At 42.2% G+C, this 115,343-nt stretch carries 98 protein-coding genes, 3 tRNA genes and 2 pseudogenes (1 of these 103 running past the window's edge); 54 read left to right on the top strand and 49 right to left on the bottom strand.

What is annotated here, in order from left to right; all coding sequences use genetic code 11:
• The 4 genes from ICL16_RS21580 to ICL16_RS21565 all read left to right on the top strand — a co-directional run.
• Positions 1-843: the 3' portion of an aspartate-semialdehyde dehydrogenase gene (locus tag ICL16_RS21580; protein ID WP_190831862.1), read on the top strand. 198 nt of this gene lie to the left of the window's left edge; 843 of the gene's 1,041 nt are visible here — the last part of the coding sequence; its start codon lies beyond the left edge, outside the window; it ends in the stop codon at positions 841-843.
• Between the two features lie 159 nt (positions 844-1,002).
• Entirely contained in the window at positions 1,003-1,890 is an 888-nt protein-coding gene (dapA, locus tag ICL16_RS21575) for a 4-hydroxy-tetrahydrodipicolinate synthase (protein WP_190832650.1), read from the top strand.
• A 253-nt stretch (positions 1,891-2,143) separates the two neighbouring features.
• Complete coding sequence (locus tag ICL16_RS21570) at positions 2,144-3,916, top strand: ribonuclease J (RefSeq protein ID WP_190831856.1); 1,773 nt, start codon at positions 2,144-2,146, stop codon at positions 3,914-3,916.
• 501 nt (positions 3,917-4,417) lie between these two features.
• Entirely contained in the window at positions 4,418-4,789 is a 372-nt protein-coding gene (locus tag ICL16_RS21565) for a Mo-dependent nitrogenase C-terminal domain-containing protein (RefSeq protein ID WP_190831854.1), read from the top strand.
• 78 nt (positions 4,790-4,867) lie between these two features.
• Here ICL16_RS21565 and ICL16_RS21560 read toward each other — a convergent pair whose 3' ends face one another.
• The gene (locus ICL16_RS21560; RefSeq protein WP_190831852.1) at positions 4,868-6,718 is read right to left on the bottom strand and encodes a caspase family protein; all 1,851 of its coding nucleotides are present in this window, start codon (positions 6,716-6,718) and stop codon (positions 4,868-4,870) included.
• Positions 6,719-6,976: 258 nt separating this feature from the next.
• On the opposite strand from ICL16_RS21560, the gene ICL16_RS21555 reads away from it, so the two are divergent.
• The 3 genes from ICL16_RS21555 (at position 6,977) to ICL16_RS21545 (ending at position 8,522) form a co-directional block, all read left to right on the top strand.
• Complete coding sequence (locus ICL16_RS21555) at positions 6,977-7,525, top strand: hypothetical protein (RefSeq protein WP_190832648.1); 549 nt, start codon at positions 6,977-6,979, stop codon at positions 7,523-7,525.
• A gap of 81 nt (positions 7,526-7,606) precedes the next feature.
• Positions 7,607-7,777: a 50S ribosomal protein L32 gene (gene rpmF, locus ICL16_RS21550; protein WP_190831850.1), complete on the top strand. Its 171-nt coding sequence runs from the start codon at positions 7,607-7,609 to the stop codon at positions 7,775-7,777.
• A 151-nt stretch (positions 7,778-7,928) separates the two neighbouring features.
• The gene (locus ICL16_RS21545; RefSeq protein WP_190831848.1) at positions 7,929-8,522 is read left to right on the top strand and encodes a sulfite oxidase-like oxidoreductase; all 594 of its coding nucleotides are present in this window, start codon (positions 7,929-7,931) and stop codon (positions 8,520-8,522) included.
• An 84-nt stretch (positions 8,523-8,606) separates the two neighbouring features.
• Here ICL16_RS21545 and ICL16_RS21540 read toward each other — a convergent pair whose 3' ends face one another.
• The 5 genes from ICL16_RS21540 to ICL16_RS21520 form a co-directional block, all read right to left on the bottom strand.
• Complete coding sequence (locus ICL16_RS21540; RefSeq protein ID WP_190831846.1) at positions 8,607-9,986, bottom strand: aldehyde dehydrogenase; 1,380 nt, start codon at positions 9,984-9,986, stop codon at positions 8,607-8,609.
• Positions 9,987-10,052: 66 nt separating this feature from the next.
• Complete coding sequence (locus tag ICL16_RS21535) at positions 10,053-11,150, bottom strand: ATP-binding response regulator (RefSeq protein ID WP_190831844.1); 1,098 nt, start codon at positions 11,148-11,150, stop codon at positions 10,053-10,055.
• A 170-nt stretch (positions 11,151-11,320) separates the two neighbouring features.
• The gene (locus ICL16_RS21530) at positions 11,321-11,482 is read right to left on the bottom strand and encodes a hypothetical protein (protein WP_190831842.1); all 162 of its coding nucleotides are present in this window, start codon (positions 11,480-11,482) and stop codon (positions 11,321-11,323) included.
• Positions 11,466-12,038, bottom strand: coding sequence for a hypothetical protein (locus ICL16_RS21525; RefSeq protein WP_190831840.1), 573 nt, complete (start codon positions 12,036-12,038; stop codon positions 11,466-11,468). Before ICL16_RS21525 ends, ICL16_RS21530 begins: the two co-directional genes overlap by 17 nt.
• A gap of 48 nt (positions 12,039-12,086) precedes the next feature.
• Complete coding sequence (locus ICL16_RS21520; protein ID WP_190831838.1) at positions 12,087-12,248, bottom strand: hypothetical protein; 162 nt, start codon at positions 12,246-12,248, stop codon at positions 12,087-12,089.
• Between the two features lie 161 nt (positions 12,249-12,409).
• Between ICL16_RS21520 and ICL16_RS21515 the strand changes: the two genes are divergently transcribed.
• Genes ICL16_RS21515 through ICL16_RS21505 form a run of 3 tightly spaced genes read left to right on the top strand, consistent with a single transcriptional unit; the run spans position 12,410 to position 19,041 of the window.
• On the top strand, positions 12,410-12,748 hold the full coding sequence (locus ICL16_RS21515; RefSeq protein ID WP_190831836.1) for a CU044_2847 family protein: 339 nt from the start codon (positions 12,410-12,412) through the stop codon (positions 12,746-12,748).
• Positions 12,732-14,978, top strand: coding sequence for an AAA-like domain-containing protein (locus ICL16_RS21510; RefSeq protein WP_190831834.1), 2,247 nt, complete (start codon positions 12,732-12,734; stop codon positions 14,976-14,978). The genes ICL16_RS21515 and ICL16_RS21510 overlap by 17 nt, the downstream gene beginning before the upstream one ends.
• Positions 14,950-19,041 (top strand): peptidoglycan-binding protein, encoded by a 4,092-nt coding sequence (locus ICL16_RS21505; RefSeq protein ID WP_190831832.1) that lies wholly within the window; start codon positions 14,950-14,952, stop codon positions 19,039-19,041. Before ICL16_RS21510 ends, ICL16_RS21505 begins: the two co-directional genes overlap by 29 nt.
• Positions 19,042-19,198: 157 nt before the next feature.
• On the opposite strand, the gene ICL16_RS21500 is transcribed toward ICL16_RS21505, so the two are convergent.
• The 3 genes from ICL16_RS21500 to ICL16_RS21490 form a co-directional block, all read right to left on the bottom strand.
• Positions 19,199-19,366 (bottom strand): type II toxin-antitoxin system HicA family toxin, encoded by a 168-nt coding sequence (locus tag ICL16_RS21500; protein ID WP_337907099.1) that lies wholly within the window; start codon positions 19,364-19,366, stop codon positions 19,199-19,201.
• The gene (locus ICL16_RS21495; protein ID WP_190831822.1) at positions 19,366-19,608 is read right to left on the bottom strand and encodes a type II toxin-antitoxin system HicB family antitoxin; all 243 of its coding nucleotides are present in this window, start codon (positions 19,606-19,608) and stop codon (positions 19,366-19,368) included. Before ICL16_RS21495 ends, ICL16_RS21500 begins: the two co-directional genes overlap by 1 nt.
• Positions 19,609-19,787: 179 nt before the next feature.
• A complete protein-coding gene (locus ICL16_RS21490; protein WP_190831819.1) occupies positions 19,788-20,732 on the bottom strand; it encodes an RpnC/YadD family protein in 945 nt (314 codons plus the stop codon).
• A gap of 541 nt (positions 20,733-21,273) precedes the next feature.
• Between ICL16_RS21490 and ICL16_RS21485 the strand changes: the two genes are divergently transcribed.
• Positions 21,274-21,747 carry a hypothetical protein gene (locus tag ICL16_RS21485; protein ID WP_190831816.1) on the top strand — a complete coding sequence of 158 codons (474 nt, stop codon included), beginning with the start codon at positions 21,274-21,276 and terminating at the stop codon, positions 21,745-21,747.
• A gap of 184 nt (positions 21,748-21,931) precedes the next feature.
• On the opposite strand, the gene ICL16_RS21480 is transcribed toward ICL16_RS21485, so the two are convergent.
• From ICL16_RS21480 to groES, 3 genes are all read right to left on the bottom strand, one after another.
• The gene (locus ICL16_RS21480) at positions 21,932-22,717 is read right to left on the bottom strand and encodes a methyltransferase domain-containing protein (protein WP_190831813.1); all 786 of its coding nucleotides are present in this window, start codon (positions 22,715-22,717) and stop codon (positions 21,932-21,934) included.
• 63 nt (positions 22,718-22,780) lie between these two features.
• Positions 22,781-24,421 carry a chaperonin GroEL gene (gene groL / locus ICL16_RS21475; protein ID WP_190831811.1) on the bottom strand — a complete coding sequence of 547 codons (1,641 nt, stop codon included), beginning with the start codon at positions 24,419-24,421 and terminating at the stop codon, positions 22,781-22,783.
• A 65-nt stretch (positions 24,422-24,486) separates the two neighbouring features.
• Positions 24,487-24,798 carry a co-chaperone GroES gene (gene groES / locus ICL16_RS21470; RefSeq protein WP_190832646.1) on the bottom strand — a complete coding sequence of 104 codons (312 nt, stop codon included), beginning with the start codon at positions 24,796-24,798 and terminating at the stop codon, positions 24,487-24,489.
• Between the two features lie 999 nt (positions 24,799-25,797).
• Between groES and ICL16_RS21465 the strand changes: the two genes are divergently transcribed.
• On the top strand, positions 25,798-26,475 hold the full coding sequence (locus tag ICL16_RS21465; RefSeq protein ID WP_190831808.1) for a response regulator transcription factor: 678 nt from the start codon (positions 25,798-25,800) through the stop codon (positions 26,473-26,475).
• A 30-nt stretch (positions 26,476-26,505) separates the two neighbouring features.
• On the opposite strand, the gene asnS is transcribed toward ICL16_RS21465, so the two are convergent.
• Together asnS and ICL16_RS21455 are read right to left on the bottom strand one after the other, a co-directional pair.
• Complete coding sequence (gene asnS / locus ICL16_RS21460) at positions 26,506-27,897, bottom strand: asparagine--tRNA ligase (protein WP_190831805.1); 1,392 nt, start codon at positions 27,895-27,897, stop codon at positions 26,506-26,508.
• Position 27,898: 1 nt separating this feature from the next.
• Positions 27,899-28,261, bottom strand: coding sequence for a sll0565 family protein (locus ICL16_RS21455; RefSeq protein ID WP_190831802.1), 363 nt, complete (start codon positions 28,259-28,261; stop codon positions 27,899-27,901).
• Between the two features lie 63 nt (positions 28,262-28,324).
• Here ICL16_RS21455 and ICL16_RS21450 point away from each other — a divergent pair, with 63 nt between their 5' ends.
• Complete coding sequence (locus ICL16_RS21450) at positions 28,325-28,624, top strand: DUF6439 family protein (RefSeq protein ID WP_190831800.1); 300 nt, start codon at positions 28,325-28,327, stop codon at positions 28,622-28,624.
• A 79-nt stretch (positions 28,625-28,703) separates the two neighbouring features.
• Here ICL16_RS21450 and ICL16_RS21445 read toward each other — a convergent pair whose 3' ends face one another.
• Together ICL16_RS21445 and rlmD are read right to left on the bottom strand one after the other, a co-directional pair.
• The gene (locus tag ICL16_RS21445) at positions 28,704-29,168 is read right to left on the bottom strand and encodes an ATP-binding protein (RefSeq protein ID WP_190831798.1); all 465 of its coding nucleotides are present in this window, start codon (positions 29,166-29,168) and stop codon (positions 28,704-28,706) included.
• A gap of 396 nt (positions 29,169-29,564) precedes the next feature.
• On the bottom strand, positions 29,565-30,959 hold the full coding sequence (gene rlmD / locus ICL16_RS21440) for a 23S rRNA (uracil(1939)-C(5))-methyltransferase RlmD (RefSeq protein ID WP_190831781.1): 1,395 nt from the start codon (positions 30,957-30,959) through the stop codon (positions 29,565-29,567).
• Positions 30,960-31,052: 93 nt separating this feature from the next.
• Between rlmD and ICL16_RS21435 the strand changes: the two genes are divergently transcribed.
• From ICL16_RS21435 to purF, 7 genes are all read left to right on the top strand, one after another.
• The gene (locus ICL16_RS21435) at positions 31,053-31,538 is read left to right on the top strand and encodes an allophycocyanin subunit alpha-B (RefSeq protein ID WP_190831779.1); all 486 of its coding nucleotides are present in this window, start codon (positions 31,053-31,055) and stop codon (positions 31,536-31,538) included.
• Between the two features lie 714 nt (positions 31,539-32,252).
• On the top strand, positions 32,253-32,543 hold the full coding sequence (locus ICL16_RS21430) for a nucleotidyltransferase family protein (RefSeq protein WP_190831777.1): 291 nt from the start codon (positions 32,253-32,255) through the stop codon (positions 32,541-32,543).
• 6 nt (positions 32,544-32,549) lie between these two features.
• Positions 32,550-32,876 (top strand): HepT-like ribonuclease domain-containing protein, encoded by a 327-nt coding sequence (locus ICL16_RS21425; RefSeq protein ID WP_337907105.1) that lies wholly within the window; start codon positions 32,550-32,552, stop codon positions 32,874-32,876.
• 84 nt (positions 32,877-32,960) lie between these two features.
• Positions 32,961-33,314 carry a hypothetical protein gene (locus ICL16_RS21420; protein WP_190831775.1) on the top strand — a complete coding sequence of 118 codons (354 nt, stop codon included), beginning with the start codon at positions 32,961-32,963 and terminating at the stop codon, positions 33,312-33,314.
• Complete coding sequence (locus ICL16_RS21415; protein WP_238360891.1) at positions 33,301-33,612, top strand: type II toxin-antitoxin system death-on-curing family toxin; 312 nt, start codon at positions 33,301-33,303, stop codon at positions 33,610-33,612. Before ICL16_RS21420 ends, ICL16_RS21415 begins: the two co-directional genes overlap by 14 nt.
• A gap of 123 nt (positions 33,613-33,735) precedes the next feature.
• A complete protein-coding gene (purL, locus tag ICL16_RS21410; protein WP_190831773.1) occupies positions 33,736-36,225 on the top strand; it encodes a phosphoribosylformylglycinamidine synthase subunit PurL in 2,490 nt (829 codons plus the stop codon).
• 223 nt (positions 36,226-36,448) lie between these two features.
• On the top strand, positions 36,449-37,888 hold the full coding sequence (gene purF / locus ICL16_RS21405) for an amidophosphoribosyltransferase (protein ID WP_420485294.1): 1,440 nt from the start codon (positions 36,449-36,451) through the stop codon (positions 37,886-37,888).
• Positions 37,889-37,962: 74 nt separating this feature from the next.
• Here the strand turns inward: purF and ICL16_RS21400 are convergent, their stop codons facing one another.
• The 3 genes from ICL16_RS21400 to ICL16_RS21390 form a co-directional block, all read right to left on the bottom strand.
• Complete coding sequence (locus ICL16_RS21400; protein WP_190831769.1) at positions 37,963-38,244, bottom strand: hypothetical protein; 282 nt, start codon at positions 38,242-38,244, stop codon at positions 37,963-37,965.
• A 69-nt stretch (positions 38,245-38,313) separates the two neighbouring features.
• The gene (locus ICL16_RS21395) at positions 38,314-39,360 is read right to left on the bottom strand and encodes an ABC transporter permease (RefSeq protein ID WP_190831766.1); all 1,047 of its coding nucleotides are present in this window, start codon (positions 39,358-39,360) and stop codon (positions 38,314-38,316) included.
• Between the two features lie 90 nt (positions 39,361-39,450).
• Complete coding sequence (locus ICL16_RS21390) at positions 39,451-39,969, bottom strand: adenine phosphoribosyltransferase (RefSeq protein WP_190831764.1); 519 nt, start codon at positions 39,967-39,969, stop codon at positions 39,451-39,453.
• Between the two features lie 423 nt (positions 39,970-40,392).
• On the opposite strand from ICL16_RS21390, the gene ICL16_RS21385 reads away from it, so the two are divergent.
• On the top strand, positions 40,393-41,019 hold the full coding sequence (locus ICL16_RS21385) for a DUF3038 domain-containing protein (protein ID WP_190831762.1): 627 nt from the start codon (positions 40,393-40,395) through the stop codon (positions 41,017-41,019).
• A complete protein-coding gene (locus tag ICL16_RS21380; protein ID WP_190831760.1) occupies positions 41,016-42,461 on the top strand; it encodes a DUF4335 domain-containing protein in 1,446 nt (481 codons plus the stop codon). The genes ICL16_RS21385 and ICL16_RS21380 overlap by 4 nt, the downstream gene beginning before the upstream one ends.
• Positions 42,462-42,517: 56 nt before the next feature.
• On the opposite strand, the gene ICL16_RS21375 is transcribed toward ICL16_RS21380, so the two are convergent.
• Entirely contained in the window at positions 42,518-44,794 is a 2,277-nt protein-coding gene (locus ICL16_RS21375) for a transglycosylase domain-containing protein (protein WP_190831758.1), read from the bottom strand.
• A gap of 430 nt (positions 44,795-45,224) precedes the next feature.
• Between ICL16_RS21375 and ICL16_RS21370 the strand changes: the two genes are divergently transcribed.
• Positions 45,225-46,190: a hypothetical protein gene (locus ICL16_RS21370; RefSeq protein WP_190831749.1), complete on the top strand. Its 966-nt coding sequence runs from the start codon at positions 45,225-45,227 to the stop codon at positions 46,188-46,190.
• A 76-nt stretch (positions 46,191-46,266) separates the two neighbouring features.
• On the opposite strand, the gene lspA is transcribed toward ICL16_RS21370, so the two are convergent.
• Both lspA and ICL16_RS21360 read right to left on the bottom strand, forming a co-directional pair.
• Entirely contained in the window at positions 46,267-46,737 is a 471-nt protein-coding gene (gene lspA, locus ICL16_RS21365; protein ID WP_190832643.1) for a signal peptidase II, read from the bottom strand.
• 33 nt (positions 46,738-46,770) lie between these two features.
• Positions 46,771-47,358 (bottom strand): biotin transporter BioY, encoded by a 588-nt coding sequence (locus ICL16_RS21360; protein ID WP_190831747.1) that lies wholly within the window; start codon positions 47,356-47,358, stop codon positions 46,771-46,773.
• A gap of 334 nt (positions 47,359-47,692) precedes the next feature.
• Between ICL16_RS21360 and pstS the strand changes: the two genes are divergently transcribed.
• From pstS to pstB, 4 genes are all read left to right on the top strand, one after another.
• Positions 47,693-48,868, top strand: coding sequence for a phosphate ABC transporter substrate-binding protein PstS (pstS, locus tag ICL16_RS21355; RefSeq protein ID WP_190831744.1), 1,176 nt, complete (start codon positions 47,693-47,695; stop codon positions 48,866-48,868).
• A gap of 70 nt (positions 48,869-48,938) precedes the next feature.
• A complete protein-coding gene (gene pstC, locus ICL16_RS21350; RefSeq protein WP_190831742.1) occupies positions 48,939-49,889 on the top strand; it encodes a phosphate ABC transporter permease subunit PstC in 951 nt (316 codons plus the stop codon).
• 18 nt (positions 49,890-49,907) lie between these two features.
• Complete coding sequence (gene pstA / locus ICL16_RS21345; protein ID WP_190831740.1) at positions 49,908-50,795, top strand: phosphate ABC transporter permease PstA; 888 nt, start codon at positions 49,908-49,910, stop codon at positions 50,793-50,795.
• 47 nt (positions 50,796-50,842) lie between these two features.
• Positions 50,843-51,655 carry a phosphate ABC transporter ATP-binding protein PstB gene (gene pstB, locus ICL16_RS21340; protein WP_190831738.1) on the top strand — a complete coding sequence of 271 codons (813 nt, stop codon included), beginning with the start codon at positions 50,843-50,845 and terminating at the stop codon, positions 51,653-51,655.
• 253 nt (positions 51,656-51,908) lie between these two features.
• Here the strand turns inward: pstB and ICL16_RS21335 are convergent, their stop codons facing one another.
• The 4 genes from ICL16_RS21335 to ICL16_RS21320 form a co-directional block, all read right to left on the bottom strand.
• Positions 51,909-53,081: a site-specific integrase gene (locus tag ICL16_RS21335; RefSeq protein WP_190831735.1), complete on the bottom strand. Its 1,173-nt coding sequence runs from the start codon at positions 53,079-53,081 to the stop codon at positions 51,909-51,911.
• Between the two features lie 194 nt (positions 53,082-53,275).
• Positions 53,276-53,346 (bottom strand) — tRNA-Gly (locus ICL16_RS21330).
• 47 nt (positions 53,347-53,393) lie between these two features.
• Positions 53,394-54,566: a hypothetical protein gene (locus ICL16_RS21325; protein WP_190831726.1), complete on the bottom strand. Its 1,173-nt coding sequence runs from the start codon at positions 54,564-54,566 to the stop codon at positions 53,394-53,396.
• Positions 54,567-54,633: 67 nt separating this feature from the next.
• Positions 54,634-57,555, bottom strand: coding sequence for a response regulator (locus ICL16_RS21320; protein ID WP_190831724.1), 2,922 nt, complete (start codon positions 57,553-57,555; stop codon positions 54,634-54,636).
• 725 nt (positions 57,556-58,280) lie between these two features.
• Between ICL16_RS21320 and ICL16_RS21315 the strand changes: the two genes are divergently transcribed.
• Positions 58,281-58,898 (top strand): GNAT family N-acetyltransferase, encoded by a 618-nt coding sequence (locus tag ICL16_RS21315; RefSeq protein WP_190831721.1) that lies wholly within the window; start codon positions 58,281-58,283, stop codon positions 58,896-58,898.
• Between the two features lie 677 nt (positions 58,899-59,575).
• A complete protein-coding gene (locus ICL16_RS21310) occupies positions 59,576-60,130 on the top strand; it encodes a hypothetical protein (RefSeq protein WP_190831719.1) in 555 nt (184 codons plus the stop codon).
• A gap of 166 nt (positions 60,131-60,296) precedes the next feature.
• Here the strand turns inward: ICL16_RS21310 and ICL16_RS21305 are convergent, their stop codons facing one another.
• From ICL16_RS21305 to gorA, 3 genes are all read right to left on the bottom strand, one after another.
• Entirely contained in the window at positions 60,297-61,421 is a 1,125-nt protein-coding gene (locus ICL16_RS21305; protein WP_190831717.1) for a histidinol-phosphate transaminase, read from the bottom strand.
• 153 nt (positions 61,422-61,574) lie between these two features.
• Positions 61,575-62,948, bottom strand: coding sequence for a glutathione-disulfide reductase (gene gor / locus ICL16_RS21300; protein ID WP_190831715.1), 1,374 nt, complete (start codon positions 62,946-62,948; stop codon positions 61,575-61,577).
• Positions 62,949-63,071: 123 nt separating this feature from the next.
• The gene (gorA, locus tag ICL16_RS21295; protein ID WP_190831713.1) at positions 63,072-64,418 is read right to left on the bottom strand and encodes a glutathione-disulfide reductase; all 1,347 of its coding nucleotides are present in this window, start codon (positions 64,416-64,418) and stop codon (positions 63,072-63,074) included.
• A 437-nt stretch (positions 64,419-64,855) separates the two neighbouring features.
• Between gorA and ICL16_RS21290 the strand changes: the two genes are divergently transcribed.
• A complete protein-coding gene (locus tag ICL16_RS21290) occupies positions 64,856-65,947 on the top strand; it encodes an SPFH domain-containing protein (RefSeq protein WP_190831710.1) in 1,092 nt (363 codons plus the stop codon).
• A 170-nt stretch (positions 65,948-66,117) separates the two neighbouring features.
• Here ICL16_RS21290 and ICL16_RS21285 read toward each other — a convergent pair whose 3' ends face one another.
• From ICL16_RS21285 to ICL16_RS21275, 3 genes are all read right to left on the bottom strand, one after another.
• Positions 66,118-67,722 carry a TROVE domain-containing protein gene (locus tag ICL16_RS21285; RefSeq protein ID WP_190831702.1) on the bottom strand — a complete coding sequence of 535 codons (1,605 nt, stop codon included), beginning with the start codon at positions 67,720-67,722 and terminating at the stop codon, positions 66,118-66,120.
• 37 nt (positions 67,723-67,759) lie between these two features.
• Positions 67,760-67,885, bottom strand: a tRNA-Ile gene (locus ICL16_RS21280).
• A gap of 41 nt (positions 67,886-67,926) precedes the next feature.
• Positions 67,927-68,049: transfer RNA gene (locus ICL16_RS21275), tRNA-Cys, on the bottom strand.
• 264 nt (positions 68,050-68,313) lie between these two features.
• On the opposite strand from ICL16_RS21275, the gene ICL16_RS21270 reads away from it, so the two are divergent.
• On the top strand, positions 68,314-69,051 hold the full coding sequence (locus ICL16_RS21270) for a hypothetical protein (protein WP_190831699.1): 738 nt from the start codon (positions 68,314-68,316) through the stop codon (positions 69,049-69,051).
• A 13-nt stretch (positions 69,052-69,064) separates the two neighbouring features.
• Here the strand turns inward: ICL16_RS21270 and ICL16_RS21265 are convergent, their stop codons facing one another.
• On the bottom strand, positions 69,065-70,195 hold the full coding sequence (locus tag ICL16_RS21265; RefSeq protein WP_190831697.1) for a quinone-dependent dihydroorotate dehydrogenase: 1,131 nt from the start codon (positions 70,193-70,195) through the stop codon (positions 69,065-69,067).
• Positions 70,196-70,376: 181 nt separating this feature from the next.
• Between ICL16_RS21265 and ICL16_RS21260 the strand changes: the two genes are divergently transcribed.
• From ICL16_RS21260 to ICL16_RS21250, 3 genes are all read left to right on the top strand, one after another.
• On the top strand, positions 70,377-73,235 hold the full coding sequence (locus ICL16_RS21260; RefSeq protein WP_190832641.1) for a GAF domain-containing sensor histidine kinase: 2,859 nt from the start codon (positions 70,377-70,379) through the stop codon (positions 73,233-73,235).
• 113 nt (positions 73,236-73,348) lie between these two features.
• Positions 73,349-73,528 (top strand): DUF2256 domain-containing protein, encoded by a 180-nt coding sequence (locus ICL16_RS21255; RefSeq protein WP_190831694.1) that lies wholly within the window; start codon positions 73,349-73,351, stop codon positions 73,526-73,528.
• A gap of 23 nt (positions 73,529-73,551) precedes the next feature.
• Positions 73,552-74,508 carry an isoaspartyl peptidase/L-asparaginase gene (locus ICL16_RS21250; RefSeq protein ID WP_190831692.1) on the top strand — a complete coding sequence of 319 codons (957 nt, stop codon included), beginning with the start codon at positions 73,552-73,554 and terminating at the stop codon, positions 74,506-74,508.
• Between the two features lie 24 nt (positions 74,509-74,532).
• On the opposite strand, the gene glmU is transcribed toward ICL16_RS21250, so the two are convergent.
• The 3 genes from glmU to ICL16_RS21235 all read right to left on the bottom strand — a co-directional run bounded on the left by glmU (position 74,533) and on the right by ICL16_RS21235 (position 78,534).
• On the bottom strand, positions 74,533-75,882 hold the full coding sequence (glmU, locus tag ICL16_RS21245) for a bifunctional UDP-N-acetylglucosamine diphosphorylase/glucosamine-1-phosphate N-acetyltransferase GlmU (protein ID WP_190831690.1): 1,350 nt from the start codon (positions 75,880-75,882) through the stop codon (positions 74,533-74,535).
• Positions 75,883-75,981: 99 nt separating this feature from the next.
• On the bottom strand, positions 75,982-77,151 hold the full coding sequence (locus ICL16_RS21240) for an HD domain-containing phosphohydrolase (RefSeq protein WP_190831687.1): 1,170 nt from the start codon (positions 77,149-77,151) through the stop codon (positions 75,982-75,984).
• Between the two features lie 495 nt (positions 77,152-77,646).
• Positions 77,647-78,534 carry a tRNA (5-methylaminomethyl-2-thiouridine)(34)-methyltransferase MnmD gene (locus tag ICL16_RS21235; protein ID WP_190831685.1) on the bottom strand — a complete coding sequence of 296 codons (888 nt, stop codon included), beginning with the start codon at positions 78,532-78,534 and terminating at the stop codon, positions 77,647-77,649.
• Positions 78,535-78,583: 49 nt separating this feature from the next.
• Between ICL16_RS21235 and ICL16_RS21230 the strand changes: the two genes are divergently transcribed.
• Positions 78,584-79,405 (top strand): sulfurtransferase, encoded by an 822-nt coding sequence (locus tag ICL16_RS21230; RefSeq protein WP_190831683.1) that lies wholly within the window; start codon positions 78,584-78,586, stop codon positions 79,403-79,405.
• 8 nt (positions 79,406-79,413) lie between these two features.
• On the opposite strand, the gene ICL16_RS21225 is transcribed toward ICL16_RS21230, so the two are convergent.
• Positions 79,414-80,925 (bottom strand): hypothetical protein, encoded by a 1,512-nt coding sequence (locus ICL16_RS21225; RefSeq protein WP_238360890.1) that lies wholly within the window; start codon positions 80,923-80,925, stop codon positions 79,414-79,416.
• A 350-nt stretch (positions 80,926-81,275) separates the two neighbouring features.
• Here ICL16_RS21225 and ICL16_RS21220 point away from each other — a divergent pair, with 350 nt between their 5' ends.
• Entirely contained in the window at positions 81,276-83,027 is a 1,752-nt protein-coding gene (locus ICL16_RS21220) for a FecR domain-containing protein (protein ID WP_190831678.1), read from the top strand.
• Between the two features lie 94 nt (positions 83,028-83,121).
• Here ICL16_RS21220 and ICL16_RS21215 read toward each other — a convergent pair whose 3' ends face one another.
• Positions 83,122-85,515 (bottom strand): CHASE2 domain-containing protein, encoded by a 2,394-nt coding sequence (locus ICL16_RS21215; protein ID WP_190831676.1) that lies wholly within the window; start codon positions 85,513-85,515, stop codon positions 83,122-83,124.
• Positions 85,516-86,345: 830 nt separating this feature from the next.
• Between ICL16_RS21215 and ICL16_RS21210 the strand changes: the two genes are divergently transcribed.
• Positions 86,346-86,870: a LabA-like NYN domain-containing protein gene (locus tag ICL16_RS21210; protein WP_190831673.1), complete on the top strand. Its 525-nt coding sequence runs from the start codon at positions 86,346-86,348 to the stop codon at positions 86,868-86,870.
• Between the two features lie 94 nt (positions 86,871-86,964).
• Positions 86,965-88,563, top strand: a complete 1,599-nt coding sequence (locus ICL16_RS21205; protein ID WP_190831671.1) for a 2-isopropylmalate synthase — start codon at positions 86,965-86,967, stop codon at positions 88,561-88,563.
• A gap of 37 nt (positions 88,564-88,600) precedes the next feature.
• Here ICL16_RS21205 and ICL16_RS21200 read toward each other — a convergent pair whose 3' ends face one another.
• The 4 genes and pseudogenes from ICL16_RS21200 to ICL16_RS21185 form a co-directional block, all read right to left on the bottom strand.
• Complete coding sequence (locus tag ICL16_RS21200; RefSeq protein WP_190831669.1) at positions 88,601-89,443, bottom strand: oxidoreductase; 843 nt, start codon at positions 89,441-89,443, stop codon at positions 88,601-88,603.
• 204 nt (positions 89,444-89,647) lie between these two features.
• Positions 89,648-90,541 (bottom strand): NmrA family NAD(P)-binding protein, encoded by an 894-nt coding sequence (locus tag ICL16_RS21195; protein ID WP_190831667.1) that lies wholly within the window; start codon positions 90,539-90,541, stop codon positions 89,648-89,650.
• Positions 90,542-90,563: 22 nt separating this feature from the next.
• Positions 90,564-90,881 carry a hypothetical protein gene (locus tag ICL16_RS21190; RefSeq protein WP_238360889.1) on the bottom strand — a complete coding sequence of 106 codons (318 nt, stop codon included), beginning with the start codon at positions 90,879-90,881 and terminating at the stop codon, positions 90,564-90,566.
• 27 nt (positions 90,882-90,908) lie between these two features.
• A pseudogene (locus ICL16_RS21185) lies at positions 90,909-91,691 on the bottom strand (NAD-dependent epimerase/dehydratase family protein); the annotation flags it as partial.
• Between the two features lie 43 nt (positions 91,692-91,734).
• On the opposite strand from ICL16_RS21185, the gene ICL16_RS21180 reads away from it, so the two are divergent.
• From ICL16_RS21180 to ICL16_RS21160, 6 genes and pseudogenes are all read left to right on the top strand, one after another.
• Complete coding sequence (locus ICL16_RS21180) at positions 91,735-92,076, top strand: MmyB family transcriptional regulator (protein WP_238360888.1); 342 nt, start codon at positions 91,735-91,737, stop codon at positions 92,074-92,076.
• A 50-nt stretch (positions 92,077-92,126) separates the two neighbouring features.
• Positions 92,127-92,369 carry a DUF4926 domain-containing protein gene (locus ICL16_RS21175; protein ID WP_190831662.1) on the top strand — a complete coding sequence of 81 codons (243 nt, stop codon included), beginning with the start codon at positions 92,127-92,129 and terminating at the stop codon, positions 92,367-92,369.
• 115 nt (positions 92,370-92,484) lie between these two features.
• Positions 92,485-93,129: pseudogene (locus ICL16_RS21170) on the top strand (IS607 family transposase).
• Positions 93,130-94,107, top strand: a complete 978-nt coding sequence (locus ICL16_RS21165; RefSeq protein WP_238360887.1) for a hypothetical protein — start codon at positions 93,130-93,132, stop codon at positions 94,105-94,107.
• A 108-nt stretch (positions 94,108-94,215) separates the two neighbouring features.
• Positions 94,216-94,605, top strand: coding sequence for a hypothetical protein (locus tag ICL16_RS45850; protein WP_238360886.1), 390 nt, complete (start codon positions 94,216-94,218; stop codon positions 94,603-94,605).
• 93 nt (positions 94,606-94,698) lie between these two features.
• Positions 94,699-94,941: an AbrB/MazE/SpoVT family DNA-binding domain-containing protein gene (locus tag ICL16_RS21160; protein WP_190831659.1), complete on the top strand. Its 243-nt coding sequence runs from the start codon at positions 94,699-94,701 to the stop codon at positions 94,939-94,941.
• Positions 94,942-95,095: 154 nt separating this feature from the next.
• On the opposite strand, the gene pdxR is transcribed toward ICL16_RS21160, so the two are convergent.
• A complete protein-coding gene (gene pdxR / locus ICL16_RS21155; RefSeq protein WP_190831657.1) occupies positions 95,096-96,562 on the bottom strand; it encodes a MocR-like pyridoxine biosynthesis transcription factor PdxR in 1,467 nt (488 codons plus the stop codon).
• 106 nt (positions 96,563-96,668) lie between these two features.
• On the opposite strand from pdxR, the gene ICL16_RS21150 reads away from it, so the two are divergent.
• Positions 96,669-97,145 carry a GNAT family N-acetyltransferase gene (locus tag ICL16_RS21150; protein ID WP_190831654.1) on the top strand — a complete coding sequence of 159 codons (477 nt, stop codon included), beginning with the start codon at positions 96,669-96,671 and terminating at the stop codon, positions 97,143-97,145.
• A 5-nt stretch (positions 97,146-97,150) separates the two neighbouring features.
• Entirely contained in the window at positions 97,151-97,834 is a 684-nt protein-coding gene (locus tag ICL16_RS21145; protein ID WP_190831652.1) for a pyridoxamine 5'-phosphate oxidase family protein, read from the top strand.
• Positions 97,835-97,935: 101 nt separating this feature from the next.
• Here the strand turns inward: ICL16_RS21145 and ICL16_RS21140 are convergent, their stop codons facing one another.
• On the bottom strand, positions 97,936-99,102 hold the full coding sequence (locus ICL16_RS21140) for an esterase-like activity of phytase family protein (protein WP_190831650.1): 1,167 nt from the start codon (positions 99,100-99,102) through the stop codon (positions 97,936-97,938).
• Between the two features lie 113 nt (positions 99,103-99,215).
• Positions 99,216-99,674 carry a GNAT family N-acetyltransferase gene (locus ICL16_RS21135; protein ID WP_190831648.1) on the bottom strand — a complete coding sequence of 153 codons (459 nt, stop codon included), beginning with the start codon at positions 99,672-99,674 and terminating at the stop codon, positions 99,216-99,218.
• A gap of 278 nt (positions 99,675-99,952) precedes the next feature.
• On the opposite strand from ICL16_RS21135, the gene ICL16_RS21130 reads away from it, so the two are divergent.
• Entirely contained in the window at positions 99,953-101,395 is a 1,443-nt protein-coding gene (locus ICL16_RS21130; protein WP_190831646.1) for a RecQ family ATP-dependent DNA helicase, read from the top strand.
• On the opposite strand, the gene pheS is transcribed toward ICL16_RS21130, so the two are convergent.
• Complete coding sequence (pheS, locus tag ICL16_RS21125; protein WP_190831644.1) at positions 101,392-102,384, bottom strand: phenylalanine--tRNA ligase subunit alpha; 993 nt, start codon at positions 102,382-102,384, stop codon at positions 101,392-101,394. The two genes, ICL16_RS21130 and pheS, sit on opposite strands and share 4 nt — an antisense overlap.
• Before the next feature lie 293 nt (positions 102,385-102,677).
• Here pheS and surE point away from each other — a divergent pair, with 293 nt between their 5' ends.
• From surE to ICL16_RS21090, 7 genes are all read left to right on the top strand, one after another.
• Positions 102,678-103,475: a 5'/3'-nucleotidase SurE gene (gene surE, locus ICL16_RS21120; protein WP_190831641.1), complete on the top strand. Its 798-nt coding sequence runs from the start codon at positions 102,678-102,680 to the stop codon at positions 103,473-103,475.
• 449 nt (positions 103,476-103,924) lie between these two features.
• Positions 103,925-104,830 carry an MBL fold metallo-hydrolase gene (locus tag ICL16_RS21115; protein ID WP_190831639.1) on the top strand — a complete coding sequence of 302 codons (906 nt, stop codon included), beginning with the start codon at positions 103,925-103,927 and terminating at the stop codon, positions 104,828-104,830.
• A 200-nt stretch (positions 104,831-105,030) separates the two neighbouring features.
• Positions 105,031-106,083 (top strand): bifunctional riboflavin kinase/FAD synthetase, encoded by a 1,053-nt coding sequence (locus ICL16_RS21110; RefSeq protein ID WP_190831637.1) that lies wholly within the window; start codon positions 105,031-105,033, stop codon positions 106,081-106,083.
• A 42-nt stretch (positions 106,084-106,125) separates the two neighbouring features.
• Positions 106,126-106,671, top strand: coding sequence for a cytochrome C (locus tag ICL16_RS21105; RefSeq protein ID WP_190832631.1), 546 nt, complete (start codon positions 106,126-106,128; stop codon positions 106,669-106,671).
• Between the two features lie 304 nt (positions 106,672-106,975).
• Positions 106,976-109,768 (top strand): preprotein translocase subunit SecA, encoded by a 2,793-nt coding sequence (gene secA / locus ICL16_RS21100; RefSeq protein WP_190831635.1) that lies wholly within the window; start codon positions 106,976-106,978, stop codon positions 109,766-109,768.
• A gap of 49 nt (positions 109,769-109,817) precedes the next feature.
• Entirely contained in the window at positions 109,818-109,955 is a 138-nt protein-coding gene (locus ICL16_RS21095) for a hypothetical protein (RefSeq protein WP_238360885.1), read from the top strand.
• On the top strand, positions 109,955-110,542 hold the full coding sequence (locus ICL16_RS21090) for a Uma2 family endonuclease (RefSeq protein WP_190831633.1): 588 nt from the start codon (positions 109,955-109,957) through the stop codon (positions 110,540-110,542). Before ICL16_RS21095 ends, ICL16_RS21090 begins: the two co-directional genes overlap by 1 nt.
• Here the strand turns inward: ICL16_RS21090 and ICL16_RS21085 are convergent.
• The 3 genes from ICL16_RS21085 to ICL16_RS45845 form a co-directional block, all read right to left on the bottom strand.
• Entirely contained in the window at positions 110,533-113,304 is a 2,772-nt protein-coding gene (locus ICL16_RS21085) for a two-partner secretion domain-containing protein (RefSeq protein ID WP_190831631.1), read from the bottom strand. The genes ICL16_RS21090 and ICL16_RS21085 overlap by 10 nt on opposite strands.
• A 684-nt stretch (positions 113,305-113,988) precedes the next feature.
• A complete protein-coding gene (locus ICL16_RS21080; protein ID WP_190831629.1) occupies positions 113,989-114,225 on the bottom strand; it encodes a hypothetical protein in 237 nt (78 codons plus the stop codon).
• 357 nt (positions 114,226-114,582) lie between these two features.
• On the bottom strand, positions 114,583-115,119 hold the full coding sequence (locus ICL16_RS45845; RefSeq protein ID WP_238360884.1) for a hypothetical protein: 537 nt from the start codon (positions 115,117-115,119) through the stop codon (positions 114,583-114,585).
• Positions 115,120-115,343: the final 224 nt, after the last annotated feature.

Genomic DNA, 115,343 nt, shown 5'->3' with positions numbered 1-115,343 from the left:
GTAGATTTAGTGCTAGCAAGTGCAGGTGGTGCAACGTCAAAAGCTTGGGCGTCTATAGCTGTAAATGCTGGGGCAGTAGTCATAGATAACTCCAGTGCCTATAGGATGAACCCAGAAGTTCCGCTAGTGATTCCAGAAGTTAATCCACAAGCCGCAGCAAACCATAAAGGCATTATTGCCAATCCCAACTGTACGACAATTTTGATGGCAGTAGCAGTATGGCCTTTACATTGTCATCAACCAGTAAAACGCATTGTGGCAGCAACCTACCAATCGGCAAGTGGCGCGGGTGCATTAGCAATGGAAGAAGTAAAAACCCAAACAAGCGCCATATTAGAGGGTAAGCAGCCTACACCATCGGTATTTCCTTATCCATTGGCATTTAATTTATTTCCGCATAACTCCCCATTGAACGATTTGGGGTATTGCGAAGAAGAAATGAAAATGGTCAATGAAACCCGTAAAATATTTAACAATCAGCAGATCAAAATTACCGCAACATGTGTACGGGTTCCCGTACTAAGAGCTCATTCAGAAGCAATTAATCTAGAATTTGAATCACCATTTAGCGCGGTAGAAGCAAAAGAGATCTTAAGTCGATCTCCTGGAGTAAAATTGGTCGAAGATTGGAAGGCAAATTATTTTCCCATGCCAATTGAAGCCACAGGTAGGGATGAAGTTTTAGTAGGAAGAATACGCTCAGATATTTCTCATGAATGCGGCTTGGAACTGTGGCTGTGTGGCGATCAAATCCGTAAAGGAGCAGCTTTGAATGCAGTACAAATAGCTGAGTTGTTAGTAGAAAAAAATCTGCTCCAACCAGCAATAGCCATTAGCCAGTAAAGACACCTCGCAGGGGTGTCGGTAAATTGATGGCATGGGGCGTCTCTACATTTATTTAGTGAGGCATCTGTACTTGAAAAAATTGGCAAATAGGTTATGAAAAGAAAAAACCACCAAGATAAAAAAAATAAAGTACGTAATTAGGAGAAAAAAAGTGTGGTGGTAGATTTTGGCAAAGTTTTAACAGCGATGATTACGCCGTTTAAAGCAGATGGCAGTGTTAATTATGATCTAGCAGCCCAAATAGCAGCACATTTAGTAGAAAACGGTACGGATACATTAGTAGTGTGTGGTACAACAGGAGAATCTCCAACTTTAACTTGGGAAGAAGAATATCAACTGTTTGTTGTGGTTTTAGCGGAAGTAGGTGACAAAGCTTATGTGATGGCAGGATGTGGTTCTAATTCGACCAAAGAAGCGATCGCAGCAACGCAAAAATCAGCTAAAATAGGAATACATGCTACATTACAAGTAGTTCCTTACTACAATAAACCGCCACAAGCAGGACTTTACCAGCATTTTCTGGCAATAGCCCAAGCTGTGCCAGAGATGCCATTGTTGTTATACAATGTACCGAGTCGTACTGGTCAAAACCTCCATGCCGAAACAGTTGCCAAGTTGGCTGAGGTAGAGAATATTGTCGGTATTAAAGAAGCTAGTGGCAATTTAGACCAACTAAGTGAAATCCGTAGGTTGACATCGCCCGAATTCCAGATTTACTCTGGAGAAGATTCCTTAACGTTGCCATCGTTAGCAATTGGGGCAAAGGGCGTAGTGAGTGTAGCTTCTCATCTGGTAGGAAACCAACTACAACAGATGATTAAAGCTTACAACTCGGGTGAAGTTAAAGTAGCAACCGAAATACATCTCCAACTGTTACCGTTATTTAAAGCTTTGTTTGCAACTACAAATCCGATCCCAGTGAAGAAAGCATTGCAGCTTCAGGGCTGGGATGTGGGTTCACCTCGTCTGCCCCTATGCGAAGCGGATGATGATCTCAATCCAAGGTTAGTAATGGTTCTGAAGGAACTAAATTTAATTTCATGAAAACTGGTGAAAAGCTAGTGAAATAGGTAGAAAAAATACATAAAAAAATTGTGCGTAATTATTACCATGTCGCAGGTAAAAGACCTGTGTTACGACTGAAAAATAAATATAGTATCAATTCTGTTGATTGAACAATTGAAAATACAGATAATACTGTTTTTTCAAACGCTCGTTTATAGACAGTTCCTATTCGCCTATCCTACAAGACACTAATTTTCAAATCTTTAACAGCAAAGAACAATCTAAGGAGAAAATGATTAAAAACGAAACCGAATCTGCCCTAAAAATCATTCCATTGGGTGGACTACACGAAATTGGCAAAAATACCTGTGTTTTCGAGTACGAAGATGAAATTGTGCTGCTAGATGCAGGGTTGGCTTTTCCTACAGATGGAATGCACGGAGTAAATATTGTTCTCCCAGACATGACTTATCTACGGGAAAATCGCCACAAAATTAAGGGTATGATCGTTACCCACGGTCATGAAGACCACATTGGCGGGATTGCTTTTCACTTGAAGCAATTTGACATACCCGTAATTTATGGTCCTCGCCTTGCTTTGGCAATGCTAGAGGGTAAGTTGGAAGAAGCAGGGGTGCGCGATCGCACAGAATTACGAAGAGTCATGCCACGTGATGTGGTAAGGATTGGCAAACATTTTTTTGTGGAGTATATCCGTAATACCCATTCCATCGCCGATAGCTTCACTGTAGCTATTCATACACCACTTGGCTTAGTCATCCACACGGGAGATTTTAAATTTGACCATACGCCAGTTGATGGAGAGCGTTTCGACCTACAACGGTTAGCAGAACACGGAGAAAAAGGCGTACTTTGTCTTCTCAGCGACTCCACTAACTCAGAAGTACCCGGATTCACACCTTCAGAACGTTCAGTTTACCCAAATCTAGAGCGGATTTTTGCTCAAACCAAAGGGCGACTGTTCGTAACCACCTTTGCTTCTAGCGTGCATCGCATCAACATGGTCTTGCAACTAGCGCAGAAGTACAACCGTGTGGTGACAGTGGTAGGGCGTTCCATGCTCAACTTAATTGCTCATGCCCGTAATCTTGGTTACATCAAATGCGAAGATAATCTACTTCAACCGTTGCACGTTGTGCGTAATCTCCCAGAAGAGAACGTATTGATTTTGACGACAGGTTCTCAAGGAGAGCCGATGTCAGCCATGACGCGCATCGCCAATCAAGAACACCCTCATATTAAAATCAGGCAAGGAGATACAGTAGTATTCTCAGCTAACCCAATTCCGGGAAATACTATTGCTGTGGTCACCATCATCGATAAATTGATGATGCAAGGTGCAAATGTAATTTATGGTCGAGAGAAAGGGGTTCACGTTTCTGGTCACGGATGTCAAGAAGACCAAAAGTTAATGATCGCCTTAACTCGTCCCAAATTCTTCGTACCAGTTCACGGTGAACATCGGATGCTAGTTAAGCACGCCGAAACCGCACGAAATATGGGCATTCCTGCCGAGAATATGGTAATTATTCAGAATGGTAGTGTAATAGAACTAACTGAAGATTCTATCGATGTAGCTGGTAAGGTCCCAGCCGGCATCGAGCTAGTAGATACTTCTAGTTCTGGTATGGTTAGTGCCAAAGTATTGCAAGAACGGCAACGGATGGCAGAAGAAGGTTTGGTGATTATTGCCGCCGCAATAGATTGGAATGGCAAGCTGTTAGCTAAGCCAGAAATTCACATCCGGGGTGTAGTAACTAGTATTGAACGCCCATTGTTGCAAAAGTGGGTACAACAAAGACTTGAAGAAATTCTCGGCGTGCGCTTTACAGAATTTGCCCATTCCACAGAAAGTGAACAATCAGATGTAGATTGGGGTGGATTGCAAGAAGTTTTAGAGCGAGAAGTAGCGCGATCGCTTAAAAAAGAATTACATTGTCAACCATCTGTGAGTTTGTTAATGCAAATTCCCGAAGAACCTGCAAAAGTTGTCACCGACGGTAGAAGGCGTCGCACTCGCACTGCAGCACAAGTAGCGTCTTAAAGCGTTAGAAGAATAACCAGATCAACCAGATCCCCGACAACTTTTACGAAGTCGGGGATCTTGGCATTGCGCTAGGACATCAAGATGATTACACCATGTCTGACGCGGCTGGTGGCATTTTATTCTGCGGTTAATAGCATTCTTCAACACTTCTAAATCACTCCCAAAGGCTTCACACGTATTTGTACTTAGTAATAAATACTGTTATGGAAGTACTGCATCAGGTGTGTGTAAAACCCACATCATAACCTATCTTTGGGTAGATGACTTTATTGAAATTTTATATGTGTCAAGTTATAAATAAAATGCCATAATCACATTGGCAATTAAGGGTCAATTGGGTTTAACTTGTCGTAAGATTAAACAGGTTCCGATTCAAGTGGCTACTTGAGAACCAAATTGTATCTCGTTCTGAACAATATTCTTCCGGGAGAGGCTATCTCCACGTTGTAGATGATCATCAGGCAGTTCAAAACCCTCAATAATACAGAGGAGTGAACCATGAGGGTATTCGATAATACCACAAAAAAGATTTTCTTGGCAAGCTGGGTATCAATCAACCAGACAGAAGCTAAAGCAGCTAATGTAACCCAGCAACCCCGTCAATCCACGATACGTAATATTATCCAACCGCTACGACAGTGGTTAGACAATATTCAAATTCGCGACCGCCAACTAGCTCATCGTTTATGCAAACTGATTCCTGCTCAATGTCCTTTTGAGCGCGATGTCAAGTTACTGGGTAAAACCCTGTTTCACATCCCACCGATGTGTAAGCTCAACCCCTTGTACGAGGAGTTGGTTGGTTTACGTTTTCGAGCGCTATGCTACCTAGCTGATGAATGTGGCGAAGATGTGACGCAATACTGCTAACACAGAGTTACTAGCTAATGGTTAATGGTTAATGGTTAATTGTTCTATTAACCATTAGCCATTAACAATTAACAATTACTATTTTTTCTGCCATTTTTTAATAGCTGCTTGGGCTTTGTTGTAAGCCGCTGTTTCCTTAGGAACTAAAACAGCAGTTTCAACAGCCGCCTGGAAATCTCCTTTAGCAGCGCGACGAGTTGCAAGAGACAAAATTTTCTCACCCCAAGTATCCATAGATTTTTTAGCGTCATCAAAGCCAGGTTCACCAGGTAATATTTTCTTGACAACCTCAATCGCACGATTATAAGTAGATGCCTGTTTGGGTTGAATTAAAGCACTAGCCGCATCTAAAAGAGCCTCGTTAGTCATAGACTGCTTTGCTTGCCGCCGCCATTTGATAATTGCTGCTTGTGCTTTTGGATATAAAAGATCTTCTTTACCAATTAATTGAGCAGCAGCCATAGCATTTGTTAACTGTTTTTGCTTGGCACGACTTTCTGCCAAGTCTAAAATCATCCTACTCCAAATCTTAATATTATCCTGAGCTTGTCCATACAGAGGTTCACCTAGTTTAATTTTGCGAGCAGCAACAATAGCTAAACTTATATCGCTTGCCTGATTTGGATTTAAAGACATATTTGCCAGTTCCAGTGATGCTTTTCGCAGCTTTTGTTGAGAAATCAAAGCAGATTGTCTGCTCACGGAAATTTCTGGTTCAACAGGTATTGGTGTAGGTATTGTTTTAACTATTTCTAGTTCAACAGGTATTGGTGTAGGCATTGTGACTTTTGGTATCAACACCTGGATAGTTTTGGTTGTAGTAGTTTTAGTTGAAGTAGAAATCTGCTCAACTTTAAAACCTGTTTTATGACGAATAAACGCCATTATTAAACCCAGTACCAGCAGTGTAGTTGCACCCCACAGAAGGAACCATTGCCAAAATGAGGCGTTTGCTGTTTTTTTCTTGTGATAGTTACTTGCACCAGAAAAAGATGGTGAGAGGGGGAGTTGGGGAGGAAGAGAGTGAGGGAGTGGGGGAGGTGGGGAGTGAGGGAGTGGGGGAGTTGGGAAGGAAGGGAGTGAGGGAGAGAATAGATTCCAATTCTCCGGTGCGCCTCGAACATGAAACTGCACCCCTACTCCTCTACTCCCCTGCTCTTTTTCCCCTACTGGGGCGCTTACTCTGTCTATTTTTACTTCCCATTGCGGCAAAATTATTTGCTCTGTGGATTTGATAAAGCTAACAGGGTTTTGCGTCGGACGCCAGTAGAGTTGACATAACTCAGGGGTATGAGTGCTTAGGTATCTTTCTAGCTTTACTAATGTGCTGCTATTACCAAAACGTAAAGCTTCTAACAAGGCTGCTGTAAAAAACCCGTGACCTAGTTCACCGCTTTCGTGAGAAAATTGCTCTGGTTGGCAAGAAAGAATCGTCGAAACTCGTAATTCTTGGGCAAGATCAATCGTTTCTTGTCCAATTAGAGCGTCTGCTTGGATACCAAAAGCACGGTTAATATCTAGTAATACTAATGTATCAAGACCAGCAACTTGCAGACTTTGGAGAATTTGTCGCACTTCTATACCAGTCTGTTCAACATAATCTGGATTTCCTTCCACTGGCATCAAGTAATCGTGTCCTTTGTGGTTGACACCATAACCGCTAAAGAAAAACCAGAGTCTGTCTTGCGGTTGCCAACAAGCTGCTGCTAAATCCTCAAGCAAAAGGAGAATGTTCTCTTTAGTAGGATAAGTTGATCGATCTCCAAGGGGCGGTGAGGTATCTGTCATCAGCAGACACTGCTGTGGTAAAAAACCCCCCTCTGCAACTAAAAAATTCCTGAGCGCCTCCGCATCTGCTTGGGCGCAACCTAGAGGTTGAAAAAAATGGTATTGATTTATGCCAATGGCTATCGCCCAGTTGTTTGCCATCGCGCTTTCTGTTGGTTATGGTTTGCTTTGTGAAGATTATTGGCTTTGCGGAAAAAACAAAGTTAATCTATGTTTATGAGTCTAAGTGATTATTACCACATCTCTATATAAGATGTGATTTTTATGACTTTTTGATAGATTCACTTAATTTAAATTCGTTGATCACAAAAGGAGCTAGAGGTTATGAGGAGTTGTACAAGTACATTTAGCAAAATTCCTTTTCCAGTCAGGAGTTATTTCGAGCCGCTCATAAAATCTATGCCGTTAATAGGTAAGAAAATCCGGATCGCTTCTGCTGTATTTTGGTTAAGTGTCGGTGTTCCTTTGTGGCTAATTACGGAAACAATTACGCCTCAAATTGTACAAGCTTATACAGCAAGGGTAGACCTGTTGATTGACAGGTTACCAGAAGAAAATTACGAAACCATGTTGCTTCGGGCAGAAGCGGCAGCAAGAGCGGCAACTCAACGTAGCTTTGACCAAGATATTTTGGTTACAGATGTTTCAATCATTGTTTCTGTACAAAGTTATGGAGCGATCGCACCAGTGATAGAATTAGGCGTCACTCGCGCACAATGGCGCAAACGTCCCGATCCGCAACGTTGGGCAACTTACTTCAAAACTGCGCAAACACTACTATTTTTTGGACAAAATTCCTTAACTTCCGTACAGACGCCCCAACGGAGCGTCTCTACACCCAACCCAACACCACAACCGAATAACGTCTCTACACCCAACCCAACACTACAACCGAATAACGTTCTGCCTGTACCACCGCCGCCACCCTTGAGTCCTACAGCAAAATGACCAATTCTCATTCACTGCTGACTACCCGATTACTGCATGACATAGAATAGTAGGGTTGTAAACAATTACGTACCCTAACACATGGCTGTTCCTAAGAAGAAAACATCCAAGTCTAAACGAGATAAACGTCGTGCAACTTGGAGGCACAAAGCTGTAGTTGAAGCTCAGAAAGCTCTCTCTCTGGGCAAGTCGATTTTGACTGGACGTTCAACATTTGTCTATCCATCTGCCGAAGAAGAGGAAGAATCGTAGAACGATCGCTCCATGCGCTAAAAGCTAATTGCTAATCGAGAACCTAGTGTGCTGTTAGCCATTAGCTATTAGCTATTACTTACCGTTAGACCGATACTAAAAAATTTAATCAAAAGTAAAGTGTCTTCACAAATCATATTTTTCTGTCACTATGCTCGGAAAATTTTTTCAAAAACCAACTAACCAGGAGGGAGAAAGAGTTCCCCCAGGTCAATACTTAACTAAAGGCTTCCCTGTATTAACTTATGGTGCAACTCCCCAAGTCAGTACAGACAAATGGGAATTTAAAGTTTGGGGTTTAGCAAAACCTGCAACCTTTACCTGGGCTGACTTTATGGCACTACCCCAAAACGAATTCACAGCAGACTTCCACTGTGTAACCCGTTGGTCTAAACTTGATGTCAAGTGGACTGGCATTAAGGTGACAGACTTCATGAAACTAATTGAAGTAGACTCCAAAGCAGTCCATGTCATGGAACACTGCTACGGGGGCTACACCACCAATATCCCCATTGAAGACTTTGTGCGGGAAGAAAACTTCTTTGCCTTTAAAGTATTTGGTGAACCTCTACCAGCAGAACATGGTGGTCCCTTACGATTAGTCGTTCCTCATTTGTATGCTTGGAAAAGTGCCAAGTGGATTAATGGTTTGGAGTTTCTAGAACGAGAGGAACATGGTTTTTGGGAACGCAACGGCTATCATCGTCGTGGCGAACCCTGGGCAGAAGAACGATACAGCAATTAATTTCCCTAGTTCCCAGGCGAGCGCCTTTCTAGTTCCCAGGCGAGCGCCTGGTAATTATAGAGTCGAGGCGGAGCCTCGATACTGCTAACCCAAAAATCGCTTCAACCAAGCCAGCTTACCTTGGTAAGGAGCATACAATAATTTAATGTCAAGCAACAAAGGTTTGCTAAAAACACTTTTGTAATGAGAAAAAGTGTCAAAACTAGCTTTACCATGATAGCTACCAATACCGCTATCACCAACACCTCCAAATGGTAAAGATAAGACACCACTGTGCATCATTGTGCTATTGATGCCCACTCCACCGGATGAGGTTTCACGCAAAACTCGCTGTTGCAAATTTTTATTATTAGTAAATAAGTACAAAGCCAAGGGTTTTGGTTGAGAGTTAATTAAGGCGATCGCATCAGCAATATCCGTATATTCAATTACAGGCAAAATCGGACCAAAAATTTCTTCTTGCATAATCTCAGAAGTTGAGGAAACATGATCAATGAGTGTAGGAGCGATATAAAGTTCGTCCGGATTTGTTTCTCCTCCAATCAAAATGTCTCCATCTTTTAACAAGCGAACTAACCGCTCAAAGTGTTTTTGATGGATAATCCTGCCATAATCTGGGCTGCTGGCTGGATTGTCACCATAAAATTCTTGAATACAGCCTTTGATAGTAGCTAACAAATTTTTCTTGATATTTTTATTAACTAAAAGATAGTCAGGCGCAATACAACTTTGTCCAGCATTAATAAACTTACCCCAAGTAATGCGTCTAGCAGTATGTTCAATATGGATGTCATTATCAACAATGCAAGGAGATTTACCACCCAATTCCAAAGTTACAGGCGTGAGATGTTTTGCTGCTGCCTCCATCACTATTTTGCCCACAGCCGTACCACCAGTAAAAAATATGTAGTCAAATTTTTCTCTAAGTAGCTGCTGACTGGTTTCTACCCCGCCTTCTACGACAGCTATGTATGCTGGGTGAAAACATTTTTCGATGATTTTACGTATAATACTAGAGGTGTGAGGGGCAAGTTCTGAAGGTTTGATAATTGCACAATTTCCTGCGGCGATCGCACCTACTAACGGTACTATATTCAACTGGAATGGATAGTTCCAAGCACCAATAATTAAAACCACTCCTAGCGGTTCTGGATAAATTTTTGCCGATGCAGGTAATAGTTGAGCGTTAACGGATGCTTTTCTTGCCTTAGTCCAATTTTTGAGGTTTTTAATAGCATAATCTATCTCTTTTCTAATTAAGATAATTTCTGTGGCAAAAGTCTCAAATTCTGGTTTATGTAAATCTGCTTTTACTGCTTGAAAAATTTCTTGCTCATCTTCAATAATTGCTTGTTTTAAAGTTTTTAGTTGAGAAGAGCGAAAATTAATATCTTTTGTTTTCCCGCTTTGAAAAAAATTACGTTGTTGAGAGATAATATCAGCAATTGATAATTGAACAATCATATTTTTTCCTCTGCTTCTTTAGAAACCCTGATCAGAAACCCGACTTCTTCAAGAAGTCGGGTTTCTCTACTGTTTTATAGGTAAACTGACAATAAAAGTACTACCTTTACCCACCTCCGAATTGACGAGAATAGTGCCTTGATGTGCCTCGACAATGCGGCGAGAAAGATAGAGTCCTAAACCACTACCAGAACTCTTATGGCTTCCTTGGCGAAATCGTTCAAACAAGGTTGCTTGTTCTTCAGGAGGAATACCAGAACCTGTATCCGCTACCTCAATTGTAATCCGGTCATCGGCAGTTATGGGTGGGATCAGACGAATAGTAATTGACCCGTGATCGGTGAATTTGATCGCATTACCGATTAAATTAGTAAATAGTCGATGTAATTCTAGGCGATCGCCCATGACGGTCGTTATAGCTGAGTTATCACCCAAATCTAGAAATATTTCGAGTTGCTTTTGAGCTGCGAGTGTAGACAATTCTTTGGCAACCTCTTCGAGTAAAGAGCGTAGATTTACAGGTTGAAAGGCCAGAGTTTTGCGACCCGCTTCAAAACGGTAAACTTCTAGTAAGGTATTGACCATAGCAAGCAGGTTGCTGTTACTGCGTCCCATGATCGTAATTACTTCGTGCATTTGTGGTGACAACTGTCCCAAAGCGCCTTCTTGTAACAGTATCAGCATCCGTTCAGCAGCAACTAGGGGTGTGCGTAAGTCGTGAGTAAGACGCGAGACAAAATCTTGACGTTGACGGGCAATTTCATCGCGTTCATCTATACTATGCTTGAGGCGTAGTAGCGATCGCACCCGTGCTAGTAACTCATCCACTGTTACAGGTTTGCGGATAAAATCATCAGCCCCCAAGTCCAATCCGTGAGCGACATTAGGTGAGTCGTGGGCGGTAATCAGTAGAATGGGGATAAAAGCCAATGCCGTATTTTCCCGGATACGCTTAGTTACTTCGTAACCATCCATTCCAGGCATCATCAAATCTAGCAAAACTAAGTCACAAGCACAGGTTTCAAGTTGTGCCAGTGCTGAAGCACCATGTTCTGCCGTGCAAACCGTGTAGCCTTCTTCCTCCAAAATGGTTTTGATTAAAAACACGTTATCTGGAGAATCATCAACAACGAGAATCTTGTCCGAGTGAGAAGATTGTGTCATGGAGCGGCGGGAAGAAACACACTTGAGGGAAAGTTAGTTACAGTTGTATCATTTTCTCTATCTTTTGCCAGAGTTGACCGCCCACGAAAAAACATTCTTTACACTTTATCTGTGGGGAAAAATGGGGCGACGGAGGCGAGCGCCTACTTAACCCATACTACCCACGTAGATCAAGTGCGATCGCTAATTTCGTCCCTATATGGTATGGAACTAACGCGGCAATTCAATTCAATTTCTTCTATGCGTTCCTTAACAGCTATAGTCGCCTCCTCCCGTGTGTCAAAGTTCCGCAGTTCAAATGCTTTTTGTCCACTTTCACAGATTATAGGCAACTGTAGTGTAACCATGATTGGCAATTCTACCAATTTCTACCATCCAACCTTGATAGATAATGAAGTTTGTTCCTACCATATACATTAGGCGTGGCAAAAGGGTTTTGTTGATCCGATGTTGAGCTAGTATATCTATTCCATAAGGGCAGACTCTAATCAAGGTTTTGGCAAAATTTTCGGCTTTTTTGTAAGACTTAAAAGTTTTCCTGTGCCAGAAATGTCTATTTTGAGGGTCCCATAATTGTAGTATATAACCAACTGGGATAGGAGAAATTTTGAAATTCCACAAGTTTCTGATCTTGGCTGTATATTCGTCCACAGCATACTCTCTGTGCCTCACAAACTGCTCAAATTCTCCTAGTGAATCAACAGTAACTGCTTTTTTATGAAGCCTTTTTAGCGCCGCCAAATCATTTATCCGATTGATGACCTTGGTAACGTAGCTGGAAACGTACTCAAACCGCGTTTCTAGAACAGCAAACACAAACTCTCGACCTTGTTGGACAATTGCTTGCTTAATCTTCTTACTTTCATCCCAAGTAAAAAACTCCATCATATTCACGTCCTGATAACTTCTAGCTGCGTCAAAGCTCCTCGTAACTTCTTACTTCTTGTAAGCCTTCTGACTAGGCTCAATTTCCAATCTAACCGACTTTGTAGGTTTTGGTGCGTCGCTATCAAATTGATCGACGAGGCGCTTGCCAATTTCTGGTTCTAGCTGTTGCAGGCGATCGCCACGCAAATAGCTCAAAGCTTGTAGAATCATTTCAAATGCTGAGTTTCATAGAGTGTATAATAATCCATAAGTAAAAATGAACACTATTACTATTCAAGTTTTCAACCAGCACTTGCTAAAAGCAAACAAACAGCTACTCGTCTTGGCATGTCAATAGAAGAATCTGAAAAATATTGCTTTGAGGTGAGCGTGTGAAGCGCATAGTTGAATTTCCTCTCGAAAATGGTGACTCCATTTTTGTAGAAATAGATGAACCAGTAGACATTGATAGTCGCATCGGTCTAAGGGATGAGATTGTAGAAAAAGCTAATCAGACTTTCGAGTCGGCTTTGGAAAAAATTAAGCCCGTAGCTAATGTGATTCTCACCAAAGTACGTAGTTTACATCAGCCAGCAGATGAAGTAGAAGTCAAGTTTGGCGTCAAAATCGTTGCCGGACTTGGGGCAGTGATTGCTTCTGGTAGTGGGGAGGTAAATTACGAAATTACCTTGAAGTGGAAAAAGGATTCACACAATGACCAAACCGCTTGAGTTATCTGTTGTGAGAATTTACTCAAACAGCGGCAAAGTCGTTGGTGCTGGTTTTTTGGTTTCCCAAAAATACATCCTCACTTGTGCTCATGTAGTAGCAGATGCTTTGGGGCTTTCACGCACCATTGTTGAAAAACCCTCGCAAGCAGTCAGCTTAGACTTCCCACTAGTGGCGGCGAAACAGTTTTTCACAGCTAAGGTAATTTTCTGGCAACCAGTTAACCCCGATGAATTTGCAGAAGATATTGCGGGATTAGAGTTAGAGAGTTCTCCTCCAGAAGCTGCAACACATGCGCAATTGGTGAAATCAGAAGACTTGTGGGGGCATAATTTCCAAGTTTTGGGTTTTCCGAGCAAGCAATCCAATGGGGTTTGGGCTTCTGGCGAGTTACGTGCACCAATAGCTAACGGTTGGGTTCAAATTGAAGATGTGAAACAACAGGGTTATGCTTTAGAGCCAGGTTTTAGTGGTGCGCCGATATGGGATTGTGAGCTTGAGGGTGTAGTAGGAATGGCGGTGGCGGCGGAAATAAATCGACAAAATGCCAAAGCTGCTTTTATGATTCCCACAAAGGTGCTGTACGAAGCATGGTCTGAGTTAGGTAAACAAGAGATGCCATCAGGGACTAGTCAAAGTGCCAAATTTTTTATCAGCTATCGCACTCAAGAACCTGATGCAAGCCTTGCCCAGGAGTTTTATAATGCCTTGAAAGCTGCCGGACATCAGGCATTTATGGCGGGAGAGTCTATTCGATTAGGGGAAAATTGGGTTGAACGCATTAATAGAGAATTGCAAAAGTGTGATTATTTCTTGCTGCTGTTATCTCCACAATCGGCAACTAGTGAAATGGTGACAGAAGAAGTGCGACGGGCGAAGGAATTGCGTGATTTACATCCTCAAAACAAGCCGATGATTTTGCCGATTCGCGTCAATTTTCCTATAAGTTCGTCACTCAATTATGATTTGCGAGGTTATTTGAGTCAGATTCAGCAGCGAGAGTGGAATTTGCCTGCTGATACTCCCAAGATTTTAGAAGAAATTCTGGCACTGTTGGCAACGAATAAGGCAAGCGAAGAAATAACAGCTGTAGATGATGAGTTATTTTTGAGTCCCGTAGACAAAATATCCACTGCATCTGTGTTGAGTAAAGTTGCTACCGTTGCCCCTCCGTTACCAGTAGCAGAACCAGAATTGCCAGAAGGACAAGTGGATATGGCTTCTGCGTTTTATGTAGAGCGATCTCCCATTGAAGAACGCTGCTACGAGGCAATTGTCAAGCCAGGATCTCTCATCCGAATCAAAGCACCTCGGCAAATGGGTAAAACATCTCTCATGGCGCGGATTCTTCATCAAGCTTCGCAACAAAATTGTCTAACCGTACCTTTAAGCTTTCAACTGGCGGATGGGAAGGTTTTTGCTGATTTGGATAAATTCCTTCAGTGGTTTTGTGCCAGTGTGGGAAGGAGGCTAAGGATACCTAATAAGTTAGCGGACTACTGGGACGAAATTTTTGGCAGTAAAGATAACTGCACTGCTTATTTCGAGGAGTATCTTTTGGCAGAAATCAACCAACCCCTAACTTTGGGTTTGGATGAAGTTGATTTGGTATTCCAATATCCTGAAATTGCCGCAGACTTTTTTGGACTGTTACGGGCTTGGCATGAGGGGGCAAAAAATCAGGATATTTGGAAGAAATTGCGGTTAGTAGTGGTGCATTCCACAGAAGTTTACATACCATTGAACATTAATCAATCGCCATTTAATGTTGGTTTGCCGATAGAGTTGACTGAATTTAGCTCTGAACAAGTGTTTACATTAGCACAAAGACATGGACTTAATTGTAAGGCTACTCAAGTTGAGCAGTTAATGGCAATGGTTGGAGGGCATCCATTTCTGGTAAGGGTAGCGTTGTATCGCATTGCGAGGCAAGATATTACGCTTAATGCGTTGTTGCAAACAGCACCCACAGAAGCAGGACCTTACAGCGACCATTTGCGACGGCATTTGTGGAATTTAGAACAGCGTCCGGAATTGGCTGCTGCTATCAAGAAGGTAGTTGCTACACATAGTCCTGTAAGATTAGATTCTATACAAGCCTTTAAGCTGCTCAGCATGGGCTTGGTGCATCTGCAAGGAAATGATGTCACCCCACGTTGCGATTTGTATCGTCAATATTTCCGCGATCGCCTGAGAGTCACCCATGAACACAGCAATAAAACCAGCGTATGAATATCAAGTTGGGGGGAGTTTGCCAATTGATGCTCCTAGTTATGTGGTACGTCAGGCAGACCAAGATTTATATGAAGCATTGAAAGCTGGGGAGTTTTGTTATGTCCTGAACTCACGGCAGATGGGCAAATCTAGCTTGCGGGTGCAAACGATGCAACGTCTGCAAGCAGAGGGGATCGCTTGTGCAGCGATTGATCTCACAAAAATTGGTAGCAAGCACGTTACACCAGATCAGTGGTATGCGGGAATAGTCCGTAGTTTGGTGAGCAGTTTTGAACTTTCAGGAAAGTTTCATTTGCGCAGTTGGTGGCGCGCTCGCGATCATCTTTCTCCAGTACAGCGTTTGAGCGAGTTTCTTGAAGAAGTTCTGCTTGTGGAAATTTCTCAACTCATCATTATTTTTGTAGATGAAATCGATAGCATCCTCAGTCTGAATTTTTCAATTGACGATTTTTTTGCTTTGCTCCGAGACTGTTACAACCAACGTGCTGACAAGCCAAAATACAGGCGTCTGACCTTCACGCTGTTGGGCGTTGCAACTCCCTCAGATTTAATTCAAGATAAAAATCGCACACCGTTTAATATTGGTAGAGCAATTGAACTCAATGGTTTTCAATTACATAAAGTCCAGCCTTTAATTCAAGGACTTATGGGAAAAGTTAGCAATCCTCAAGCAGTGCTGCAAGAAATTTTGGCTTGGACGGGTGGGCAGCCGTTTCTTACGCAGAAGCTGTGTAAATGTATCTTAGTAGGTTTTGATGCGTTGGCAATTGAGGAATTGGTACAACGACGCATCATCGAAAATTGGGAATCTCAGGATGAACAGGCACACTTGAAAACGATACGCGATCGTATTTTGAGCAACGAGCAGCATGTTGGTAGGATGCTGGGGCTTTATCAGCAAATTTTGCAACAAGGAGAACTTGCAGCGGATGACAGTTCCAGTCAAATGGAATTGCGGCTGTCCGGGTTGGTAGTAGAAAAGCAAGGAAATCTAAGAGTTTATAACCCGATTTATCAAGCTGTTTTTGACCTGAATTGGGTTGAGCAGGCATTGGCTAGTTTGCGTCCCTATGGAGAGAGGATAGCGCTGTGGTTAGCTTCAAATTGTCAGGATGAATCCCAACTGCTGCGGGAAGAAGCGTTACGGTATGCTCGGCAATGGTCTGCTGGTAAGAGTCTAAGCGATCAGGATTATCAATTTTTAACTGCAAGCCTTGAATTGGACAAACGAGATGTTCAATTTGCTTTAGATGCCGAAAGACAAGCTAAGCAGATTGTAGCTGAGGCGCAACGAAGAGCAGAACTTGCTTTGGAGGAAGAAAGACAAGCTAAGCAGATTGTAGCTGAGGCGCAGCTAAGAGCAGAACTTGCTTTGGAGGAAGAAAGAAAGGCTAATCAGAGGTTAACTCAAACGCAACAAAAGACTAAGCAGTCGATTCGTATAGGGCTGGCTGGATTAGGCATAATATCATTCATAGCAATAGGATTAGGCGTATGGGCAGAACAGTCACGTATAGCTTTTAAAAAATCACAGCGAGATCTAAGCAACGCACAACGCAAACAGCAGAGGCTACAAACAGAAAATTCCGGTATGCAGCAAAAACTTCAAGATCTAAGTAAAAGAGGAGAAGATGCAAATTCAAGATTAGAAAAGACGCAAAACTCCATGACATTAACACTGGCAAAACTAGCAGATACAAGAAGAAAAGAGTCGGAGGCAAAAATAAAAGAGTCGGAGGCAAAAATAAAAGTTAAACAGGTGCAAAACTCCTCAATATCAATGAAGGCTCAACAAAGAAAGCTCAAAGAAGAAGTAGAAAAAAAAAGTAATGAGCTAGCAAGTAAAGACCAGGAAATTAAAGCGGCAAAAGAAACAATTAACTTGGTGCAGACAAAAGTCAAAAAGACTAAGCAAGAACAACAGCAGTTAAAAGCTCAAGCCGAAGCTAATGAAACTCTTCACAAGTGGAAAATAGTCTCTTTATTGAAAGAGATAAATTTTCTTACTTGGTTAGCAAGCAAATTCTCCTATGAGCTACAAAACTCCAATTCTAAACTAGGAAGCTTGCGCTCGCCATTAGAATCACCAGGAGATTTTAGATTTGAAGATGTACAACCAGAGAGATTTCAACAGTCACAAACCCCTAATTTTAGACGTTACCTGGTTTATGTTAACAATGATAGCTCTTCCCTTCTGGAACAAGTAAAGAAGATAGAGCCAGTCTTTGCATGGAGGTGTAAGTCTAGAGGAAGATACATAATTGTGGCAGGGAGATTTGACAATGAATTTGATGCTTCACAGCGCGTTAGTGAGCTAGCATTAAAGGGCATCAGTGCTGAGATTGACATTACTTCTGTTGAACAGGAACCGAACGAATATTCAAAAAGTGTAATTAGAATAGGCGATTGCGGTGAGGCAGTCAGCGCTTTGCAACGGGATTTACAACAGCTAAACTTCTTTAATGGTCCGATTACGGGTAACTTTGGTCGCGAAACTCAGCAAGCAGTGATCCGATTCCAGGAATTTTATGGTATACGTGCTGATGGTGTTGTTGGTGAAGCGACTAGAGACACAATACGTATCAGTCTCAACCCAGGTGGTGGAGTTGGCGGTGGCGTTGAAGGGATAAATTTTGGCGATCGCGGTGCGGAAGTGACACGACTACAGCAAGCTTTGCAGCAGTTACGTTATTTTAACACTAATCCCACAGGCTATTTTGGTTCTACCACCAGAGATACCGTAGCGCGTTTCCAGCAAGATTATGGACTAACACCTAATGGTGTTGCCGACGCACAAACTTTAGACGCTATCTCTAATGCTTTGCAAGGTCAAAATCCTGGATGTAATACAGCAACAGGTGATATTTGTCAAGGTGAAAGAAGTCAACGAGTGATGACAGTACAACAGCGATTGCGGGATTGGGGATTTTTTAACGGTAATATTAATGGCTATTTTGACCCAACAACTAGGGATGCTGTAGCTCAATTTCAGCAGTACTCAGGAATCAATCCCACCGGATTTGTCAATTTTGAAACTTGGCAAGCATTACGTTTGGGTAATCAGGGTAATCCAAACGCAGAAAATCCCAGCACCAAAAATCGCTATGTCGTGGTAGTACCAATGCGCAGTAACGATGTTCTCAGTAGAGTGCGCCAGTACGTACCAGAAGCATTCTGGGCTGAATCCAGACGAGGTGCTTACGTAAATGCTGGACAATTTCGCAATCACTTAGATGCAGAACAAGTTTATAAATTGTTGCTTTCTCGTGGTTTAGATGCACGAATAGAATACTTGGGTAATACTTATTCAAATAATAACTCACCTTTTGATAGTAACAACTCCCCACAACCAGCAACTAACCTACCACCACCAGTGGATCTCTACCATCAGCCACAACCACAAAATATTTACAACCCCCCACAATCACCAGTGGCGATCTATAACAATCCGCCACAACCATTAGGGGTATATGATACTCCCCCACAACCACAAAATATTTACAACCCCCCACCACCAGCAAGTAACCTGTTACCACCAGTAGGGATCTACAACAACCTGCCACAGCCGCAAAGTATTTATAACAACCCTCCACAACCTCCCAATCCCAGTGTGCCGCCAACCTTGACACCCTTACCACCAAAGACCTATCAGCCACAGCAGCCATTTGTCAGTGTACAGCCGCTTATTCCTAATAAAGCCTCTCAATTACCTGGTTCTATTCTTCCCCCACCTTCTTTCCCAAATCAGTCTGGTAATCTTAATAGTGTACCGCCGCCGCTTATTGCTAATAACGCTAACTCAGCGGGACTGGGTGACGCAGGCAACATCAACATCAGCCTTAGGAGTACACAAGGTAGAATTCATACTGCTCCAATTGCAGATCCTCAGGAACAATCAGGTCAGTTAAGTGTCCTTGAGTTGCAAAGGTGGTTGAAAGATAGGGGTTTTTACAACGGTCCGCTTGATGGTGTTTTTGGAGATAAAACCAGGGCTGCACTCCAAAAAGCTCAGCGCTTTTACAGCAACAGTAAAAGTGAAATTCCCAACAGACGCCCGTAGCATAGATGGAGAGATAAAGCTTGATGATGTAAATGTGATCGCATCCTCACCCCAAACTGAGTGATCACATCTTTAGCGCAAAATAAGTGATCGCCCCTTCAAAATCAAAACTGCTCCCACTCATTCTTTTCAATCCCGGCTTGCCGCAATATTTCAGCTAAAAGCCCCTTGCCGATATCACCTCTATGAGGGGGTTTGGCAGCCACACCGTGATGTCTTCCTCGTGCATAAACTGGTGTTTGCTACCTGAATAAGGACCAGCAAAACCTAGTTGCTTTAAATAGCGAATCAAATCGCGGCGCTTAATTGGTCCAAACGGAGGCATTATGCGACTTCCTTAACGGATAATTCAATGCCGTCAACAACAGGTAACGGTAACTTCCTTGAGCGCCGCAACAAAATCCAGTCTTCCAAAACTTCAGCTAATTCTTCACGGGTAGCTTCAAGTGTATCCTTGTTAGCGTAAACACCCTGCAAACCAGAAATTTCACCGTAAAATGTACTATCATCTGGCAAAATCTTATACTGAGCTTGTCGCATGGCAGCTTGTATGTATTTTGTCAACATAGCAATGTCATAATTATCTAGAAACAGTTTAGCCAAATTAACAGCAATCTGTGGGCGATCGCCCTCTCACCAAAAGCAAGCGATCGCCCACAAGGAAATTTATCCGCAAGAGTGAGCGATGAAAGAGAGTAGCCGCGCCGAACCTGCTATGGATTTAGACTATTTACGATTCTCCACGCTTATTTACTTTCATTGAGAACCTGCTTCCATTCTTCTATAGAACCAGTGGTAATTGCATTTGTGAAGAGGGCTTCAAGCATTGACTGCTCCTCAATACCATTGATAACTTCTACAACTGACTCTGGCACTTGTCCAAACCGCGTCTGTAGGATTTTAATCACATTTGCTCGGTTTGTTTCAATAATTGCTTCTTCTTTTGCCAACCGTTCAATACTGGTTACGTACCGCATTCTAGTTGCCTCCTCGTCATTTCTCAGTTGCGCTTTAAAATCACTTGCCAATTCTTTGGGCAAAACCATCACCCAGTCAATAAACCGAAACAAACCCAGTATGTCTTCTCGGCTATATCCCTGTTCAAACAATCTTCTGGTTAGGCTTAATTTCCACTGTAACCGACTTTGCGGGTTTCGGTGCGTCGCCTTAGTTTTCAGATGTGCCATCACCACTACACTAAAGGGATTGGTGCTTTGTTCTAGAGTTTCCCACTGCGCCTCATAGTCCAAAAGTTTTACGATGGGAAACTCTAAACTGACACGACATCCACCAAGTACATAAGAGTAACTTGATGGTCGCCAATTTACCTCTTCGTCTGCCAAAACTGCTAAACTAATCACTTGCTGTTTGTGGCGATCAAATAAACGGTAATTGTATGTGTACATCCGTTGGGCAAATTCCTTGTCATATTGCCCTTGAACTTCCACATGAAGCAATACCCAAGCTTGTTCACCATTAACTAACGAAACTTTCGCCACTTTATCGACGAGTCGCTTGCCAATTTCTGCATCTGGCTCTAGCTGTTGTAATTCCTGATCGAGGAATTCATAGTCTTTTTCCCAATCAACAACAGCGTAAGCTTCCGGGAAAAAGAATTCTAAAAAGCGAGGAAAAAAGCCTTCAATCACTTCTTTCCAGGGATTATCATAGTCTGTGCGCTGCTCGGTCATTTAATTTTGCATTGTTTTTTGAGTATAAATTATAGCTTCTTATCTAGCATCCGTATCTACAGCAGGCTCGCGCCACTCAAATAGCCCAACACTTATGAAATCACCTCAAATGCTCTTGATATTAACTGAGTAATTATGCCGTGGCGATCGCCACATGATTAGCTCTCATCAGAGAATTAATCTCTTAGTTTTTATTCTTATAAATAATTTAAGGTTATTTAAAGTTTTGAACAATTTCTAGTTATTTTTATCTAAAAACGAGAAATTCAAAAATTAATATCTTGCTAGATAAAAGTAATACAAATGATTAATCTATAATCAATTTATAAAATTAATAAAATATATTTCTGTGTAAAATTAAATGTACTATTCAAGTGTTTAAAGTTGCAGCATAAACAAAATTCAGTCTGCAAAGCGTTTGTTATCAAGCGGATTTTGTGCTGCAATGCTTTAAATCATTTCACCTAGAACACACAAGGTGAAAACCAGCAGTGGTTACAGTTTTGTCCCATAACTTATGAAAGGAATGAGGTAGAAGGATATGGAAGAAGAGTTAATTGGTACTGAAACTACCGATCCTACTGGTACTGAAACTACTGGTACTGGCACTAGTGAGCCAGTCAACTTAGGATTTCCTGGTATAGGTCAAATTGATACCTTAACTGGTAATGCAGAAGGTAGAAACCTATATCTCTTAGGACTACCCACAGATAACGGACCTGTTGTCTTCTACAATGATGGTGATCCTAACACTGCAGGGATTACCGACTACGCATTGATTACTAACTTTGTCTTCGCAGAAGACCCAAATACACAAGATAGAATAGTGCTTACTGGCGATCTAAGTAGCTATTCCATAGGTGCATCTCCTGAAGGTTTACCATCAGGTGCGGGGATATTCTACACGCTGAATCAGGCAGCGCCTGAACTGATTGCAATTGTGGGGAATGTTTCCGATCCTTCACAATTAAATATCAACGATCCTAACCAATTCGGTTTTGTGAATTTCGTTTAACAGCATCTTGCTAACTCCAAGATGAACTGACTATAGTCATATCAAGTTGCATTTCACTCTTGCACTTGGTATGACATTTTAATTAAGGCTAAATTTTTATAACTTTTTTGCTAGAAAATCTTCGTAACGCACCTTGTTCTGAAGATGTGTTACACTGGGAAGATCGCACCCTACATTCCCATTTTTAATTTTTAATTGCATCTGCAAGGTGTACGCTGGTGCTATAAACCATGTACACAAAACCACTCTCATCGCAAAAGCGCTGATACAACTCTTGCAAAGCGGAAATAAGTTGCTGATTGACTGTTCCTTTACGGGGAAGGTAAGAAGAACTCATCGCACGACCAATAAGTCCAGTTAAATCTAACTCTTGCCGATAAACAAACGTATATTCACGCATATTGACAAAGTAGGAAGTTGTTAACAGTGGTTCCACCGATTTCATCCGCGCCTCTGCTGGGTGGTTACTTGATGCTGTACGAATCACTCTGCTATATTCAGCCGTAAACTCGTCATTTAAATCGCGGTTATTCCACACCAAAGCCAATCGTCCTGACTGTTTGAGAATACGGCGAAATTCTAATAAAGTTGGTTCAGGATTGAACCAGTGAAAGGCTTGAAAACAAGTTACTAAATCAACAGATGCATCGGCTATGTTAGTAACTTCTGCTGTTCCATCCCGAAATTCTACTCTTGGATGAGGTTCAGCCACTTCTCTCATCGCCGCGTTTGGTTCAATAGCAATTACATTGACATCACGAAGAGCTAACAACCGTGAGGAAATTCCCGTACCAGCACCAATATCTGCTGCTATAAGTTGTGATGGCGGTGCTAAGCCTTCCAGGATAATATCAATTGCTGAGGCTGGGTAGCTTGGTCTGTACTTCACATAATCCCCGGCTCGATCAGAAAATCGACTTAGCGGGTTGAGTGTGTGTAAGGGTGTTGCATCGGGGTTGGTTTGGTTCATATCAAACAAAAAACAGCCGCCTCCCGAAGGAAGCAGCCGTCTCAATTAGGGGGTGAGAAAATATTAGTAATCGAAATCGCCACCGCCCATACCAGCACCAGCGCCAGCAGGAGCATTATCCTTAGGTTCAGGCTTATCAACCACAATACACTCTGTAGTCAACACCATACCAGCGATAGATGCAGCGTTTTGCAAAGCGGAACGAGTTACCTTAGCGGGATCAACAATACCAGCAGCCAACAAATCAACGAATTCATTGGTAGCAGCATTATAACCAGTATTGAACTCCTTCTCCTTCACGCGCTCAGCAATCACAGCGCCATTTTGACCGGCATTTTCAGCAATCCGCTTGAGAGGAGCAGGTAAAGCACGAGCAACAATCATCGCACCAATCAACTCTTCACCTTTGAGGTTGCTGTTTGCCCATTCTTCCAAATGAGGAGCTAGGTGAGCAAAAGTTGTACCACCACCAGGAACGATACCTTCTTCTACAGCAGCTTTGGTAGCGTTGATAGCATCTTCTAAGCGCAACTTCTTGTCCTTCATTTCGGTTTCGGTAGCAGCGCCAACCTTGACAACGGCTACACCACCAGCTAGCTTAGCCAAACGCTCTTGTAGCTTTTCTTTGTCGTAGGAAGATTCGGTTTCATCCATCTGACGACGGATTTGCTCAACACGAGCCTTAACAGCAACATCGTTACCTTCGGCAACAACGGTGGTGTTGTCCTTAGTGATGGTGATGCGGCGAGCTTTACCCAGTGCATCCAGCTTGGTATTTTCCAGCTTCAAACCAGCATCTTCGGTGATCACTTGACCACCTGTAAGAACAGCAATGTCTTCTAGCATTGCTTTGCGGCGATCGCCAAATCCAGGAGCCTTAACAGCAGCAACATTCAGTACACCACGTAGACGGTTAACTACCAAAGTTGCCAAAGCTTCTTTCTCAATGTCTTCAGCGATAATTACCAAAGGACGACCAGCACGAGCTACTTGCTCAAGAACTGGTACTAAGTCTTGTACTAAAGCAATTTTCTTATCTGTTAGGAGGATGAAAGGTTCATCAAAAACTGCTTCCATCCGCTCTGCATCGGTAGCGAAGTAGGGGGAGATGTAGCCTTTGTCAAAGCGCATCCCTTCGGTGATTTCCAGTTCGGTAGTCATGGATTTACCTTCTTCCAAGGAAATCACACCTTCTTTGCCTACCTTATCCATTGCTTGGGCAATCATCTGACCGACTTCTTCGTCGTTACCAGCCGAAATTGCACCAACTTGAGCAATAGCTTTGGAATCTTCTACTGGACGAGCGTGTTCTTTGATTTTATCTACCAGGAAGTTGGTAGCTTTGTCAATACCTCGCTTGAGAGAAATTGCGTTAGCGCCAGCTGCAACGTTCCGCAAGCCTTCTTTGACCATTGCGTGAGCCAAAACGGTTGCAGTTGTGGTGCCGTCACCAGCAGCGTCGTTGGTCTTAGAAGCGGCTTGACGAATCAAGGAAACGCCTGTATTTTCTACGTGGTCTTCCAACTCGATTTCTTTGGCAATAGTCACACCATCATTAATGATTTGGGGTGCGCCAAACTTTTTCTCTAGTACTACGTTGCGACCTTTTGGACCAAGGGTGACAGCAACAGCTTCAGCTAAGATGTCCATGCCTCGCTCTAGAGCACGACGAGCGTTTTCGTTGTAGATAATGCGCTTTGCCATAGTTATCAACGATTGGGATCAAGCTATGTGGTAATTGTTAATTGTTAATTGCTAACGGTTAATTATTAGCTAACTACTGCGAGAATGTCTTTTTCAGAAAGCAACACGTATTCGTCGGTGCCGAGTTTGATGTCGGTGCCGGCGTATTTGGAGTAAAGTACTTTGTCTCCTACCTTGACATCCATTCCTTGACGACCACCGTCATCTTTGATTTTGCCATCACCAACAGCAACTACTTCGCCTACTTGGGGCTTTTCTTTTGCTGTATCGGGTAAATATAGACCACCGGCGGTCTTTTCTTCAGAGGCGCTCACTTTTACAAAAACGCGATCGCCTAATGGTTTTACTGTAGAAACGCTTAGAGATAAAGCTGCCATACGATATTTTTGCCTTGTTAGCACTCTCAACTCCTGAGTGCTAATTTAGCTAACTGTGGCATATATTGGCAACATTTTCTTTTGTACGGGTTCCCGAACTTAGTTGACCTCATATAAGTAATAATACTTAATATTCCTGAGCTTTCTGGTTTTGTTTGGGAAGTTACGAATAGTTTTATATGGTCAATATTTTTGGCAAAGCTGGGAAAGTGTTATACAACTGTAATCAGGGAACTGCACAAAGATGAAAAATCAAGTGATCAAGCCACATAAACACCCATTTCAAAAACCGCCACATTAACCGATCGAGTTCCATGTGAATGCGTACAAATGGGACTGATCTGGAGCGACACGTTTTTTGCCGGACACAAAAATGCTATAAGCTGCTCACAATTCAGTTGCGTCCACAAGTCGTGGGAATGCTTGAATCAGGAATTGTGTGCGCTTGTTGCCGTCCGTGTTGTATCTTGAGAACTTGAACGTCAACAGCTTACGCCTGTGAGTTGCAGTATTATATCTGATAATATTGGTTCATCTGGTTGGTTCTAGTGTTGCCATGTAATCAGTGGAAGTGATTGATAGGCATGTCGGATCGTAGATTAGTACGCATTTTCAACCGAACATGGGCTTTTGTTTCCCTGGTTTGTTGTCAACAAATAATAGAGGCTTAATATCCCAAGGATATGAAAAAGCAGTAAGCTATGAAAAGCGCGGGTAGATTTTTAATCAGGAGCATCTTGGAGCCAAAATTTGTTTGTTTACCTAAAGGAATATTATTTATTGAACGTTTTTTCACCCGCAACTTTCAAAGCGATATATAATAACGCATTATAGATACTACTGCTCTAAGTATCCTTACTAAACTTTTGCCTGGGCTCTAAATTTATCTTAAAAGTGGTAGCAACTTTAAAGAAATTGGCAAAGCAAAGGCTAGTTTTGAGGGAAAAAAAGCACAACATCTCAATAATCCACCAAAAAGGATAACTATTCAAGACCCTGATGGACAGAAGCGCGACAAGTGCCACTGCTATGAAAGAACCCAGCATGAAAGATTACAAACGACTTCTACTTATTGATGATGACCCCAACCTCATCTTGCTGGTGAAGGATTACTTGGAATTTAGGGGATACGAAGTAATCACTGCCGAAAATGGTCGAGAAGCTCTGGAAATTTTAGAGCAGGATATTCCAGACATGATCATCTGTGACGTAATGATGCCAGAAATGGACGGGTACACTTTTGTCGAACAAGTCCGGCAAAACGAACGCACAGGCTGGATTCCCGTTCTCTTCCTTTCAGCTAAGGGACAAAGCGCAGACCGAGTTAAGGGTCTAAATAAAGGTGCTGATGTCTACATGGTTAAGCCCTTCGAGCCAGAAGAATTGGTAGCTCAAGTAGAATCTTCTCTCAAGCAAACCATTCGCTGGAAAGAACACCAAGCAAAAGGAGGAGAAAACGGTTCCCGTATTCAAGTTCCCTTCGATGTGCAGTTGACCCCAACAGAACTTAAAGTAGTGCAATTTGTGGCTAGAGGCTTAGCTAACCGCGAAATTGCTGAAGAATTAAATGTTAGTCAACGCACGGTGGAAAGCCATGTGTCTAACATGTTGGGCAAAACTAATCTCCACAACCGCACGGAACTAGCGCGTTGGGCGATTGAAAATCAAATGGCGTAGGTAGAGACGCCCCGCCGGGGCGTCTCTACATTAAAATTCGGCATTTTGTGGTGTACGTGGGAAGGGAATTACATCCCGAATATTTCCCATCCCCGTCATAAATTGCACGAGTCTTTCAAATCCCAACCCAAAACCAGCATGGGGAACAGTGCCATAACGGCGCAAATCTAGATACCACCACAAATCTTCGGGCTTCATCCCTTGAGCTTTGATTCGATTTGACAAAACTTCCAAACGTTCTTCCCGCTGGGAACCACCGATAATTTCGCCAATTTTCGGTGCAAGTACATCCATCGCTCGGACGGTTTTTTCATCATCGTTCAGGCGCATGTAAAAGGCTTTGATTTGCGCTGGGTAATCTGTGAGGATAACTGGCTTTTTGAACAGTTGTTCCGCTAGATAACGCTCATGCTCTGACTGTAAATCTAAGCCCCAATTCACCGGATATTCAAACTGCACATCGGCTTTTTCTAAAAGCGAAATTGCTTCTGTATAAGTTAAGCGCTGGAATTCATTATTAATAATGTTATCTGCTGTTTCCAGCACTGTGTGATCAATCCGTTGATTGAAAAATTCCATATCTTCTGGACAAGTTTCCAAAACATGTTTGAAAACGTGTTTGAGAAACGCCTCTGCTAAATCCATGTCGCCTTCTAAATCGCAAAAAGCCATTTCTGGCTCAACCATCCAGAATTCTGCTAAGTGACGGGAGGTGTTGGAATTTTCTGCCCGGAATGTCGGACCAAAAGTATAAACGTTACTAAACGCCATCGCCATGACTTCGGCTTCTAATTGACCACTAACTGTTAGATAGGTCGGTTTGCCAAAAAAGTCTTGACTATAATCTACTGTATTATTTTCTGTGTGGGGAACATCTTTGAGATTTAAACTAGTGACACTGAAAAGTTCACCTGCACCTTCACAGTCACTGGCAGTGATGATCGGAGTATGTACCCACAAAAAGCCTCTGGTTTGGAAAAATTCATGAATTGCTGTTGCACATGCGTTTCTGACTCGGAAAACTGCACCAAAGGAATTTGTGCGCGATCGCAAATGACCTATAGTACGTAAAAATTCAAAGGAATGGCGTTTTTTTTGCAAAGGATAAGTGTCTGGGTCGGCTTCTCCGTAAATTTTAACTGTCTGTGCCTTTAACTCAATCCTTTGTCCTTTGCCAACAGATGGTAACAAGACTCCTACTACTTCTAAAGAAGAACCTGTATTCAATTGTTTCAAAAACTGATCATAGTCTGGCAAATCTTGATTAAGTACCACTTGCAAATTAGCCAGCGATGAGCCGTCATTAACTTCTATAAAAGCAAATCCTTTCAACTCGCGTTTTGTGCGAACCCAGCCTTGAACCTTCAATGACTCATCAGGTTGACCATTTCGCAATACTTCTGCAATCCTTCGACTTACCATACTATCCAACAAAAGACTTTAATATCCAGCCTATGATAACGCCCAATCCACCAAAGCGGACAGCTTGCCAAAAAGGTTTTTTCAAATTACCCCAAGAAAATAATTGGCTTTCTAAGTTAATTTCCAGTATTGACAACTGCTGTTGAATCTGTTTTAACTCCGCCTTCATTTCTGGGGATAGGTATTTATGTTTATTCAGTTGAATGCTGGCTTGTTTTAATTTTTCCTGTTGAGCTTTGTCTGCTTGAACTTGGGTGTAGCGTTCTCTCAATGCAACAATCGCACCCTCTACTTCAATTAATTCGCGCTCAAAATCCTGATTATCTTCATCCGGTGACTCGAATGATTTTTTCCGCTGCTTCATTTACTGTTAGTTAGATTAAAATTAGACGTGAGTACCAATAGCCAATGTCTAGGCGTTACGTCCATGACTCAATCAACCCAGCTACCTAACACCAGTCAACTGAGTGAATTTAGTACTTTGGAACTAGCCCAAGCTGTGATGGAGAGACTGAGTATTTCCCCTCACGATTGGCATCGCCTCAAGTCTAACCGCAAAGTTCGTGCTAGTGAACAAGCAGCAGCTGCACTTGTATTTCTTCTTAAAGATGAACCACTTGAAGCGTTACAAAGACTTCAACAGGCAAATGGTTGGTTAGATCGTTCAATTTCTGCACCACCTTGCCCTACACATGGGAAGAAGGAAACAGAGGGAGATGAGGAGTAGGGAAGACAGGGAGTGGGGGAGACAGGGAGAGTTTAAATTTATCATCTCCTCTACCCCCCTACTCCCCAACACTACTTCTTCACCGCAGCAGCGGTATCCGTGGTCGAGGGATTTCTAGTTGTTTACAAAGTCTTAACTCTGTTCCTTTCCTATTCCATTGAACTTGATCAAAAATATGGTATAGAATACATAAGCCACGACCGCTTTCTGCCTCATCTGGTGGTAAATACTCTTCGGGATCGCTTTCGTTCTCAACCTCACTTGTGGATGAGGGACAAAAGCCAGATCCTTGGTCTGATATTATCCACCAATACTGATTATCTATTAAGGAAAAACGAACTACAACTCTTTTACTAGGATCAAGATTATTACCGTGTTTAGCAGCATTAACTAGGGCTTCTTGAAGTCCTAATCTCAGTTCTGCTTGCATTTTTTCGGGAATTTCTGCCAATAGCAAATCTAGAATTGGACAGAGATACAGAGTGGAGGCAAAACTTATTGTGCCCCAATTACGTCCTACTGGACGAAGCGAGATAGTAATCACAATATTAACCCCATAGCTTCCAGAGTTCGCTAGACATCAGTTTGTCGTCACAGGCACCCTGAGCAGAATTGAGGTGGTCATGTTGCCCTTCAAACTTGCGTCATCACAACTTTGTATTGAAAATGCTGGGGAGCATCGGCTCTATCAACAAAATTGGATTGCTTACATATGGGACGACAAATGCAAATTTGCCGAAATAGTAAGCAACTAATAAGATGCTTTCATGACAAAAGAGTACTTTCATACTCTTTAATCTGTGAATAATGCACTTTTGGCAACCCAATTAGTTTTTTGAGCAGCCCATGCAATTTCTATATTTTTACACAAGTGGAGACTATGTTTTTATCTCTATTACATCTTAGCATTTTTATTATTTCCTAGACTACTATTTTTTAATTAGAGTTTTTTAGAGGACTTACTACCCTCATATAACTGTGATAGCACAATAAAGGCAACTGCTTCCACATGAGCAGTTTGAGGAAAAAAATCAGCTGGCTGTATACGGGTAATACTGTATACTCCATCTTGACAAAGTAATTTTAAGTCACGAGCTAGAGTGGTTGCTTTACAACTAACGTAAACTATACGCGGCGGTTTTTTTTGTAATAAAGTTTCCATCACAATGTTCGCGCATCCCTTACGTGGCGGATCTAGTAAAACAACATCTGGGGTTATATCCATTGATGGCAGTAATTTTTCTACCGTGCCTGTAATGAAAGTTACGTTATTAATGTTATTAATTCGAGCATTTAAAATTGCTTGTTCCACCGCCTCTGGTTGCACTTCAAACCCGATCGCCTGATTAACATGTTTCGCCAATGGTAAAGTTAATGTCCCTATACCACAATAGGCATCAAGTAACACCGACGATGCTTGCAGATTCAGTTCTGACTTAATAATTTGTAACAAAGCCTCTGCTGTCTCTGTATACACCTGAAAAAAAGTATCAGGTAGCACATGAAATTCCAGTCCGGCAAATTGTTCTCGTAAATAAGGAGTTCCGGCAATACAGCGGGTTTCGGAACCAAAAATGGCATTAGTGCGATCACCATTACGGTTTAACGACACCCCCACCAACTGAGGATAGCGTTTTAACCATTCGAGCGCTTGGTCTTTAATTCCCGGTAAACTCCAATCCTTCACCACCAAAGTTAGCAATATTTCCCCAGTGCGCCTACCAATACGTAAACCAAGATGGCGTATCACTCCAGTATGACGCTGTTCATTGTAAAGAAGCCAACCTCGCTTTTCAATGTCCTGTTTAACTTCTAAAAGTAGAGGATTGAAGCGAGCATCTTGCACTGGGCATTGATTCAAATTAACTAATTGGTGGCTACCTTTTTGATAATAACCAGCTTGAACATGTCCAGTGTGAGATATACTTAGAGGATAGGTAGCTTTATTGCGATAACCTAAAGATTCACCACCAACCAACACCGGATCTACAGGAGGTTGCGCAAAACCACCGATACGTTCTAAAGCTTGAATGACTTGATTGCGTTTAGCGACGAGTTGATACTCATAACTAATATGTTGCCACTGACAACCACCACACTTGTCAGCTACAATACAACTAGGTCGAATACGGTGACTAGACGGTTGCAACAACTGTTTCAGTTTACCGTAGGCGTAATTGGGTTTGACATGTACCAAACGGACAAGAACGCGATCGCCCGTCACTGTATCTGGTACAAATACTACCCGATCCTGCCAACGTCCCACACCATCCCCTGTATCGCTTAAGTCTGTAATTTCAACTTCTATTAATTCACCTTGTTGCCAATTTTCCATAATCGTTTAACTAATAACTACTTCCCCTGTCTTCACTTGTGTCCTCAAGACTAGTTAAACTAGCTAATAATAATTCATTTAATTGGAATAATCATGACTGTAGTAAGCCAAGTTATTCTCCAAGCCGACGACGAACTGCGTTACCCCAGCAGTGGCGAACTCAAAAATATCAAAGACTTTTTGCAAACAGGTACACAACGAGTAAGAATTGCTTCTACCCTTGCTGAAAATGAAAAAAAGATAGTTCAAGAAGCCACTAAACAGCTTTGGCAAAAGCGTCCCGACTTTATTGCGCCTGGGGGCAATGCTTACGGAGAACGTCAACGTGCTTTATGCATCCGTGATTTTGGTTGGTACTTACGCCTAATTACTTATGGCGTACTTGCCGGCGACAAAGAGCCAATTGAAAAAATTGGTTTAATCGGTGTGCGGGAAATGTACAACTCCTTAGGCGTTCCTGTTCCTGGAATGGTAGAAGCTATCAATTGTTTGAAAAAAGCTTCTCTTGATTTACTCAGTGCGGAAGACGCTGTTGAAGCATCTCCCTACTTTGATTACATTATTCAATCAATGTCATAAACCAGTGTAGGCTCGACTCTTTGGTGAGTCAGTTGTACACATCATCAGCACTCAATCAGAATAATTGTTTTAATCTGATTATAACTTCCCCAACGGCAGTCGCCTACGGAGGGAAACCCCTTCGGGTTCGCCAGATGCCTACGGAGGGAAACCCTCCTGCAGCACTGGTTTCACCTCCTGCAGCGCTGCCTCCACCAGGTAGTGGCTGAGGCAGAATCTCTGTCAAGTTACCAACAGGTGGTGGGGAAATTTTGTTGATACCCCATACTCACACAAACAAAAAACCGACGCACCTCTTGAAGGTTGTCGGCTTATTAGTGTGTTCCCTATTAATGACTCGGCTAGAGTTCAGTTATGCTTATTATTGCTTTGACCCTAGCTGTAGGACTAGGATCTTAATCATGTATATATGTGATTGTTATCACAACAAGTTTCAACAACTGCTGTATTTGCAAAAATAGGTTCTGCTCAGGGAATACCTATGCACATTATGTTTCTATTGTCTGTAACTTAAATTACAAATAGTCTTGACAAATTTATATATACAATGATGGACAAAGACACTTGTGTAAAGAAACTTTTTGAGTTGCTCTATTTTCTTTATTCAGCTTTTTAAAGAAAATTCAGGAAACTTTTGACTTTTGACTTTTGACTTCGCCCCTTGGGCGTGACAGTCCTAGCTAAAATAGCTATGACCACATTGGGTGTAAAATCATGAATATTTACGAGCTTTTGCAAACAAAGCGAGAAGATATCTTGCTCACTGCAGCAAAATACGGGGCATACAACCTTCGGATATTTGGCTCTGTGGCACGCAAAGAGGCAGATGCAAACAGTGATGTAGATTTTTTAGTAGAAATGGAGCCAGGGCGTAGCTTGTTTGATCTTGGTGGATTGCTGATGGAATTGCAAGAGTTACTGGGTTGTGATGTAGATGTAGTGACTGAAAAGGGATTGCGATCGCGCATTCGAGAGCGTGTTTTAAACGAGGCAGTTCCTTTATGAGAGACGATCGCGAGAAACTGCGTTAATATTATAGAAGCAATTGAGCGGATAGAAAAGTACGCAGTTCAAGGAAAGCAAAGCTTTGAAGAAAATGAACTGTTTCAAACTTGGTTTATCCAGCATCTACAAATTATCGGTGAAGCGTCTCGTGTCTTGTCTGCTGATATCAGGGAGCAACATCCCGAAGTACCTTGGTCGCAAATGATTGGAATGCGCAACATTTTGACTCACAATTACTTTGAGATTGACCTAGAAGTAGTGTGGTCTGTTGTAGAGCATAATTTGCCTTCCCTGAAGCGCCAAATTGAAATTATCTTACAACAACTATCCTAATTGTTAACGGTGATCGCCTATAGCAAGCCCTCATCGGCTACGATAAACTAGACATAGGACAAGAAATCTAGCTAGCGGGTAAAGATGGAATTAAAAGAAAAACATAGTATCTTACTTGAACAAGCAGAAAACTATTTACGTCAGTTGTCTAGTGAAAGATTGGAAGTAGCACTTGCTTTTTTGGCTTACCAGCAAGGAAGAGAGGCAAAAGAGGTAACAGAAGAACTATTGACAATTCCTGGTTTTGCAGCATCCTACCACGAAGCTGTACAACCTAACGGACAGGAACAAGCAACTCTCTCGAGCCAAAATAACCAAGCTAGCACCCCAGAGGAAAATAGCTCACCTGTGATTGCCGAAGATGAGGAAGTATGGCAAGCTTATTTAGCAGTAGAACAAAAATGGGAAGAGGTTTTTCGTCGCCTTGCAGACTCCTAGATTTCTTTGTATTGACCAAGTGTTAGCTATTCATCAACGTCAGATTAAAAAATTTGGCGGCACTGTAGGTGTGAGAGAGGAAGGCTTACTAGATTCAGCAATAGCTCAACCTCAAGCTACTTTTGGGGGTGAACTGTTACATTCGACAATTCACGAACAAGCGGCAGCTTACCTATTTCACTTAGCGATGAACCATCCTTTTGTGGATGGCAACAAGCGTACTGCTTTTGCTGTTATGCTTACTTTTTTTGGAGTTAAACGGTTACAGTTTCAAAATATCTCAAGAGCAAGCTTATAACTTGGTGATTCAAGTAGTTGAGCGAAAAATGTCCAAAGAAGAATTATCGGCATTTTTAGAAATGCATCTACAGAGTAGATAAATCGCTACAATAGTCCTCTGTAACCTTGGTGCATTACTTCCATGACTGTCACCACCCAATCTCCCTTTTCTCCTGAAGAAATTGCCATTGAAGGTATTAAGCCAGAAGAATATGAAGAAATCGTCCGGCGACTAGGACGACATCCAAACATTGCTGAACTGGGAATGTTTGGGGTAATGTGGTCAGAGCATTGCTGCTATAAAAATTCCCGTCCTTTATTAAAACAGTTTCCCACAACAGGAAAGCGCATTCTTGTCGGACCAGGTGAAAATGCTGGTGTTGTAGACTTAGATGATGGATTGCGACTAGCATTTAAGATTGAATCTCACAATCACCCAAGTGCGATCGAACCTTTCCAAGGAGCTGCCACGGGAGTAGGAGGAATTCTCCGAGATATCTTTACAATGGGTGCGCGTCCTATTGCTATATTAAACTCCCTCCGTTTCGGTTCCCTAGAAGATGCTAAAACCCAAAGGCTTTTTAGTGGTGTGGTAGCGGGGATCTCCCATTACGGTAATTGTGTCGGAGTGCCTACTGTTGGCGGTGAAGTCTACTTTGACAAAGCTTATTCCGAAAATCCCCTAGTTAATGTGATGGCGCTGGGATTGATGGAAACACCAGAAATAGTTAAATCTGGTGCATCTGGCATAGGCAACCCAGTGCTGTATGTTGGTTCCACTACTGGAAGGGATGGGATGGGAGGCGCAAGTTTTGCTAGTGCAGAACTCAGCGATGAATCAATAGACTCGCGCCCAGCCGTACAAGTGGGCGATCCTTTTTTAGAAAAGTCGTTAATTGAAGCTTGTCTTGAAGCATTTAAAACGGGTGCAGTTGTCGCCGCCCAGGATATGGGCGCTGCTGGTATCACCTGTTCTACTTCCGAAATGGCAGCAAAAGGTGGCGTGGGAATTGAACTTGATTTGGACAAAATTCCTGTGCGGGAAACAGGAATGGTTCCCTATGAATACCTGCTGAGTGAATCTCAAGAAAGAATGCTGTTTGTAGCACAAAAGGGACGCGAGCAAGAATTAATCGACATTTTTCACCGTTGGGGACTACAAGCTGTTGTCGCAGGGACAGTAATTGCTGAACCCGTAGTGCGAATTTGGTTTCAAGGTGAAGTAGCTGCCTCCATCCCGGCTGAAGCTTTGGCAGAAAATACGCCGCTATATCACCGGGAATTGTTGTCAGAACCACCTGAATATGCCCGTAAAGCTTGGGAATGGACTCCTGATTCTTTGCCTGCTTGTACAGTTGCTGGCATTGAAATTCAAGGAAGAGAGCAAAGTTGGAATGATATTTTGTTGACTTTACTAGATATTCCCACCATTGCTTCTAAAAAATGGGTTTATCGCCAGTATGACCATCAGGTACAGAATAACACGGTGATGCTGCCTGGTGGGGCGGATGCGGCAGTGGTGAGGTTGAAACCCCCCCAACCCCCCCTTGATAAGGGGGGGCAGTCAGATTCCTCTCAACCCCCCCGAACATCGGGGGGGCACTCAGATTCCTCCCAACCCCCCCGAACATCGGGGGGGCAAGGGGGGGTTCAACAACGTGGGGTTGCTGCTACTGTTGACTGCAATCCTCGTTATGTTTATCTTGATCCCTATGAAGGAGCCAAGGCAGTAGTGGCGGAAGCTGCCCGCAATCTTAGCTGTGTGGGAGCGGAACCAATAGCCGTAACTGATAACTTAAATTTTGGTAGTCCGGAAAAACCTGTTGGTTACTGGCAATTAGCAGAAGCTTGTCGCGGTTTGGCTGTTGGTTGTCGAGAATTGGCAACTCCAGTAACAGGTGGAAACGTATCCCTTTACAACGAAACTCTTGACTCAAATGGCAATCCACAACCAATCTACCCAACCCCAGTGGTTGGTATGGTAGGGTTAATTCCCGATTTAACCAAAATTTGTGGGCAAGCTTGGCGAACGGTGGGCGATTTAATTTACCTTCTGGGATTGCCTTTAGAATCCAAAAACCAAAATCCGCAAGGAGCCAAGGAACGAGCCAAAATCACATTGGGCGGTTCGGAATATCTCGCTACTATCCACGGTGTTGTTGCTGGAGCGCCTCCACAGGTAGATTTTGACTTAGAACGCCGTGTGCAGCAAGTTTGCCGCGAGGGTATTCGTCGCGGTTGGGTAAGCTCGGCTCATGATTGTGCTGAGGGAGGATTAGCTGTGGCTCTGGCAGAGTGTTGTATTGGTGCCAAACTCGGTGCTCAAATCAAGTTGGAGTTGCCTGCAAATAATCTACCTACCTTGAGGTGGGATGAAGTGTTGTTTGGTGAAGGGGGGGCGAGAATTTTAGTCTCTGTGCCGTTAGTACAACAAGAAGTTTGGGAATCCTACTTACGAGAGAATCACAGAACAGATTGGCAAAAATTAGGTATGGTAGGGAATTCCGAAATGGGTTTGCGGGTTTTAACAGCTGATAATCACAGTTTAGTTAAAGTTAGCATTGAGGATATAAGCGATCGCTACTCAAATGCGATCCCAAGACGGTTACAAGAACAATCTAGTCTCATTTAATGATGTGCCGCTCAAACAGTATTGTTGCTCTCTTTAAAGCATTATTGCGATACTGTTGTAAAAGGATGGTTAAAAATTTATTAAGATTTCCTATACTATCCATTAATAAAAGACGCGATTTATCGCGTCTCTACTTGATACTCTCATCAGGAGCACAGCCAGCATGATTCTTAACAATTCCGCCGACACCGAGTATGAAGACTATCAACAGGCTAATAACCCTATGAATAGTGAGGAACGCCCTGACAAACCAGAAGAAGCTTGTGGTGTTTTCGGCATCTACGCTCCAGGAGAAGATGTTGCCAAGCTTGCCTACTTCGGATTGTACGCTCTTCAGCACAGAGGTCAAGAATCAGCAGGCATTGCTACATTTGAGGGTGAAAAAGTACATCTGCACAAAAACATGGGATTGGTATCCCAAGTTTTTAATGAATCAATTTTAGACAAGTTGTCTGGTAACATTGCCATTGGTCATACTCGCTACTCAACTACAGGTTCTAGCCGCAAACGTAATGCTCAGCCTGCTCTTGTCGAAACTCGCTTGGGAAAAGTAGCTTTAGCACATAATGGTAATTTAGTCAATACAATGCAATTGCGCTCGGAATTGCTTAAGGACAACTGTAACTTAGTCACAAGCACAGATTCAGAAATGATAGCTTTGGCGATCGCTCAAGAAATCAAAGCAGGTGCAGAGTGGCTAGAAAGCTGTATTCGAGCATTTCACCGTTGCTCCGGAGCCTTTAGTTTAGTAATTGGTACTGCCAATGGGATCATGGGAGCTAGAGATCCTAATGGCATTCGCCCACTGGTAATTGGCACATTGGGTAACAATCCTGTTCGTTATGTTCTTGCTTCTGAAACTTGTGGTTTAGATATCATTGGTGCAGAATACCTGCGAGATGTAGAACCAGGAGAATTAGTTTGGATTACAGAAGAAGGTTTGGCTTCTTTCCATTGGAGTCAACAGCCCCAACGTAAGCTCTGTATTTTTGAAATGATTTACTTTGCCCGCCCTGATAGCGTGATGCATGACGAAAGCTTGTACAGCTACCGAATGCGGTTAGGGCGGCGACTGGCTGAAGAATCTCCTGTAGATGCTGATATTGTTTTTGGTGTTCCTGATTCTGGTATTCCCGCTGCAATTGGCTTTTCACAAAGTTCTGGAATTCCCTACGTTGAAGGTTTAATTAAAAATCGCTATGTCGGGCGTACTTTTATCCAACCGACACAATCAATGCGCGAGACTGGTATCCGCATGAAACTGAACCCTCTGAAAGACGTATTATACGGAAAAAGAGTGGTAATTGTTGATGACTCCATTGTTCGCGGTACAACCAGTCGTAAACTTGTAAAAGCCTTATATGAAGCAGGTGCGCTGGAAGTACACATGCGTATTTCTTCTCCTCCAGTTACTCACCCCTGCTTCTACGGTATTGATACCGATAGTCAAGACCAGTTGATTGCTGCGACAAAATCAGTAGAAGATATTGCCAAGCAACTTGAGGTTGATTCTCTTGCTTATCTCAGTTGGCAAGGAATGGTGGAAGCCACGCGAGAAGATCCGCAAAGTTTTTGTACAGCTTGTTTCACTGGAGATTATCCCATTTCTATTCCTGAACAAGTCAAACGTTCTAAATTGATGTTGGAGGGAGCAACAGTTTAGGGAATTGGGCAATGGGCAATTCTCTCGTTCCAAGTCTCTGACTTGGAATGCAATATGATGAGATGCCTTTACTGTTATTGCCCATATACTAAAAATTCAATTTTTGGTAACAATGGGTCAGTAACAATACCGACGCCATCAAATCCCCAGCGTTTGAGCAAACCACCTAATTGAGAACCACCAAGAGATTCTACTGCAAAGCGATTAGCTAAGTCACCTGCGTGAGTGTTGAGGTAGCTTAAAGCATCAAAGTCTTCGCGAAACAGTAACAAGTATTTCGTTGCATCATCAGGGTGAGGACGAGCCGTGAGATAATCACCGTTAGTTTTGGAACGAATTAGGTAGTGTTGGGACATAGTTTTGATTATGTTTGCTAATGGCTAATTGTTAATTGTCTTTGTTTGCTGTTAGCAATTAGCCATTGGCTAGTTCAGATTTTCCAAGCGAATCCGAGGATCGGCGGCTTTAAGCATTAAATCTGCTACTAAATTACCAATAATTAGCAGTACAGCACTCATTACCAAACTTGCCAAAACTAAGTACTCATCTTTAGCTAACACTGCTTGATAAGTTAATCTTCCCAAACCAGGCCAGTTGAAGAAAAATTCAGCAATGAATGCACCGCCTAATAAACTAGCTAATTCAAAACCTAGTAGGGTAATGAGAGGATTGATGGCGTTGCGTAGAGCATGAACGTAGATGACACGATTTTCTGGCAATCCTTTAGCACGAGCTGTTTGAATGTAATCTTGGCGCAAGACATCTAACAATTCACCCCGCGTAATTCGTTGCAAGCCAGCAAAGCTTGTAATGCTCAAAGCGATGGTGGGCAAAATCATGTGCCATGCAATATCAATAATTTTACCAAACCACGTTAATTCTGAGTGATTGATGCTAGTCATGCCACCTACCGGGAAGATTGGTGAGGTGATTTGAGCAAAGATTAGCAACAATAAAGCGGTGATAAAACTGGGAAATCCTTGTCCGGCATAGCTAACCACCTGCAAAATTCTATCAGTTGCACGATTTTGCTTGACGGCAGCAACAATACCTAAGGGGATAGCGATCGCCCATGTCACTACTAATGAAGCGATCGCCAACAGCAACGTTGCTGGTATTCTCTCCCACAATAGGGATGCTACAGATCGTTGGTAAATAAAACTTGTCCCAAAATCTCCTCTAGTAATAATGCGCCATAGCCACAACCCGTACTGTATATGCCAAGGTTGATCTAAACCAAACTGCCGTTTGAGTTCATCAATTCTTTCTGGTGATATTTTCGGGTTTTGCCGCAGCGTATCTACATAATCTCCTGGAGCCAGTTTCATGATAAAAAACGACAACGCCGACGCCAACAAGATAGTTAACAGCGCCTGCAATAGCCGCTTTACTACATAAATAAAAGTTTCACTCGTGACTAGCCCAATGAGCCAATCCCGACTTGTTTCCACGGAAATTTTACTAGAGGTCATTTGTATGATTGTACGAGTGTCCTTTGTACGAGTGTCCTTTGTCCTTTGTCTAAAACCAATGACCAATGACAAATGACAAATAACTAGTGATTAATATTCTACAAGAGAAACAATTGGTACGTCCGGAAGATTTTTCCGCCCATTTAAATCTCGTAATTCGATGATAAACCCGAAGCCGACAAGTTGGCAGCCTATTTTTTGTACTAGTTTTGCCGTTGCTGCTGCCGTACCACCTGTAGCAATGAGATCATCTACAATCAAAACTCGACTACCTACTTGCAAAGCATCCTGATGAACTTCCAAACAATCCGTACCATATTCTAAAGCGTATTCAATTGAGTGAACTGCCGCTGGTAGTTTACCTGGCTTGCGGACAGGAATAAAACCGCTCTCTAGTTGATAAGCTAATAAAGAGCCAAAAATGAAACCTCGTGACTCCATTCCTACCACATATTCTGCCTTCAAATCTGCTTCTATAATTCTTTGTGTGAATAAGTCAATGCAGTAGCGCAATCCTTGGGGATCGCTTAGTAGGGTAGTGATATCCCGAAATAAAATTCCCGGTTTGGGAAAATCAGGAATGTCACGAATCAGAGACTTTAAATCCATATCAGAAATTTTACGTAATAAATGCAACAAGTGAGGGGATCTAGGCATTTACCCCCAAACATCTTACACCAAAATGTCCTATTGTTGGGAGTAGCACTCTTATACGTATTTATTCATTGACGATTATGAGAATTTACACCAAGCTAGGGATGTAGGGACACTATTAATTGCTGTGAGACAAATAATTCTTGAAGAAATTTTATTTTAGTATACGGAAATCTTTGAAGAGAAAGAGTAAGTAATGTATATATCAAGGCAGCACCGCTGCGCGTTCGTCAAAAGTCACGCATTCAAATGTTTTCAGCTTTTGCGTCATTTTGAATGGCAGCTTTATTTCCGCGCTCGATGTACTAGTTTAATAGTCTAGTTTACTATCTAAAATAAGTTTTACGAAGTCTGTTGCAACCACACAAGGTATTTATAATGAATGTTTCCGCTAGTTTACCGCAGTTTAACAGTCCAACTCCCCAGTCTGTGCCCATGATTTTGGACACTTTACCAGATCCAGCAATTGAAGGACAGACATGTCCTCGTAAAACCCGGTTGCAAATTGACCTAATTCTACTGGCAATTGAAGCATTAGAACTTGGTGGCTCTGAAGCTATTTTGGCATTTGCTGAAGAGTTAGATCTCAAAGGAATTATTAAAAACAGGGTAAATTTGTGGCGAATGCGTAGTACTAACCCTCTAAGAAGAGCTCACATCCGCCGCCCTCTATCTATTACTGAAGCAAAAGCTTTAGTTGTGATTGCTTGCTACTTGTCCCGGAGGTTAACAGTTGTAATTCGTCAGATGTTGATGATATATCAACAAATGAGCGAAAAACAAATACCTGTGGATGCGAATTTACGGCTATCTAATTATCTAGAGCGCTTTCGAGCGCATTTTAGAAGCCGCATGAATCCGCGTCGTACTGGTGTGATGGCATTCAATTCTGATGATAAATTAGATGAACTAGCTATAAGTTTGTTGGGAAAATTACTATTTTGTACTGGTACAGCAGGAATGCAGCGCTTTTGGATTAGTCTTTTTGATGGTGAAGTCGAATGAATATTCAACGTAAGTATAGTTTACCTAATTGTACGCTAAGATTAGAAGGTTTAAGTGATGCCTCAAGGGCTGCACACTTTCAAGAACTGCGTCCGGAACTATCTATATTAGTAAATGCTGAATGCTATTTGTCTGGATTAAGTCAGCCATTGGCTGGAGGAAGGGAATTTTTTGAAAGTCTGGTAAGAGCAGTTAGTGCTTATGCTCAAGAATTTTTGAGTAATGTGGCGAATCCTCTGGCGCACAACTCAGAGTCGGCTTTGGTGCATTTAGAAAAAATTAACAGCAACCAACACAGATTGACTGTCCATTCAGATGTTGCACCAATTGGTGTAGATTCTCATCAAGCTCAAGTTCAATCTCCCATTCAAATCGATTTAAATACGGTACAGTTGTTTGATTTAGTGGAAGCAGTGGATCAGTTTTTCGCTGACACTCAAACGTTACCAGAATTGTCACTACAAATCCAACCAGTGGCAAAACGTCATGGCGGGGCTAGTCAAGCTTTGATTAAACAGGCTCTACCAGCATCAGTGGGAGTGTCGAGTTTGGCAGCGGCGGCTCTGGCTTTTGGCTTGATTCCCATTCCTGAAGTAAGTCCACCACAACCCAGTACACAAAATCAAGACAAATCCACCACTCAAAGTATAAATAATTCTCAACCTGGAGCAACTACCACACCTAGCGCGAATGAAAAGATTGCGCCAACTCCCTCTTTTACCCCAAGTACTACTGCACCTACTGTAGTCAAAGATTTAGAAGCACTTTTAAAAACAGTTCCGGAAATTACTGATGCTTCCCAGTTACGTGCGCTCAACCGCCAAGTTTACAACCAAATTAATCCCGCTTGGAATAATCGTTCTGCATTGAATGAGGATTTGGCATACCGTGTGGGTGTGGCAGGAGATGGTGCGATTGTTGGATATAAAGCAATCAATTCCAAGGCAAATGATTTAGTAGATAATACTCCCTTACCTACCCTGCTTTATAATCCGGCTAAACGCCCTGCCATTAATAATGAACCAATTGCTCAATTTAGAGTTGTTTTCAATAAACAAGGTGTGTTGGAGGTTAGCCCTTGGCGCGGTTACACTAAGACGCCAGATGTTGTAGGAGAAAAAATTACTGATCCCAATACAGTCCAAGACTTAAATAAAAAGCTTTATGATAGTCTACGGCAAAATTGGAGTAGTAGTGCTAAATTTGGGCGAGATTTAAAGTACCGGGTGGCGGTGAATAAAGATGGTACGATCGCTGACTATGAACCACTTAACCAAGTTGCTTTTGACTATTTTCGGGAAACACCTTTGCCGAAAATTTTCCAATCTGTTTACGGTTCTAATGTCGCTGCACCTAATACTAAACAACCTCTGGCTCACTTCCAAGTAGTATTCAAGCCGAATGGGGTACTGGAAGTTAACCCTTGGCAGGGATATCGGTAAGAATGCTAATTGTTAATGGCTAATTGTACAATTAACAATTAGCCATTGGCCATTTCTTACTTCACCACTTTCCCCATAAAATTTCCCCACAATTGCGCAGCTTGAGCGCTGCTACCTGAGGTTGGAGAGTTGTTATCATTGCCTAGCCAAACCCCAGTCACTATTCGCCGATTGGGAATGAAGCCAATGAACCATAAGTCAACGTTTTTATCTGTTGTGCCAGTTTTACCAGATACCGATATCTCACCAATAGCTGCACTGCGCCCTGTGCCTTCTGTTACTACTCCACGTAGTAAACTACTCATAGTATTTGCTACTTCGGTACGTAGTACTCGTCTGTTTGCTCCTGGATCTTGATCAAAGGAATAAATGACGCGACAAGTTTTAAAGTCTTTAGGAACGCGACAATCACTGCTGTCTAGTATCCGGCTAATTGCGTGAGGTCGATTCCATACTCCGTTGTTACTAATACTACCAAAAGCACCAGTCATTTCTGTAACATTAACTACACTTTGACCTAATACCAAACCAGGGACTGGATCAAGAGGTGATCTCACTCCTAAGCGTTTTGCCATTTCTACTACTTTATCTAGCCCTATTTGTTGGGCAACTCGCAATGCAATTGGGTTTTCTGATAAAGCCAAGCCTCTAGCAATACTCATCCCACTTACGCCTGTACGACAAGGTTTGTAGGTAAAGCCTCGCCATCGTAAAGAAGAACACGAATAAGTTGTATTTGGTGAAATTCCTTGTTCAAGAGCCGCAGTGTAAGCGAAGACTTTAAAAGTAGAGCCTGGTTGTCTTTTCGCTTGAACAGTACGATTGAACTGACTGGTTGTAAAGTCGGTTCCACCCACCATAGCTAGAATACCACCGGTACTTGAATCAAGGGTAACGACGGCGCCAGAAGAATAACCAAAATTATTTCCTCTTGCCTGCTTAATTGAATTGCGCAAAGCAGCTTCAGCCTGCGCTTGAATAGCTGGATCTAGCTGAGTTTCAATGATAAAGTTACCTTCTGTTGCCAGTTCTTTTCCGAGAATAGTTTCCAGTTCTTGGTAGACGTAACTGTAAAAATACGGTGCAATTGTCTTATTTTCTCTTTCACAGACTTTGGCGCTGAAGTCAATGGGCGATCGCCTACTGCGGTTATAATCTTCTAGCTTAATTTTGCCCATTTCCAACATCCGCTTAAGTACACGATTGCGGTATTCTATTGTTCTAAGTTTATTTTCGCTATCTGTACCACAATAATCGAAGCCATTGGGTGCTGGTAAAATTGCCACTAAAGTTGCTGCTTCCGACAAAGTTAGTTCCCGTGCCGATTTATCAAAGTAAAACTTAGCTGCATCTTCAAAACCCGCAGTGTCTCTACCTAAAAACACCCGATTTAAGTAAGTTAGCAAAATTTCATCTTTGCTGTAGAACATTTCTAACTTCAAAGCTACAACCGCTTCTCGGAATTTTCTTCCCAAAGAATCCTGGCTACCAACATAACTACGGAATAAACTGCGCGCAACTTGTTGAGTGACAGTGCTAGCTCCTTGCTGTACATCACCACTCCTAGTATTAATAAACACCGCTCGTAAAATTCCCAACGGATCTACGCCAAAATGCCAGTAATAACGACTATCTTCTGAGGCTACTACCGCTGCTGGTAAGTAAGGACCAAAGTCTTGTAACCGCTTGAGATCTTCGTGTCTAGTTAGTCGAGGTTCTCGTAAAGGCGTTACTTGATCGCGAGCTAAGATTACTGATGGTGCTCTTGTTGCTCCTGGTAGAGGTTTGACGGAAAATTTTAGTGATTCTACACCTATTGCCACAGCTATCAAGGCACTGATGCTACCTATTCCGTAAGCTGCCCAAGTTGCTGCTTTGACATAAACTGGTGGTGGATCTACATACTGTAACCGCACTGAAGCGGCAAGTTCTGGTGGTCCAAGAGTCAGGATATCACCATGACGTAATTCAAGTTTGGCAACGCGACGCTTACCTCGGTAAATGCCATTAGTAGAGTTTTCATCTTTGATGGTGAAAACAGGGGTTCGTTGAGTTGAATCCCGTGACAGTGACAGGTGAATCTGGCTGACAACTGGGTTACGAACTACGATATCACTGGATTTGGAACTGCGACCTAATATATAGCGATCGCCTAATAGGGGATATACTTCTGCTTTATCCGCCCCCGCATCCTGCACCCAAAGTTCTGGTACTCTGGCGTTTGGCTTGAGCGCTAGTTTAGAAAAATCAACCCTAGCTTGAATTGTCTGTACTGCTTGAGTTATTTGACCAAGCAATGTCTGTGGCTTTTGAGGAGGTTGGGGGGAACTCATCGGCTATTCACACCACGGCTATTACTGATAAAGGGGCGAACTGCAAACGGAGATGCTAGTATTCCACCATTGTACTCATAAGCCTACTATGACGTTAGGAGAGAGAGAACTGTTGCCAATTCTGTTCTGGCATCAATACTATATTTTTTTGTTAACTTTGCTACTTGATGCAGCCAATAATTTTGCTGATTTATAGGATATAATGGATATATTCTCCATATTAACTACTTGATCGGGAATGTTTGGTCTAGAGATTTGATTTAGTATTTTTATAAAAAACTCATTAATAAACAGAAATATTTAACTATCTTGTTTTAACACACCACTACACTTTATTCACAAAAAAACATCACTACTTAGGAAGATTTTCTAAGAGCAACTATTTGTTTTAATTGACCGAGTACTCCGTAAGGTGTTGAGGTTAAGTAATATGAAGGGATATTTAACCCTTTTCGGCACAGCCCTAACTTTGGTATTAACTAGCAACATAGCTGCTGCACAATCAACTAAGTTTTTGATTGCACAAAGTAGCAGTCAATCTTCAGATACTCCAAAGAAAGAGCGCCCAATGAGGGCAGATGTGTTGAAACTTTTGTGTGAGAATTACCCACTTAATTCTCGTTGTCAGGGTAGCGCGGCAAAGCCAAACTCTCCTAGCGGTAGTACATCTACAGATAAACCCTCTGGAACAAGTACCACCAACGACACGCCAACAACACCAGGAAACGCGCCAGCTGATGTAGGTAACCCAAGTAACCCAACAGGCACACCTCAAGATACAACCAACCCAGTCACAACTCCGCCGGGAACAACACCAGAGACAAATACAAGTCCACGGAGAAGCTCTGGTAGTGGAAGTGGCACAAGTAATACTGATACCCCAACAACACCAGGAAATGCTCCTGGTGACGTAGGTAATCCAAGTAACCCAACAGGTACACCTCCAGACACCACAAACCCAGTCACAAATCCTCCAGGAACCTCTCCAAGCATAACTGTTCCAACTGATTCTGGTACTGGTAGCGGTACTCAAAATACTTCACCTAGTGGCACAAGTAATACTGATACCCCAACAACACCAGGAAACGCGCCCAATGACGTAGGCACTCCCGGTAGCAATACAGGCAATCCTCCAGACAGCACAAATCCATCATCGAATCCACCTGGTACAGGTACTCCCAATAATACTAATCGGAGAAAATCTTCAAACCCAGACAGTGATGTTCAAAAAATGATCCCAGAAAGCGGTACTCAAAACATCACTCCTGACAGTGGAGCAACTCAATTAAACTCGCCTTCTAACTCCGTTACTCCTGGTATTAATACCGAACCTGCAACTACATCTCCAATTCAAGTTCCCAGTTCGGGTGGAACAACAAATATCCCCGCACGCTAACTTAGGCATAGTTAGTTAATAGTATTGGGCGATTGTAGGGGTGAACAGCCGTTCACTCCTACAATTTTATTTGCGCTTACCTGGGATTTGAATTAGGCGTTTTTTGGAAGGTGCCAATCAACAAACATATAATGCCTATATTAATAAACATATCGGCAAAATTAAATACAGGAAAGTTAATCAGGCGAAAATCAAGAAAATCAATAACATGGCCTAAAATAAACCGATCTAAGCCATTACCAATAGCACCACCCAATATCAAGCCGTACCCTAGTTGATCCCAAAAACTTAACAGAGGACCAAATGTTGCTAAAGCTATCAATGCCAAACTCACCGCTAAGGATAGCCAGCGCAACCACTCTACTTTACCTGATAGCAAACTAAAAGCCGCACCAGTATTAGTGACATAGGTTAGGTGAAATATTCCCGGCAAGATTGCTTGTGTCTGGTGCAAACTAAAGGTTTGCGTTACCCAGTATTTGGTGATTTGATCTAAGAAAAAAGCAACTAGGGCATTAATCCAAAAGAGGCGATTTTTTAAACGCATGGCTTCTTGAGCATGGGGCATTGTGACTATTAACTAATAAAACATTAAGTGCCGTAGCACAAATGCTATTACAGTAACAGCACAAAGCACAGCTAGTTGCCCTGGGAGTGCAAACCAGGAATATCTGAGAATTGCTTGCATTAGCGGTAAAGCTTCTGTACCTTTTAAGCGAAAAACATAGCTAAGAACTAAATAAGTAATACCGCAGAAGTGGACAGTTAACAAGCCACACAAACAACTAAATGCTAAAGTTTCCAGATATGGTCTTGCTTTGAAGGCAAAAAATCCACAAACCCAAGCTGCTGGAATAAAGCCCAGCAAATAACCAAACTGAGATAACTTAACGTAACCTATTCCTCCTCCATCAGCAAACACGGGTAATAAAGTTAAACCCATGACTAGATAGGCAATTTGCGAGAGAACTCCAGCATTCTTGCCACCTAAACATCCCACCAGTAGCACTCCACCAATTTGATAGGTGACACCTAGAGAGAAAGTATGAATTCCTTGCTTACTCCAACTTAAAGGTAGGGTGGTGACGTAGGCTTCTAAAAATGTACCACCCATAGTTAGCAGTAAGCCAATCATAGACCATAGTAATTGATTGGATGCAGCTAACATTGATCAAGCACTCATATAAAAACGAAAAATAATAGTTTTTTCCTGCTTTAACTGTGCTTTTCATTTTTAACTAATAAAACCATAAAATTACCACTGTTTTGTCATCATTTCTTGCTCATTAATATAGTACAAAGATACTAATAAATGATTTTGACTCTGAATCCACTGCTCTTTGCTCTGTAAATTTACTTTTATTAAAAAAAATTAATTTTTTTCAGATTTTCTATCGCTGAAGCGCGAGAAAACATTGAGAATTCGACCTTGTTAACCTTATCTTTACTCTTAAGGTGTATATTATAGGCAATCATTTTCAAGTTTTCAAAAGTTAACATTCATGATTCGCTCTTCTGTAACAAATCGTTCTCGCTTAACAACAGCAGTTTCAGCAATAGCACTTTCCATCAGCTTGGCTGCTTGCGGCGGCGGCGGACAAAATAATGCTGGTACAAATGAGGCATCTCCAGGAGCAGCAAAAGATGCTACTGCTTCTAGCCCCGGTGGCAAGCTAGATCTTGGTGGCACTGTATCATTAACTGGTGCGGGGGCATCTTTCCCGAATCCGCTTTATCAAACTTGGTTCCAAGCTTTGAACCAGAGATATCCTAATCTGCGCATTAACTATCAATCAGTCGGTAGCGGTGCGGGTGTGGAGCAATTTACCAAAGGCACCGTAGACTTTGGTGCTAGTGACGTTGCCATGACGGATGCAGAAATTGCCAAGGTGCAACGAGGCGTAATTTTGCTACCTATGACAGCAGGTAGTATTGTGATGGCTTACAACTTACCTGGAGTAAAAGAGCTAAAGCTACCACGCGATGTTTACACTGATATTTTCTTGGGTAAAATTAAGTCTTGGGATGACCCAAGAATCGCTAAGGCTAACGCTGGGGTAACTCTTCCCAAACAACCAATTACAGTAGTTTATCGTTCGGATGGTAGTGGTACAACAGGAGTTTTTACTCAACACCTAGCCGCAGTTAGCCCAGAATGGAAAACTAAAGTAGGTAGTGGCAAAACTGTCAGTTGGCCAACAGGTGTAGGTGCTAAGGGTAATGAAAACGTTACTGCCCAAATCGCACAAACTCAAGGAGCCATTGGTTACACAGAGTACGGCTATGCTAAAAACAATAACCTGAGTTTTGCAGTTTTGCAAAATAAAGCAGGTCAGTTTGTCACAGCAGACGACGCTACGGCAGCGAAAACCCTAGAATCAGTGGCTCTGCCAGCAAACCTTCGTGCATTTATTACCGATCCAGAAGGGCAAGAGTCTTACCCAATAGTAACGTATACTTGGTTACTAGTATACAAGCAATATCCAGACCAGGCAAAGGCTAAAGCCATCGAAGCAATGGTTGAGTACGGATTGACAGAAGGACAGAAAAATGCATCACAACTAGGATATGTCCCTTTACCTCAAAGTGTAGTTCAGAAAGTAGCAGCAGCAGCTGATGCAATCAGCCCAGATTATAAGATTGCCGTAGGTGGTAGCGGTGGAACTGCTAGCAAATAGCACTCAAGATTTGGACAGATGAAAACGTGGTTCGCTCCCACTTTTTAAGCAGTGATAGGGTTCGTCATTCATGAGTACACTAGACCAAAATAGTAGACCAACCGTAAAACCACGCTCGGAATTAGATAGAAGGCTAGATCTTGGTTTTATTTGGCTCACGAGAATTTTTGCCTTGGCGATCGCCGCCATCCTCATTTGGATTACTGTGCAAGTAGCTATTCAAGCATTACCAGCGATTACAACTTTTGGTTTGGGCTTTTTAGCAAAAAGCGCATGGAACCCAGTCAACAATGATTACGGTGTGCTACCACAAGTTTACGGAACACTAGTTAGTGCCTTGATTGGTTTGTTAATCGCTGTACCGATTGGTGTGGGTACAGCAGTTCTACTGAGTGAAAACTTGCTCCCAGCACCTGTAAGGACAGTACTAGTTTTTTTAGTAGAATTGCTAGCGGCGATTCCTAGCGTTGTTTATGGAATCTGGGCAATATTCGTTTTGATTCCCCTGATCACACCTGCGGGAAGATGGCTCAATTCTACCTTAGGCTTTTTACCAATTTTTAGCACTCCGCCCACAGGACCAGGATTGTTTCCGGCTGGAATAATTTTAGCAATCATGACATTGCCAATCATTACAGCTATCTCCCGTGATGCTTTAATTGCTGTACCGTCAGCATTACGGCAGGCAGCTGTAGGATTAGGAGCAACACGTTGGGAAACAATATTAAAGGTGATTATCCCGGCTGCGTTCTCTGGTATTGTGAGTGCTGTAATGCTGGCATTGGGTCGGGCAATGGGAGAAACAATGGCTGTAACCATGATTATTGGTAACTCCAACAACATTAGCCCTTCACTATTTGCACCATCTAACACCATTTCTTCTCTACTGGCAAACCAATTCGCGGAAGCAAGTGGTTTGCAAGTAAACTCTTTAATGTACGCCGCTTTGGTTCTGTTTGTTTTAACTCTTGGCGTCAATATTTTGGCAGAGTTAATCGTTTTGCGTGTGAAGCGAATTTAATATCTTGGTGTTCCAAACATGACAACTTTTCCCAACCAGCCGTCTCCCGTCACTCGTGGTAGTCTAGCTAAATCTCCTATGTCTGGACGCACATTGTTCAGTACAGTGATGACAGTTGTGGCATTTGTGTGCGGGATACTGGCTCTTTTACCTTTGCTGGCGGTACTTTCTTATGTAATAATTCAGGGCTTAAGCAGTTTAAGCCCGAATTTGTTTACTCAATTGCCTCCGCCACCGTTAGTACCAGGCGGGGGTATTGGTAATGCTATCCAAGGAACGCTAATTATGGTGGGACTTGGGGCTTTATTTAGCGTGCCGTTTGGAGTATTGGCAGCAATTTATTTAACAGAGTTTAGCAAAGGTAGAGATGCAAGGTTAGTAAGATTTGCTACAAACGTTCTCAGTGGAGTCCCATCAATTATCGCTGGGGTATTTGCCTATGGTATTTTAGTGGCAACAACTAAGACTTACTCGGCAGTAGCTGGGGGAGTGGCTTTAGCGATACTAATGCTACCAATTATTGTCCGTACTACTGATGAAGCGTTGCAATTAGTATCGAAGGATTTGCGCCAAGCAGCAGTGGGTTTGGGCGCAACTAATTTTCAAACAGTAGCGTTAGTCGTTCTGCCAGCAGCTCTACCTGCTATTGTCACAGGGGCTACTTTGGCGATCGCTCGTGCAGCAGGAGAGACAGCACCTCTAATCTTCACTGCTCTATTTTCTCAATTTTGGTTTTCTGGTCCTTTTACACCTACTGCTTCTCTGGCGGTTTTGGTGTATAACTTCGCTATTGCTCCTTTCAAAAATTGGCAATCACTCGCTTGGGCTGCGTCTTTAATTTTGGTGCTTCTAGTTTTGCTTACTAGCATCATTACCCGTTGGGTAATCAGTCGTAATACTCGTTAGTAAAAGCCAATTAATAATTTAATCATAGTTAGAAGAATCTTACCTTTATGACTACTAACATTCGCGAAAATAACAGAGCTAGTCAAACTGACACTGTTTTACGTGCCGAAGGTCTTAACATATACTACGGTAGTTTTTTGGCTGTACGTGATATCTGGTTAGATATCTATAGAAATAAAGTTACAGCTTTTATTGGTCCTTCTGGATGTGGTAAAAGTACTTTACTACGGTGTTATAACCGTCTCAACGATTTGATTGAGACATTCCGCGCTGAAGGAAATATTTTCTACTATGGTGAAAACCTGTATGCACCTAACATTGACCCTGTAGAGGTGCGTCGTAAAATTGGTATGGTTTTCCAAAAACCAAATCCCTTTCCCAAATCTATATATGACAATATCGCTTTTGGTCCCCGGCTGAACGGCTTTAAAGGTGATATGGATGCTTTGGTAGAACGTTCACTTAAGCAAGCAGCTTTGTGGGATGAAGTTAAAGACAAACTGCGTCAAAGTGGTTTATCTTTATCTGGTGGACAACAACAGCGCTTGTGTATTGCGCGGGCGGTTGCTACTCAGCCTGATGTAATTTTAATGGACGAACCTTGTTCTGCTCTTGACCCTAAATCTACTTTGCGGGTGGAAGAATTACTGCACGAACTTAAGGAACATTACACAATCATTATTGTTACCCATAACATGCAACAAGCTTCACGGGTATCTGATATGACTGCTTTTTTCAATGTAACTACAGAAAAAGGCGGTCGTACAGGCTACCTGGTAGAGTATGATCGTACTGAGAATATTTTTAGCAATCCTCAGCAACAATCTACTCAAGAATACGTTAGCGGTAAGTTTGGTTAAATATTATGTGTTAATTATTTGCCAAATGCATTTTTAGGGTGTGTTGGGAGTTTTCCTAATGCACCTTAATTTGTAAATTTACATGTAACTTCTACCTTAAAAGGTGATTAAAAGAGTGGCAGATGCTGCCGATCAAATCAGCCCTGATTAGAAAATTTCCGTTGGCAGTAGTGACGGTGCTAGCGCAAGTAAGTAGCACGCTTTTATTACTCTCATTTTTAAAAAAAGAATGCTTGGATATATCTAGTGTTAATTAAAATTCAGGTACAAATAATTCCCGTTTGTTTCCTGCATAGTAACGATAAATTACTTCTGGAGAATTGCCTACTAACCGAGCTACATCTTTGGCATCTAAGCCGTTTTCCAAAGCTAAAGTGATGAATGTATGTCTTGTTTGGTAAGGCTTTCGGTACTCAATTCCTAAGCCATCTAGAACTGGTTTCCAAATGTTTTTACGGAATGATTTATTATCAAGATGTCCTCCCCTATACCCAGGAAAAACTAGGGACTCTAAATCGCAGTTTTCAGATTTAATTGCCTGGAGTAAGCTTTGGAGTTTTCCATTACATGGAAACCGTCTTCTAGCCTGAGTCTTTAATCCTTCTCGAACTGTCCTACCTTTACCTGTTTCTATAATCGCTTGTTCAAAGCTGATAAATTTGAAATCCTCGCTGATGTGTTTCCATTCTAGAGCGATTGACTCACTAGGACGGCATCCAGTCATAAACATAAACTCAACGTAGGGTGCATAGTAGGAATGCTTGAAGCCAGAGCGCTTATTGCAAAAGGAATTCAGAGCGATCGCCCTGATTATATAATCTCGCTCTTCTACCGAAAACGGGAGAATGTCTTCATCTTCAGAACACTTTTGAGATTTGGGAAGTTTGATTTCACAAGCCATTCCTACAAATGGATTCTCCGAAATCAATCCTGACTTCATTGCCCAGATGCAGCAAGCATTTAAACGAACAATGAATCTTTTGCAAGAATCGATAGGAAAAGTCTTTAAAGCATAGTCTCGAATTTCGTTAGCTCTATTCAAATCATAGGTTGGTAACTTCTCTAGGTACTTGGTAAAGTGACCATAGACATGAAGCATTGTGTTATGTGAGCATTGCGGGCGTTTGTACTCAACAAATTTTTCCCACAATTCGTTCAACAGAGGCTCTTGTTTAGGCTTGAGTCCGGTAATTACTGTTAAATGCGTCTTCGGTTTGTATTTAGCAAGAGTTGGATCGAAGTCATCTGAGACGATATCTAACTCAATCTGTCTAACTTTCTCTTCAGCTAGCTCGCGATTCTCTGGTGTGTCCCCCAGTCCAACTGTTAAGTATTTTTGCTTGCCCTCATAAACTAGCCTGGGTAAACGAAGCCTCAATCTTCCTTGATAACTCTCGATTCCTACAGAACCTCTAGATTGCTTCATTTCTTGACTCACGCTCAAAACCCCTGTGACTTTGACTATGAACACTATTATTTCACCCCCAGACTATTCATAGTCAATTCATAGTCAAAATTCATAGTCAATTCATAGTTAATTCATAGTCAAAAATGCTCTTGGTAAAGCAGTAAAAACTATAAAACCCCTGAAATTAATGCTTTTCAGGGGCTTTTTTTTCAAGCGGGCGGCGGGAATCGAACCCGCATTATTAGCTTGGAAGGCTAAAGTTTTGCCACTAAACTACGCCCGCAAATTTGGTATTACATATAAAATAACACAACCTGAGAAAAAGTCAAGCTAGCGACGCTCAATTTTTATGCGCACTACCAGTTGGGCAGATTCTGATTTTATACCATTGTTAGATGCGGTGGTAAATTCCACATCTTGGAAAATTTCCTCGACATACTTTTGATATTGGCTTCTTTGCGCTTCTGGGATACTTTTTATATCTTCTGGATAAATGAATACTTTAGTGAGCTTACCAGTATTATTGTCAATGAAAAGAAAAACTCGGAAATCTTTGGGCTGAAAATCGGAATCTTGGTTGAGTGAAGGAAAATCCAATAATTTTTCCCGAATGTTTGTTTTCGGTTGAGCCGGGTTGTCTGGTAGATTCTTCAATGCACCTGGTTCTACTTCCCAAGTCGCTACCGCGATTCCTCCTCCTTCTTTATTTAATGATGTTTCCTGTCCAACTTTGACATCACCACTAGGTTGACTGGGAAGATTGTTGGGTAAATCACTAGACGGGGGTGGTTGCTGTTGTTCATCTGGGCGAGGCGAGGTATCTGTATTGGGCGGTAACGGTGAAGGCTGATTTTGCTCACTTAATGGTAATTGTTGCTGTGTTGTGTTTGTATTTTCTGTAGTTTCCGGTGTAGGCGTTGGTGATGGAGTTTGATTTTCTGTAGTTTCCGGTGTAGGCGTTGGTGATGGAGTTTGATTTTCTGGAGTTTCCGGTGTGGGGGTGGAAATTGGTTTAGTAGCGTCAGGAGTTAGGGGCGTAAGCACTTTCAATTCTGGCTTGGCGACAGGTTTGGTTTCTAGCGTGGCTATTTTTTTCTCAACTGTAATTTTTTTCGGGGGGTTAGCTTGGGTTTTAGGTTTAGAGGCTTTGACTGGTTGCGGAGGTTGCTCTTTTGTGAAAGCGATGGCGTTGTTATCTTCATCGCTAGGAGGTAATTGTGAAGCGGTGGATGAAGTTACTTGCTGTGGTGGAGATGCTTGACTCGATTGAGTTACTGGTTTTGTTGATGGTGATGAAGACGGAATCTCGACTAATTCAATGGGAACAACAGCACTTGAGTCTTGTGGTGTAGATATAAAAATGTAGGAGCGAAACAAAAAGAACAGCAACAGATGTATAGTAACTGAAGCTGTGGCTACACCAATCCATAAACCGGGTGGGTCTGTGTGTCGCCTCCATGTTTTTGCTGGAATAGGGGTTTTGTCAGCAACCGATTGCGTCATAATTGTTAATGGCTAATTGTTAATGGCTAATTGTTAAGATTATTAACTATTAACAATTAGCCATTAGCTACGATCTATGAACTACTAATTCTGGAGTTACAGCAAAAGTCAGAACTGTTTCATCTACTCCTTTAAGTTCTAGAGGACTACGTTTAATAATTTCATATTCTTGTAAATAATCTGCGACGGCAGCTGAGACGAGTATAGTACTTGGGGCTGCAGCTTGTTGTAACCGAGCGGCAATATTCACACTCGGACCGATCGCTGTATAATCAGCACGTTCGGAACTACCAAACATACCTACAACTGCTGTACCTTGGTGAATGCCACAGCGAAACTCTACGCCTGTGCGTCCGTCAGCATCAAATATACCTTGCTCTTGCCAGCGTTGGTTAAGTTTTTGTAATGAGTGTAACATAGCTCGGGCTGTATTGATGGCACGACGAACTTGTTCATTGGGCGTTAATTCTTCTGGCGCTCCAAATAAAGCTAAAATAGCGTCTCCCATAAATTTATCTACAGTGCCGCCATTATCAAACACCGCTTTAGTCATTTCTTCTAAATATTCATTCAATAACTCTGCTACTCGTCGCGATCTTAAAGTGTTTGCCAATTGAGTAAAACCGACAATATCACTAAACAAAACCGTAATCAAACGTGGTTCTGGGCGCAAATCTAACACTAAATTTCCCACTGCCGCTTTTTCCACTAAAGCCTGTGGTAAAAAGCGCTTGAGTACCGACTCCGTCAGATAAGTATTTAACTCCACCACTCGTCGTTCATTTTCCTTCAAAGCGAGAAGATTTCGTACTTCTGCAAGCAGTTCGCGATCGTTAAATGGTTTAGCTAGATATGCATCTGCACCACGCTCTGTACCTTCAATGCGAGTTTCCTCATCAACTTTTGCTGTCAGTAAAATAATTGGTGTTCCTTTCAAATCATCCTCTTTACGAATCATCCGAATCATCTCTAATCCAGATATCAAAGGCATCATCAAGTCGCTGACAATTAAGCTAGGTAAAATTGCCTTTGCTTTACGGAAACCTTCTGAACCATTACGAGCAGTTTGTACTTGATAGCCGTTATCACGTAGAATACCAGATACATAGGCGCGGAGATCGGGGTTGTCGTCTACTACGAGAATTTGGGATTTTGGCTCGTTAGGCTCCTGTCTGGGGCCGATTTTGGATTGGGAGTTGTCAGCTTCCTGCTCGGAATCCCAATTTAAATCGCTATCAACTTCTAACAGTTCTAAATCAGCCAATTCTACGCTAGCCCTAGCTGTGTTTAGTTCCAAAGGTGCTTCTAGTAACTGTTCTTTTGGTAAGTGTTTCACACCAGGAACAAGCTGCACAGTAAAGGTTGTCCCTTCACCGTACACTGATTCTACTGTGACTTGACCACCGTGGAGTTCTACTAATTCTTTGACTAAAGCCAACCCTAAACCACTACCTTCATAGGAGCGATTTTCTGAGCCTTCAGCTTGGCGGAAGCGTTCAAATAAGTGGGGTAGTTGTTCTTTAACAATGCCAATTCCAGTGTCTTGAACTTGAAGAGTACAATGATTAAGTTCCGGTCGCACTATCACCGTGATGGTGCCACCTTCTGGAGTAAATTTCATGGCATTGGACAAGAGATTATAAACTACCTTGTCAAATTTTTCTGTATCTAAATATACTAATGGACATTGATCCATCATAGTAACTAGATGCAGTCCTTTTTTCTCACAGTAAGGGCGGAACGACTCGACAATTTGGCTGACGAATTCGACTAAATCACCAGGACGGAAACTAGGCTGCATCCTGCCAGCATCAAGGCGTTGTAAATCTAGTAGTTGATTTACTAATCGCAGTAGACGCCGGGAGTTACGTAGAGCGATCGCGCTTTGGGCATAAGACAAACCCTCATGAGAAGCAACAGCTGATTCTAGAGGTCCTTGAATCAAGGTTATGGGTGTGCGAAACTCGTGTGAGATGTTTTGAAAAAATTCAGTTTTTTGTTTGTCTAATTCCAGCAAACGCTCTCGACCTTCGCGTACTTGCTCGTAAGCACGAGCTTGAGACAAAGCTAAAGCTGCCTGATCTGCCACCATCATAACTAACTGTACTTCGTCTGTTTCCCAGATGCGGGGCAATTTGCACTGGTGTAGCGCCAGCACAGCCATAAGTTCTTGTCGGCAAATCAAAGGTATCACTAAGCTAGAGCAAATGTTAGCTGTAGCGAAAGCCGCAGCCCGTTGTTGGACACGCTCATCATCACTCACATCGTTAATAACTTGAACTTCGCGGGTTTCCCATATTGTTTGCGCCAGTAAGGAATCCGGGGGGAAAGAATGATTTTTCTCCCCCTCACCCCTACTCCCACTCACCGCTACTCCTGCTTGATCTGTCTTCTGATAAATAAATCCTTCGTCAATTAACTGGTCATTTTGAAAAGGACGTAAAAGGCAAACGTCTACTTCCAGCATATGACCAACAGTATCGACAATTGTTTGCAGAATTTGCCGATAATCTAATGCGCTGCGAATTGTATTTGTCACAGTATTCAACAGCGATTCTTGACGTAAGGTACGACACAACTCACGGGTGCGAGCTTTCAAAACATTGTGGGTATCTAAGGCTTGACGTACTACCGCTTTAAGTTCCTCAGCTTCCCACGGTTTTGTGACATATTTAAATACCTTTCCAGCATTGATTGCTTCCACCAAGTCTTCGACATCAGTGTAGCCAGTTAAGATAATCCGGATAATATCTGGATATTGAGTCGCTGTCAGGCTCAAAAATTCTGTACCGCTCATCATCGGCATTCTTTGATCGGAAATGATGACCGATACATCTCCCTCTTGCGCCAGTAACTCCAGCGCCGCAGGGCCAGAACCAGCTTTTAACACCTTATATTCGCGGTAAAAGGTGCGGTAAAGCAGATCCAGGTTGTCAGGTTCGTCATCAACAACTAAAATTTTAGGTTTAGTATTTACTTGGGACTTCATGCACCGCTTTCCTGCTGCAATAGCAGTCGGATAAAGAACATTCTGATCTCTGGTGGGATTTTTTTTAGGTGAGAGCAGAGCATTTCGAGCGTAATGGTAGTTTGCCTAAATAACTGTCATTTACAGTCAAGGGCTTAAATACCTTGTGCTGACTGCCAACGAGCGATCTTTGTGCACCCCAACATGGTAGATGGTAAGTTTTAGTCTTACAAAATTGATGCAAGCTTGCCAAATCTCCCCTCACCTCCGGCAAGAACCGTTAAACTCTATATACAGCTTTCAGGGAAGTGCTAAACAATTCTACTGTTGCTGCATATTAAGTTTTCCCGTTTGAACACACTTAGCTAACACTTGCTGGTAAATTTTCTTTATGGCTCTCATGGCGAAATCAGTAATATTACACCTAGAAACTTTATGCTGAAAGTATACTATTAGACAAATAGCTATTTTCAATTTAGCAATCAAGACTATCATCCCGCTATAGTTAGCCTAGATTCCTCAAATAATTGACTATTTACACGCCTCCCTAGTCTGACAAGAAAAGTATAGTTGTAGATGTATGTAAATTGAATTAAGAATTTACGTGGTTGCTAACAAGCTCTGAGTAGGAAGCTATGGCAAACGAGAATTGCTCACTACTAGCTTAAAATTAGTTCAATCATGTTAAATGGTGTTTGAGGATATGTCTAAGATTTTTGTAGTGTCCAACCAAAACTAAATTAGCCTTGACACCCTGGTTTTTTCATCCATCTTACCCTGAACCGACAAAAGCTTTTTCCCACAAAGCTTCTAGCCGATTCCAAATTCGTCCCGCAACACTTAATGACTTGACAGATGTTGCTCAAATCATTGCCGAAAGTTTTCACTCCCAAAATGGCATGTGGGGGTGGGCTTTTCCATTACTACGCTTGGGTATCCATGAAGACTTAAGGTATCGCCTGGGAACATCAGATCCTCATCACGTTTGTTTAGTAGCTACTGACACAAGTGTAGATCAGTTAGAACACTTAGTCGGTACTGTAGAATTAGGTGTGCGTTTTAGTGACTCTTGGACACAGGTGGGCAAAAGTTTTCCTTACCTATCTAATTTAGCAATTCACCCCCAATACCGTAGGCAGGGGGCTGCCTCCCAATTGCTTGCTGCCTGTGAAAAAGTTGTCCTTTCTTGGGGATTTCAAGATTTGTACCTCCATGTTTTGGAAAATAATCATCAGGCATGGCAGCTTTATTTTAAGCTAGGTTATCGAGTGCATAAAGTCGAATCTCATTGGAATAGGTTTATTTTTAGAAGCTCACGGCAAATATTCTTGCATAAGCATATTAGCACTGACTCAATTATCTGAATATTTCTCTCCAAATTAATTTGGTTAGAGCTTGACAAATAAGCCTTCATACTTTATACCATATATCAGTTTTTCGATACTGACTTACTTTACCCATGCGGTAGGCAACCGGGTAAACAATTTTTGCTTTTTTGGCAAAATATAAAGATTTTTAACTAACACTGTTAATTTATATAACTATTTATTCTTGAATTGTATAATTATTTCGCACAACAACTAAATGTTTCATCGGGAATTTTTCTCAAGATATACTGACTAAATATATAAGAATAAAAAATACTATGTCTCATTGCTTGAAATATTTCTAATTTGTATACTACATCCTTGAAAATAATTTAATTATCGAGTGGCAAATCATTTCTAATCAAAAATCAATTATCATTATGATATCAGTAAAACTACGTCATCCAATTAGTCAAATCCTCATAATAACTTTGTATTACAAATATTCATCTTTATAAAAACTTTAAGAAAATAGAGGTTTAGTTTAGAGACAAATCCATTTAAATTTCATAAAATATGATTACTCAATTACTGCTATACGCCTATTGATTCTGATCTTAGTTAAATAGAGCAAAAAATTGTTGAAAATAAGAAAAAAAACAAATTCATTCAACAGCCAACTACCTATTTAATGAGAGACTAGTACCAAATTCAGCCCAAATTAACGCAAAAACATGGATAGCGAAAAGCGCCAACGCTATCAGACTGCTATGGTATCAACTTATTACCCTGACACCAGTTTCCTTGACTATGCTGTCATGACAAACGGAACTGAGCAATCCTATAGCTCGGATCTTCTGACAATGCTGCTCAGTGGAAAGGTTTTTATGGTCAACAGCCGCAGGCGGAATGGGTTAATATTGTTCAAACGCTATCATGCAGAGTTTGCCGGACCTGGGGCAACTGTGGGTGGTGATTATGATCGCGATTGCCAAGGAGCTTTGCCCATAGGAAACCTGTCTTTATTAACTCCTGAATCTCATGATGAGCGCCAAAAAGCTTACTTGATTAGGCGACAGTGGATTAGGTTAATTAAACAAATCACGGAAAACCCAGTTCCCCAGCAGCGTGTCCAGAAGATTCTCGATCAATTTGAACAATACTTTCCATTAGAAATGGTGGCTCAACTGCCGGATGTTACCTTTGCTCTATTAGTAGGTGTTCTACCACAAACTGTAGGGATTGTAAGACGTTTAGGTAGTGCTTTAGATGGCAGATTTGATTATTGATCTAAGTATAGTTACGTAGCAGTCCTCTTGTTTACATGAAACTTTCATTAAGACTGCTAATAACATAATGGCTAAGGTTCAGAATGATAAAAAAGCAATTAACAACAATATAAAACTATGAAATTTTGATTTTTTCATCAATCAAATAGTTTTGTCTTCATCACCACTAAAGATACAAAATTCTATTTAGCGTCCGAAGATTTTCCTCGGCTGTCCCAATAGTAATTCGTAACCCAAATTTCAAGTACCGTACAAGAGTGCCAGCAGCTTTGAGTTTTTGGTAAAGACTTTCTAAATATACTTCTGGAGATTGAAGATTATTTTTCCCACGTATATAAATAAAATTAGCCGCACTTGGACAAATTTGTAAGTCTGGATGTTGGGACAAAGCCTGCATAAGTTTAGTACGTTCAGCTAGGGTGTCAGGAATAGACTCTAGCAATAAGCAGCGGTTTTGCAAAGCAATTAAGGCAGCTGCTAATGAGAGACTAGGAAGATTGTAAGGTAAACGAACTTTTTCTACGACCGAAATTAATTCAGGATGAGCAACACAATAGCCAACTCGATGCGCTGCTAACCGAAAAGCTTTAGAAAATGTACGTAGTACTACCCAGTTGGGATGCTGTGATAACTCACCAACCAAAGTATTTTGGCTAAATTCAAAGTAAGCTTCATCAATCACGACTAAAATCTGTTCTGGTAAACTTCTTAACCATTCCAACTCTTTGATTGTTAAAGCATTACCAGTAGGAGAATTAGGATGAACTACGAAAACCGCACGCACGAATTGATTTTGGGTTGACTCCACCGCTTTAGCAGCCGCAAGTAAATCAATTTCAAAATTCTCATCATTTCTACCCACAGTCACTACGGGAATACCCAGAGTTTGTGCCAAAATTGAGTACATAGAGAAAGTGGGAGAAGCCACAAGAACAGAGCCAGAACCTAAACAGCTGGCAATTAATAATGAGCGGATGAGTTCATCTGAACCATTACCAACAGAAATATGGGCTTGGGTAAACAAAGATGGCGACAACTGCGCTGACTCATTAACATACTGAGCGATCGCACTTCTAAGTGTTTCATGTCCACCATCCGGGTAACGATTCGTTTCCATGACTTGCTGATATGCGTCAGCCAACTTTTCTTTTAACTCACTGGGCAAATCATAAGGACTTTCATTTGTATCCAGACGATCAAGCTGAGTTGGGACTGGTTGGGCACAATCGCTCTCTGGGTGAGATTGATAAGCAGAAAATTGAGCTAAGTCCGAGCGAATAAATGGCAGCATAGGGAATCGTACAGACGCTTCGGCGGGGCGTCTGTACAGAATTGGTACAGATAATAGATTATCACTTCATCATGTTGTCCATGCAAGATGATAGTGGGGATGGTACGTTGCAACACTTCTTCTTTGTATTGCCTCGCGTCTGTCACGATCTTACTAGCGCATGGTGACAAATTCTTCTGCAGCTGAAGGATGAACACCAACAGTGGCGTCGAAATCTTTTTTGGTAGCGCCCATATTAACTGCGATCGCCACACCTTGAATAATTTCCGCCGCACTTTCTCCCACCATGTGAGCGCCCAAAACCTTGTCTGTTTTAGCATCCACCACCAACTTCATCATGGTCTTTTCTGGAGCACCAGTCAAACTGTGGAACAAAGGACGGAACCGGGTGCGATAGATTTTCACATCCTCACCCAATTTTTCTCTGGCTTGGGCTTCAGTTAAACCTACTGTAGAAGCTTCAGGAGTAGAAAACACGGCTGTGGGTACATTTTCGTGACTTAATACACGACGGTTATTCCCGAATTCACTATCAGCAAAAGCACGACCTTCACCAATCGCTACAGGAGTCAAATTCATTCTATCCGTAACATCACCTACAGCGTAGATATTTGGTTGAGAAGTTTGACTATATTCATTGACAGCGATCGCTGGCGTAATACTATACCCTAGCCCTTCTACTGAACTAGCGATTAAATCAACACCGGCATTTTCCAAACCCAATCCGTCTACATACGGTGCTCGACCAGTCGCTACCAAAAATACATCGGCAATTACTGGTTCTTCATCTTTTGACAAAGTAAGCTTTAACCCCTCAGGTACACGCTCAACTGCTGTCACCAGTTGATTTTGAATTATCCGGATACCGTGGTTGATCATGCCATCTTGAATTTCGGTACGGATATCGTCATCAAAACCTTTCAAAATCAGATCTTTACGTAGAATCTGAGTTACCTCACTACCCAAACCGCGCATGATACAGGCAAATTCCGTACCAATATAGCCAGCACCAATAATCGCGATATGCTTTGGTTGCTCTTTGAGGTGAAACATTTCGTTAGAAGTGATAGCATATTCCATGCCAGGAATATCTGGCTTAATCGGACGTCCCCCAACAGCAATCAAAATTTTGTCGGCTGTAACTTTGCGTCCATCTACCTCTACAGTATGTGGATCTACCAGAGTAGCGCGAGTGGGAATTAGTTCTACTCCAGCTTTTTCGAGAAAGTTAATATGTAGCCCAGAAAGACGCCGAACTTCCTTATCAATAACTGTAATGAAATGCTCCCAATCCAATTCGGCGTTACCAACCTTCCAGCCATAGCCCGCCGCATCATGAAACAATGCGGGAAAATGAGAGCCATAAACCATCAGTTTTTTGGGAACGCAGCCGCGAATCACACAAGTGCCACCGACTAAATCTTGTTCAGCGATCGCTACTTTTGCCCCATAACTTGCCGCACGTTTGGAAGCCGCCAATCCTCCAGAACCAGCACCGATAACAAACAAGTCGTAATCATAAGTCATAAATTCCAATTCCTTCTCAAACAAGAAAAAAGAAACCCGGTTTCTCCTAAATACCATCAAGAAACCAAGTTTCTAGCATGTGGTAATACAGGAGTATTCAAGTACAATTAATCAAGGTCTTGCTTACTCAAACAAATGGAATTCTTCTCCTGAAGTGGGATGAATGCCAAGCGTTTCATCTAGATCCTGCTTGGTAATGCCCTTGCGGATCGCAACAGCAAGACTTTGAATAATATCCGCTGCATTTTCACCCACCATGTGAGCACCTAAAACACGTTCAGATTCACCTTCAACCACTAACTTAATCGTAGCTTGTTGCTCATCTTGGGTGAGCTGCAACAACAAAGGTTGGAAGCGATCGCGGTAGCATTTTACAGATTCACCAAATTTTTCTTTTGCTTTTGCCTCTGACATTCCTACACTAGCCGCTTCTGGACGGGCAAAAACAGCAGATGGCACATAATCATAACTAACTTTTTGCTGCTTTTTGCCAAAAACTGTATCGGCAAAAGCAATGGCTTCTGCCTTAGCAACTGGTGTCAATTGCATTCGGTTGGTGCAATCACCCACAGCAAAAATATTTTCCTGGGTTGTACGACTGTATTCATCTACTTTGATTTCGCCTTTTTCGCCCAGGGATACTCCAACTTTTTCCAAACCCAAATTTTTTGTGTTAGGGGCGCGTCCTGTAGCAACGAGGATAGTATCTGCTGTAATGATTTTTTCCGATTTGTCAGAAATGGTCAACAGTAAACACTCTTCTGAGAATTTGATTTCTTTAGCCGTACTGTTGCCAATAAACTTAACTCCCCGTTTGCTCAAACCTTCTTGAACACATGAGCGGATGTCATCATCAAATCCTGATAAAATCATTTCATCTCGATCAATCAGCGTGACTTCACAGCCCAAAGCGTTCATCATGCTAGAAAATTCTACGCCAATGTAACCACCGCCAATAATTGCCAAGCGTTTGGGCAGGTAGGGTAGGTCAAACATCTGCCGGGAAGAGATGGAGAATTCTATACCTGGGATTTCAGGTTTGAGCGGGTGTCCACCCACAGCAATGAGAATTTTATCAGCTGTAACTTTGCGTCCATGTATCTCAATGGTATGCGGATCGACAAAAGTAGCTTTACTGGGAATTAACTCAACACCAGCTTTTTGCAACTGATCGAGATAGGAACCGTGAATGTTTTCAATTTCTTGATGTACGGACTTGATAAATTTCGTCCAGTCAAAGTGCCTTTTGCAGTCACTCCAACCGTAGCTGTGCGCTAGTTGATCTTGCAGGGCAACGTCAGCAGCATGGACGATGAATTTTTTCGGTGTGCAACCGCGATTTACACAAGTACCACCCAGGGCTTCTTGTTCTGCGATCGCTACACGAGCGCCGTAGCTGGCTGCTTTTTTAGCTGCTGCTAGTCCCCCAGGACCAGCACCAATGACAAACAGGTCGTAATCGAATGCCATGATTTACGTTCGGTCGGGAAGTGCAAAGAGTGTATTTTTTCTTATATCTTTACAATTCTCAGCTAAATTGGCATCTATCTTTACTTTGATTTTTCTTACTGCTGGTTATCTATCAACTAAAGAAAAACCTTGCAATATTTCCCACCTCGGCTTTTTATCAGGTAAGCGAATCCATCTTTTTTTTGCCATAAGTAATCCGACAGAATTAATTACACAAACTTTTTTCTGACTCCTGACTCCTGCCTGAACGAATGAATTTAATTTTGTCCAACTACTTATAAATTACTGAGAAAAGTTACCATCAAGATTATTACGATATCATCTTTTGGGAGCTAGACTACAGATCCTAAGCCTGTACACGCAACCTATGGATTCTTTGCTACTCTTAAAATAAACACGATACGACCATAGTCAACTACTTTTCTGGGTAAATTCTCATGTCCACCAATTCTCCTCCTTTGATCCAAACGTTAACCCCGGATCGCTGGGCGGGGTGGAGCATGGATTTTATTGAGGCAGGTTATACTGGTTTATTAATCAAAAATGGTCGTCTGGTGCGTAGATGGGAACCTGGGCGTCATTTCAGCTTTGCCCTTCCCCTACTGGAGCAATGTCAACTAGTACTGGTAGATACGAAGATTCGCCATGTAGAAATTGTTTCTCATGGGGATTTTTTATGTAAAGACCAATTTCTGATTAATGTTTCCCTAAACGTAATGTATCAGGTAGTGGATGCCAAGCGAGTTGCTTTGGAATTATCCGATCCTCTTAATGCCCTGACAAGTGCTGTTAAAGACACTCTAGGGGCGGTAGTTAGTCAGCTACGTGTCGAACAGTTGACAAATCAAGGTAGAGCGTTAGTCCGGCAATACATTCTTAATAATACAGATGTTTCTTATTCTATTGGCTTTGCTTTAGAAGATGTACGGGTGAATGACATCAGCTTTCCCCAAACTTCTGGGATAATTCGTCAAGTTGAAGGTTTGAGCGCTCGACAACAAGCCGAATACGAAGCAGCACTCAAGGTACAGATTGCTCAAGCAGGAAGACCAGATATATTACCACAACCTGTGCAACAAGTCAATATTGTGTCAGGTAGTAACCCTAATGTCCCCAACCCTGTGCTTGGCGCTAACGAAGACGCTACTAACGTTGTCATTGAAGGAACACCTCAACGCGATCGCCGAACACTTGCGCCAACAGTATTAGATCCGAATTCAGGCGACTCTGGGATTGCACGGTTGGTGAACCATTCCACAGGAGCGATCGCAATTTTGTCAGCTAGCCCCTTTACAATTGGACGCGAACCCACTAACACCCTCATCCTCGACGATGCCTTGAGTTCGCGTTATCATGCCAGAATTAATCAGGTACATGATACTGAAGGTACACGTTACCAGTTAATTGATGTAGGCAGTTCCAATGGCACTTTTTTAGGTGGACAAAAGCTTGTAGCTAATCAACCTGTCTGGCTTTCTCCGGGAAATGTCATTAGGATTGGTAGTCAAACTTGGACTTTTGAAGCTTAGTTTAAATCAGAGGCAGAGCCTCTGTGTAGGCATTCCCAGGCTCCTGCCTGGGAACGAGAGACTAAGCCTGGGAACGAGATCCACGAGATCTTAAGGATAACTAGTCATCTTTAGATGACTTTAGCTATTAGCCATAGGTTAAAACCTATGGCTATGGCGGGTGATGATACCTACAGTTCACCTGTAGCCAACATCTGAATGATGCGGGGTGTTCCCGGATCGAATCCACCTAAATCCCAAGACAGGGGGTCTTTCGGATCTACTAAGGTAATCTGGTAAGGTGCAAGGGTGAGATAAACTGCCTTGACATTGGGATTAATTTTTTGCCGATATTGGGCTAGCGCTTGACTTGGATGCTTGTACCCAGCCCATGACTCACTGTCAGTCCAAAAGCAAACTACATCAGCCTTGAACTTATTCTTAATCATCCAGTCGTAAGCCACAGACGCATCTGTACCACCAAAGTTTTGGTTGCTAGCTTTGCGAATAGCTGAACTAAAACTATCTATATTCGTGATACCTAAGTCACGGAAGTCTGTAGCAAAGCCGCGAATCATGTAGTTCTTCTCAGCCTTTGCTGTTACCAATGCCATTGTTGTGGCAATTTCACAGCAACTCAGTGCCACTGACTCCACAGTGCAGTAAGACATAGAACCAGAAACATCTACGGCGTGCATGAACACTTTGCCTGTGGGTTCCACCACATCAAAAGACAGTTCAACTGCCTTTTCTAAAATGTCCACAATCCGACTAACTGGATTCCAAGTCTTCTGACTACGTCCTAATTTTCCACCAGATTGATAAGTTTTGAGTGCTTTCAATACATCAATGGGATGGATACGTCCTTTACGTAGATAATCTTTGTTGTTAAGAACTGCTTCAATGCGATGCAAATTAGTAGGTTCATCAGCACTTAAAACACCCAGTTCAGTTAGTGAACCCAGGTTACGCAGCAATGCACCAATTGGCATTTCGTTAAACAGCAACTGCCAAGCTGCTTGATCCATTTTTGCCACAGGTGCCGCCATTTCATGAGTTAGGCGTCCTTGTAGTATGGCTTCATGTGTTTTTTCTGGATTACGCTTGAGCCATTCGTACCACCAAATTTGGGCTAGAGCAGGAGAGGGAATTTCTGCTGGCAATGCTTCCCAGCCTTTGACTACCCACTCAAACAACTGTTGATGATCTTGTGTTGGTGGTTTGACATGGAACAACCGCAAAGCGTCACGACTTGAGAAGTCATGGCGTTGCTGGTACTTGAGCAACTGGTAAGCTAAACCTTTAACATCTTCGCGTAAAAACCAATTTTTACCAGCTTCGCGCACAACTTTACCAAATCCCCGCATGGACTTGGTGTAGCTGAGCCATTCATAGAAATGACTACCTGTACGCACAACTTGGGGGAAGATTTCCGCAAATGCCTTTTTGGCTTCAGGTGCTTCACCCATTGACAGCAATACTAAAGCAAGGATAGGCGCACTGTTGTTGATGGAGCGTCCATCGCTAGCGTAAAGGATTTCTTCGGCAACACGCTCTGGGTTTTCGGCGATCGCCTGCCTGATAACTGTGACAAAATCCTCTGTTAATTCATGTTTGCCAGCATAGTAAGTGCTTTTTGCCGTACCAATTAGCAAACAGCGCCGCAGCATTTTCCAAACACCCGCATCGAACATCCAACCTTGGGATCTACCCTGAATCATTTCCGATTCCCGTCCAGGGATAGGCTGAGTTTGGGGTGTAGCTGTGTTTTTTTGGGTGAAAAATTTGTAATTCATCGCTTTGTCTCCCAGCCCTTGCAGGCAAAAATGGAAGGTGGCGGAGCGGGATTTGAACCCGCGACCCTCCCGATTATGAGTCGATAACCCTCATTCTTCGGTCTTTTCAGACAAGGGGTGAACAAGGATGTTTTTGGCGCTCTATCCACTGAGCTATCCGCCACATGGAATTTTGGATTTTGGATTTTATTTAAATTAATAGGTGTAGTGGGGCGGGATTTGAACCCGCGACCTCTCGATCCCAAATCGATAACCCTCATTCTTCGTCCTTTGCAGGCAAGGGTTGAACAAGGATGTTTAAGCGCTCTACCACTGAGCTACCCACCACAGGAATTTGTAGCTTGTATTATTAATGTAGTATATGTATTACCAAGTGTCAAGTAGGTTGAGAAAAATTTTTTGGTTGCTTCAGTTAAGGGTATTTAAGCGAGGAGAAACCCGGTTTCTTCAAGAAACCGGGTTTCTAGCGCATTTTTCCATAGAGCGTTTGCCAGGAAAAAATTTGGGCAAATAGACAAAAGCTACAAACAAATGTCCCAATTTTTGCCAAGATAATATTATTTTCCAATAAATCACTTGGGCAAAAATCGCATGAGTGAAAAAACAATAGAAAGCTATGGCAAAGGTTTTCTCGTTCTACTTTTGCCAATCTCGTTTTTGATTATTTTCCTGGTTGCTACTTGGCGGATTTGGCTAGCGTCAATTTTGCTAGTCTTGGCTTTTAACATTTGGCAGCAATATCAATGGCAAAAGTGGTGTCGTGCCGTTAACCCGACTTTCCATCAACTAATTCGGGAAAACCAAGGCAGGATTACGCCAATGGATTTGGCAATCAAGGGCAATTTTACGGGAGAGAGGGCAAAACGGTATCTCGACACTAAAGCAGTAGAGTTTGGTGCCCGTTCCCTTGATTCAGAAGATGGAAGCTCAGTTTACTACTTTCTTACTGCTAGTACTCTAGGCAGCATACTTGACAGTAGTGAGCCACCAAAAGAACTTATGTCTCATTCTGTTCCTACGAATGCCTTGCCACTTCTAGCTCCACCTCCCAAACAAGAGCCAGATCCAGAAACTGAAACTGAATTACCAACACACTCAACCCAACAGGAGGTAAAACTACCTCTGGAGAAACAGTTAATGTTTGGTTCTCTGATTCAATCCGAGCTTGCCAAACGCTTAAATGTTTATTCCAGTACAGTATACAAAAGGCGAGATGACCCAGATTTTCCTGAATGGAGCCGCAATAAAGATCCAGATGGTATTGCTTGGAAATACTCCCGACAAACAAAGGAGTTTTTCCCACTTGAAGAAGCTGAAAGTAAAAAGTAAATAGAAATTTCTTTTAACTTTTTACTTGTTTGCCTACAGCTTCAGAAATAGAACTTAATCCGTTTTGTTTTAATAGAACCAGTAAACCCTCAAGAATACGGCGTACCATCAGTGGACCTTCGTAAATCCAACCAGTGTAAACTTGGATCAAGCTTGCACCTGCAGTAATTTTCTCCCATGCATCACGAGGAGTAAAAATACCACCAACGCCAATGATTGGCATTTGCCCTTGAGTTTTCTGCCAAATAAAGCGAATTACTTCGGTGGAGCGATCGCGTAATGGCTCACCACTTATACCACCTGCTTCTTCCTTGACAGATTTACCAGTTTGTGGTAAAGTACGAGTATTAAGTTCATCCCGGCGGATAGTGGTGTTAGTGGCAATAATTCCAGCCAATTGATAATTTGTAGCCAGGGAGATAATTTCCGCGATCGCTTCCCATTCCAAATCGGGTGCTATCTTGACAAACAAAGGTTTTTGTGCAGTATTTTCCTGTTGCAAGGCAGACAAAATCGAACCGAGCATCGCGGCATTTTGAAGCGATCGCAATCCAGGCGTATTCGGGGAAGATACATTAACGACAAAATAGTCACCACAATTCTTAAGCAGGCGAAAACTTTCCAGATAATCTTCAAAAGCAAGTTCCAGTGGCGTAACTTTTGACTTACCTAAATTTATACCTATAGGTATTGACATTAACTCCTGGTTAAGTTTTGTTAAATGAGCCGCCATTGCTTGCGCACCACAATTATTAAAACCCATACGGTTGAGGGCTGCTCGATCCAAAGGTAAGCGAAACAATCGAGGCGGCGGATTCCCTGGTTGTGCATGAAAAGTTACAGTTCCCACCTCCGCAAAGCCAAAACCAAGATTTGACCAAATTGAAGTAGCTAAACCATCCTTATCAAACCCAGCCGCCAAACCTACAGGATTGGGAAAGTGTAACCCAAACAAATTTTGTTTCAGACGCTCATCATCAAGACACAAAGACTGCACCAAACGATTCTTCACCCAGCTAGTAGTTGGGCTGACGCTATTTCCTAACCAGCTTAAACTGCGAATCGTTGAAGAGTGCAGCCACTCTGGATCTGCCTTTACCACATTAAACAAAAGCGGACGAAGAAAAACTTGATAAATATCCAATTTAGCTTTACCGATTTGAGATTTTAGATTAGTACTAGGGATTAAGCAAACGCTTAATTTTTAGTTCTTTTTTGGGCATCTTAATATTAACAGGCATTCTATTTCTATTTTGGATTGTGGAGACGCCCCGGTGGGGCGTCTCCACAATCCACGCATCCACGCAGTCAAAATTTTTCAACAGATGGGACAGCCACAAAAACCTATAGCCAGTGAACAACATATCCTTTCCTTAGGGCGTGTCCTCCAGAGTCTGCGAGAAGAGGATGATGTTGACGTTTTGATAGAGACTACAATTGCCTATCTCAAAGAGCAGTTCGAGTACAGCTTGATTTGGATTGCTCTGTACGATCGCCTGAATCACGTATTATTTGGCAAAGGAGGTGTAATACCAGGTAATCATACCAGTTTTTTGCAACAAAGATTAGTTCTCAACTCAGGGGATTTACTAGAGCAAGTAATGATTGAACAGCGTCCCTTGGGTGTAGCGGATTTACGACTAGAAATGCGCTCAGTTGGATGGCAGGAAATAGCAAAAAAATACGATATTCAAGGAACGATTATTCTGCCAATTCGTTATAAAGATCGCTGTTTGGGTTTGGTGTTACTAGGCTCTCAACGCTGGGGCTACCTACTTAATGGTGATGCCAAAGCAAGACTAATGATGGTTTTGGGCGAACTGGGCGCTGTGCTTTATCAAGGAGAAATTGATTTGCAGTATAAGCAAACCAGGCGTGTTGACGAGCCGTTGTTACGATTGCTAGAAAATTTGCGCAATCTGAGAAACCTGGATCAAAGACTAGAAGCAGCAATCAAAGCCACCCATCAATTTGTTTTGCCTACGCGCACAAATATTTACTGGTTTGAGCGGGAAAAGCGCTATTTTTGGCTGCGCATGAGTAATCAGCTCGTCAACATGGTATCAAACTCAAGCAATCAGCAAGCAGTAGCAGGAATAACAGTGCAGGAGTTAAGCGACTTTTATTATGCTTTATCGGTGAATCAAATTGTCTCAATTGGAGATGGGCGCAGTTCCCTAAAAAGTGATTTTACGATTAAGCTGCTACATCGCCTATCTGCGCGATCGCTTTTGGCAGCTCCGATTATATGGCAAAATGACTTGTACGGCTTTTTGGCAGTAGAGGGCAAAGACGCTCGAATCTGGACAGATGCCGATAAAAATTTTGTTAAGGGTGCTGCGGAGTTGATTTCCTTGGTTGTTCCTACTGAAGGAATGGAAACCACAATCAAAAAAGTTCAACTTGACGCTCAACTAACTAGCCAAATTGTCCAAGCTATATATAGTGATCATGATTTAGAGTCTGTTTTACACCAATGTGCGATCTTAGTATTGGAGCAACTTGCTGCTACGCGGTTTTTACTACTACAGTACGATCCTGATCAAAATAAGTACCAAGTTTTTTACCAAAGCCAGCTTAAAGAGCGCCGCAAAATTACAATTGCCTTTGATGCCCTCAATGATTTAGACTGGCAGCTTTTGCAACAGGCTGCTGTAGCTTGGGGAATTGAGAATTTAGAAAAAGATTTGCGGTTGTTTAACTGGCATCCCTTGCTATTGGAGCAGGGGGTGCGATCGCTTTTAATTAGTAATTGCGCTCAAGGCAACGCACCAGAGGTACTGCTACTCATCGCTACAGAAATCAATCGCTCTTGGACAAAACAAGAATTGGAACTGATACAAGTTGTTAGTCAACAAATTGGTGTAGTTGTGCGTCAATGGCAACTGCATCGCCAGACAGAGCAACAGCAAAAAATCTTGCTCAGCTTTCAGCAATGCCTGCGCATTATGGAACAGGCACATAGTTCGACCATGAGCTTGCAACAGTTAGAACGTATAGCACTAGAACAAATAGCCTCACATCTCAACTGTCCTTTAACACTCTTAATCGCGTGGTATCCTGGTCAAAATACTGCAAAAATAATACCTGGTGTGATTGACAATAGTCAATTCATAATTGCTGCTGATGCGACAATTTCACTCGAAACTGAGCCACTGATTCAGTGGGCGCTAGGCACAGATGGTATGTTTACACTGAAAGTGAATGATTTACCAAAGCCTACGAGAAAATGGTTGATTGGCGACAGTGGACAAATTTTGGTGATGGCGTTACGCACAAGTGTCCATTATCAACCCACGGGTGTGGTGATTATAGCAGATTCTTTTGATCGTCAGTGGTCACAACAGAGTCTAGATGCCACAACAACCTTAATTTGTCAATTAGCTTGGTCACGTCGATGGCTACAAATTAGCTCAAAATTCTGTTTGACAACTGAAGAATTACGACAGCTTAATTGGTACAAGCATCGACGTTTAGAAGACATGCAAAGAACTGTAACGATGTTGGTAGATCAAATGCACGAATTGGACATTCATAAAAATGAACTTACTCATGTGCGCTATCAGCAACTACTGCGACAGTTAGATAATACAACCGCCTCAATGACTGCATTACTTAAACTTGAGCAGTGGCAGTTACACATCAACTGGGAAACTATACCATTAACCAGTTTGCTCAAACGAACCTTGGAAAGGATTGAAAATTTACGCAAACAAAGAAAGTTGTGGATCGGTGTGCATGGTTTGGGACAACAGCTACAAGGTGACGAAGAAAAATCCTCTCAAACAGATTTGCCAGCTAATGCATCGCCACAATCTTTATTACTGATTACTGGCGACAGCGTGAAAATTGAGTTAGTTCTATATGAATTGTTGGTTGCTGCAACTGGGCGAAGTCTTGACGCGGGAAGAATTGATATCTGGTGTCGTCGTCTAGATGAAAAATTATTAGAGGTGTCCATCACCGACTATGGCATCATTAACCCGGCACTACTAACAGAACTACATCAAGATACACCATTAGATATGCTTGCTCCCTCTACTCTCGATCAACCACTAGGTTTGCACTTAGCTATCTGCCAAAAACTCATGCTACAACTACATGGAGAGTTACATTTTTATCAATTACCAGATGGTAGGGTAGTTAGCCGCTTAGTGTTGCCGTTAGCAAGTAACAATAAGTAAAAAGTAAGATGTCACAGATAAATCCGTGTCTCCACAATTAGTTGCTAAAGTTACATCATAATTGCCACAATCTAGTTATAATTGTCTTCCACAGATAAGTGCATACTATTGATATGGCACGTTCTCGTTCTAAATCTGACTTGCCGACAAAACTTTGTCCGGTATGTCAACGCCCCTTTACCTGGCGCAAGAAATGGGAGAATTGCTGGGATGATGTGAAATACTGCTCAGAGCGTTGCCGTCGTCGTCGTTCTGACGCTAAAAATGAAACAAATCAAACAAACCCTTACTGAAATTAAAAGAACATAAAGCAGAAATGGATACCGAGGTGCAACCTAAATTAATTATTCATGGGGGGGCTGGTAGTTCCCTCAGAAGTAAAGGAGGAGTCGAGACGGTGCGCCGATCGCTCTATCCAATAGTAGATGAAGTGTATTCTTTACTACTTGAAGGAGTAAGTGCCAAGGAGGCGGTGGTGCGGGGTTGTCAAATGTTGGAAGATGACCCCTGCTTTAATTCTGGTACTGGTTCGGTGCTGCAATCAGATGGACAAATTCGCATGAGTGCTTCCCTAATGGATAGCACATCTCAAAGTTTTAGTGGCGTGATTAATGTCTCGCGGATCAAAAATCCGATTGACTTGGCGCAATTTCTCCAAACCTCTCCAGATAGAGTTTTGTCAGATTTTGGTGCGGCGGAACTAGCACGGGAGTTGCAAATTCCTAGCTACAACGGTTTAACCGAGTTGCGGTTGCAAGAGTGGATCAAAGAACGTCAGGACAATTTTCAACGCACGATGGCGGGTGTGGTGGCAGAAGCAGAACTTTTGTCCACCAGCAATGCGAGGCGCGGTACGATTGGTGTGGTAGCTTTGGACACCTATGGAAGATTAGCTGCTGGTACTTCTACGGGTGGTAAGGGATTTGAGCGGATTGGGCGTGTCAGTGATTCGGCAATGCCTGCAGGTAATTATGCTACGGCACATGCAGCAGTCAGCTGTACTGGTATTGGAGAAGACATTATAGATGAGTGTTTAGCAGCACGGATTGTGGTGCGTGTTACTGATGGAATGTCGCTCAAGGATGCCATGCAGCGCTCGTTTGCAGAAGCACACGAACACAAGCGAGATTTTGGAGCGATCGCTTTAGATGCATCGGGTGCGATCGCTTGGGCAAAAACTAGTGAAGCCCTCCTTGCGGCTTATCACGACGGCGACAAGATGGGTGATACTTTGGAAATTCCAGCTGGGACAGAGGTTGGCAGCACAATGTAGTACAGACGTTCCGCCGGAACGTCTCTACGATTTCAATTGCCAATCAGGTTTTACTACTTGACGGGCACGGGCAATGACAAGACTTTCATCAGGGACATCTTCTGTAACAGTGGAACCAGCTGCCACATAAACATTGTCTCCCAATGTCAAGGGAGCAACTAAAACACTATTAGCACCAGTTTTGGTATTATCACCAATCTTGGTGGGGTGTTTTTTCACGCCATCGTAGTTGGCAGTAATTGTACCAGCACCAATATTCACGCGGTTCCCCGCCGTGGTATCTCCCAAGTAGGACAAATGGGCAACGTTAGTGCGATCGCCTAACTTAGTATTTTTCAATTCGACAAAATTACCTAGACGACAACCAGCGCCTACTTGTACGCGCCCACGTAAATGAGTGTAGGGACCAATCGTGGTTCCTGGCTGCACAATACTATCTTTGACCACAGAATACAACACTGTGACATTTTCACCAATCTGGCTATCTTCAATTAAACTCCCCGGTCCGATGCGACTCCCTGTGTGAATGACGGTTTTACCACGTAGGTGAGTTTGGGGTTCAATAATTACATCTGATTGTATTTCTACTGTGTCATCAATGGTAATGCTAGTGGGGTCAATCAAGGTGACACCCTCCGCCATCCATTTTTCTTTGATTCGATGAAGTAAAATGGAGTATGCTGTTGCTAGTTGCAGGCGATCGTTAATGCCCAGAATTTCTTGGTTATCCTCCACATCCACTGCCATTACTGGCGACAAGTGACTGACAGCATCAGTTAGGTAGTATTCTTTCTGAACATTGTTCGGCTGTAAATTAGGTAAGACAAGTTCTAAATCTTGCCAGCGGAAGCAGTAAATTCCGGCATTGATCCGACGATTTTGTTTTTGCTCAGTTGTGCAATCTTTGTCTTCAATAATTTGTTGCACAAGATTTTCATCATTACAAAAAACCCGTCCATAGCCTTTGGGATTTGCCATGTGGGCGGTGAGGATGGTGGCAGAATTTTGATGTTTTTGATGAATAAGTAATAGTTGCTTGAGGGTTTCGGTACGTAATAACGGCACGTCTCCGTATAATACTAGTAGATCACCAGTATAACCCTGTAAGTGAGGGAGTAATTGCTGGATCGCATGACCTGTTCCCAGTTGTGCAGTTTGTTCAACAAACTCTAAGTTGGGAATTGACTGCAAGGCTGCTTTCACTTCTAGAGCCTGATATCCCACAATCAGCATTTGCCTTGTGGGCGATAGCGGTTCGACACCATCGAGCACTCGTTCAATGAGCGATCGCCCACCCAAAGAATGTAAAACCTTAGGTAGGTTTGATTTCATCCGCGTCCCGCGTCCTGCCGCTAAAATTGCTACAACTACCATACTTAGCTACTGGCGATGAGAGAATTGCAATGAATAAGTTTGTGATTTTTAATTCCAAGCTCATTCATGATATCAGCTATATGAATGAATTCAGCGCAGTCAGCAAAATGCCTGAATGAACTCTGTAAACTGTTCCATTAATTTAGGATTGCGCCAACCCTTTGCTGTTTCTTCCGCCATTATACTGAGTGCTTCTGTTGGGGTAAAAGCTATTTTATAAGGTCGTTCGCTGGTAAGAGCATCAAAAATGTCAATTAATTGAAATACTTGTGCTAATACGGGAATATCATTTCCGACAAGTTTGTCAGGGTAGCCAGAACCATCCCAACGTTCGTGATGATGACGGATAATCGGAATTACACCTTGCATACTGCGTAATGGCTGGCAAATTTTTTCGCCAATCAGAACATGCTGCCTCATAATTACCCACTCAGAGGAGGTGAGTTTGCCTTTCTTGAGTAGTACTGCATCAGGAATTCCGACTTTACCTATATCATGTAGATAACCGCCCCACATCAAATCTCGAATTTGATGTCTTGGGAAATTAAGATATTCACCAAAAGCTTGTCCAAGTTTTACTAACCGTTCACAATGATCTCCTGTATTGGGATCGCGACTTTCAATTGCTCTGGCGATCGAAAACAGAACTTGTTCAGCGTGATCTAGATCTTCATTTAAGCGCTTTTGGCGCACTAAAGACTTTACCCGTGCCGCTAGTTCCACACGATCAAATGGTTTGGTAATAAAGTCATCTGCTCCGACTTCAATTCCTTGGATACGTGCTCTTCGATCATTCAATGCGGTAATAAAAATTACTGGTATTAGTCTAGTATGCTCATTTTGCTTGAGCAATTGGCAAACTTCAAACCCATCCATTTCTGGCATCATCACATCTAGCAAAATTAAATCGGGTTGTTTTTGTGACACCAGTTCTACTGCTCTTAAACCACTTTCTGCTTCAATGACTTCGTAGCCTTCCATCGCCAAAAGGGCTACAGCAGTCATGCGGCTGGCAGCATGATCGTCAACAACTAAAACTTTCGGCGCATCTGAATCAAAGCCATTCACTATAGAACCTTGAATTTGTAACGTTCTAGAAATCAAAGAATTGTAACTAGAATTTACGCTTTGGTTTGTCCAAAAAAGCGAGGTTTCATTAGCTTTTGTTAAAGCGGAATTTGCACCAAGAATATTCACTTTGTTGGGGGGGTTAGACTCATTAACAATTTGTTCAGCAAAGCCTGTATACTTGGATTCCCATTGAACCACAAAGGCACTCCAGTTTGATACAACAGTTAAGGATTTTACATGCTTACACAAGATTTTAGTATTTGACTGTCTTCCAGTCTTCATTTTCCCAAGCATTATGCAATGTTATGTCTAACTTGCTTTTTATGATGTATAATGATAGCCCGTACATTTTCTGACAACATAGAAAATAGTTTTGATAAATTTTGTCTCTATAATTCCAGTATGAGCAATGATTGTAAATCTTAAATCAGGTGTTTTACGGAGATTTATTAACATCATAGTGAAATAAAGTATTTACTTGGATTGATTAATATCAAAGTTTGTAATTTGTAATTTAGACTTTTCATATTGAGATTAAGTGACCTATGTATTTTCCCTGTAAAGCAAAAGAGTAACTTAAATAACTTAACATACAAGTATTAAAAAATACATATTAATTTGTCAAGTAGTTTAGACTATAAAAATTTATTAAGCCACAATTTTCAGTAAAAAGCAAAAAAAACGTAAAAAATTTTACATTTGAATAGTTCCTTTCTTTATCCACCTTTTTCGCCAACGAGAAGTGGGTTCCATTCCGCAAGTCAGTTGCTCTTGTTCTCGTCGTTTGATAATGACTTGTGGGGAATCGCTCAATTCTGGATCTCGGTAAGGAATAGCCGCACGAGTAAGTAAGTGTTCTTTTTCTGCTTGGCACAGAGGAGGCAGGGGAGTAGGGGAAGCCCAAGTAGCGACGGTACCAGGCGCACGCCTTCCTACTGGTGGTGTGGAACCTATTTGCAATCCAGCAGTTAAAAGTGCTGTACGCACAGCAGCAGCACAGGAATAAGTGGCGAGGCTCCCAGACTCATGTAACGAGAGAGAAAGTTGTTGAATAAACTCAACAGTCCATAATTGTGGGCAGTGTGGTGGGGAAAAAGGATCGAGAAAAATTGCATCTGCACGGAAATTGGAATTATTCACAAGCTGAATCGAACTTCTGGCATCACCAATCAGTAACTTCGCTGTTAGTCGTGGGGATTGCACACTCAGTGAAAAAGCTAACTGAGTCAAAATCTCAGTATACTCGCAATTCCAGTTGTTAAATAAGTTATGCCCAATAGCAGCTTGTGGCACTGCTGCATTCAGTTCTAAACCAATGACTTCTATGTAACAATCAGGATTAACTGTCCAAATTGTCTGTAAAGCTGCGGCTGTATTATACCCAAGCCCATAACAAACATCTAACAACCGCACCACAGGTTTGTTAGCTTTCTTTGACAATTCAGTAGGAACCGCAAACTTGAAAAAACTCTCCTGATGCGCTCCGTAACTGCTATGAAATGATTCGCCAAATTCTTGGGAAAAGAAGGTAAATGAGCCATCTGCTGTTGCTTGTGGGATAAAATTATCTAGATCTGACATTTACTGAATAATGGGCTAATGGCTAACTGCTATTAACAATCTAACCTTTATGACTAACACCTCTTATGTTGTTTCGGCTGAATGGCTATATGAACACTTAGAAGATCCGCAAGTAATCATAGTGGATTGTCGTTTTTCTCTTGCCGATCCGCTTTTGGGAAAACAGCAATACCAGATGAGTCATATCAAAGGTTCTTACTATCTAGATTTAAACCAGGATCTTTCGAGTGCTGTATCAGAACATGGCGGAAGACATCCTTTACCCGATCCTACTGTGTTAGCTAAAAAGTTATCAGCTATGGGGGTAAGTGCGCAAAAAATTGTTGTAGCTTATGATGACTCTCGCCAAGCCTTTGCCGCTCGACTGTGGTGGCTGTTACGCTATCTTGGACATGAACAAGTTGCTGTACTAGATGGAGGTTTTGCTGGATGGCTAAAAGCAGGTTATCCTGTCACAAATGTCGTTTGTGAATCGAACACGGCTACTTCTTTCGTTCCTAATATACAAAGACAAAGAACAGTGGATATTACTGATGTAAAAAGTCGTAAAGATTCCCCTGAAGTAGTGTTAGTCGATTCACGAGAGCGCGATCGCTATCTGGGAATTAGCGAACCCATTGATAGAATAGCAGGTCATATCCCTGGTGCGCAAAACTATCCTTGGCTGGAAGTTACAGATGTTGCAGGTTATGTGAGAACATTAAAAGACCAACGCGAACGTTGGTCTAATTTAGAACAAGCCAAGGAAATTTTTGTTTATTGTGGTTCTGGTGTGACTGCTTGTGTTAATTTACTATCTTTGGAACTAGCTGGCATCAAAACTGGTAAACTTTATGCTGGTAGTTGGAGTGACTGGATTAGTTATATGTGATGGATTCTTCAAAATCGACCCAATTCTAAATTGTAATTGACGGTGAAGAACCAACCATCAAAATCAATTTTGGCATCAGTAGAGCTACCAGTAGTTACACCTCCTTGTAAACTAAGATTAGTGTAGGGAGTAATTTTATAGTTCAAGTGAGCAAAGATCCGATGATACTGATCTTCTCGAAAACGTTGTGTAAAATTAGATAACCCAAACTGGTAATCAAGCCCAATTTGCAGTGATTTTCGTAAATAATAGTTCAAAGAAACCCACAAGGAGTTGATGAGGCGATCGCGACTGTCTGGTTGACTGGGAGGATTAGTCAAACTGAAACGAAATTCGTAGAAACTATCTAACGTCATCCGGGGATTTAAAATATCTCTTCGTCCTAAAGATAGGCGGAAAGAATTTTCGTTCAAAAAGCGATCGCCAGCTTGAGCAAAAGAGTTATTTGTGGCGTAGAAAAACTGTTGATTACTCCAACCAATTTCAGCATACATTTGCCGATTGAACTGCTGGTAAATACTTAAATTAAATCTTATTTGGTTATAATTATATTGTGACTGTTCTATGTAACGAATCACGTTACCATCAATTGAGCCATTGATAAAAGTATTAGCTCCTATCGGCAAACCAGCAGAGGCTAGCGTCAGTCCAGAATAGATTAAGCCGTCTTGTACCGGAATATCTGAGGAAAAAATATTACTAGTGTGAAAGTAGCCAACATTAGCAAGTAGATAACCTATGGGTTTAGACTCGGTGGTAGGTGACGGTGGTGATGGAGGAGGTAGCTGTTCTAAAGGTTTTTCTTGCAAACGCAGTGTACCTAAGTCGTTATTATCTGATTGCTCAGCCGATTCCCTCACCAGCAATCTACCTAGTTCTCCATAGCTATTTGATTCTTGAGAAGTTTGTTTTTTCTCTTGCAATCGCAAAAGAAGTCTCTCTATTCTTTGTACACGATTTATTTCCGGTTCATCCAAGCTTGGTTTTATTTGTACTGGCGTTGGTTTGAAAAAATCCGTCGGTTGTCCTTCAAGTTGTGGCGGCTCAATCTCCTGTTGAATATTGTTGGTGGGCGATTCTGTTGGTAATACAGGATATTGTTGGGGTGGTAGTGCAGGAGGTGGTGTAGGAGTTAGTGCAGGTGATGGTGGAGATGGAATGGTGAGATTAGGTGGGGGTGGTGTAGGAGTTAGTTCTGGTGATGGTGGTGTTGGCGCAGGAGTTAATTCTGGTGGTGATACTGTAGGCGGTGAGGGAGTTGGTGTGTTTTGTACTGTCCACACTGGGTAGTTTTCTATCCCAGAAAATGGTGCTTGTAACTCTTCGCTAACCACATCAGGGGTTATGTGTAAAAAAGGTTTTTGATTTGGCTTTGAAGTTGTTTTGATCACTCCTAAAGATGGTATTCTGGATAGAAGGTGATTTTTATTGACCAATAAGTTTGAATTTTTAGCCCACGCTGCATCTACCTTAGTGCAACAAAAGTTTGCACCACTAGAGGCTAATAAGATCCAATACATTATTTTTTTCCAGCCTTTGTGTTGCATGTTTTTCTGCTTTTGGCAAACATAGACACAAAAGCTATGTTGAGAGTTCCAAACGGGAATCTTAAATTTCCTATCAATTTTAGTCACAGTACCAAGTATTTATACTTAATTGGAAAAAAGAGAGGTAATAGATGTTACAGTGTAACATAAGATTTTAAGAAAAATTAAGAAATTACTCAAAAGAACATGAGTATTTTGTATATTTTTCAGCAAAAGTCAGCAAATATACGGTTGTTATAACTAACTAGCAGACAGAAACATTTAACATCAAAATCTGTCTTCAAACGATTTGGGTTTATAGAAAATATCAGAGGCTTCAAATAATGTTGCGCAAGTTTATTTCTCTAACAGTAATTGGTTTATGGGGGGTTTTTGTTCTACAGTTGCCCGAAAAAGCAAACGCGGCTACTCCCTTGACTAAAGCAGAAATTCAAGACCTTCGTAATTTAGTGCAACTGATGCGTCTAAATGAGCCGAAGCGTAAAGCAAAGCATAAAGATGCAATGACTCCCGGAGATGGTTTGTCAACAGGACGAGCATCCTTAGCAGACTTGCGCTTTAATGATGGTTCTCTAGCAAGAGTGGGCGAACAAGCGGTGTTTCGATTTTTACCGCAGACGAGAAACTTTAGACTTTCCAATGGAACTGTTCTATTGGTGATTCCACCAGGACAAGGGCAAACACGTATCAACACGCCAAGTGCAGCAGCGGCAATTCGTGGATCGGCATTATTTGTGCGTTATGACCAAGCAACTGATACCACACTAGTAGGAGCGCTCACAAATAGTGGTATTCAAGTTTATAACCAGAATGCTTCTCAAAGTCAGGAGCTTCAAGCAGGGCAAATGATCGTGGTAGTTAAAGGAAAATTTAAGGGTTTATACGATTTTGATTTGAGGACTTTCTATGACACGAGCGATTTAGTTCGGGGACTCGATTTGCCTTTGCGTGGTAAACCTAGTCCAGATCCGGCGATCGCACAAGTTCAACAGGAAACGGCGGCGGCTGTTGCTGCTCAAAAGCCAATAGTTGGTCAAGGAGTAGTAGAAAACCCAACTTTTGTCAAGCTAACTGCTAGTACTAACTCATCCACTAGCAACAATAATGTTAGAGACAATACACCAGTAAATACGTTACTGGAAACAGGACAAGTCTTTTCAAATCAAGAAAAACAGCCCCTACAGATCATAGAAACAGATCAACCTCTGAAACCTTACATACCATCAGAGTCTGTAACCAAACCACCTAATCCATCACCATCAGTAACGCCGCCAACTGAAAATTCAAAGCCGCCATCAGAGCCATCAATTCAACCACCTACTTCATCACAAATAATTGAACCTATAAAACCTTCAACGCCCAATAACCAGCCACCAACCAACGGCAACACTACCAATCCACCAACAACTCCCGTCACCCCTGTCACACCACCAACAACTCCCATCACCCCTGTCACACCACCAACAACTCCCGTCACCCCTGTCACACCACCAACAACTCCCGTCACCCCTGTCACACCACCAACCAACGGCAACACTACCAATCCACCAACAACTCCCATCACCCCTGTCACACCACCAACAACTCCCGTCACCCCTGTCATACCACCAACCAACGGCAACACTACCAATCCACCAACAACTCCCGTCACCCCTGTCACACCACCAACAACTCCCGTCACCCCTGTCATACCACCAACCAGCACCATTCCCATCACTCCTGTCACACCACCAATTAACACCACTCCTATCACACCACCAACAACTCCCGTCACCCCTGTCATACCACCAACCAGCACCATTCCCATCACCCCTGTCACACCACCAATTAACACCACTCCTATCACACCACCAAATAATGGTATCCCGATCATCCCCGTCACACCACCAACAACTCCCGTCACCCCTGTCAACCCACCAACAACTTCACTGCCAACTAATGGCAATACCACCAATCCAACACCATCAGTATCACCGCCTTCACCACCTACCACCACGCCAGCACCGACAACGAAACCACCAGTGCCAACATCAATAAATCCTTTAACACCAATGCCTCCAAAACCCAGTACTTGAGCAAAACTGTTAAATTTTGTACCCTGACAAAACTAATGACAAAAATTATTCTCCTGACTCCTGACTCCTGACTCCTGACTTCTGACTCCTGTATTCACGACTGATTTCGTGGCGGTAAGATAGATGTAGAAGAAATTGATGGCGTTTCATCTAATGCTCCTGTCCAAGGTGTGGTGGGAGTATCAGAATCATCTTCCAAAATCACAGTTGTCATTGATACCCCTTGTGTTGGCAATTGTCCTTCTTCAGAATTAATGAGATTATTCAATGCTGCAAGTGCCTGGGGTGCTGACTGATACCTTTGCTGAAAATCTTCTCGTACCATCTGACTAAGAATATTGGCTAGAGTATGACTCACGTACGCCTTATCGATCCATTTCAACTCCCCATTAGCATCCCGAACTATTTCATGAGGTGTCATACCAGTCAAGGCTTTAATCCCAATCATGCCAACTGCGTAAATATCACTGCTATATTGAGGACGCCCAAAGCATTGTTCTGTTGGTGCATAACCCTTGGTTCCAATACCGATAGTAAAAGCAGTTTGTTCTTGATGATCTAGCAGTTGTGTGGTTACTTCCTTGACTGCACCAAAATCAATCAGTACCAACTTTTGATCTTTTTCTCGGCGAATGATATTGCTAGGTTTAATATCGCGGTGAATCACACCATTTTGATGGACAAATGTCAATGTTTGCAATAGATCTCTTAGTATTTCAATGACTGCTGTTTGTGGAAGACGTTTTCCTTTGGGCAGCTCTTGACTCAAAGCATGACCAATAATATACTCTTGAACTAAATAAAATTCTTCTTCCTCTTCAAAATAAGCCAAAAGTTGAGGTATCTGGTTATGTGTTCCCAATTTCTGCAAAGTTTGAGCTTCTGAGTTAAATAAACGTCTTGCAACTGCTAACTGTTCAGATTTATTGTTTACTGGTTTTAGTTGCTTAACAACACATAAAGGGTTGCCAGGAAGTTTAGTATCTTCGGCGACATAGGTTTCACTAAATCCACCAGAACCAAGAACTTTGACAATTTTATAACGCCAGTCGAGAATTTTTCCAGATACAGCCTTAGATCTCTGTTGAAGTAAATCTCTTAAGTCATCCTGTTGACTAAGAATTTCCTGTACAACATAGTGAGATGCATATTTTTGAAAAATATCTATTAGTTGACTTTTTCTGACTATTTCCCTAAATGCTTCAGTTCCCAAGTAACCCAGTCCAATTAAAGTAATTGCTCCTACAGGTACAGCAGTTGGGATGAGGAATTGAGCATATACAAATAAAATATAACTTGTGGTTGACCAAGCGATCGCTCCCCCAAGGCAGTAAACTAATCTGCTGATACCGCGTTTAATTCTTGCAACTATTACTGCATACCCACCTACTAAAGCTAGTACAAATAAACCGCGCCCTTGTGGAGTTTCGATTGCCAAAGCAACTGTTTTACCTTCCATTAAAGTTGCGATCGCCGACGCATGGATTTCTACTCCTGACATCGGCGTTTGATACAGCCAACTGTCCGAGACTGCCACTGGATGATAGTCATTGCTTAACTTAGCCGTGGCTCCAATCAGTACAATTTTGTCTTGAAAAACCTTTCCCTGCTGTAAAAATGTATCCCAATTTTGTGGGTCAAATAAATACCAGAAGGGAATTACCTTAAATGTACCAGCAGCTCCGTTGAAATAAATGCGCGAGCCTTTTGGTTTAGGATATTTTACGTTGGCGGAGCGCAAAACTGCTTCACTAAATGTTGGTATTTTTGGTGTGAGAGCATTTTCTTCTGGTGTTAACTTATGTAATTCGCTAGCTAATTTGTGAATTTTGCCATCTGGCTCTATGGGAAAATTCACTAAGCCCACTGATGTAGCTCCGGTAAGAAACATCTGAGAAGGTAACTTTAGTTGTGTAGTTTGACCTTGATATGTATGAGAATTTTCGTACAGTGCAGCTAAAGTCACTTTTGTGCCGTGTTGCTGTAATGAAGAGCGTAACTTTTCATCATCTTCCACCCCATAGCTACTTGGTGTATCAAATAATACGTTAATAGCTACAGAACGTGCGCCAGAGGCAATCAACTTTTCAATGGCGATCGCATAAGCATGACGTTGATAAGGAAAAGATTTTAACGGTTCTAAATAGGCATACTGCTTTGAGTCAGTGCCATAATAATCTTCAGGGATAGAAATTGACTGATCGTCTATTGCCAAAATCACAATGTCTTCATTGGGAGCGATTGGTCCGCGCAGGAGATAAAACATCGATTGCGCCTGATTTTCCATAAATTGAGCCAAATTTAAACTACTTGTTGTCAGCAGGGTAGCTCCAACTACCGAAACACCACTCAGCAGATGACCTAAACGATTCATCTGCTTTAACTGCCATGCCAGTACTGTCGAAGTGAGCTTTGTCAGTTTACTGGACGGTTGATGGGAAGCAGTACTTGCTTTTTTGGTTAAGGTAGATGTAGGTTTTTCTGCCATATAGTTATTGCTAATTGATTTACGTATTACGTCTTTAGTTATTGACACACACGTTATGGTGCAACAAGATCGACAATAAGGTTTAAATGAAAATACTTCTTATACTTTTGTAAACTACTTTTTATTCTTTACCTAACTTGTAAAAAATTCAGTAGTTGGTAGTAGCCCATTCCCTAGCTGTTCTATCGTTGGCGGTTACTCAACGCAGCAGTGCAATGAATAGCCATCAAGCGATCATGTCGCTGCCTAACTCCAGCAACATGATAAGTTATTATTCTAGGGAAACATAATTTAGGGCAAAATTTTGCCATCATTAGTTTCAGTTGCTACTCTAGCATTTATGTAGCTTTTCTTACAAGTTTTTGTCAGCCTTGCTATGTAGGATACTTTGTAGGCTAATGTGGTAAGCATTTCCCTTCCCCTCTTTCCCCTTGCCTCATAACAAGACAGATGGAGGATGCAAACTTAATTAACATGCTCAAACAAAGGCTACAGATGGATAAGTGCTTGGATACACCCTATTCCAGTCTATTCCATACCTCTTTAGGAGTAAACTTAACTGAGATACAGTTAAAAAAGCTGTAGTTGCTCAATTTTATTGGTAGATTTTGATCACAGGGTGTTATCGTCACGCCAATGGTGAAAGAAGTTTAGCATTACAAGATGCCAACAACATCAATGTTTCCACCAATTTTTTTAATTTAAGTGAGGTTAGATAAAAGCTATATATGACAATATAATTTATAGATATTAGCAAAGTTGTCATTTTATAATTGCTATAATCTATTGTTCAATCTAAATTCTTTTATATTATTAGGTGTAAGTTTACTATGGGTTCTCCAATGAATCGTCTGTCTATTTTTGTAGACGGAAACAATATGTTCTATGCTCAACAAAAAAATGGGTGGTTTTTTGACCCAAGGCGAGTATTAGAATATTTTAGACACGAGCAGTCAGAAACCACCTTGATTAATGCATTCTGGTACACTGGTTTAAAAGACCAACAAGATCAGCGAGGTTTCAGAGATGCTCTCATTAGTCTAGGATATACAGTGAGAACTAAAGTTCTTAAAGAATACTATGATGATTCCTCTGGACGTTACTCGCAAAAAGCAAATTTAGATATTGAAATTGTTGTAGATATGTTTAATACCGTGGATCAGTATGATCGAGTAGTTTTATTTAGTGGAGATGGAGATTTTGAAAGAGCAATTGAACTATTACGCTCAAAAAACACACATATTACAGTAGTATCAACAGAAGGAATGATAGCCAGAGAATTACGTAATGCGACGGATAGATACATAGATTTAAATGATATACGAGAGCAAATAGAAAAGATAGATGGTCAATGAATTCAGTAATTATTATTTACAAATCTACAAGCAAAAAAAATAAAATTTAAGGTATTTTAAGCTACAAGTAAAACTTATACAACGAGGTGCAGCTATGTATAACCCATCAGAAAAAATAATCATTTTTGATACCACACTCCGAGATGGTGAACAATCTCCAGGCGCAACTTTGAACATAGATGAAAAGTTAGCAATAGCTAAGCAATTAGCGCGTTTGGGTGTAGATGTAATCGAAGCGGGATTCGCTTTTGCTAGTCCAGGAGATTTTGAAGCTGTCAGCGCGATCGCCCAGAGTGTAGGATCGGAAAATGGTCCAGTAATTTGTAGCTTAGCAAGAGCGCGACAGGAAGATATCAAAGTCGCAGCAGAAGCGATCAGAGGTGCTGCTAAAGGGAGAATTCATACTTTTATCGCTACCAGCGATATTCACCTCAAGTACAAACTCAAAAAGACAAAATCAGAAGTATTGGCAATTGCCGAAGAAATGGTTGCTTATGCCAAAACTTTCACACCAGATGTAGAATTCTCCCCCGAAGATGCAGGAAGATCAGAGCCAGAATTTCTTTATCAAGTATTAGAGCGAGCGATCGCAGCCGGAGCAACAACAGTTAATATTCCCGATACTGTAGGGTACACAACACCAAGTGAATATGGGGCAATAATTAAGGGCATTAAAGAAAATGTCCCCAACATTGATCAAGCAATTATCTCCGTTCACGGACATAATGATTTAGGTTTGGCAGTTGCCAACTTCTTAGAAGCTGTAAAAAATGGCGCACGGCAGTTAGAATGTACTATCAACGGAATTGGGGAACGGGCAGGAAATGCAGCGCTAGAAGAATTAGTAATGGCAATGCATGTCCGAAGACAATATTTCAACCCGTTTTTGGGACGCCCAGCAGATTGTGAGGAACCCTTAACAAATATTGATACTAGACAAATTTATAAAACCTCCCGTCTAGTATCTAATCTGACGGGAATGCTAGTGCAACCGAATAAAGCAATTGTCGGGGCAAATGCTTTTGCCCATGAGTCAGGCATTCATCAAGATGGGGTGTTGAAAAACAAGCTCACCTATGAAATTATGGATGCCCAATTGATTGGATTAACAGAAAATCAAATTGTCTTAGGCAAACTTTCGGGTAGAAATGCTTTCCGCACGCGGTTGAGAGAGTTGGGTTATGAACTGTCAGAAACTGAATTAAATAAAGCATTCGTGAGATTTAAAGAGGTTTCTGATAAAAAGAAAGAAATTTCGGATTGGGATTTGGAAGCAATTGTGAATGATGAAATTCAACAAGCACTCCATTTGTTCCGGTTAGAATTGGTACAGGTTTCCAGCGGCAGCAGCGCCCGCCCCACAGCAACAGTCACCCTGCGCACCCCAGAAGGTGAAGAATTAACCGATGCGGCGATCGGTACAGGACCTGTAGATGCTGTTTACAAAGCTATTAACCGCGTGGTAAACGTACCAAACCAGTTAATTGAATTTTCCGTACAATCAGTAACAGCCGGAATTGATGCGATTGGGGAAGTCACAATCCGCTTAAAACATGAAGGACGGGTATTTTCAGGTCATGCGGCAAATACAGACATCATCGTAGCTTCTGCTCAAGCATACGTAAATGCACTTAACAGATTGTACAAATCATTACAAAATGTTCAAAATCAACAGCAAGTGACCGCACATTAAATTCTTGTGGTGCAGGCATCGTGCCTGCCCCTGTTGATCAAGTTTCAAAATCAGTATTCGCAGCTACAGATTCCCAAGCATCTAACTCAGCACTCAGCGACTCAATCTTCTTGCGGAATTTACTGTAAGCGTACTTACCCAACACCAAACGTAACGGTGGATTTTCCGAATTCACAACTTGAATCAGTACTTGTGCCGCTTTGTCGGGATCGCCAGGTTGAGTTCCCTCAATCTTATCCAGGAATTGGAGGAACTTACCGACAGTTTCTTGATATTCAGCCATACTATTTTCTGCGCGATCAAGCGATCGCCCGATAAAATCAGTCCGAAAAGGACCAGGTTCGACAATTGTCACCTTAATACCAAGAGGTGCAACTTCACCTTGCACAGCTTCCGATACTCCTTCTAAGGCAAACTTAGCACCACCATAGATAGAGAAGCCAAGTTCATTGGTAAATCCAGCAATTGCAGACATATTGAGAATATTTCCGGCTTTCTGTTGCCGCATAATCGGCAAAACAGCTCGCATCATGTTAATTGCACCAAACAAGTTAGTCTCAAAATTACGCCGAATTTGCTCTTCACTAACTTCTTCGAGCGCCCCAATCAAACCAAAGCCAGCGTTATTCACAAGTACATCAATTCGACCAAAAGCTTCTACCGCTGCCTCTACTGCTGCTTTTACCTCACCAAGATTAGTAACATCCAAACGAACAGCCTTAGTAGTTTCCGGATATTCACTGACTAGTTCATCTAATTGTTCCAGCTTGCGGGCAGTAGTAACAACATAATCGCCATGCTTAAGCACTGCCTCAGCTAAAGCACGTCCAAACCCAGTAGAACTACCAGTAATTAACCAAACTTTTTTGTTGTTAGTCATTGTGAAACTCCATTTCTGTGATCAAGTAGCGATCGCCTTCTTACCTTCAAAACATTACCTTTTATTTCTTCCTTGGCGCTCTTGGCGTCTTCTCTTCTCCTGTCGGAGACGCTTCCCTTCGGGACGCGAACGCGAACGCGAACGAGACGCTGCGCGTTGGCGAAGCCTCTCGAAGAGAAGGCGGTTCATTATTCTTTTCTCAACTTACCCAGCCGCAAAATTAGCAAGATTATTTCTCACAAAATCGCGGAACATAATTGGTTTTTCCCCAATAATTTGCCCAATATTGTCATAAACATCAGCGAAATCCGGGAGTTGTCCACCCTGAAGCAATTCCATCTGACGGACAATACACTCAAAGTAAGCAGACTCCATAGTTTGACCGATAGGTAACTTGCGCAAATCAGAAGCGGGTAGCGCCTCGTAGGTGATAGGTTTGCCAATCTCGGACGACAAGATTTGTGCAGCTTCAGTCATTGTCAGCGCTTCCACACTCAAAAAATATCGCCCGGACGCATGTTTTTCGGGTTCACGCAACGCGGCTGCAGCAACACGAGCTATGTCAAAACAGTCCACCAATCCAACACGCTCGTGACCAAAAAACATACGCAATTTGCCATCTTGCACAGCACCAAAGAAGTTTTGCATGAAGGCGTTGGGGTGCAGATGAGTCCAAGCGATACCACTTGCTTCAATATAGGTTTCAATCAGTTGATGCCAGATGTAATGGCGTATTAGTTTTGTTTGCGGACGATCTGGTTGATGGAATGTGCCAACATGGACAATGTATTCCACACCTGCTTTTAATGCAGCATCTGTTAAGTTTTTGCCCTGGCTCAGCATATCCACGGTGTAGCCTGTTACCATGAATAGGCGCTGTACCCCTTGCAGTGCTGATTCATAGGTTGAGAGGTCATCTAAGTCAAGATGTACAGTCGGAATGCCCCGTTTTGTAAAGGTTTCAGCTTGTTCAGGTTTGCGAACGGCAACGCGGATACTTAGATGATCTGAACCACCATCTTGTTCTAGAAGGTTGACGAGGTGAGAACCTGTCTTTCCTGTGGCACCAAGAATTAAGGCAACAGGGGAAGTACTCATAATTAGCAAATCAAAATTCCAATTATTTGGCAAACAATTCTGCAAGTCCCGTGTATGGCACTAGGGGAATAACTTCGCACTCCAACACCCCTGCTTCTACCATTGGCAATTTTGCCACAGCCTCATTCACTGCTTCCACACTGGGTGCTTCAAACAGTAGCACTGCTCCACTGTGGTCGGCAATGTAATGTATGGTGTGAACTAGATTAGCTGCGTAGTACTCCCAAACTTTGGCAGCTTCAGGTTTCACTAGGGGTAAAACTTTTTCCATTGCCGTCCCTGCAACTACTCGTGCAATTACCAAAACTTGCATAAAAACCTCGGTTTTGTAAATGATCATCTCACGCAAAGAGCAATCATAACTTTATCATTTATCTCGTAAATTACGGTATGAACCGTGTTCAATGTCTTCAAGGATTTTACTTGTTACTTGGGGTTTCCAACCTAATTCCTTTTCGGCTTTAGAACTTGATATCTGATTATTAATTGAGAAGAATGTAGCAAGTTCTTTTCCCCATAACTTTTTGGCTTCATCTTTAGATATACCTTGAGCTTCACAGCCTAATAAATTAGCTGTGGCTTGAGCGATCGCTTTAACTGTAATTCCCGACTCGGAAACAGCGTGGTAAACTGAACCTGCCGTCCCTTTCTCCAGAGCCAGTACGTAAAGTTCTGCAACATCATCGACATGAACAACAGAGTATTTGTTATTCCCCGGCTCAACATAACGTGCCACGCCTGCTTCACGAGCATCTTTAATCAAGAAGGGAATGAATGTACTGCCACCGCGACCGTAAACAAAAACTGGCAGGCGTAATATACTACTACGAATATTATGTTTGGCTGCACTGTGGATGTCTTGCTCAGCTTTTGCTCTGACAGTTAAAAAAATATCTTCTGAACTAACTTTTTCTGTGTCGTCAACAATACGCTCACCAGTGTCTCCTATCACTCCCGTACCAGAGGTTGCCACAAACGGTTTTCCTGAACCTGACAGCGCCGAAACGAAGGCAGCAATGACATTACGCTCAATTTGAACAACTTCCGCAAAGTTACTGAAGTCATGAATAAAAGCTGTGTGAATCACTCCATCAGCTTCTTGTGCTGCTTGAGCTAGTTTATCAGTATCTCGTAAATCAGCCAAAAAACGTAACTTCGTCTGGTTCTTTTTTACAAACGTTGCACATCGTCATATGTTGATTGATTGGGAAAACCATGCTCAACTGATTGTTTCCAAGTTTCGTGGCATCTGTAGCCGTTACTTAGGGGATGAAAAGTTAACAGAATTGATAGAAGACCTGCAAAGAGTTAGTGTACAATTTCGAGAATGGTGGTCCCGTCATGACGTATACGAGAAAAACGAAGGGCGTAAAGAGTACAACCATCCTATAGTAGGACGCTTAGTTTTCGAGTACACGGTTTTTCAACCAGAAGGTTCACTAGACTTGCGATTGGTAATGTTTACTCCTTTACCTGAAGCCGACACCCCTGAAAAATTTCAGCAACTGAAACTCATCGGGCGAGAGCAAGTCTAAAATCATGTAAATTTAGTTTGTTACATTGGTATCTTAATAAGTCAAGAGTAATGGCAATTGAACTGTATACCCAAGTAGCATTAAAGGAAGATTTGCCGGAATACGGTTTGAAAAAAGGGGATGTAGCAATAGTGATTGAACACTACCCCATGTTAGAAGGTATCGAAGACGGCTATAGTCTAGAAGGTTTTAGTGTTCCCATTAAAGGAATTACCGTTGAAGTTAGAGCTTCACAGATTGAACCGATAGCGTCCTTTGCAAGTAAGCAGACAGCACATCGCTTGAGTGTGTAATTGTTTAAAGAACATTATTAGGGGGAGGAAACTGAAAGAAATTTATTAGACAACCATTGACATCTTTTCCGGAATGGGGAACTATAAAGATGTAGTCTAGATCAGTTGAGTTGATATGGAGAATACATCTGAAGTGACTATCAGCATTGGGGACGCCTCTAAGGAGTTGGGCGTTTCCACAAAGACTTTAAGACGTTGGGCAGATTCAGGCAAGATAAAGTCAGAGCGTTCACCAACAGGACAAAGAAGATTTTTTCTAGCTGATATTAGACGCATTACACCTCGTGACCTGAAGCAGCTAGATGAGCGCGTAACAATTAACTATGCTCGTGTTTCAAGTCATGACCAAAAAGCAGATTTAGTGCGTCAAGTACAAGTTTTAGAGGCATTTAGTAGTGCTAATGGTTGGCAGTTTGAAACTATTCAAGATTTAGGTAGTGGTCTGAACTAGAACAAGAAAGGACTCCAAAAACTTCTACATCGCATTATGCGAGGCGATGTGGGCAGATTAGTCCTAACTCATAAATACCGACTTCTACGCTTTGGTGCAGAACTTGTATTTGCTATGTGTGAAGAGTTTGAAACTGAGGTTGTAATAGTAAATAAATCGAATGAAGAGATTACTTTTGAGCAAGAACTAGTGCAAGACATGATTGAACTGATTACAGTGTTTTCAGCACGTTTGTATGGTTCTCGTAGTCGCAAAAACAAGAAGTTAATTGATGGAATATCAAGCGTAATTGATGAGGTAAATAAATAAATGGCAACTCTCACGTATGTTAAAGGATTACCGACACCAGCAGAAGAATTAAATATTTTAGGATTCACAGAGTTGGAGATGTTTCTTGCTGCTTACAGTCCGATATTCCATAAAGCAGCGTGTGAGACAGCCAACCATCTTCTTGCTACCAAAGATTTTAATAAATCCAATTGGAATACTTATTTACAAATTACTTATGGTATCTCAAAACGTCATGCAAATGGTGTCATTGCTCACGCTCAAGGTGCTGTAGATGCTTCTAGAAAGAATAGAGCAACCCATATAAAGACGCTTGAAGGAAAACTAAAATCTATTACTGCTTGGATTACTAAGTCTGAAAAAAAACTCGCAGATTCCCAAAAGTTTTATAGTAAGAAAAATTGGCATAATTCTCAGACAGGTTGTAAATTACCACTCTCTTGCTCAAGCGAATTTCGTGATAACAATTGGCAAAACTTAAGTTTTCAAATCCACAATAAAAAACGTCGTGCGTATCAACTACAACAACAAATTAAGCATTTAAAAACAGCACCAATTCATACTGTTATTCCGAGAAACCAAGCTTTTGTAGTTGGTTCTAAAGATGAAAGTTTTGGTAATCAGGTTTGTCAATGGAATGGCGATTTCCTCAAATTTCGAGTACCAGCTTGTTTAGAATCGAAGTTTGGTAAATATGTTCAAACCAAAATAGGTAATTTTGATCGCAATATTAATCGATTACCTTCCGATGGAGCTAAAACATGGCATTTCTACCGTAAAGAAGGAAAATGGAATGTAGCAGTTCAATTTACACCAGCGCCAGTTCAACGTATTTCTCGACATTCTGCTTATGGTTGTATTGGGATTGATTTGAATCCGGGATCAATTGGTTGGGCATATGTTGATCACGATGGCAACCTGAAAGCTCATGGACAAATACCATTACAAATGGGACTGCCATTTGGTAAACAAGATGCTCAAATTGTAGATGCTTGCTGACAATTAGCAGTCTTAGCTAATACTTATGTCTGTCCTATTGTCTGTGAAGAATTAGATTTCTCAACCAAGAAAGAGCAGCTTAAAGAACGTGGTAAAAAGTATGCTCGAATGCTTTCTGGCTGGGCTTATAGTCGATTTTACGAATTGCTAGAAAGTATTTTGAGCAACCGAGGTATCTATCTCATGAAGGTGAATCCCGCATTCACCAGTGTGATTGGACTAGTAAAGTTTGCGCGTCAATATGGATTAGCTAGTGATGAAGCTGCGGCTATGGCTATTGCTAGACGTGGTATGAGATTAAAAGAAAGAATGCATGGCTCCATAACCGCCTATCTTGCCGTGAAGGCTGGAAAGCACGTATGGAGCCAGTGGAGTCAACTAAATAGCCAAATAAAGAAATTTGGAGTCAGGCGTCACAGCTTCTACTCTATCTCTAACTGGGAATCCTTGGTCAAGCGATGGTCAGAGCAGTCTGAACAAAGCAAGCGAAAGCGCTAAGGGTAATTTCTGGGAAGATAAACCGCTAACTTCCTCCTGTCCAAAGTTGTCTACTCGTAGGTAGCTTTGTCCAGACTTTTACAAGCGGTATTTATGATCACCGTCGTTACTAAATGGGGAAATAGCTTAGCTATTCGCATTCCCAAAGCATTGGCTGAACAGGTACAAGTTCAAGAAGGAACTGAAGTGACTCTTAGCATTTCGGGAGACAGCATTGTAATCACACTAAAAAAGCGGAAAAAATATAGGCTTGATGAATTACTCCAAAGCATGACACCAGATAAATTCCATTCTGAGATTGATACCGGAATCGCTGTGGGGAATGAAATTTGGTAAATAGTCCATACAACTTACTCCTGTTTTGGCTTGATCTCAAACTCCTGTGTGGAACGGTAGAAACAAACATCGAATTCCAAGAAAAAGTTTGTCTGCCCAAGAATCAAGGGAGCATTGGCTTGTCTCACCCAAGCAAACGCCAATTGAACTAGAGCTACATCATCGTCAGAATTTTAGCTAATCTAAGAATACCTTCCTCTAGCTGCTGCTCTTTCAGTTCTCCGTAGCCAAAAATAAACTCTCCTGAGGGATGTGGTTTGAGATAGTGGGGTGCGGCTGACATCATTGCTACACCAACAGAGGCAGCACGCTGAATAATTTCTTCATCACACAGAGGAGTGTGCAATCGCACCATTAAATGAAGTCCCGCCTTTTCTCCTAAAATTGTTGAGCGATCGCCAAAGTGAACTTTTAACACTTTCACCAGCACTTGACGACGCTGATCGTAAAGTTCGCGCATTCTTCTAATATGACGTTCTAAATGCCCTTCTTCAATAAAGTCTGCCAGCACCTGCTGTTCTAGCAACGGTAAATGACGATCGCTTAACCATTTAGCACCGGCAAAGGGCGAAACCAAACTTTTTGGCAGTACCAAATAGCCAATTCGCAGTGAAGGAAACAGCACTTTTGAGAAAGTACCAATGTAAAGCACTGAATCACTTTGATCTAAACCTTGCAGAGCAGGAATTGGTCTGTCACCATAGCGATATTCACTATCATAATCATCTTCGATAATTAACGCCCCAGTTTGTTGCGCCCAAGCTAGTAGTTCCAACCGTCGTGGTAGTGATAGAGTTGCTCCAGTTGGGAATTGGTGAGAAGGTGTTACGTAAACAAGTCGGATTTGTTCGTTTGAGTATGCCAAGTCTTTGACTACCAAGCCTGACTCATCCACAGCAATGGGCAAAAGTTTAGCACCTTGAGTCTTAAAGATCAGCCGTGCGCTTAAGTAGCCTGGATCTTCCAAGGCAATAACATCATCTGGCTCAATGAATAGCCGTACAATTAAATCAAGTGCTTGCTGTGTACCATTGACAATTAGCACTTGTTCTGGTATGCAGTTTACAGCACGAGAGCGGGAAAGGTAGCGAGCAATTGCTTCGCGTAAAGGTTTGTCACCCAAGAGATCTGTTGAATAGTCCAGCCAATGTAAATTAGAGCAACAGTAACGAGACAGTAGCTTGCGCCACAGCTTGATAGGAAATTGCTCAAGGGCTGGACGTCCGTAGCGGAAGTTAATCGGTAGTTCAGGTTCAACAACTCGAAGGAAATTATCTGCCTCAATTAGAGTTGCTCCATACCCAGATAGCTTGACTTGTGGACGAGTGATTTTTATAGCAGACTCAACAGATGTTGAACGCAGCAAATCATCGGGAAGTTGAGTGCAAACAAACGTACCTGAACCAACAATAGTCTCTAGATAGCCCTCACTTAGTAGTTGCTCATAGCTAGTAGTGACAGTGGAGCGAGAAATCGAGAGAGATTTTGCCAGCGTGCGTGTCGAAAGAATGCGTTCTCCTGGTAACAACCGTCCGCTTAGGATGGCTTGACGTAGTTCTTCGTAAAGTTGTTGATGGAGTGGTATGGGGGAATTGCTGTCGAGTGCGATCGCTAAATCCATAGTTCACATCAAGGATAGTGGACTGGTATTAAATCACAAAATTGGCTCTTGTGGAAGACCAGTTTGAGAATTACGCTAACAGTAATTGAATTAAGCGCCGTTAACAATGCTGATAGAACGACATATCACTATCAGAGAAGCAACTGTAGAGGAAGACTCTCTCATTGCCCAGCACTTTTACCAAATGTGGCGAGATATTGGTGTTCCTGATGACGATATCAATTCTGACTGGCTAAATATTACCCTTGAATTTATCGAAAACGCTCGTCAGGAATTGTCTTACAAAGGGTTTGTCGCAGAAGTTGATAGCGCAGTTGTTGGCTCGGCAAGTTGTCAAATATATTTGACATACCCAAATGTTCTCAAGCCGCAGTACCGACAATATGGATACATCTGGGGCGTTTACGTTGAACCACCTTACCGCAGACAAGGAATTGCCAAACAACTAACCAATATGGCGATCGCACACCTAAAAGCAGTTGGTTGTACACGAGTGCTTCTCAACGCTTCTCCTGCGGGCAAACCAGTCTACGACAGTCTTGGTTTTTCCGCCAGTAATTCAATGCAATTGGATTTAATTTAACCGAAATGAATCAAGAACAATTAACTGCGACAGAACGCACTCAAATTAAGCGAATGGCGAAACGTGGAAATTATGAACGTCAAGTCATCTATGATATTTTAGATGAAGCGTTAGTTTGCCATGTAGGATTTATTGTTGATAACCAGCCTTTTGTCATTCCCACTGCTTATGGACGAGTGGAAGACCAACTTTATATTCATGGTTCTCCCGCCAGTCGAATGTTGCGTTCGTTACTCAGTGGGATAGAAGTTTGCGTAACAGTTACTTTGCTTGATGGGCTAGTACTGGCTCGATCTGCGTTCCACCATTCAATGAACTACCGTTCAGTTGTAATATTTGGTACAGCAACCCTAATACAAGAAGCAGAGCAAAAACTAGAAGCCCTACGAGCTTTCACGGAGCATGTAGTGCCAGGACGGTGGGAAGAAGTGCGCCAACCCAACAGCCAAGAGTTACAGGGAACCTTGGTACTTTCGCTACCCTTAACAGAAGCATCCGCAAAAGTACGGACAGGTATGCCAATGGATGATGAAGCAGATTACAGTTTGCCAGTGTGGGCGGGTGTTCTTCCCTTGCAATTGGTTGCAGGTGAGGCGATGTCTGACGACAAGCAGCGCGTCTACGATGACTCGCATTTACAATCCAAAATTGAAATACCAAATTATTTGTATAATTACACACGTATATAAGGCTACTATTTAATTTTTGAAATACACGTAGGGTGGGCAATGCCCACCAAAACCTGGATGTGGTGGGCATTGCGGACTGAAACCCTAAATCAAAAGCTTACCTACAATCCCAGATCAGTTACTAGAGTAGGATTGTGCGAGTTTAACTCTATTCCAAATACCAGAAACTGTGTAAATTCCAAGAAAGGTACCTGCGGAATGTTGCCCAAATTAAAGTTATCGTCACTGACTAAAATGAGCGACTGCAAACCGTTGGGTAATTGAGAACCTAATGCAATGCCTTCAATATTATTGAGTCCATTTTCCAACCCCAGGTCGTTGAGATCGAGCAGCAATTGTTTTTCGGCAGGGCGAATATTCGCGAGTTCTGTTGCACTGAGGTCATTGAGAGAAGGTATCTCCGTGATATCAGTTGCTTCGCCTAAAGAAACTTCATACAGCTTAATGGTGTTACCGCCACCAGGTCTACCTAAAGAAAAGGAGCGCTCTAAAGCAAGCAGCGTCGTACCATTGTCTAGGGCGAGTAAGTCTACTAATCCTGTGCTAGTAAAGCCGTTGCTTGGCTCTGGCGCAAATGCCACAGCGTCAGTCACATACAGGAATTCGCCCTTGGGTTGTCCAGTAAGCAGATCATAGCTTATAAGGCGCGATCGCGTGTCGCTGGTCACACTTCCCACAGGTCCATCCTGCACCAAGGCATTTTCACTTGCAGTGAAGAACGTCAAACCATCTGGGGTGATGGCTCCACTTTCAAAAGCGAGGTTATCACGCACACCGCGTGTTTGGTCAGCAGCTATGGAAGCATCGGGAATGAACTTTTTAGGAATTGGCAGTGAGCGAATCAGAGTACCATCTAAGTTGTACTCGTTGAGGAAAGGATTGGTGCGAATCTGTCCTGTTCCTGCTGTCTCTCCCTCTGAAGTTATCAGTAAAGTTCCAGAATTGGTAAGCTGAATGCTCTCCAAATCTGTAGAAAAGTTTGGGTAAAAGGAACCATCTTCACGACGCAAGCGTGTCACTTCTGTAAAGGAAACACGGCTATTATCAAAAGTCCCGTCACTCAAATCGAGAGTTAAGGTATAGAAGCGTGGTGGATCACCAGGCTCATTGGGTTGTCCCCCTCTGTCGTCTGAAATAGCATAGTAGCGTTCATTCAGCGCATCGTAAGTAAGCCCTGAAAGACCTCCAATGGTCGTGTCGTCAAGCGTTTGAGTGCGTGCTGGAAACAGCGCCTGTCCAATGAAAGATAAATTTTTGATTGTACTCATATGTAGCGGTGAAAGAACATTTCCTCGCTACCGTACCATACAGAGGTTGGCTTAAAACTAAGGCTTTCTTAAACCCTCATTAACTTGCGTGTGATAATGAATCTGACGTGGGGCTACTCTACAGGAAGACCACTTTTATGCCGCATAATATTTGGATTTAAACGTATCATAATTCTTTCCGGTTGTTTCAAATCTTTAAAACCGTAACGGCGATAAAGTCCATGAGCATCTTTTGTTCCTAATAACCACATTGCGACTTCTTGTAGTTCTGGGTATTCCAAAATATATTCAACAAACCATATTCCTAAACCTTGTTCGCGGTATGGTTCTAGAATAAAAACGTCTTTTAACAAAGCTGAAGTTGCATAGTCAGTGATGACTCTGGCAAAGCCCACTTGTTTATCGCCTTCATACAGTCCAAAGCATAAAGAATTGTTGATTGACTTGGATAATATTGCTAATGGTATATTCTCAGTCCAATACAAAGTTTTTAAAGAATTATTAATCAGGGAAATATCTAATTTAGATTTATCAGTACTAATGTAAAATTTATGTTTTAATTCTTCAGTCATATCGCTGCTGCACCTAGTGTTTAAAGTATTGTAGGGGCTATTCTACTCATGTGCAGTATGAGATTTGGAGAAGATAAATGAACCGCAAAGACGCCAAGGACGCGAAGATAACCCTTGTACTATAGCCAAAAAAGCATCTTAGTCCTCTTTAGAGGACTTTAGCTATAAGAAAAGCGATTTAAATCGCAGGTGGATGTTGTTTGTTTTGTGTGAATCACTGAGCCAGTAGCTTAAGAGCGAAGGATATATTGAGAGTCACGCTCATGTTCTTGTGAAGAATGAATCACCCACCAACAACGTCTCTTAACGAAATCCGCGCAGCTTTGCATAAAATCTGGGGTTACGAGGATTTCCGTCCACCACAAGGAGAAATTATTCACTCTTTATTGGCAAAGAAAGATGCGCTGATTATTATGCCCACAGGTGGGGGAAAGTCTATTTGCTTTCAACTTCCGGCACTGCTACAAACTGGATTAACGCTGGTAGTTTCTCCGTTGATTGCTTTGATGGAAAACCAAGTGCAGGAACTGCGTCAACGGAACTTACCAGCAGGGATTTTGCATGGTGAATTACCATCTTTGATGCGGCGACAAACTTTACAAGCTATAGAAAGACAAAAGCTACGGTTACTATACTTGTCTCCAGAGACTTTATTAAGTGAGTCGGTATGGGAAAGATTGGTAAATCCACAACTGGTAATTAACAGTTTGATTTTAGATGAAGCTCATTGTCTGGTGCAGTGGGGAGAGACGTTTAGACCAGCGTATCGAAGATTGGGGGTAGTGCGACCAACGCTGCTAAAATCAAAACCACCGGGAACAAAAATAGCATTAGCTGCTTTTACCGCCACTGCTGACCCTCTAGCTCAAAAAATAATTCAAGAAACTTTACAATTAGAAGAACCGGATGTTTTCCAGCTTCCTGTCTACCGTTCTAATCTGAACCCAAGTGTACGCATAGTTTGGACACCACGAGGCAGAAAGCAACAATTATTAAAATTTATACAAAATAGACCAAAACAAACTGGGCTAGTTTATGTTCGGACAAGGCGAGATAGTGAGGATTTAGCTGCGTGGCTGCACTCTATGGGTTATGTTACAGCTAGTTATCACGCTGGGCTAGGAGCAGAGGAGAGGCGCAGTGTAGAGGCGAAATGGCTAGGGGGAAATATGCCGTTTGTCATCTGTACGTCTGCTTTTGGTATGGGGATAAATAAAAGTGATGTCCGTTGGGTGGTTCATTTTCACGCGCCGTTGTTGCTATCAGAGTATTTGCAGGAAATTGGACGTGCTGGGCGGGATGGTAAACCAAGTGATGCCCTGACTTTGGTAAGTGAACCTACGGGATGGTTAGATCCAGAGGATAAACAAAGACAGCGGTTTTTTGAAGAGCGGGTGCGATCGCAACAAATATCCGCACAGCAGCTGGTGAAAAAGCTACCCTCTCAAGGGGAAGTCAATGCAGTAGCAAGAAAATTTCCCGACGGTGCAATTGCTCTGGCTTTACTCCACAGCGCTGGTCAATTAAAGTGGTTAGACCCTTTTAATTACAGCATCATCCCTGGCAGACTAAATCAGTCTACCAAGGAACTGATCGCAGTTGTGCAGATGAATAGATATATTACTACCAAGCAATGCCGTTGGCAGTTTTTGTTAAACGCCTTTGGTTTTAAACTTGAACCAGCATGGCGTTGTGGTCATTGTGATAATTGCCACCGTTAAAATTGTCGTAAAAACCGCAAATCACTGGAGTAAACACGCCGAATGTCATCAAGTTGGTGTAGCACCATAGCAAAACGTTCTACACCAAAACCGGCGGCGAATCCGGTGTATACTTCTGGGTCATAACCTACTGCTTTTAACACGTTTGGATCGACCATACCACAGCCCATAACTTCGAGCCAGCGACCATTCCACTGCAAGTCTACTTCAGCGGAGGGTTCTGTGAATGGGAAGTAACTGGCACGAAAGCGGATTGGCACTTCGCCAAACATCGCTTGTAAAAACATTTTGATAGTACCTTTAAGGTCGGTAAAGGTGAGTCCTTCGTCTACCGCTAAAAGTTCAATTTGATGGAAAACTGCGGTGTGAGTTGCGTCTACTTCATCTTTTCGGTATACTCGCCCTGGAGCAATAATCCGAATTGGTGGTTCCTCGGCTTCCATGTAACGAATTTGTACTGACGAGGTTTGAGTGCGCAGCAGATTTCCGTCAGGAAGGTAAAAGGTATCCTGCATATCACGGGCTGGGTGATCTGGCGGAGTGTTGAGCGCCTCGAAGTTGTAGTAATCTGTTTCCATTTCTGGACCATTTGCTACAGTATAGCCCATGCCGACGAAAATATCTGTTGCCCGGTCTATTATGCCATTGAGGGGATGAATACGACCTTGGGGACGATAAATTCCCGGCATCGTCACATCCAGAGTTTCAGCTTCTAGCCGTCCTTGAATTTCAGCGGCTTCCAAGGAAGCGCGTTGTTGGTCTATACTGTTTTGTATGGCTTCTTTGACTGTGTTGGCGATCGCCCCAATTTTTGGGCGTTCTTCGGCACTTAGTTGTCCCATACTCCGCAACAGCGCCCCCAACTCTCCCTTTTTGCCCAGATAGTTAACTCTGAGTTCCTCTAGACGTTCCAGCGAATCTGCGGAGAAAATCGCTTTTTCTCCTTCTGCTTGAAGTGTTAATAGTTGAGCCTCTAAATTGCTAGTCATTAGTATTTAATCATTAATCATTAATCATTTGTCTACAGCTTGGGATTGCTGGTCACATAAAATTAGTAATATGCCACTGCACAAGTCTAAGGCAATGGTGAAAACTGAATTTCTCTTTACCAGTGTAGCCGCTTTACGTCAGACTAAATTGAAGTTTTAACTTTCGACCTGTAAATGCCTCCCTGGGGTATTTAAAATAACTAATGTACATACGCCTCATTGAGGTATTTACAATAACTAATGTAGAGACGCCCCCTCGGGGCGTCTCTACTAATGGATGATGATGATTAACTATGAAATTACTGATTAGCAATGATGATGGTGTTTATGCCTTGGGTATACGCACTCTAGCAAATACCTTAGCTCAAGCAGGTCACGATGTTACTGTAGTTTGCCCAGATCGAGAACGTTCAGCAACTGGACACGGACTTACTCTTCACCAGCCAATTCGCGCTGAAATTGTCGAGTCAATCTTTGATCCGGCTGTCAAAGCCTGGGCTTGCGATGGTACTCCTTCTGACTGTGTTAAATTAGCGCTGTGGGCATTACTTGAGTCTCCTCCCGATTTGGTTGTTTCTGGGATCAATCAAGGAGCTAATCTGGGAACAGAAATTCTTTATTCTGGTACTGTTTCTGCGGCTATGGAAGGTTTAATCGAAGGTATTCCCAGCGTGGCAATGAGTCTTGCCAGTTTTTCTTACAAAAACTTTCAGCCAGCTGCTAATTTTGCGTGTAACCTAGTAGCAAAACTAGCCCAACAGCCTTTACCAGAGTTAATGTTGCTTAATGTTAATGTTCCTGCTGTTCCAGCGCCAGAAATTACTGGAGTGATGATAACTCGTCAAGGAGTGCGACGCTACATTGATGTTTTTGATCAAAGAGTAGATCCGCGTGGTAAAACCTACTACTGGTTAACTGGAGAAGTTCTAGAAGATGTGGAACCACCAGCTGGTTTAAATTTACCACAGCATTTACCAATGGATGTACATGTGGTTCGGAAAAACTACATTAGCATAACTCCATTGCAATACAATCTTACTTACGCCTCTGGATTGTGTACACTGTCTGAATGGGAATTGAAGTTTCCGTGAACCATGATAAGTGGGGCATGGGGAATAGGGCATGGGGCTAGGTAAGAAATAATTGATTTTCACAATTTCTCGGACGCTCAACCGCTCAAACCATTGCCCATTGCCCATTGCCCATTGCCCATTGCGTAAAGTGGTTTTCGCTACCCATCAAACTATGTTATCAAAGTTATGGTTGCGCTCATAAAAGTGCAGAAAAATGTCTTCGTCAAATTATGATTGTATGGGTTTTCACGCAAGGAGTTTTCGGAATTAAGTGTATGATTGATCACAGGTTGTACATATATTTCTCTAAGAGGCTCTTGCCTAACCAAGTTTAGCAACACTGTTAAACTTGGTATGCTGTTTTACCAATAAATTTACTCTCTACTAAAAACAGTGAGACAGCATAAACTGAACAAAATAAGTAAACATTTTTTATTCATATCCCGCTCTATCTTGCAAGCAACACCATGTCTAGGATCAAGAACCACCAATTTACAGTCCATTTTTGGGGTGTTCGCGGCAGTATACCTTGTCCGGGACTACACACCGTTCGTTATGGCGGTAATACCCCTTGCATTGAGATGCAAGTGGACGGCAAACGCTTAATTTTTGATGGTGGTACGGGACTGCACGTTTTAGGGCAATCATTGTTGCCCAAAATGCCAGTTGACGCTCATATTTTCTTTACCCACTCTCACTGGGATCACATGCAAGGTTTTCCTTTCTTTACTCCTGGGTTTGTGAAGGGAAATTCCTTTCATATATATGGCGCGATCGCACCCGATGGTTCCACCATTGAACAACGTCTTAACGATCAGATGCTCCATCCGAATTTTCCCGTACCCTTACAGATTATGCAAGCCAATTTAGATTTTCATGATGTTGTACCAGGGCAACCTATACTAATCGACGACATTACCGTAGAAACAGCTCCTTTGAATCATCCTGGTGAAGCTGTGGGATACCGTGTTAATTGGCAAGATCATGCTGTTGTCTACATTACAGATACTGAACACTTCCCGGACAGACTTGATGAAAATGTTTTGTGGCTAGCTCGTAATGCCGATATTCTTATTTATGATTCTACTTATACCAATGAAGAATATTATTTGCCCACCAAACCAAAAATTGGCTGGGGACACTCAACTTGGCAAGAAGCTGTGAAAGTAGCGCTAGCGGCTAATGTCAAAACTCTAGTGATTTTTCATCACGATCCTTCCCACGATGATGAGTTTTTGGATCGTGTCGGGGAAGAAGCAATGCGTAAGTTTCCGGGTGCGATTATGGCACGCGAAGGTATGGTACTCAGGGTAGGGGCATCAGTTGCTTTATCAGAATCTTTTTCTGTGATTGACTCTCTACCTTTAACTTAAGCACCAGGCGACTATTCTACCATTTTTGCTCTTATTTATAATAGTAGCATATTGCTGCGGTTATAATAGGAGTCTGGGCTTGCATGGTTTGAATCAAGTTGCTACTTAGAAGAGTGTAGATTTTAGATGAGATTGTGTAAATATTGCTTATAGCGATTAGTCAGCTAACGGCTTTATAAACCTAAGATCCCAAAATTGATGTGCTAAATCTGTCTCAAAATGGGTGTTCTGTGTGGGTAACATCTTCGACTGAATTGGCTCTAACGCCAACTGTTATTGCTTTAGGTAAATTTGATGGTGTACATCGTGGTCATCAACAGGTAATTCAACCAATATTAAAAGCAGATCGTTTGGATCTAACAGGGATGACATTCTCAAAGTCCTCCCCAACTGCAAAAGATCTTTCACTCCCTTCTGGATATGCCTACTCAACAGTTGTGACTTTTAATCCTCATCCGCAGGAGTTTTTTACGGGAAAACCCCGTACTCTGTTAACACCATTGGATGAAAAAATTTATCAATTGCGCAGTCTTGGGGTAGAACAACTCTTACTACTACCATTTGATAAAGAATTATCTGCTTTAACTCCTGAAGAGTTTGTGGAAAAGATTCTTGTACAACAACTACAATGCCAACGAATTAGCGTTGGACAAGATTTTCGTTTTGGTAGCCAACGCAGTGGTACTGCCACTTTATTACAACAAATTGCAGCAAAGTATGATATCCCTGTTACCATCGTTCCTTTGGAAACTTGTAATTGTGATGGGCAGGAATACTCGGACAGCGAAAGGATCAGCAGTTCACTTGTCCGTCAACATCTAGAACACGGAGATATTGAAAAAGCCAACCAACTGCTAGGACGCCCTTATACACTAATGGGTTCTGTGGTCAAAGGTCAACAACTGGGTAGAACTATCGGCTTTCCCACCGCCAACCTACAACTTCCTAAACAAAAGTTTTTGCCACGTTTTGGAGTTTACGCTGTCCGTGTTAAAAGTTTGGGTGAAGTACCAGATGCTACTGCTTTTGACTGCGTGGGAGTAATGAATATTGGCTCTCGCCCCACAGTAAATGGTACTCATCCAACAGTGGAAGTACATTTGTTAGATTGGAAGGGTGATTTGTATTGCAAAAAACTGACAGTAGAACTAGAAAAGTTTTTGCGCCCTGAACAAAAATTTCCAACGCTTGAAGCGCTGAAAACACAAATTCAACTTGACTGTGCTGAGGCAAGAGCTTTTTTTCGTGCTTGATAGTTGCTAGAGATGATTGTAATAGTATATGTAGGCTGGGCAATGTCAAATATGATGAAGAGCTTTCGCGATAATCGCACACTGAAACGCAAGCCCATTGGTTTACTTTTGGTGATCCTTACTTGGAGTTTAGCTATGGGCTGGTTATTAACCTTATCATATAATGTTCATGGTGCTACTCCCACGTCCATGATTACGGTTGACGTAGTCCCAGCAAAGTATCAGTTAGGACAACAATTGTATCTAGAAAACTGCGCTAGTTGTCACATTGCTCTACCACCAGCTGTTTTGCCTACCCAAACCTGGAAAAATCTCCTAGAAGATGAACAGCATTACGGTGCAAGGTTAAAGCCTTTGGTAGATCCTCCGCGCATTCTAGTTTGGAGGTATATTGAGGCTTTTTCCCGTCCTCAGCTTAAAGACGAAGAAACGCCCTATCGCGTCAAAAACTCACGTTATTTCAAAGCAATACATCCAAGAGTAAAATTTTCCAGCCCTGTAGAAATTGGTAGTTGTGTCAATTGTCATCAAAGTGCTACAGAGTATAACTTCCGTCGCCTTACTAGTGAGTGGGAGAACTCACCGTGAAAAGAACACTCCCTCATCTCCCCCACTCCTCATATCGAGGGGGGGCGATCGCTACCTCTGTGACGTGGTGTTCTCTGCCTCAATGGGAGTTGAAATGATACTATAAAAACAGTCCAAATAAAAGCTATTAGTTAAAAGCAATCATTTAGTAAACTGATTGGCAAATCTGAGGTCTAAGCTGTTTTGAGCCAATACTCATTTTACCCCCCATCCGCTACCACATTCGTATCGGTTGGGTTAAACGCTTATAATCTAATGCAAAACCTTTAATCCCATCCTCCTTTATTCAGTTGAATAACCTGCCATGCTAAAAACCTTGTTGGGCGACCCCAACGCTCGTAAACTTAAAAAATACCAACCTTACATTACCGACGTTAACGTTTTAGAGGAAGACATTAAAGCCCTGAGCGATGACGAACTCAAGGGCAAAACTTTGGAATTTAAACAGCGTCTTGCCAAAGGCGAAACCCTTGACGACATTCTGCCAGAAGCTTTTGCTGTGGTGCGGGAAGCAGGAAGGCGAGTTTTGGGTTTGCGGCACTTTGATGTTCAACTTTTAGGTGGCATTATTTTGCATACAGGGCAAATTGCCGAAATGAAAACTGGAGAAGGCAAAACCTTAGTGGCTACCTTACCCAGTTATTTGAATGCTCTTACTGGTAAAGGAGTACACGTTGTTACCGTCAACGATTACCTAGCTCGTCGGGACGCGGAATGGATGGGACAAGTGCATCGCTTCTTGGGTTTGAGCGTAGGACTAATTCAGCAAAGCATGACGCCACCAGAGCGCAAGAAAAACTACGATTGCGACATTACCTATGTCACTAACAGTGAAGTGGGCTTTGACTACCTGCGCGACAATATGGCGACAGAGATCAAAGACGTAGTGCAGCGCCCGTTTAACTATTGTGTAATTGACGAAGTAGACTCAATCTTAATTGATGAAGCGCGGACGCCGTTAATTATTTCTGGACAAGTAGAAAGACCTACAGAAAAATATATCAAAGCCGCGCAGATTGCCACAGTTTTAAAAAAAGACGAGCATTATGAAGTGGATGAAAAAGCTCGTAACGTACTGTTGACAGATGAGGGTTTTGCCGAAGCAGAAAAGCTTTTGGAAGTAAAAGATTTATTTGATCCAGAAGATCCTTGGGCGCACTTTGTTTTTAACGCTATTAAAGCTAAAGAACTTTTTCTCAAAGACGTTACCTATATTGTTCGTAATGGCGAAGTAGTCATCGTAGATGAATTTACAGGTAGGGTTCTTCCCGGAAGACGTTGGAGTGATGGACTGCATCAAGCCATTGAAGCCAAAGAACGGGTAGAAATTCAACCAGAAACTCAAACTCTGGCAACAATTACCTATCAAAACCTGTTTTTGCTCTATCCCAAATTAGGTGGAATGACGGGAACGGCAAAGACGGAAGAAGCAGAGTTTGAAAAAATTTATAAACTGGAAGTTACGGTAATTCCTACCAACAGAGTGAGGAGACGTCAAGACTTGTCTGATATGGTCTTTAAGACGGAAGCAGGCAAGTGGAATGCAATTGCTAAAGAATGTGCCGAAATGCACTCGCAAGGCAGACCAGTATTGGTAGGAACCACGAGTGTAGAAAAATCAGAATACCTCAATCAACTCCTCAAACAGCAAGGTGTTCCCAACCAGTTGCTCAATGCCAGACCAGAATATGTCGAGCGAGAAGCGGAGATTGTTGCTCAAGCCGGACGAAAGGGGGCGGTAACTATCGCTACAAACATGGCTGGTAGAGGTACAGACATTATTCTCGGTGGTAATGCTGAGTACATGGCACGTTTGAAGATGCGGGAATATTTTATGCCCCGGATTGTCAAACCAGAAGATGAAGATATGTTTGGCATTCACAGAGCAGCAGGATTACCAGGTGCAGGAGCTGGTGGTCAAGGTTTTGTTCCTGGTAAAAAGGTAAAAACTTGGAAGGCTTCGCCACAGGTTTTCCCCACTCAGCTTTCACGAGAAGCAGAACAAATGCTTAAACAAGCTGTGGAAGTTGCTGTCAAAGAGTATGGCGAACGCAATTTATCAGAACTGGAAGCGGAAGACAAAGTAGCTGTGGCAGCTGAGAAAGCTCCAACTAGCGATCCTGTCATCCAGAAAATGCGGGAAGCTTACAACCGTGTTAAGCAAGAGTATGAAGTGTTTACCAAGCGGGAACACGATGAGGTAGTAGAAATCGGCGGGTTACACGTAATTGGTACCGAACGTCACGAGTCGCGTCGGATTGACAACCAGTTGCGCGGACGTGCAGGCAGACAAGGGGACCCCGGTTCGACGAGATTTTTCCTTTCGTTGGAAGATAATTTGCTACGGATTTTTGGTGGCGATCGCGTAGCCAACTTGATGAATATGTTCCGCGTTGAGGAAGATATGCCTATTGAGTCTGGAATGCTTACCCGCAGTTTGGAAGGTGCGCAGAAGAAAGTCGAAACTTACTACTACGACATTCGTAAGCAGGTGTTTGAGTATGACGAGGTGATGAACAATCAGCGTCGTGCTATTTATGCTGAACGTCGTCGCGTGCTAGAAGGTCAAGACCTCAAAGAACAAGTGATCGAGTACGCTGAAAGAACGATGGATGACATCGTTAACTACTACATCAACCCAGATTTACCTTCAGAGGAATGGGAATTAGATAAGTTGGTGGAGAAAGTTAAAGAATTTGTTTATCTGCTAGCGGACTTGCAGTCCAGTCAATTAGAAGATATGTCGATGGGTGAGATTAAAGCTTTCCTCCACGAACAGGTGCGGATTGCCTACGATCTTAAGGAGGCACAAATTGACCAAATCCAACCCGGATTAATGCGCCAAGCAGAACGGTTCTTTATTTTGCAGCGGATCGATACTCTGTGGCGAGAACACTTGCAGCAAATGGATGCTTTACGTGAATCTGTGGGATTGCGCGGTTATGGTCAAAAAGACCCGTTGATTGAGTACAAGACTGAGGGTTACGAACTTTTCTTGGATATGATGACCAATATCCGTCGAGATGTGGTATACTCTTTGTTCATGTTTCAGCCCCAACCCCAGCCAGTAGTGCAAACTTCATCGGAGATGGTGTAGGGATTTGTGTCAATTTGGGGCGGGCTTTCCTGCCCACCCCACAAAAATATTGGAACTAACAGAAGTGCCTTATGCGTTGTTAGGTGTAACGCCAATGGAAGTTCTTGGGTTAGAACTAGATTTAAAAAATCGTAAGTTGCGTGTGTTGCCCATGAATTCTGAGCAAACCTACCTGACTATTTTATAATGACTATCACCACCGCTAAACGTTTTACTATAGCTGAATATCACCGTTTAGCAGAACTCGGATTCTTTGGAGAGGATGAGCGAGTTGAACTGATCAAGGGAGAACTCTTCCAGATGCCAGCTAAAGGTACACAGCATTCCACTTTTAACAGAAGGTTGATCAGGGAATTATCAAGGCTGCTAGGCGATCGCGCTACTATACAAAGTCAAGATCCTGTTGTTATTCCGAATAATAGTGAACCTGAACCAGACATCGCCATTCTTCGCAATCGAGAAGATGACTATCTTGATGCTCATCCCAACCCAAGTGATGTCTTACTTTTAATTGAAATTGCTGATTCTTCTTTAAAATATGACCAAGAGGTTAAACTACCAATTTATGCTGAAGGCGGTATTTCTGATTATTGGATATTTAATTTAGTAGACAATTTCTTGGAATTTTACAGTGAACCATATCAAGTGCAAGGTAAATTTGGTTATCGCAGAAAGTTAATTTTTCTGCCTCATGAATCAGTTAATCTCCCATTTTTTCCTGATTTGGTTATTCACCTGTCTAAGGTTTTTCCTCAAGTGAAGCATCAAGCTTGAGTGGGTTGAGAGGATAATTTGCTCCGGATGTTTTGAGGCACAGCACAAGACACTGGCGTGAGCCAGGGACTATAAGGAGTGGCATTAGGTGCAGAAGCGACCAAAACTACATCTCCATTACTATCCACTATCCACCCACGCGCTTCTATAATCGGCGTGTCTATTTTGGCAGAACCAACACCAGGAGGATCTGCGATCGCCGTTGGTTTTTTGTTAATAGTTGGTTGTGTGGGAACAGAACGCACGAATCCGGTGGGGTAATATGAAATGGGAAGATCTCCAGGACGCACAGGTAAGCCCCCGTGTCCGGTAATATAAAAAGAATTAGCGGTTGTTCCTCTTTGATCCGCACAGTTTTGCATAATCTGCCTAGACGGATCGACGAGATTGGATGGTAGTTCCACAAATCCGCGACTTGGGTCTAAATCGGGTGTGTTGATAGTTACCTGACCGCTTAAAGAAGGGTTTTCCTGAGAAATTGCTGTAATGTCATTGGTCGAAAGTTGACGCGGGTTTAAATCTAATGGACGCAACCTCTCAAGGTCTTGCCGCCTAAGTGGTAAGATTCCAAAGATGCCTGTAGCGTTAATAGTAACTTTACCTCCCTGACCAGTAAACGCATTAGCAGTGATGTCACTATTTTCACCCTTGGCGGCGACGATGAAGCCCGATGGAGCATTAATGGTGATATTACCACTGTCTCCCGGCTTTTGCTCCGTGCCTGCGGTGGTGGATATTCTACTACCACGACGCATCAGCAATAAATTTGTAATGTTCAACTTGAGGTTGCCGCCATTACCAGAGAAGGTCTGTGCTGTAATCAGACCGTTGTCTAGCCGCAGGTCGCTAGCAGTGATGTCAACGTCGCCTCCTACCCCTTCTCCGCTGCTGCCAGTAAAGACTAGTGCCCCATTAGAGATGAGCAACTGCTGTGTGTTAATTGTCAAATCTCCTGCCTTTCCTGTCCCTTGAGTGTTAGCAAACAAGCCGGTAGGAAACTGACCATTGGTTGAAGTACCAATTAGTTGTACCGATTGGGAGGCATTGACATTCAAACTCCCCCCATCCCCTGAACCATTCGTGCCAGTAATAATCTGTGCCCCATCCAGAACTTGCAACACGGGAGTAGTAATCGTCAAATCTCCCGCCTTTCCTACCCCTAGAGTGTTAGCAAACAAGCCACTGAGAAACTGACCATTGGCTGAAGTACCGATTAGTTGTACCGATTGGGAGGCATTGACATTCAAACTCCCCCCATCCCCTGAACCATTGGTGCCAGTAAAGATCTGTGCCCCGTCAGAGATGAGCAACTGCTGTGTGGTAATCCTTAAATCTCCCGCCTTTCCTGTCCCTTGAGTGCTAGCAATCAAGCCACTGGGAAACCGACCATCGGCTGAAGTACCGATTAGTTGTATCGATTGAGAGGCATTAACACTCAAACTCCCTCCATCTCCTTCTCCAATGCTGCCAGTAAAGACTAGTGCCCCATCAGAGATGAGCAACTGCTGTGTGTTAATTGTCACATTTCCCGCCTTTCCTGTCCCTTGAGTTCCAGTGAACAAGCTGACGGGAAAAAACTGACCATCTCTTGAAGTACCAATCAGTTGCACCGATTGAGAGGCATTGACATTCAAACTTCCCCCATCCCCTGAACCCAAGGTGCCTGTGGAAACCTCTGCTCCATTAGAGATGAGCAATTGCTGTGTGTTAATTGTCACATTTCCCGCCTTTCCTGTCCCTTGAGTGTTAGCACTCAAGCTGGTGGGAAACTGACCATAGGCTGTACTTCCAGTCAATTCCACCAATTCAGAAGTGCTAACAGACAACGCTCCTGCGGCTCCCTCTCCCAAAGTACTGACTTCAATTTGAGAACTTTCCTGTAGCGTTAACCGCTTGCCCTGTACTTGGACATTACCACCTGCGCCACTAGCATCAACTGTCGCCTGCTGAGACAGTTGAATGTCCCCGAAGGTTGGGACACTTTCATAGCCAAAAGTCCAGCCTTTTGCCGTTGGTGTCAGGTTGACTAGACTGGAACCTGCCACACTCCCCAATTCAATTCGTCCTCCTGCTGTTTTCAGAGTTCCCCCTAAGAGCTTTATGTCACCGCCCACCAGGGCTAAAGTTTGATTGGGCTGTACACGTAAAGCCTCATTAGTATCAATTAGATCAGTTGTTGTTCTTGTACCTTTACCATTCCCTTGTACCTGAATTGCTGCTGGTGTTGGTCCGAACTGCAAACCAACGGGAACACTGATAGTTAGCAGGGGCGGCGATTGGGTTACAGTAGTACTGAACTGTGTGCCATCAGCAAAATTCAGGCTACTTGCCGTACTTACCACAAACGAGCCACCAATGTTCAGTGAGGCATTTCTACCAAAAATCATCCCTTTAGGATTCAGCAAAAACAGGTTGGCTGTACCGTTAGCACTGATTAACCCGTCAATGTTAGAAGCTGAACTACCCGTAACTCGGCTAATAATGTTTTGAATGTCTTGAGCATTGTTGAAGAAAGCTGTGGAACCAGTGGGGACAGAAAACTCTTGGAAACTGTGGAATAAATTATGTCCAGCTTGCGTTCCTCCCTCAATAATTCTCATGTTATCTTGTAGTATGACCTGAGAATTATTGGGTAAAGTGGTATCTGGGGTAATTTGAGCTACGGCACAATTTGCATGGGAAAATAACGCACCACTGATCGCAATCCCTATTCCTAAATAAGTAACCCAACTCCGACCATTAGTACTATCAAAGCTAGACATTGTATCCCTCAAGAAAATACTAGTGATTATTTAACAACGGACGGTTATCTCTGATTTATAAAGTAAATCTTAAATCCGTAGGGTGCGTTAACTAGGAGTACGGCACCATTGCCCTAGCTAGTTCATTTGTTATTAATCACAGTTTTTATCTCAAAAAAAATGCTAATTTAGTAATGTACAATTATTTAAAATTATTTGGAAAAAATTAATAATTTGTATTATCTAAGAAAAATTGTCATATTTTTCGTGTATTAATAAACATTAAATTGTCAAAAATAAAAAACGAACTATGAAAAAAATAGGTTTAGATAAATTCAAATAAAAAATGATTTATAATATACTCAAATGCTGCACTTTTATGAAAAATAAACACCGCAGCAAATCCCGTAAGCGGAAATTTTTAAGAATTATATTTTTATGCAGTCTTGTATTTTGCTTGTGGCTCTTGCAATTAAGAGTGGTAACTGCTCAAAACAGTAATTCGCAATTAGTACAGCAAGGAATTGAGCGATACAAAGCAGGAGATTTTCAAGAAAGCATCGCAATTTGGCAAACAGCTTTAAATGCTTATAAGTAAGTCGGCGTGAATAAACAGAACTATGTAAAGAAACGTAAAGTTCATCTCTTTCGCTCGTAGTTAGCGCCCTTGCGCGCACTCAGCGCTGACTACAAACCTTTAATTTTTTACGCCGACTTACTTATGATTTGTGCAGCACTATAAACTAAAGAAGCAGTAACTGCTGCAACACTAACTGCAATACTATGTGCACAAGAAATGCTGGAGGCAGCAAGGGTAGTTGATGGGGTTATCCCGCCATAGACACTAAGTTCTTCTTCAGACAAGTTGCCCAGGTAGCTTTCAGAATGAGAAAATAGCTCAGAACCAGCAGGACGCAGAACAAAAATCGTAATTGTAGCCACTTAAATCTCCTTGATAACTATAAAAATTCATCCTTAATAAATAGTTTTGGGGATGAATTGTTTACAGTTACATAGTGTCAGACTATTTTTTCTGATTCAAGTTTTTGTACGTAATATTATAGAAACAAGTAAGAGAATTATTTCTCTATTTGTACTAATAAATAATTATTGATATATAGCGTTTCCTAATCAGCTAAGGTACAAATTTATCTGTGTTTATCTGTGTTCATCTGTGGTTAATTACTTTTTCGGCGTACCTCACGTCCGTGAGAACCGCTATAAAAATATTTTTTTATGTTTCACTAATGGGAATAGATTGATGCTGAGCGAGTCAAGCTCTGAGCTTGGGAGTCCTCATCAATGAGTAGCTTTAGGCTCAAGGTCGCCTCCTTGTTCTTCGAGGCGGTAACGCTCTTCTTGAGCTTCCAGGTTGAGGAGTTCTCGGTGACTTTCGCAATAGCAAACAGCTTCATGAATGGCAGCAAGGGGAAGGTTCCAATTTTCTGCTGCTTCTTCAGGAGACATCTGGTTAGCAATCATATCTCCCCAGACAGTAGAGGCAAGTAGTTTCCGTCCTTTGATATAAAGTTGCCGCCGCCAAGGGTGAGGACGTGCCACTAGATACTGCCATTCATTAGTTTCGATGGGTTCAAGTTCTGGGATAAGTAGGCGGACTTGCCCTTCTTTTGTATGGAGAAATAGTTGAGTACCTGGGTGCATGTGGCGCTTGAGAGTTAACATGACCTCAATGGAGCGAAGGATGGTTTCTTTGATATTAGGAGCATTGATTGCTTCGCGCAGCCAGTTAAGTTGTGCTTCTTGCTCTGGAGTGATGTTGAAGTTTTGGCGTTTGGTTTCGACCGTTTCTAGATCAGATGATATCGGTCTGGTCATATTCTCAAGTGTCTAACCCGCTTTTGGATAAGTACAATATAAGTATACCATACACAAATAGAAGACAGCAGAAGTTACGAAGGTATAGCATTTGCAGAAAACTGCAACCGTTAGCACTTGGAGGATGATCGAGCAGGGAGCATCCAGTTTTGGCAGAAACATTCAAATAGTCAGGACAAACACAGCTAATGTTAGTACTGAGTCAGGATAAATCTCAACATGAT

It is taken from the genome of Iningainema tapete BLCC-T55 (assembly GCF_014698965.1).
Classification (GTDB): Bacteria; Cyanobacteriota; Cyanobacteriia; order Cyanobacteriales; family Nostocaceae; genus Iningainema; species Iningainema tapete.
The sequence above is the reverse complement of the archived record's forward strand: the minus strand, read 5'-3'. Positions and strand labels throughout refer to the sequence as shown.

Excerpts from the sequence above, each read along its gene's own strand:
- surE (WP_190831641.1), top strand. The coding sequence starts at position 102,678 with ATGAAATTACTGATTAGCAATGATGATGGTGTTTATGCCTTGGGTATA.
- ICL16_RS21305 (WP_190831717.1), bottom strand. The coding sequence starts at position 61,421 with ATGCTGCCATTTATTCGCTCGGACTTAGCTCAATTTTCTGCTTATCAA.
- pstB (WP_190831738.1), top strand. The coding sequence starts at position 50,843 with ATGACTACTAACATTCGCGAAAATAACAGAGCTAGTCAAACTGACACT.
- ICL16_RS21105 (WP_190832631.1), top strand. The coding sequence starts at position 106,126 with ATGTCAAATATGATGAAGAGCTTTCGCGATAATCGCACACTGAAACGC.
- ICL16_RS21210 (WP_190831673.1), top strand. The coding sequence starts at position 86,346 with ATGGGTTCTCCAATGAATCGTCTGTCTATTTTTGTAGACGGAAACAAT.
- ICL16_RS21360 (WP_190831747.1), bottom strand. The coding sequence starts at position 47,358 with ATGTTAGCTGCATCCAATCAATTACTATGGTCTATGATTGGCTTACTG.
- ICL16_RS21370 (WP_190831749.1), top strand. The coding sequence starts at position 45,225 with ATGAAGGGATATTTAACCCTTTTCGGCACAGCCCTAACTTTGGTATTA.
- ICL16_RS21490 (WP_190831819.1), bottom strand. The coding sequence starts at position 20,732 with ATGACCGAGCAGCGCACAGACTATGATAATCCCTGGAAAGAAGTGATT.
- groES (WP_190832646.1), bottom strand. The coding sequence starts at position 24,798 with ATGGCAGCTTTATCTCTAAGCGTTTCTACAGTAAAACCATTAGGCGAT.
- purL (WP_190831773.1), top strand. The coding sequence starts at position 33,736 with ATGACTGTCACCACCCAATCTCCCTTTTCTCCTGAAGAAATTGCCATT.
- ICL16_RS21525 (WP_190831840.1), bottom strand. The coding sequence starts at position 12,038 with ATGATGGAGTTTTTTACTTGGGATGAAAGTAAGAAGATTAAGCAAGCA.
- ICL16_RS21535 (WP_190831844.1), bottom strand. The coding sequence starts at position 11,150 with ATGACACAATCTTCTCACTCGGACAAGATTCTCGTTGTTGATGATTCT.
- ICL16_RS21390 (WP_190831764.1), bottom strand. The coding sequence starts at position 39,969 with ATGGATTTAAAGTCTCTGATTCGTGACATTCCTGATTTTCCCAAACCG.
- ICL16_RS21505 (WP_190831832.1), top strand. The coding sequence starts at position 14,950 with ATGAACACAGCAATAAAACCAGCGTATGAATATCAAGTTGGGGGGAGT.
- ICL16_RS21485 (WP_190831816.1), top strand. The coding sequence starts at position 21,274 with ATGGAAGAAGAGTTAATTGGTACTGAAACTACCGATCCTACTGGTACT.
- ICL16_RS21510 (WP_190831834.1), top strand. The coding sequence starts at position 12,732 with ATGACCAAACCGCTTGAGTTATCTGTTGTGAGAATTTACTCAAACAGC.
- ICL16_RS21555 (WP_190832648.1), top strand. The coding sequence starts at position 6,977 with ATGCCGTTAATAGGTAAGAAAATCCGGATCGCTTCTGCTGTATTTTGG.
- glmU (WP_190831690.1), bottom strand. The coding sequence starts at position 75,882 with ATGGTAGTTGTAGCAATTTTAGCGGCAGGACGCGGGACGCGGATGAAA.
- ICL16_RS21325 (WP_190831726.1), bottom strand. The coding sequence starts at position 54,566 with ATGACGCAATCGGTTGCTGACAAAACCCCTATTCCAGCAAAAACATGG.
- gorA (WP_190831713.1), bottom strand. The coding sequence starts at position 64,418 with ATGGCATTCGATTACGACCTGTTTGTCATTGGTGCTGGTCCTGGGGGA.
- ICL16_RS21480 (WP_190831813.1), bottom strand. The coding sequence starts at position 22,717 with ATGAACCAAACCAACCCCGATGCAACACCCTTACACACACTCAACCCG.
- ICL16_RS21135 (WP_190831648.1), bottom strand. The coding sequence starts at position 99,674 with ATGACTGAAGAATTAAAACATAAATTTTACATTAGTACTGATAAATCT.
- ICL16_RS21215 (WP_190831676.1), bottom strand. The coding sequence starts at position 85,515 with ATGGCAGAAAAACCTACATCTACCTTAACCAAAAAAGCAAGTACTGCT.
- pstA (WP_190831740.1), top strand. The coding sequence starts at position 49,908 with ATGACAACTTTTCCCAACCAGCCGTCTCCCGTCACTCGTGGTAGTCTA.
- secA (WP_190831635.1), top strand. The coding sequence starts at position 106,976 with ATGCTAAAAACCTTGTTGGGCGACCCCAACGCTCGTAAACTTAAAAAA.
- ICL16_RS21430 (WP_190831777.1), top strand. The coding sequence starts at position 32,253 with ATGAATATTTACGAGCTTTTGCAAACAAAGCGAGAAGATATCTTGCTC.
- ICL16_RS21150 (WP_190831654.1), top strand. The coding sequence starts at position 96,669 with ATGCTGATAGAACGACATATCACTATCAGAGAAGCAACTGTAGAGGAA.
- ICL16_RS21190 (WP_238360889.1), bottom strand. The coding sequence starts at position 90,881 with ATGATCATTTACAAAACCGAGGTTTTTATGCAAGTTTTGGTAATTGCA.
- pstS (WP_190831744.1), top strand. The coding sequence starts at position 47,693 with ATGATTCGCTCTTCTGTAACAAATCGTTCTCGCTTAACAACAGCAGTT.
- ICL16_RS21205 (WP_190831671.1), top strand. The coding sequence starts at position 86,965 with ATGTATAACCCATCAGAAAAAATAATCATTTTTGATACCACACTCCGA.
- ICL16_RS21200 (WP_190831669.1), bottom strand. The coding sequence starts at position 89,443 with ATGACTAACAACAAAAAAGTTTGGTTAATTACTGGTAGTTCTACTGGG.
- ICL16_RS21180 (WP_238360888.1), top strand. The coding sequence starts at position 91,735 with ATGTTGATTGATTGGGAAAACCATGCTCAACTGATTGTTTCCAAGTTT.
- ICL16_RS21495 (WP_190831822.1), bottom strand. The coding sequence starts at position 19,608 with ATGTTGACAAAATACATACAAGCTGCCATGCGACAAGCTCAGTATAAG.
- ICL16_RS21520 (WP_190831838.1), bottom strand. The coding sequence starts at position 12,248 with ATGATTCTACAAGCTTTGAGCTATTTGCGTGGCGATCGCCTGCAACAG.
- ICL16_RS21320 (WP_190831724.1), bottom strand. The coding sequence starts at position 57,555 with ATGAAGTCCCAAGTAAATACTAAACCTAAAATTTTAGTTGTTGATGAC.
- ICL16_RS21090 (WP_190831633.1), top strand. The coding sequence starts at position 109,955 with ATGACTATCACCACCGCTAAACGTTTTACTATAGCTGAATATCACCGT.
- ICL16_RS21420 (WP_190831775.1), top strand. The coding sequence starts at position 32,961 with ATGGAATTAAAAGAAAAACATAGTATCTTACTTGAACAAGCAGAAAAC.
- ICL16_RS21250 (WP_190831692.1), top strand. The coding sequence starts at position 73,552 with ATGGATACCGAGGTGCAACCTAAATTAATTATTCATGGGGGGGCTGGT.
- ICL16_RS21335 (WP_190831735.1), bottom strand. The coding sequence starts at position 53,081 with ATGAAGCAATCTAGAGGTTCTGTAGGAATCGAGAGTTATCAAGGAAGA.
- ICL16_RS21140 (WP_190831650.1), bottom strand. The coding sequence starts at position 99,102 with ATGAGTACAATCAAAAATTTATCTTTCATTGGACAGGCGCTGTTTCCA.
- ICL16_RS21375 (WP_190831758.1), bottom strand. The coding sequence starts at position 44,794 with ATGAGTTCCCCCCAACCTCCTCAAAAGCCACAGACATTGCTTGGTCAA.
- ICL16_RS21435 (WP_190831779.1), top strand. The coding sequence starts at position 31,053 with ATGACTGTAGTAAGCCAAGTTATTCTCCAAGCCGACGACGAACTGCGT.
- ICL16_RS21160 (WP_190831659.1), top strand. The coding sequence starts at position 94,699 with ATGATCACCGTCGTTACTAAATGGGGAAATAGCTTAGCTATTCGCATT.
- ICL16_RS21225 (WP_238360890.1), bottom strand. The coding sequence starts at position 80,925 with ATGTATTGGATCTTATTAGCCTCTAGTGGTGCAAACTTTTGTTGCACT.
- ICL16_RS21220 (WP_190831678.1), top strand. The coding sequence starts at position 81,276 with ATGTTGCGCAAGTTTATTTCTCTAACAGTAATTGGTTTATGGGGGGTT.
- ICL16_RS21235 (WP_190831685.1), bottom strand. The coding sequence starts at position 78,534 with ATGTCAGATCTAGATAATTTTATCCCACAAGCAACAGCAGATGGCTCA.
- ICL16_RS21285 (WP_190831702.1), bottom strand. The coding sequence starts at position 67,722 with ATGAATTACAAATTTTTCACCCAAAAAAACACAGCTACACCCCAAACT.
- ICL16_RS21500 (WP_337907099.1), bottom strand. The coding sequence starts at position 19,366 with ATGCCTCCGTTTGGACCAATTAAGCGCCGCGATTTGATTCGCTATTTA.
- ICL16_RS21115 (WP_190831639.1), top strand. The coding sequence starts at position 103,925 with ATGTCTAGGATCAAGAACCACCAATTTACAGTCCATTTTTGGGGTGTT.
- ICL16_RS21385 (WP_190831762.1), top strand. The coding sequence starts at position 40,393 with ATGAATGTTTCCGCTAGTTTACCGCAGTTTAACAGTCCAACTCCCCAG.
- ICL16_RS21195 (WP_190831667.1), bottom strand. The coding sequence starts at position 90,541 with ATGAGTACTTCCCCTGTTGCCTTAATTCTTGGTGCCACAGGAAAGACA.
- ICL16_RS21175 (WP_190831662.1), top strand. The coding sequence starts at position 92,127 with ATGGCAATTGAACTGTATACCCAAGTAGCATTAAAGGAAGATTTGCCG.
- purF (WP_420485294.1), top strand. The coding sequence starts at position 36,449 with ATGAATAGTGAGGAACGCCCTGACAAACCAGAAGAAGCTTGTGGTGTT.
- ICL16_RS21395 (WP_190831766.1), bottom strand. The coding sequence starts at position 39,360 with ATGACCTCTAGTAAAATTTCCGTGGAAACAAGTCGGGATTGGCTCATT.
- ICL16_RS21450 (WP_190831800.1), top strand. The coding sequence starts at position 28,325 with ATGACTCAATCAACCCAGCTACCTAACACCAGTCAACTGAGTGAATTT.
- ICL16_RS21565 (WP_190831854.1), top strand. The coding sequence starts at position 4,418 with ATGAGGGTATTCGATAATACCACAAAAAAGATTTTCTTGGCAAGCTGG.
- ICL16_RS21400 (WP_190831769.1), bottom strand. The coding sequence starts at position 38,244 with ATGTCCCAACACTACCTAATTCGTTCCAAAACTAACGGTGATTATCTC.
- ICL16_RS21130 (WP_190831646.1), top strand. The coding sequence starts at position 99,953 with ATGAATCACCCACCAACAACGTCTCTTAACGAAATCCGCGCAGCTTTG.
- pheS (WP_190831644.1), bottom strand. The coding sequence starts at position 102,384 with ATGACTAGCAATTTAGAGGCTCAACTATTAACACTTCAAGCAGAAGGA.
- ICL16_RS21540 (WP_190831846.1), bottom strand. The coding sequence starts at position 9,986 with ATGATTGTTCAATTATCAATTGCTGATATTATCTCTCAACAACGTAAT.
- groL (WP_190831811.1), bottom strand. The coding sequence starts at position 24,421 with ATGGCAAAGCGCATTATCTACAACGAAAACGCTCGTCGTGCTCTAGAG.
- ICL16_RS21260 (WP_190832641.1), top strand. The coding sequence starts at position 70,377 with ATGGGACAGCCACAAAAACCTATAGCCAGTGAACAACATATCCTTTCC.
- ICL16_RS21165 (WP_238360887.1), top strand. The coding sequence starts at position 93,130 with ATGGCAACTCTCACGTATGTTAAAGGATTACCGACACCAGCAGAAGAA.
- asnS (WP_190831805.1), bottom strand. The coding sequence starts at position 27,897 with ATGGTAAGTCGAAGGATTGCAGAAGTATTGCGAAATGGTCAACCTGAT.
- ICL16_RS21570 (WP_190831856.1), top strand. The coding sequence starts at position 2,144 with ATGATTAAAAACGAAACCGAATCTGCCCTAAAAATCATTCCATTGGGT.
- ICL16_RS21270 (WP_190831699.1), top strand. The coding sequence starts at position 68,314 with ATGAGTGAAAAAACAATAGAAAGCTATGGCAAAGGTTTTCTCGTTCTA.
- ICL16_RS21310 (WP_190831719.1), top strand. The coding sequence starts at position 59,576 with ATGGATAGCGAAAAGCGCCAACGCTATCAGACTGCTATGGTATCAACT.
- pstC (WP_190831742.1), top strand. The coding sequence starts at position 48,939 with ATGAGTACACTAGACCAAAATAGTAGACCAACCGTAAAACCACGCTCG.
- lspA (WP_190832643.1), bottom strand. The coding sequence starts at position 46,737 with ATGCGTTTAAAAAATCGCCTCTTTTGGATTAATGCCCTAGTTGCTTTT.
- ICL16_RS21290 (WP_190831710.1), top strand. The coding sequence starts at position 64,856 with ATGTCCACCAATTCTCCTCCTTTGATCCAAACGTTAACCCCGGATCGC.
- ICL16_RS21145 (WP_190831652.1), top strand. The coding sequence starts at position 97,151 with ATGAATCAAGAACAATTAACTGCGACAGAACGCACTCAAATTAAGCGA.
- ICL16_RS21255 (WP_190831694.1), top strand. The coding sequence starts at position 73,349 with ATGGCACGTTCTCGTTCTAAATCTGACTTGCCGACAAAACTTTGTCCG.
- ICL16_RS45845 (WP_238360884.1), bottom strand. The coding sequence starts at position 115,119 with ATGACCAGACCGATATCATCTGATCTAGAAACGGTCGAAACCAAACGC.
- ICL16_RS45850 (WP_238360886.1), top strand. The coding sequence starts at position 94,216 with ATGCTTTCTGGCTGGGCTTATAGTCGATTTTACGAATTGCTAGAAAGT.
- ICL16_RS21455 (WP_190831802.1), bottom strand. The coding sequence starts at position 28,261 with ATGAAGCAGCGGAAAAAATCATTCGAGTCACCGGATGAAGATAATCAG.
- ICL16_RS21545 (WP_190831848.1), top strand. The coding sequence starts at position 7,929 with ATGCTCGGAAAATTTTTTCAAAAACCAACTAACCAGGAGGGAGAAAGA.
- ICL16_RS21560 (WP_190831852.1), bottom strand. The coding sequence starts at position 6,718 with ATGGCAAACAACTGGGCGATAGCCATTGGCATAAATCAATACCATTTT.
- ICL16_RS21085 (WP_190831631.1), bottom strand. The coding sequence starts at position 113,304 with ATGTCTAGCTTTGATAGTACTAATGGTCGGAGTTGGGTTACTTATTTA.
- pdxR (WP_190831657.1), bottom strand. The coding sequence starts at position 96,562 with ATGGATTTAGCGATCGCACTCGACAGCAATTCCCCCATACCACTCCAT.
- ICL16_RS21465 (WP_190831808.1), top strand. The coding sequence starts at position 25,798 with ATGGACAGAAGCGCGACAAGTGCCACTGCTATGAAAGAACCCAGCATG.
- ICL16_RS21230 (WP_190831683.1), top strand. The coding sequence starts at position 78,584 with ATGACTAACACCTCTTATGTTGTTTCGGCTGAATGGCTATATGAACAC.
- gor (WP_190831715.1), bottom strand. The coding sequence starts at position 62,948 with ATGACTTATGATTACGACTTGTTTGTTATCGGTGCTGGTTCTGGAGGA.
- rlmD (WP_190831781.1), bottom strand. The coding sequence starts at position 30,959 with ATGGAAAATTGGCAACAAGGTGAATTAATAGAAGTTGAAATTACAGAC.
- rpmF (WP_190831850.1), top strand. The coding sequence starts at position 7,607 with ATGGCTGTTCCTAAGAAGAAAACATCCAAGTCTAAACGAGATAAACGT.
- ICL16_RS21380 (WP_190831760.1), top strand. The coding sequence starts at position 41,016 with ATGAATATTCAACGTAAGTATAGTTTACCTAATTGTACGCTAAGATTA.